102 protein-coding genes, 3 tRNA genes, 1 other RNA gene and 1 riboswitch (2 of these 107 cut by a window edge) are annotated in these 114,530 nt (G+C 70.5%); of the genes, 75 read left to right on the top strand and 31 right to left on the bottom strand.

The annotated features are described in order from the left end of the window. The 3 genes from V1460_RS31740 to V1460_RS31730 form a co-directional block, all read right to left on the bottom strand. Positions 1–396, bottom strand: partial view of a sugar ABC transporter permease gene (locus V1460_RS31740; RefSeq protein WP_338677042.1) — the 5' portion only. 891 nt of this gene lie to the left of the window's left edge; the window shows 396 of its 1,287 coding nt (coding positions 1–396); it begins with the start codon at positions 394–396; the stop codon falls past the left edge of the window. Positions 397–478: 82 nt separating this feature from the next. Then, a complete protein-coding gene (locus tag V1460_RS31735) occupies positions 479–1,903 on the bottom strand; it encodes an ABC transporter substrate-binding protein (RefSeq protein WP_338677041.1) in 1,425 nt (474 codons plus the stop codon). Between the two features lie 189 nt (positions 1,904–2,092). Then, entirely contained in the window at positions 2,093–5,356 is a 3,264-nt protein-coding gene (locus V1460_RS31730; RefSeq protein WP_338678287.1) for an FHA domain-containing protein, read from the bottom strand. Positions 5,357–5,844: 488 nt separating this feature from the next. Here V1460_RS31730 and V1460_RS31725 point away from each other — a divergent pair, with 488 nt between their 5' ends. The 4 genes from V1460_RS31725 to V1460_RS31710 all read left to right on the top strand — a co-directional run bounded on the left by V1460_RS31725 (position 5,845) and on the right by V1460_RS31710 (position 11,457). Beyond that, complete coding sequence (locus tag V1460_RS31725; RefSeq protein WP_338677040.1) at positions 5,845–7,512, top strand: protein kinase domain-containing protein; 1,668 nt, start codon at positions 5,845–5,847, stop codon at positions 7,510–7,512. Positions 7,513–7,667: 155 nt separating this feature from the next. After that, a complete protein-coding gene (locus V1460_RS31720; RefSeq protein WP_338677039.1) occupies positions 7,668–8,909 on the top strand; it encodes a serine/threonine-protein kinase in 1,242 nt (413 codons plus the stop codon). Positions 8,910–8,990: 81 nt separating this feature from the next. Then, the gene (gene prfB, locus V1460_RS31715; RefSeq protein WP_338677038.1) at positions 8,991–10,097 is read left to right on the top strand and encodes a peptide chain release factor 2; all 1,107 of its coding nucleotides are present in this window, start codon (positions 8,991–8,993) and stop codon (positions 10,095–10,097) included. 457 nt (positions 10,098–10,554) lie between these two features. Beyond that, positions 10,555–11,457: a hypothetical protein gene (locus V1460_RS31710; RefSeq protein ID WP_338677037.1), complete on the top strand. Its 903-nt coding sequence runs from the start codon at positions 10,555–10,557 to the stop codon at positions 11,455–11,457. Between the two features lie 171 nt (positions 11,458–11,628). Here V1460_RS31710 and V1460_RS31705 read toward each other — a convergent pair whose 3' ends face one another. Then, positions 11,629–11,826 (bottom strand): hypothetical protein, encoded by a 198-nt coding sequence (locus tag V1460_RS31705; protein WP_338677036.1) that lies wholly within the window; start codon positions 11,824–11,826, stop codon positions 11,629–11,631. A gap of 298 nt (positions 11,827–12,124) precedes the next feature. On the opposite strand from V1460_RS31705, the gene ftsE reads away from it, so the two are divergent. The 5 genes from ftsE to ssrA all read left to right on the top strand — a co-directional run bounded on the left by ftsE (position 12,125) and on the right by ssrA (position 15,984). Beyond that, positions 12,125–12,814 (top strand): cell division ATP-binding protein FtsE, encoded by a 690-nt coding sequence (gene ftsE / locus V1460_RS31700; RefSeq protein WP_338677035.1) that lies wholly within the window; start codon positions 12,125–12,127, stop codon positions 12,812–12,814. A gap of 18 nt (positions 12,815–12,832) precedes the next feature. After that, entirely contained in the window at positions 12,833–13,750 is a 918-nt protein-coding gene (gene ftsX / locus V1460_RS31695) for a permease-like cell division protein FtsX (protein WP_338677034.1), read from the top strand. Between the two features lie 67 nt (positions 13,751–13,817). Beyond that, complete coding sequence (locus tag V1460_RS31690; protein WP_338677033.1) at positions 13,818–15,005, top strand: S41 family peptidase; 1,188 nt, start codon at positions 13,818–13,820, stop codon at positions 15,003–15,005. A gap of 18 nt (positions 15,006–15,023) precedes the next feature. Next, positions 15,024–15,503 (top strand): SsrA-binding protein SmpB, encoded by a 480-nt coding sequence (smpB, locus tag V1460_RS31685; RefSeq protein WP_338677032.1) that lies wholly within the window; start codon positions 15,024–15,026, stop codon positions 15,501–15,503. A gap of 111 nt (positions 15,504–15,614) precedes the next feature. After that, positions 15,615–15,984: a transfer-messenger RNA gene (gene ssrA, locus V1460_RS31680) on the top strand. Between the two features lie 124 nt (positions 15,985–16,108). Here the strand turns inward: ssrA and V1460_RS31675 are convergent. Continuing rightward, positions 16,109–17,416: an MFS transporter gene (locus V1460_RS31675; RefSeq protein WP_338677031.1), complete on the bottom strand. Its 1,308-nt coding sequence runs from the start codon at positions 17,414–17,416 to the stop codon at positions 16,109–16,111. A gap of 128 nt (positions 17,417–17,544) precedes the next feature. On the opposite strand from V1460_RS31675, the gene V1460_RS31670 reads away from it, so the two are divergent. The 12 genes from V1460_RS31670 (at position 17,545) to V1460_RS31615 (ending at position 33,351) form a co-directional block, all read left to right on the top strand. Continuing rightward, positions 17,545–18,516: a LysR family transcriptional regulator gene (locus V1460_RS31670; RefSeq protein WP_338677030.1), complete on the top strand. Its 972-nt coding sequence runs from the start codon at positions 17,545–17,547 to the stop codon at positions 18,514–18,516. 214 nt (positions 18,517–18,730) lie between these two features. Beyond that, on the top strand, positions 18,731–19,501 hold the full coding sequence (locus tag V1460_RS31665; protein ID WP_338677029.1) for a hypothetical protein: 771 nt from the start codon (positions 18,731–18,733) through the stop codon (positions 19,499–19,501). Beyond that, the gene (locus V1460_RS31660; protein ID WP_338677028.1) at positions 19,502–21,691 is read left to right on the top strand and encodes a glycosyltransferase; all 2,190 of its coding nucleotides are present in this window, start codon (positions 19,502–19,504) and stop codon (positions 21,689–21,691) included. It abuts the gene before it with no gap. 233 nt (positions 21,692–21,924) lie between these two features. Next, positions 21,925–23,103, top strand: coding sequence for an acyltransferase (locus tag V1460_RS31655; protein ID WP_338678285.1), 1,179 nt, complete (start codon positions 21,925–21,927; stop codon positions 23,101–23,103). 150 nt (positions 23,104–23,253) lie between these two features. Next, positions 23,254–24,615 (top strand): nitrate/nitrite transporter, encoded by a 1,362-nt coding sequence (locus tag V1460_RS31650; protein ID WP_338677027.1) that lies wholly within the window; start codon positions 23,254–23,256, stop codon positions 24,613–24,615. A 75-nt stretch (positions 24,616–24,690) separates the two neighbouring features. Then, entirely contained in the window at positions 24,691–25,845 is a 1,155-nt protein-coding gene (locus tag V1460_RS31645; protein ID WP_338677026.1) for a uroporphyrinogen-III synthase, read from the top strand. 137 nt (positions 25,846–25,982) lie between these two features. Further along, positions 25,983–26,552 (top strand): CGNR zinc finger domain-containing protein, encoded by a 570-nt coding sequence (locus V1460_RS31640; RefSeq protein ID WP_338677025.1) that lies wholly within the window; start codon positions 25,983–25,985, stop codon positions 26,550–26,552. A gap of 248 nt (positions 26,553–26,800) precedes the next feature. Further along, positions 26,801–27,388 (top strand): sigma-70 family RNA polymerase sigma factor, encoded by a 588-nt coding sequence (locus tag V1460_RS31635; protein ID WP_338677024.1) that lies wholly within the window; start codon positions 26,801–26,803, stop codon positions 27,386–27,388. After that, positions 27,385–28,326 (top strand): zf-HC2 domain-containing protein, encoded by a 942-nt coding sequence (locus V1460_RS31630; protein WP_338677023.1) that lies wholly within the window; start codon positions 27,385–27,387, stop codon positions 28,324–28,326. Before V1460_RS31635 ends, V1460_RS31630 begins: the two co-directional genes overlap by 4 nt. A gap of 76 nt (positions 28,327–28,402) precedes the next feature. Beyond that, entirely contained in the window at positions 28,403–30,745 is a 2,343-nt protein-coding gene (locus V1460_RS31625) for a UvrD-helicase domain-containing protein (RefSeq protein WP_338677022.1), read from the top strand. Positions 30,746–31,222: 477 nt separating this feature from the next. Further along, positions 31,223–32,683, top strand: coding sequence for an NAD-dependent malic enzyme (locus tag V1460_RS31620; RefSeq protein ID WP_338677021.1), 1,461 nt, complete (start codon positions 31,223–31,225; stop codon positions 32,681–32,683). Between the two features lie 386 nt (positions 32,684–33,069). After that, positions 33,070–33,351 carry an HU family DNA-binding protein gene (locus V1460_RS31615; RefSeq protein ID WP_004571953.1) on the top strand — a complete coding sequence of 94 codons (282 nt, stop codon included), beginning with the start codon at positions 33,070–33,072 and terminating at the stop codon, positions 33,349–33,351. A gap of 230 nt (positions 33,352–33,581) precedes the next feature. Here V1460_RS31615 and murA read toward each other — a convergent pair whose 3' ends face one another. Next, positions 33,582–34,922: a UDP-N-acetylglucosamine 1-carboxyvinyltransferase gene (gene murA, locus V1460_RS31610; protein WP_338677020.1), complete on the bottom strand. Its 1,341-nt coding sequence runs from the start codon at positions 34,920–34,922 to the stop codon at positions 33,582–33,584. Between the two features lie 314 nt (positions 34,923–35,236). Here murA and V1460_RS31605 point away from each other — a divergent pair, with 314 nt between their 5' ends. From V1460_RS31605 to V1460_RS31555, 11 genes are all read left to right on the top strand, one after another. After that, positions 35,237–35,797 (top strand): YqgE/AlgH family protein, encoded by a 561-nt coding sequence (locus tag V1460_RS31605; RefSeq protein ID WP_338677019.1) that lies wholly within the window; start codon positions 35,237–35,239, stop codon positions 35,795–35,797. 30 nt (positions 35,798–35,827) lie between these two features. Next, positions 35,828–36,115 (top strand): DUF3039 domain-containing protein, encoded by a 288-nt coding sequence (locus tag V1460_RS31600; protein ID WP_338677018.1) that lies wholly within the window; start codon positions 35,828–35,830, stop codon positions 36,113–36,115. Between the two features lie 593 nt (positions 36,116–36,708). Next, positions 36,709–37,587 (top strand): FAD binding domain-containing protein, encoded by an 879-nt coding sequence (locus tag V1460_RS31595; RefSeq protein WP_338677017.1) that lies wholly within the window; start codon positions 36,709–36,711, stop codon positions 37,585–37,587. Beyond that, on the top strand, positions 37,584–39,200 hold the full coding sequence (locus tag V1460_RS31590) for a 2Fe-2S iron-sulfur cluster-binding protein (protein WP_338677016.1): 1,617 nt from the start codon (positions 37,584–37,586) through the stop codon (positions 39,198–39,200). The genes V1460_RS31595 and V1460_RS31590 overlap by 4 nt, the downstream gene beginning before the upstream one ends. Further along, the gene (locus V1460_RS31585) at positions 39,197–41,530 is read left to right on the top strand and encodes a molybdopterin cofactor-binding domain-containing protein (protein ID WP_338677015.1); all 2,334 of its coding nucleotides are present in this window, start codon (positions 39,197–39,199) and stop codon (positions 41,528–41,530) included. Before V1460_RS31590 ends, V1460_RS31585 begins: the two co-directional genes overlap by 4 nt. 319 nt (positions 41,531–41,849) lie before the next feature. Beyond that, positions 41,850–43,328, top strand: coding sequence for an MFS transporter (locus tag V1460_RS31580; RefSeq protein WP_338677014.1), 1,479 nt, complete (start codon positions 41,850–41,852; stop codon positions 43,326–43,328). Between the two features lie 32 nt (positions 43,329–43,360). Further along, on the top strand, positions 43,361–43,558 hold the full coding sequence (locus V1460_RS31575; protein WP_338677013.1) for an Arc family DNA-binding protein: 198 nt from the start codon (positions 43,361–43,363) through the stop codon (positions 43,556–43,558). After that, on the top strand, positions 43,558–43,926 hold the full coding sequence (locus V1460_RS31570) for a Fic family protein (RefSeq protein ID WP_338677012.1): 369 nt from the start codon (positions 43,558–43,560) through the stop codon (positions 43,924–43,926). The genes V1460_RS31575 and V1460_RS31570 overlap by 1 nt, the downstream gene beginning before the upstream one ends. A 133-nt stretch (positions 43,927–44,059) precedes the next feature. After that, positions 44,060–45,850, top strand: a complete 1,791-nt coding sequence (locus V1460_RS31565) for a DEAD/DEAH box helicase (protein WP_338677011.1) — start codon at positions 44,060–44,062, stop codon at positions 45,848–45,850. Positions 45,851–46,344: 494 nt separating this feature from the next. Further along, positions 46,345–46,986 (top strand): helix-turn-helix domain-containing protein, encoded by a 642-nt coding sequence (locus V1460_RS31560; protein ID WP_338677010.1) that lies wholly within the window; start codon positions 46,345–46,347, stop codon positions 46,984–46,986. A 55-nt stretch (positions 46,987–47,041) separates the two neighbouring features. Further along, positions 47,042–47,836, top strand: a complete 795-nt coding sequence (locus V1460_RS31555; protein WP_338677009.1) for a S16 family serine protease — start codon at positions 47,042–47,044, stop codon at positions 47,834–47,836. Positions 47,837–47,896: 60 nt separating this feature from the next. On the opposite strand, the gene V1460_RS31550 is transcribed toward V1460_RS31555, so the two are convergent. Beyond that, positions 47,897–48,373, bottom strand: a complete 477-nt coding sequence (locus V1460_RS31550) for an Lrp/AsnC family transcriptional regulator (RefSeq protein ID WP_338677008.1) — start codon at positions 48,371–48,373, stop codon at positions 47,897–47,899. Between the two features lie 123 nt (positions 48,374–48,496). Between V1460_RS31550 and hppD the strand changes: the two genes are divergently transcribed. Continuing rightward, positions 48,497–49,642, top strand: a complete 1,146-nt coding sequence (gene hppD, locus V1460_RS31545; protein ID WP_338677007.1) for a 4-hydroxyphenylpyruvate dioxygenase — start codon at positions 48,497–48,499, stop codon at positions 49,640–49,642. 62 nt (positions 49,643–49,704) lie between these two features. On the opposite strand, the gene V1460_RS31540 is transcribed toward hppD, so the two are convergent. Next, the gene (locus tag V1460_RS31540) at positions 49,705–51,564 is read right to left on the bottom strand and encodes a tetratricopeptide repeat protein (protein ID WP_338677006.1); all 1,860 of its coding nucleotides are present in this window, start codon (positions 51,562–51,564) and stop codon (positions 49,705–49,707) included. A gap of 107 nt (positions 51,565–51,671) precedes the next feature. On the opposite strand from V1460_RS31540, the gene V1460_RS31535 reads away from it, so the two are divergent. After that, positions 51,672–53,051, top strand: a complete 1,380-nt coding sequence (locus V1460_RS31535) for an FAD-linked oxidase C-terminal domain-containing protein (protein ID WP_338677005.1) — start codon at positions 51,672–51,674, stop codon at positions 53,049–53,051. 150 nt (positions 53,052–53,201) lie between these two features. Here V1460_RS31535 and V1460_RS31530 read toward each other — a convergent pair whose 3' ends face one another. Further along, positions 53,202–53,648 carry an SsgA family sporulation/cell division regulator gene (locus V1460_RS31530; protein ID WP_338677004.1) on the bottom strand — a complete coding sequence of 149 codons (447 nt, stop codon included), beginning with the start codon at positions 53,646–53,648 and terminating at the stop codon, positions 53,202–53,204. Positions 53,649–53,901: 253 nt separating this feature from the next. Between V1460_RS31530 and V1460_RS31525 the strand changes: the two genes are divergently transcribed. Both V1460_RS31525 and V1460_RS31520 read left to right on the top strand, forming a co-directional pair. Next, on the top strand, positions 53,902–55,491 hold the full coding sequence (locus V1460_RS31525) for an RDD family protein (protein ID WP_338677003.1): 1,590 nt from the start codon (positions 53,902–53,904) through the stop codon (positions 55,489–55,491). A gap of 162 nt (positions 55,492–55,653) precedes the next feature. Further along, positions 55,654–56,388: an RDD family protein gene (locus tag V1460_RS31520; protein ID WP_338677002.1), complete on the top strand. Its 735-nt coding sequence runs from the start codon at positions 55,654–55,656 to the stop codon at positions 56,386–56,388. Here the strand turns inward: V1460_RS31520 and V1460_RS31515 are convergent. Then, complete coding sequence (locus tag V1460_RS31515) at positions 56,374–56,676, bottom strand: hypothetical protein (RefSeq protein WP_338677001.1); 303 nt, start codon at positions 56,674–56,676, stop codon at positions 56,374–56,376. The two genes, V1460_RS31520 and V1460_RS31515, sit on opposite strands and share 15 nt — an antisense overlap. A gap of 429 nt (positions 56,677–57,105) precedes the next feature. On the opposite strand from V1460_RS31515, the gene V1460_RS31510 reads away from it, so the two are divergent. After that, positions 57,106–59,532 (top strand): immune inhibitor A domain-containing protein, encoded by a 2,427-nt coding sequence (locus V1460_RS31510; protein ID WP_338677000.1) that lies wholly within the window; start codon positions 57,106–57,108, stop codon positions 59,530–59,532. A 122-nt stretch (positions 59,533–59,654) separates the two neighbouring features. Beyond that, a complete protein-coding gene (locus V1460_RS31505; protein ID WP_338676999.1) occupies positions 59,655–59,975 on the top strand; it encodes a hypothetical protein in 321 nt (106 codons plus the stop codon). Positions 59,976–60,172: 197 nt separating this feature from the next. On the opposite strand, the gene V1460_RS31500 is transcribed toward V1460_RS31505, so the two are convergent. Both V1460_RS31500 and V1460_RS31495 read right to left on the bottom strand, forming a co-directional pair. Next, positions 60,173–60,757, bottom strand: a complete 585-nt coding sequence (locus V1460_RS31500) for a nicotinamidase (protein ID WP_338676998.1) — start codon at positions 60,755–60,757, stop codon at positions 60,173–60,175. 156 nt (positions 60,758–60,913) lie between these two features. Further along, entirely contained in the window at positions 60,914–62,245 is a 1,332-nt protein-coding gene (locus tag V1460_RS31495) for a nicotinate phosphoribosyltransferase (protein ID WP_338676997.1), read from the bottom strand. 167 nt (positions 62,246–62,412) lie between these two features. Here V1460_RS31495 and clpS point away from each other — a divergent pair, with 167 nt between their 5' ends. The 3 genes from clpS to V1460_RS31480 all read left to right on the top strand — a co-directional run bounded on the left by clpS (position 62,413) and on the right by V1460_RS31480 (position 65,273). Further along, the gene (gene clpS / locus V1460_RS31490; protein ID WP_338676996.1) at positions 62,413–62,724 is read left to right on the top strand and encodes an ATP-dependent Clp protease adapter ClpS; all 312 of its coding nucleotides are present in this window, start codon (positions 62,413–62,415) and stop codon (positions 62,722–62,724) included. Next, the gene (locus V1460_RS31485) at positions 62,724–63,317 is read left to right on the top strand and encodes a DUF2017 domain-containing protein (protein ID WP_338676995.1); all 594 of its coding nucleotides are present in this window, start codon (positions 62,724–62,726) and stop codon (positions 63,315–63,317) included. Before clpS ends, V1460_RS31485 begins: the two co-directional genes overlap by 1 nt. 492 nt (positions 63,318–63,809) lie before the next feature. Next, entirely contained in the window at positions 63,810–65,273 is a 1,464-nt protein-coding gene (locus V1460_RS31480; RefSeq protein WP_338676994.1) for an amino acid permease, read from the top strand. Between the two features lie 168 nt (positions 65,274–65,441). On the opposite strand, the gene V1460_RS31475 is transcribed toward V1460_RS31480, so the two are convergent. After that, positions 65,442–66,146 carry a DUF2993 domain-containing protein gene (locus tag V1460_RS31475; protein WP_338676993.1) on the bottom strand — a complete coding sequence of 235 codons (705 nt, stop codon included), beginning with the start codon at positions 66,144–66,146 and terminating at the stop codon, positions 65,442–65,444. Continuing rightward, positions 66,143–68,500 carry an MMPL family transporter gene (locus V1460_RS31470; protein ID WP_338676992.1) on the bottom strand — a complete coding sequence of 786 codons (2,358 nt, stop codon included), beginning with the start codon at positions 68,498–68,500 and terminating at the stop codon, positions 66,143–66,145. Before V1460_RS31470 ends, V1460_RS31475 begins: the two co-directional genes overlap by 4 nt. Before the next feature lie 178 nt (positions 68,501–68,678). Here V1460_RS31470 and V1460_RS31465 point away from each other — a divergent pair, with 178 nt between their 5' ends. From V1460_RS31465 to V1460_RS31445, 5 genes are all read left to right on the top strand, one after another. After that, the gene (locus V1460_RS31465) at positions 68,679–69,425 is read left to right on the top strand and encodes a TetR/AcrR family transcriptional regulator (RefSeq protein ID WP_338676991.1); all 747 of its coding nucleotides are present in this window, start codon (positions 68,679–68,681) and stop codon (positions 69,423–69,425) included. 58 nt (positions 69,426–69,483) lie between these two features. Continuing rightward, the gene (locus tag V1460_RS31460; RefSeq protein ID WP_338676990.1) at positions 69,484–69,906 is read left to right on the top strand and encodes a M67 family metallopeptidase; all 423 of its coding nucleotides are present in this window, start codon (positions 69,484–69,486) and stop codon (positions 69,904–69,906) included. A 180-nt stretch (positions 69,907–70,086) separates the two neighbouring features. After that, complete coding sequence (locus V1460_RS31455) at positions 70,087–70,212, top strand: putative leader peptide (RefSeq protein ID WP_338676989.1); 126 nt, start codon at positions 70,087–70,089, stop codon at positions 70,210–70,212. Between the two features lie 142 nt (positions 70,213–70,354). Further along, positions 70,355–70,633, top strand: coding sequence for a MoaD/ThiS family protein (locus tag V1460_RS31450; RefSeq protein ID WP_338676988.1), 279 nt, complete (start codon positions 70,355–70,357; stop codon positions 70,631–70,633). 15 nt (positions 70,634–70,648) lie between these two features. After that, positions 70,649–71,599, top strand: coding sequence for a cysteine synthase (locus V1460_RS31445; RefSeq protein ID WP_338676987.1), 951 nt, complete (start codon positions 70,649–70,651; stop codon positions 71,597–71,599). A 40-nt stretch (positions 71,600–71,639) separates the two neighbouring features. On the opposite strand, the gene V1460_RS31440 is transcribed toward V1460_RS31445, so the two are convergent. After that, positions 71,640–72,179, bottom strand: a complete 540-nt coding sequence (locus V1460_RS31440) for a type II toxin-antitoxin system PemK/MazF family toxin (protein WP_338676986.1) — start codon at positions 72,177–72,179, stop codon at positions 71,640–71,642. 255 nt (positions 72,180–72,434) lie between these two features. Here V1460_RS31440 and V1460_RS31435 point away from each other — a divergent pair, with 255 nt between their 5' ends. The 7 genes from V1460_RS31435 (at position 72,435) to rdgB (ending at position 77,496) form a co-directional block, all read left to right on the top strand. Next, entirely contained in the window at positions 72,435–73,187 is a 753-nt protein-coding gene (locus V1460_RS31435) for an MBL fold metallo-hydrolase (RefSeq protein WP_338676985.1), read from the top strand. A 142-nt stretch (positions 73,188–73,329) separates the two neighbouring features. Continuing rightward, positions 73,330–74,904: an APC family permease gene (locus V1460_RS31430; protein ID WP_338676984.1), complete on the top strand. Its 1,575-nt coding sequence runs from the start codon at positions 73,330–73,332 to the stop codon at positions 74,902–74,904. A 1-nt stretch (position 74,905) separates the two neighbouring features. Continuing rightward, the gene (locus V1460_RS31425) at positions 74,906–75,322 is read left to right on the top strand and encodes a universal stress protein (protein ID WP_338676983.1); all 417 of its coding nucleotides are present in this window, start codon (positions 74,906–74,908) and stop codon (positions 75,320–75,322) included. Positions 75,323–75,346: 24 nt separating this feature from the next. Next, complete coding sequence (locus V1460_RS31420) at positions 75,347–75,580, top strand: PTS glucose/sucrose transporter subunit IIB (protein ID WP_338676982.1); 234 nt, start codon at positions 75,347–75,349, stop codon at positions 75,578–75,580. Between the two features lie 17 nt (positions 75,581–75,597). Continuing rightward, entirely contained in the window at positions 75,598–76,335 is a 738-nt protein-coding gene (gene rph / locus V1460_RS31415; protein WP_338676981.1) for a ribonuclease PH, read from the top strand. A 94-nt stretch (positions 76,336–76,429) separates the two neighbouring features. Further along, on the top strand, positions 76,430–76,807 hold the full coding sequence (locus tag V1460_RS31410) for a hypothetical protein (RefSeq protein ID WP_338676980.1): 378 nt from the start codon (positions 76,430–76,432) through the stop codon (positions 76,805–76,807). 86 nt (positions 76,808–76,893) lie between these two features. Continuing rightward, a complete protein-coding gene (gene rdgB, locus V1460_RS31405) occupies positions 76,894–77,496 on the top strand; it encodes an RdgB/HAM1 family non-canonical purine NTP pyrophosphatase (RefSeq protein ID WP_338676979.1) in 603 nt (200 codons plus the stop codon). A 48-nt stretch (positions 77,497–77,544) separates the two neighbouring features. Here rdgB and V1460_RS31400 read toward each other — a convergent pair. Continuing rightward, positions 77,545–77,619: transfer RNA gene (locus V1460_RS31400), tRNA-Leu, on the bottom strand. A gap of 397 nt (positions 77,620–78,016) precedes the next feature. After that, the gene (gene bcp, locus V1460_RS31395) at positions 78,017–78,484 is read right to left on the bottom strand and encodes a thioredoxin-dependent thiol peroxidase (protein ID WP_338676978.1); all 468 of its coding nucleotides are present in this window, start codon (positions 78,482–78,484) and stop codon (positions 78,017–78,019) included. 141 nt (positions 78,485–78,625) lie between these two features. On the opposite strand from bcp, the gene V1460_RS31390 reads away from it, so the two are divergent. The 3 genes from V1460_RS31390 to V1460_RS31380 all read left to right on the top strand — a co-directional run bounded on the left by V1460_RS31390 (position 78,626) and on the right by V1460_RS31380 (position 79,837). Further along, entirely contained in the window at positions 78,626–78,946 is a 321-nt protein-coding gene (locus V1460_RS31390) for a DUF3618 domain-containing protein (RefSeq protein ID WP_338676977.1), read from the top strand. Positions 78,947–79,001: 55 nt separating this feature from the next. Further along, complete coding sequence (locus V1460_RS31385) at positions 79,002–79,340, top strand: co-chaperone GroES (protein WP_338676976.1); 339 nt, start codon at positions 79,002–79,004, stop codon at positions 79,338–79,340. A gap of 81 nt (positions 79,341–79,421) precedes the next feature. Next, positions 79,422–79,485, top strand: a riboswitch (guanidine-III (ykkC-III) riboswitch). A 31-nt stretch (positions 79,486–79,516) separates the two neighbouring features. Next, complete coding sequence (locus tag V1460_RS31380) at positions 79,517–79,837, top strand: SMR family transporter (RefSeq protein ID WP_338676975.1); 321 nt, start codon at positions 79,517–79,519, stop codon at positions 79,835–79,837. Between the two features lie 40 nt (positions 79,838–79,877). Here the strand turns inward: V1460_RS31380 and V1460_RS31375 are convergent, their stop codons facing one another. Next, positions 79,878–82,268, bottom strand: a complete 2,391-nt coding sequence (locus V1460_RS31375) for a transglycosylase domain-containing protein (protein WP_407077560.1) — start codon at positions 82,266–82,268, stop codon at positions 79,878–79,880. Positions 82,269–82,435: 167 nt separating this feature from the next. Between V1460_RS31375 and V1460_RS31370 the strand changes: the two genes are divergently transcribed. Then, positions 82,436–82,696: a hypothetical protein gene (locus V1460_RS31370; protein WP_338678409.1), complete on the top strand. Its 261-nt coding sequence runs from the start codon at positions 82,436–82,438 to the stop codon at positions 82,694–82,696. Between the two features lie 149 nt (positions 82,697–82,845). Next, on the top strand, positions 82,846–84,258 hold the full coding sequence (locus V1460_RS31365; protein WP_338676974.1) for a DUF445 domain-containing protein: 1,413 nt from the start codon (positions 82,846–82,848) through the stop codon (positions 84,256–84,258). 89 nt (positions 84,259–84,347) lie between these two features. Here V1460_RS31365 and V1460_RS31360 read toward each other — a convergent pair whose 3' ends face one another. Together V1460_RS31360 and V1460_RS31355 are read right to left on the bottom strand one after the other, a co-directional pair. Then, the gene (locus V1460_RS31360; protein ID WP_338676973.1) at positions 84,348–84,653 is read right to left on the bottom strand and encodes a hypothetical protein; all 306 of its coding nucleotides are present in this window, start codon (positions 84,651–84,653) and stop codon (positions 84,348–84,350) included. A gap of 46 nt (positions 84,654–84,699) precedes the next feature. Continuing rightward, positions 84,700–85,581 (bottom strand): CHRD domain-containing protein, encoded by an 882-nt coding sequence (locus tag V1460_RS31355; RefSeq protein ID WP_338676972.1) that lies wholly within the window; start codon positions 85,579–85,581, stop codon positions 84,700–84,702. A 114-nt stretch (positions 85,582–85,695) separates the two neighbouring features. On the opposite strand from V1460_RS31355, the gene V1460_RS31350 reads away from it, so the two are divergent. Together V1460_RS31350 and V1460_RS31345 are read left to right on the top strand one after the other, a co-directional pair. Beyond that, positions 85,696–86,139, top strand: coding sequence for an SRPBCC family protein (locus V1460_RS31350; RefSeq protein ID WP_338676971.1), 444 nt, complete (start codon positions 85,696–85,698; stop codon positions 86,137–86,139). A gap of 26 nt (positions 86,140–86,165) precedes the next feature. Beyond that, positions 86,166–86,429 (top strand): DUF1876 domain-containing protein, encoded by a 264-nt coding sequence (locus V1460_RS31345; RefSeq protein ID WP_338676970.1) that lies wholly within the window; start codon positions 86,166–86,168, stop codon positions 86,427–86,429. A gap of 210 nt (positions 86,430–86,639) precedes the next feature. On the opposite strand, the gene V1460_RS31340 is transcribed toward V1460_RS31345, so the two are convergent. Beyond that, positions 86,640–86,930, bottom strand: coding sequence for an acylphosphatase (locus V1460_RS31340; protein WP_338676969.1), 291 nt, complete (start codon positions 86,928–86,930; stop codon positions 86,640–86,642). Positions 86,931–86,992: 62 nt separating this feature from the next. Continuing rightward, the gene (locus V1460_RS31335) at positions 86,993–88,006 is read right to left on the bottom strand and encodes a hypothetical protein (RefSeq protein ID WP_338676968.1); all 1,014 of its coding nucleotides are present in this window, start codon (positions 88,004–88,006) and stop codon (positions 86,993–86,995) included. An 89-nt stretch (positions 88,007–88,095) separates the two neighbouring features. Here V1460_RS31335 and V1460_RS31330 point away from each other — a divergent pair, with 89 nt between their 5' ends. From V1460_RS31330 to V1460_RS31310, 5 genes are all read left to right on the top strand, one after another. After that, complete coding sequence (locus tag V1460_RS31330; protein WP_407077559.1) at positions 88,096–88,899, top strand: class E sortase; 804 nt, start codon at positions 88,096–88,098, stop codon at positions 88,897–88,899. Between the two features lie 82 nt (positions 88,900–88,981). Beyond that, positions 88,982–90,475 (top strand): LamG domain-containing protein, encoded by a 1,494-nt coding sequence (locus tag V1460_RS31325; RefSeq protein WP_338676967.1) that lies wholly within the window; start codon positions 88,982–88,984, stop codon positions 90,473–90,475. 242 nt (positions 90,476–90,717) lie between these two features. Next, the gene (locus V1460_RS31320; RefSeq protein ID WP_338678282.1) at positions 90,718–91,008 is read left to right on the top strand and encodes a DUF6412 domain-containing protein; all 291 of its coding nucleotides are present in this window, start codon (positions 90,718–90,720) and stop codon (positions 91,006–91,008) included. A gap of 163 nt (positions 91,009–91,171) precedes the next feature. Further along, positions 91,172–91,897, top strand: coding sequence for a membrane protein insertase YidC (locus V1460_RS31315; RefSeq protein ID WP_338676966.1), 726 nt, complete (start codon positions 91,172–91,174; stop codon positions 91,895–91,897). 124 nt (positions 91,898–92,021) lie between these two features. Further along, the gene (locus V1460_RS31310; RefSeq protein WP_338676965.1) at positions 92,022–92,882 is read left to right on the top strand and encodes a fumarylacetoacetate hydrolase family protein; all 861 of its coding nucleotides are present in this window, start codon (positions 92,022–92,024) and stop codon (positions 92,880–92,882) included. Positions 92,883–93,038: 156 nt separating this feature from the next. Here the strand turns inward: V1460_RS31310 and V1460_RS31305 are convergent, their stop codons facing one another. Then, positions 93,039–93,380, bottom strand: coding sequence for a heme-binding protein (locus V1460_RS31305; RefSeq protein WP_338676964.1), 342 nt, complete (start codon positions 93,378–93,380; stop codon positions 93,039–93,041). Beyond that, entirely contained in the window at positions 93,377–94,468 is a 1,092-nt protein-coding gene (locus V1460_RS31300) for a Gfo/Idh/MocA family oxidoreductase (protein WP_338676963.1), read from the bottom strand. The genes V1460_RS31305 and V1460_RS31300 overlap by 4 nt, the downstream gene beginning before the upstream one ends. Before the next feature lie 55 nt (positions 94,469–94,523). On the opposite strand from V1460_RS31300, the gene V1460_RS31295 reads away from it, so the two are divergent. From V1460_RS31295 to V1460_RS31285, 3 genes are all read left to right on the top strand, one after another. Beyond that, entirely contained in the window at positions 94,524–95,834 is a 1,311-nt protein-coding gene (locus V1460_RS31295; RefSeq protein WP_407077558.1) for an ROK family transcriptional regulator, read from the top strand. A 207-nt stretch (positions 95,835–96,041) separates the two neighbouring features. Then, positions 96,042–96,887 carry a hypothetical protein gene (locus V1460_RS31290; RefSeq protein WP_338676962.1) on the top strand — a complete coding sequence of 282 codons (846 nt, stop codon included), beginning with the start codon at positions 96,042–96,044 and terminating at the stop codon, positions 96,885–96,887. A gap of 195 nt (positions 96,888–97,082) precedes the next feature. Beyond that, on the top strand, positions 97,083–98,633 hold the full coding sequence (locus tag V1460_RS31285; RefSeq protein ID WP_338676961.1) for an alkaline phosphatase family protein: 1,551 nt from the start codon (positions 97,083–97,085) through the stop codon (positions 98,631–98,633). A gap of 81 nt (positions 98,634–98,714) precedes the next feature. Here V1460_RS31285 and V1460_RS31280 read toward each other — a convergent pair whose 3' ends face one another. After that, entirely contained in the window at positions 98,715–99,494 is a 780-nt protein-coding gene (locus tag V1460_RS31280) for an HAD-IIA family hydrolase (protein ID WP_338676960.1), read from the bottom strand. Between the two features lie 167 nt (positions 99,495–99,661). Between V1460_RS31280 and V1460_RS31275 the strand changes: the two genes are divergently transcribed. From V1460_RS31275 to V1460_RS31265, 3 genes are all read left to right on the top strand, one after another. Further along, positions 99,662–100,369, top strand: coding sequence for a hypothetical protein (locus V1460_RS31275; protein ID WP_338676959.1), 708 nt, complete (start codon positions 99,662–99,664; stop codon positions 100,367–100,369). A gap of 5 nt (positions 100,370–100,374) precedes the next feature. After that, entirely contained in the window at positions 100,375–101,055 is a 681-nt protein-coding gene (locus V1460_RS31270) for a class F sortase (protein ID WP_338676958.1), read from the top strand. A gap of 350 nt (positions 101,056–101,405) precedes the next feature. Next, on the top strand, positions 101,406–102,383 hold the full coding sequence (locus V1460_RS31265) for a glycoside hydrolase family 6 protein (RefSeq protein WP_338676957.1): 978 nt from the start codon (positions 101,406–101,408) through the stop codon (positions 102,381–102,383). A gap of 53 nt (positions 102,384–102,436) precedes the next feature. On the opposite strand, the gene V1460_RS31260 is transcribed toward V1460_RS31265, so the two are convergent. The 3 genes from V1460_RS31260 to V1460_RS31250 form a co-directional block, all read right to left on the bottom strand. Next, positions 102,437–104,389, bottom strand: coding sequence for a kelch motif-containing protein (locus tag V1460_RS31260; RefSeq protein ID WP_338676956.1), 1,953 nt, complete (start codon positions 104,387–104,389; stop codon positions 102,437–102,439). After that, on the bottom strand, positions 104,386–106,332 hold the full coding sequence (locus tag V1460_RS31255; RefSeq protein ID WP_338676955.1) for a cellulose synthase catalytic subunit: 1,947 nt from the start codon (positions 106,330–106,332) through the stop codon (positions 104,386–104,388). Before V1460_RS31255 ends, V1460_RS31260 begins: the two co-directional genes overlap by 4 nt. A 435-nt stretch (positions 106,333–106,767) precedes the next feature. Next, positions 106,768–106,841: transfer RNA gene (locus V1460_RS31250), tRNA-Lys, on the bottom strand. A 193-nt stretch (positions 106,842–107,034) separates the two neighbouring features. On the opposite strand from V1460_RS31250, the gene V1460_RS31245 reads away from it, so the two are divergent. From V1460_RS31245 to V1460_RS31230, 4 genes are all read left to right on the top strand, one after another. After that, complete coding sequence (locus V1460_RS31245) at positions 107,035–108,816, top strand: peptidoglycan-binding protein (RefSeq protein WP_338676954.1); 1,782 nt, start codon at positions 107,035–107,037, stop codon at positions 108,814–108,816. 51 nt (positions 108,817–108,867) lie between these two features. Next, positions 108,868–110,562: an SPFH domain-containing protein gene (locus V1460_RS31240; protein WP_338678280.1), complete on the top strand. Its 1,695-nt coding sequence runs from the start codon at positions 108,868–108,870 to the stop codon at positions 110,560–110,562. A 158-nt stretch (positions 110,563–110,720) separates the two neighbouring features. Beyond that, entirely contained in the window at positions 110,721–111,314 is a 594-nt protein-coding gene (locus V1460_RS31235) for a lytic polysaccharide monooxygenase (protein ID WP_338676953.1), read from the top strand. 26 nt (positions 111,315–111,340) lie between these two features. Further along, entirely contained in the window at positions 111,341–113,014 is a 1,674-nt protein-coding gene (locus V1460_RS31230) for an AMP-binding protein (protein WP_338676952.1), read from the top strand. Positions 113,015–113,086: 72 nt separating this feature from the next. Here the strand turns inward: V1460_RS31230 and V1460_RS31225 are convergent. The 3 genes from V1460_RS31225 to ehuA form a co-directional block, all read right to left on the bottom strand. Further along, a tRNA-Lys gene (locus V1460_RS31225) sits at positions 113,087–113,160 on the bottom strand. A gap of 115 nt (positions 113,161–113,275) precedes the next feature. Beyond that, positions 113,276–114,034 carry an IclR family transcriptional regulator C-terminal domain-containing protein gene (locus V1460_RS31220; protein ID WP_338676951.1) on the bottom strand — a complete coding sequence of 253 codons (759 nt, stop codon included), beginning with the start codon at positions 114,032–114,034 and terminating at the stop codon, positions 113,276–113,278. A gap of 167 nt (positions 114,035–114,201) precedes the next feature. Beyond that, positions 114,202–114,530, bottom strand: partial view of an ectoine/hydroxyectoine ABC transporter ATP-binding protein EhuA gene (gene ehuA / locus V1460_RS31215; RefSeq protein ID WP_338678279.1) — the 3' portion only. It continues 400 nt past the right edge of the window; the window shows 329 of its 729 coding nt (coding positions 401–729); its start codon lies beyond the right edge, outside the window; its stop codon occupies positions 114,202–114,204.

The raw sequence follows: 114,530 nt of genomic DNA, 5'->3' as shown, positions 1-114,530 counted from the left end.
GACCGCGTTCGCCGCGCCGCGCTCCGGATCCTGCTCGTACACCAGCCGGAAGATGATGCCGGCGGCCAGCATGGAGATCGCCATGGGCATGAAGACGACCAGCTTGAACGCGGTACCCCAGCGCACCCGTTCGGTGAGCACCGCGAACACCAGGCCGAGGGCGGTGGCCACGGTCGGAGCGACCACGACCCAGATCGTGTTGTTCTTGACGGCGGTGAGGATGGTGTCGTCCGTGAAGATCTCGACGTAGTTGCCGAGCCAGGCGAAGCCGCTGCCGGACTCGTCGAAGAACGACCGGTAGAGCGAGTACCCGATCGGGTACACCACGAGCGCACCCAGCAGCACCAGCGCGGGGAGCAGGAAACCGGCGGCGACCAGTCCGCGGGTGCCGGTCACGCTCCCGCGCGCTTTCGCTCGCCTTCCGCGGAGTGAGCGCTCCCCGGAGGGCCGTTCGCTGTGCGGCACGGTCACGGCGGCGTCAGTCCTTGTACGCCTTGGCCGCGTCGGCCTCGAGCCGCGCCTGCGTACCCGCGATGTCCTTCGGGTTCTTCAGGAAGTCCTGGAGCGCCTTCCACTCGCCCTTGCCGGGAGTGCCGCCGAACGATTGGGGCATCTGGTCCGACATGTCGAAGCGGAAGCCGTCGCCCGCCGCGATCAGAGCCGCGGCGATCTCCCGCTGCACATCGTTCGGATACGCGGACAGGTCCAGGTTCTTGTTGGGGGACACGAAACCGCCGGACTCGGCCCAGATCCTCGCGGCGTCCGGCGAGGCCAGGAAGGTCAGCAGCGCCTGCGCGCCCTTGGAGTCCTTGAGGGCCACCGCCGCGTCGCCACCGGTCACCACGGGCGGCTCGGCGCCGGCCTCGGGGAACGGGAACACCTTGGCGTCCGTACCGATCTTCGCGTCGGTCTGCGCGATGTTGACGGTGACGAAGTCGCCTTCGAAGACCATCGCGGCCTTGGGCTGGTCGCCCCCGGCGAAGGTCTGGGTCACGGACTTGGGGAACTCCGTCTGGAGCGCGCCGTCCGCTCCGCCCGCGATCAGCGAGGGCTTGCCGAACAGTTCGGCGAGCGTCGTCAGCGCCTGGGTCACCGAGGGGTCGGTCCACTTGATCCGGTGCTCGGCGAGTTGGTCGTACTTCTCCGGGCCCGCCTGGGAGAGGTAGACGTTCTCGAACCAGTCGGTGAGCGTCCAGCCGTCGGCCCCGCCGATCGACACGGGGGCGACACCGGACGCGGAGATCGTCTCGGCGGTCTTCATCAGGTCGTTCCAGGTCGTGGGCACGGTGGCGCCGGCGTTCTCGAAGACCGCGTTGTTGTACCAGAAGAGCGACTTGTTGGCGGCCTTGAAGTACACGCCGTACGGGGTGCCGCCGACCGAGCCGAGGTCCTGCCAGCCCTTGGCGTAGTTCTTGGCGAGCTGGGCCTTGGCCTCGGCGCCGAGGGGCTTGGCCCAATTCCGGTCGACCGCCTGCTTGATCGCGCCCACCTGCGGAAGCATCGCGACATCGGGCGGGCTGCCCCCGGCGATCTTCGTACCGAGGAAGTTGACGATCGGGTCCTGGGCGGGGACGAACGTGACCTTGGCGCCCGTGCGCTTCTCGAACTCCTTGAGGACCTTGGTGAAGTTCTCCTGCTCGGGGCCCGTCCAGACCGCCGCGACCTCGACCTTCTGGCCGTCCAGCCTGGGCAGCCGGACCGTGGCAGCCGAGTCGCCGCCGCCGGTCTTCTCCGGCGCACCGCTGCCGCCCTCCCCATCGCCGCCGCAGCCGGTGAGCGCGAGTACGCCCACGGCGACGAGGGCGGCGGCTGCCCTGGCCGGCCCGGGGGACCGTCGGGCCGCTTCGGCGGGGCCGGTGCCCCGGTGCGTACGACCCTGTGCGACTTTCCGCCTTGAGCGCATCACTGCCCCGTCTCTGCCGTACGCCTTCCGGAGGGCGCGCCAGGCCGTGACGCAGGCGGCACCGCTTCCGTCCCGTGCTGTCAGGTCTACGCCCGGTGTCCAGGGGAGGCAAGAGCGCCATCGCCGTCAAACCGCCGATCGTGATGCCCTCGTGACGTAGAGTCAGATATTCCGCGCTGCCCGGCCGGCTCAGGCGTGGGACGAGGTCAGCCGGGGCCGCCGGGTCGCGTCGACCGAGCGGGCCGCCCGGTCCAGGGCGCTGGCCAGCAGGGCCAGGTCGGTGGGGCCGTTGCCCAGCTCACGGACCGGACGACGGGTGGGCGGGTCGCCCATCCGCTCCCACTCAAGCTCCACCACCGTGGGCCGCTGGGTCGCCGTACGGGGGATGCGGCCCGTCACCCGGCCCGCCTGGAACGGCGCGACGGTACCGTCCGGTCGGGTCAGCCGACCACGGCCCGGGGCCGGGGCATCCGGGCCGAGCGGCACAGCGGGGGCGTCGAGCTCCACCCGCAGCCGGGCGTCGCGCGCCAGCAGAGTGTCCGCTGTGCGGTCCGGACGCGCGGATGTGGCGACCAGATGGACGCCGAGTCGCTCTCCGTCCCTGGCCACGGCCTCCAGCGCCCGTACGACGGAACCCGCGGCGGGCCGACCGGGGCTGCCGAGCGCGGGGGCGACCAGCGCGTCGTAGTCGTCGACGAGCACGACCAGCCGGGACAGCGAGGAAGGTGCGGAAGCCGTGGAGGGTGCGGGCGCCGTGGAGGGTGCGGGAGGGCCGGAAGGGGAAGCGGCCGCCTCGGTCCGTCCGCCCGCCGTCGTGCCGCCGCCACGGGTGTCGTTGCCACCGCCGCGGGAGCCTCCGCCGGCCTGGCGCTGGCCCACCAGCCGCCCCGAGACCGCCTGCCGCGTCTGCCACTCCGGGAAGCTCTCGCCGTCCAGCAGCTCAGCGCGGCGCTTGAGCTCCCCGCCGAGTGCCTGGGCGAAAGCCCGCATCCGGACCGGATCCGACGCGACCAGGTGCTCGCTGACATGGGGCAGGTCCGTACAGACGGCAAGCCCCTCGCCCCGCTCGCCTCCCGCGCCGTCCACGAGCAGCAGACCGAGCTCGTCCGGCCGGCCCGCTGCCGCCAGCGAAGCGGCGACGGCGCGCAGCAGTTCCGTACGGCCGCTTCCGGCCGGCCCCTCGATCAGCAGATGGGGGCCGTCGGCGACGAGGTCGATCGCGAGGGGTCCGTGCGAGCCCGCACCCAGCACCGCGGTGCCGGCCGCGGCCGACGCCCAGCGGGCCATCAGCGAGGCGGGCGTGGCTCTGGCCAGGCCCAGCTCGTCCAGCAGCCGCGCCGATCGCGGCAGCGGCGATGCCACGGGGCGGGCACTTCGGCCGTCCACGCCCCCGCCGTGCCGTCCGTCCACGGTGCGCAACGGTGCCAGTGCCCGGGCGAAGCGCTGGGCCCAGGCTGCGGAGACCGCGTCCACGGCAGCGACCGTGCCGTGCCCCGCGGGCTGCCCGCCCGCCGTACGCTGCAGCCGCAGCGCGGTCGCCACATCGCCGCTCAGCAATGCGACCGCTCCGCACTCGCGGAAGGCGAGGGACGCCGCGCACGCCTCTTCGTAGGTGGCCGCGACCGGAGACAGCGGAGACGCGGCCGGGGTCTCGGCCAGGCAGATCACATGGATGCCCGCCGCCGTTCCGGCTCCCGCCAGCCGTGCCGTGGTCTCACGGAGCGCGGCCGAACCGGGGTCGCCGTCCAGGAGCAGCACGGTGCGCGGCCCCATGTGCTGTGCGGCTGCCCCGTCCACAGCACGGCGGTCGGCGCTCGGCCAGCCGGGTCCGAGCGGTCCCTCGTCCAGTCGCCGGGTCAGCTCGGCGGTCCGGGCGGTGGCCTGGTCCCGGTCGAATGCGACCAGCAACCGGCAGTCCTGCCCGTGCGCGGGCCGCAGATGCGGGAGCCAGCCGAGCCAGCCCCAGTCCCGCTTGCGCTCCTCCAGCGCCCTGGCGCGGTCCGCGCTGACCAGCACGAGCTCCAGACCGGTCGGCGCGTGCAGCGCCGCCAACTGGGCCACGACGGATCTGGCGAGCCCGTTGAGCCGTGATCGGGGCCCCGCGAGACCGAGTGCCCCGGCCTCCCGCAGCCCCACGGTGACCGGCACGGACGGTGTGTCCGAGCGGTCCACCGTGCCGAGCCGGACGACGAACTCCTCCGGGTGTCCGGGCTCGCGCTCCCACAGCCGCGGCCCGGGGCCCAGCGCGGTGAGCAGTACGGCGGCGGGATCAGGCCAGGTCTCCACCAGCGGGGCGGCGGCTGCCACCGGCTCCCCGGACGTGGCCGCGCCATCGGCGGCGGCCACACCCCGTCCGACGGCGAGCCGCCGGGCCCAGGCTCCTATGCCACGCCGCCTGGCCCCGCTGTCGCCCCGGCCCCGGCTTTCGTCGGCGGCAACGGCGCTTCCGGCGGATGACGCGCCTCCGGGCTCCTCCGGGAGCGTCCAGATGCCGCTGCCGTGGGCGGTGTCGCCGTGCGGCCCGCCCGCCCCGGCTCCGGCCCGAGCACCCGGTCCGGCCGTCGTCCCCGCCACCGGCTCCACCCGCTCCACCGGTTCCCTCGGCTCGCACCGCTCGTCGTGCCGTGCCTGTCCGGGGATCGCCACCTCGTCCCGGACCCAGGAGGGCACGGGCCGCCGGCCCGGAACCGTGTGCTCCCGCTCCTGTCTCTGCCCGTCGTGCTCCTGGCCGCGTACGCGCAGGTGCCCCTCGCCGTCCGGAGTGGTCGTCAGCACTTCCGGGGCGGTCGTCGGGGCCAGTCGCAGGGTGGACTCGCCCAGGCGCAGCAGGGCTCCGGAGGAGATCCTGACCGCGGCGGCGCCCACGGGGGAGCCGTCCAGCGTGGTGCCATTGGTGGAACCGAGGTCGGCGACGGTGACCCGGCCGTCGTCACCGACGGTCACCGCGCAGTGCAGCCGTGAGACATCGGGATCGTCGAGGGGGACATCCGCCTCGGCCCCTCGCCCGATCACTATCCGGCCGCTGTGCAGCAGATGGACACCGCCCGCGTCAGGCCCGGCGATCACATGCAGCAGGGCCGCCGCGTCGACCTCGCCGTTCGTCGTGCTCTCGACGGGGGTCTGGAGCGCCAGCACGGCCCCGTCCATCAGCGGTGGCTCGCCCAGCGCGCATCGCTGCGCATCCAGCCGCTCCCCGCCCGCGTAGAGCACGACCTGGCCGACGTCCTGCCCGGCCACGGCCGCCGCGAGCGAGGAGGCCACTGCCGCCAGCGCCGTACCGGCGGGAGCGGTGACGAGTACGTCACAGGCCCGTCTCGCCTCGTCCGGCCCGGCCGCGGTGCCCGGCCGGGTCGCGGACGGCAGGGGAGTGGCGGGCGGGAGGGCCGAGTCGGCCGAGCCGGACGGTGTGGACTGGCCGCTGCGCGGCGCGAGGACGGTCAGCCGGATCTGCATCGCCGTCAGCGGTCCCTTCTGCGCGGGGTGCCCGGCAGGGGAAGCGGCCTTGTGATTCCCCCCACCCGGCAGGTCGGCACGGCCGCGGGGCGCTCCCCACCCCACACGTCGTGCTGGAGGCATCCTCGCACCTGCCACCGACAACTCGCCCGCCACCCGGCCTCAAGTGATCTTGATTGGTCGGCTCTGGGTACAAAAGTTCCTGGTTGGGATCGCCTCTGCCGTCATTGGCACAGCCGTTCGGTGGTCGATGCGGGGGTGAGTGGAGCCGTCACCTCGCGGTGACCTGGCAACCATCGGCCTGCGCGCTGCGTCTTACCCGGCCCACGCATCACATCCGGTGAGCCGCCGTTGACCCGATCGGCGGCACTACAGTGGGTCGGACACGCGGTCGGGCGCCAGTGTGACCAGTACCACCCGCATCACCCGTACTGCACACGACCCGTACGACCAGAACCACGTACCACGATCAGCAGGGAGCGCATGACGTGCGGCCGGTAGGCAGCAAGTACCTGCTCGAGGAACCGCTCGGCCGCGGTGCCACGGGCACCGTCTGGCGAGCCCGCCAGCGTGAGACCGCGGGAGCCGAGGCCGCCGTCGCAGGCCAGCCGGGCGAGACCGTGGCGATCAAGGTCCTCAAGGAAGAGCTGGCGAACGACGCGGACGTGGTGATGCGCTTCCTGCGCGAGCGGTCCGTGCTGCTCAGGCTCACCCACCCGAACATCGTCCGGACCCGCGACCTGGTGGTCGAGGGCGATCTGCTCGCCCTGGTGATGGACCTGGTCGATGGCCCCGACCTGCACCGCTACCTCCGGGACAACGGCCCGTTCACGCCCGTGGGGGCCTGCCTGCTCACCGCGCAGATCGCGGACGCGCTCGCCGCCAGCCACGACGACGGCGTGGTGCACCGCGACCTCAAGCCCGCGAACGTCCTGCTCGCCGAGCGGGCGGGCGAGATGCACCCGATGCTCACCGACTTCGGTATCGCGCGCCTCGCGGACTCCCCGGGCCTGACCCGTACACACGAGTTCGTCGGCACGCCCGCCTATGTGGCCCCCGAATCCGCCGAGGGTCGTCCGCAGACCTCGGCCGTCGACATCTACGGCGCCGGAATCCTGCTGTACGAGCTGGTCACCGGCCGTCCGCCGTTCGCCGGCGGCACGGCGCTCGAGGTGCTGCACCGCCATCTGAGCGAGGAACCGCGCCGCCCGTCCACCGTCCCGGGGCCGCTCTGGACGGTCATAGAGCGCTGCCTGCGCAAGGAGCCGGGCGAGCGCCCCAGCGCGGAGAATCTCGCCCGCGGGCTTCGCACCGTCGCCGCCGGAATCGGCGTGCACTCCACGCCCGCCCAGATCGAGGCCGCGGAGGGGGTCGGTGCGCTGCTCGCACCCGACCCCGACCCCGCCGCCGTCCCGCAGACGCCGGGTGCGGCCGACCCCACCCAGGTGCTGCCGACCAACGCCGCGCAGTACGACCCGGGAGCCGCCACCAGCGTGCTCCCGCACACCGGCGCGCCGGGTGGCGCCGCCGATCCGACCGCGGTCATGCCGCCCGTGCCCCAGGGCTCCGGGCCTGAGGACCCGCACCCCTGGCAGTCCCAGCTGCAGGCGGCTCGGAACCGCAACGAGCAGACCCAGGTCCAGTATCTGGACCCGAGCGAGGACCCGCTGCGTCGCCGTCCGCAGCGCCAGGCGCCACCGCCCCAGCCACCGCAGCGGCCCGCACAGCGCCCCCAGGGGCGGCCGCAACCCCAGCCGCAGCGCGGTCAGCAGTACGCGCCCCCTCCGCAGCAGTACGCCCCTGCCGCGCCCCAGCACTACGCCCCGCAGCGGCAGCAGTACGCCCCGCCGCAGCCCCCGCCGCCTCAGCAGCCCGCCCAGCGCCCGCAGCGTGAGCCGCGCCCGCCTCGCCAGCGCAGCGCCAATCCGATGCGGATTCCCGGTCTCGGCTGCCTCAAGGGCTGTCTGTTCACACTGGTGCTGCTGTTCGTCGCGGGCTGGCTGATCTGGGAACTCACGCCCCTCCAGGAGTGGATCGGCACGGGCGAGAGCTACTGGAACGCCATCGGCGACGGGATCGGCCAGGTGACCGACTTCATCAGCGAGTTGGTCGGCTCGGGCTCCGGACGCGGAGGCACGGGTACCAGCGGTCAGTGACTCCCTCATCGGCGACTGTGTCCCCATGTCGACTTTCTGTGGTGCTTGGACGGGGGAAATAGCCCCACAGAAGTGACGGGCGGCGCCATTCGGGGCACTGAACTCCCCGATACCCGCGTAGTTTGTGGGCAACGCCAGCCGCTGAGGGAGCAGTTTTGGCACGGAATATCGGCAGCCGGTACACCGCCCACCAGATCCTCGGGCGGGGCAGCGCCGGCACGGTGTGGCTCGGCGAGGGGCCTGAAGGCCCCGTCGCCATCAAGCTACTGCGCGAGGACCTGGCCTCCGACGAGGAGCTCGTCGGGCGGTTCGTCCGGGAGCGCACGGCCCTGCTCGGGCTCGACCATCCGCGGGTCGTCGCCGTCCACGACCTCGTGGTGGACGGCAATGACCTCGCCCTGGTGATGGATCTCGTCCGAGGCACGGATCTGCGTACCCGCCTCGATCGGGAGCGTCGGCTGGCGCCCGCCGCCGCGGTAGCCATCGCCGCCGACGTCGCCGACGGCCTCGCCGCCGCCCACGCGGTCGGTGTGGTCCACCGTGACGTCAAGCCGGAGAACATCCTGCTCGACATGGAGGGGCCGCTCGGTCCAGGCGGATCCCACCCCGCGCTGCTGACCGACTTCGGCGTCGCCAAGCTGATCGACACCCCGCGCCGCACCCGTGCCACTCGGATCATCGGGACGCCCGACTATCTGGCCCCGGAGATCGTGGAGGGCCTGCCGCCCCGTGCCGCCGTCGACATCTACGCCCTCGCGACGGTGCTCTACGAGTTGCTCGCGGGCTTCACCCCGTTCGGTGGCGGCCACCCCGGCGCCGTACTGCGACGCCATGTCACCGAGACCGTGGTGCCCCTGCCGGGTATCCCCGACGAGCTGTGGCAGCTGATCGTCCAGTGCCTGGCCAAGGCGCCCGCGTCCCGGCTGCGCGCGTCCGAGCTCGCGGCGCGGCTGCGTGAGCTCCAGCCGACGCTGAGGGGCATGCCCCCGCTCGATGTGGACGAGCCGGACGCCGAGTCCTCCTGCGACGCCGGTGCCGAGGCGGACTCGGCCTATCCCGCCGCTCCCAGCGCACCCCGCAGGGCAGCTGTCCCGCTGGTTCCCCGCGCGACCACCGACTCCAACCGGGACACCCACACCTCCATGCGCGTCCCGGGCCCGGACGAGCTCGCGGGCGGTGCCCGCGGCACGGCCCGTGCTCCGCGCTCCCCGGGCCAGCGCCGTCCCGGCTCCGCCCGCCACAAGGCGGATGCGGTCCGCAGGCGCCGGATCACCCTCGGTGTCGCGGGAATCGTGCTGGTGGCGGCCATCGGGGCCGGGAGCTGGCTCGCCGCGGGCGGTGACGACGAGGGCGCACCACCCCAGGACTCGAAGCAGTCAGCCCCGTCGCAGCCTTAGCGTCCTCTTCCTCGCGCCTTTGTCCCCTCTTGTCCCGGACGGGCGGGACGGTACGGTCCGGCCAGCCGTTACGCTGGTGCCGTGGCAGTCGTCGATGTATCCGAAGAGCTGAAGTCCCTCTCCTCGACCATGGGGTCGATCGAGGCCGTCCTGGACCTCGACAGGATGAGGGCAGACATCGCCGCGCTCGAGGAGCAGGCGGCGGCACCGTCCCTGTGGGACGACCCCGAGGCGGCGCAGAAGATCACCAGCAGGCTCTCGCACCTCCAGGCCGAGGTCCGCAAGGCCGAGGCACTGCGCGGGCGTATCGACGATCTCGAAGTGCTCTTCGAGCTCGCCGAGGCCGAGGACGACCCGGACACCCGCGCGGAGGCCGAGTCCGAGCTGGAGGCCGTCCGCAAGGCCCTGGACGAGATGGAGGTCCGCACCCTCCTCTCCGGCGAGTACGACGAGCGCGAGGCGCTCGTCAACATCCGCGCCGAGGCGGGCGGCGTCGACGCCGCCGATTTCGCCGAGCAGCTCCAGCGCATGTACCTGCGCTGGGCGGAGCGCCACGGTTACGGCACGGAGGTCTACGAGACCTCGTACGCGGAAGAGGCCGGTATCAAGTCGACCACCTTCGTGGTGAAGGCGCCGTATGCCTATGGCACGCTCTCCGTCGAGCAGGGCACCCACCGTCTGGTCCGTATCTCGCCGTTCGACAACCAGGGCCGCCGTCAGACCTCCTTCGCGGGCGTCGAGGTGCTTCCGGTCGTCGAGCAGTCCGACCACGTCGAGATCGACGAGTCCGAGCTGCGTGTGGACGTCTACCGCGCTTCCGGCCCGGGCGGCCAGGGTGTCAACACCACCGACTCCGCAGTGCGTATCACCCACATCCCGACCGGCATCGTGGTCTCCTGCCAGAACGAGCGTTCCCAGATCCAGAACAAGGCGAGCGCGATGAACGTCCTTCAGGCGAAGCTCCTTGAGCGCCGCCGCCAGGAGGAGCAGGCCAAGATGGACGCGCTCAAGGGCGACGGCGGCAACTCCTGGGGCAACCAGATGCGTTCGTACGTCCTGCACCCGTACCAGATGGTCAAGGACCTGCGTACGGAGCACGAGGTCGGCAACCCCCAGTCGGTGCTGGACGGCGAGATCGACGGCTTCCTCGAGGCAGGCATCCGCTGGCGCAAGCAGCAGGAGAAGTAGACGGAGCGTCGCGGTCTTCCGCGTCCGCGTGCCGTACGAGCGGCGCCGGATCCTTCACGGATCCGGCGCCGCTCGGTGCGTTCGGTGGCCGGATCCGGGCCGAGCCTCGGTCCTCGTGGATGCGGCGACACCGTCCGGTGTCGAGCGACAAAGGCGGTGGTCGTTCGCTGGCGCAAGCGGCGTGAAGCCAACCGCTCGTTTTGTCGACAAGGTAACTGGCGCCTCCTCGGCGCCAGTTACCTTCTCATGTCACAGTCGCAGCCAATGCCTCAGTCAACTCACCTTATTCCGGGCATCGCACGCGCAACGTCCTTGACGCGTCCGCGAAAACTGGGAAGGCTGACGCGCGGCATGCGTGTTTCCAGGGCGTGTGTGCGGGGAAGGCGGATGTGCTCTCAGCCCCGCCACCCCCTCGAAGCGGCATCAATGACATAGAGCTACTGGGGGTAGCACACATATGACCAAGAAGACGCGGGTCCGTGTGGCACGGATAGCCGCCGGCGCGGTGATCGCCGCCGGTGCGTCCCTGACCGCCGCTGGTGCCGCTCAGGCCGTGGGTATCGGTGTGGACGTCGTGGGGATCAAGGCCGAGGCCGGGGTCTCCAGGGAGGGCGCCGAGGTCGGCCTCGGCGTCGGTGGTGAGAACGAGGGCAACGGCAATGGAGATGGCGGCGAGGAGTCGTGCATCCCCGGTGACGCCTCCTGCCCGACCGACCCGACCGGTGGCACCACGGACGGTGGCACCACGGACGGTGGCACCACGGACGGTGGCACGACCACGGATGGTGGCACCACGGATGGTGGCACGACCACGGACGGTGGCACCACGGACGGTGGCACCACGGACGGTGGCACCACGGACGGTGGCACGACCACGGATGGTGGCACCACGGATGGTGGCACCACGGACGGTGGCACGACCACGGATGGTGGCACCACGGATGGTGGCACCACGGACGGTGGCACGACCACGGATGGTGGCACCACGGATGGTGGCACCACGGACGGTGGCACGACCACGGACGGTGGCACGACCACGGACGGTGGCTCTGCTACCACGTCCGGTGGTTCCGCCACGACGTCCGGCGGTTCCGCCGCCACCGGCGGTAGCGGCAACGGTACTGGCGGTGGCTCAGGCGACTGCACCGTGAGCGTCGAGGGCGCCGAGTGCGTGGACAACACCGACACCAACAACGCCGGCTCCACTCCGGTCGAGCAGGGTGAGGCCAAGGAGGAACTCGCGGAGACCGGTGCCACGGAGATCACGTTCCTGCTGGTCGGCGCCGCGACCATGATCGCGGGCGGCATCGGCTTCCGGATACTGCCGCGTCTCGCCGGCGGCGGGCGTACGGCCGCCTGAGTGGCCGCAGCCGCCCGTGAGTGCGTGTAACCGCTCGTAATGGAGCGCACGGGGGCCCGGACGTCAAATGGCGTCCGGGCCCCCTGGTGCGTCTGTGGTGCTCTGAGGCGCCTGGGAGGCGTCCAATCCCCCCGGGCCGCTCGCCGGCGCTGAGGGAAGACTGGGGGCGGCCTACACGGTCTGGTGCGCCGCCAGCAGCGCGACAGCGGCCACCAGGATCGCCAGCAGCGCGAGCAGGGCGGTCGGGCTCAGGCCCGCCAGCGGGCCGGCTGACTGCTGCAGGCGCTCGCGGCTGCTGCGGCAGACGGGGCACCGGCCCTCACTGACGGGTGCCGCGCAGTTGGCGCACACCAGTCGGTCGTAGGTCATGCGCTCTCCTCCTCCCGCATGGCGGAGCCGTCGGCCGAGTCGTACTCCCGGGGTGACCCGGTGATGCTTCTCAGTGTTCTTCTCCGCTCAACGTGCACGGGGACGCGTCCGTTCCCCCTCCCACTGTGCCAGCTCAGACGCGATTCGGCGCGTCCCCCTCGGATGCCCCCGTCACGGAGCGCGCCGGACCTCGCCGTCAAAGCCGTACAAACGCCGCAACGCCGGTCGGTGACTGCGCGGGTCATCCTCCTTCGCGTATGGTCACGGACACCTACTCCCGGCTGACCGTGGTGCACTCGTGATCCGATTCGACAACGTCTCCAAGAGCTATCCCAAGCAGAACCGCCCAGCCCTGCGCGATGTCTCCTTGGAGATCGAGAAGGGCGAGTTCGTCTTCCTCGTGGGCTCGTCCGGTTCCGGAAAGTCGACCTTCCTGCGGCTGATCCTGCGCGAGGAGCGCGCCAGCCACGGTCAGGTCCACGTCCTGGGCAAGGACCTCGCACGCCTGTCGAACTGGAAGGTGCCGCACATGCGCCGCCAGCTCGGCACGGTCTTCCAGGACTTCCGTCTGCTGCCCAACAAGACAGTGGCGGAGAACGTGGCCTTCGCCCAGGAGGTCATCGGCAAGTCCCGCGGTGAGATCCGCAAGTCCGTGCCCCAGGTGCTCGACCTCGTCGGGCTGGGTGGCAAGGAGGACCGGATGCCCGGTGAGCTCTCCGGTGGTGAGCAGCAGCGCGTCGCCATCGCCCGTGCGTTCGTCAACCGTCCCATGCTGCTGATCGCGGACGAGCCCACCGGAAACCTGGACCCGCAGACCTCCGTCGGCATCATGAAGCTGTTGGACCGGATCAACAGGACCGGCACCACGGTGGTGATGGCGACCCACGACCAGAACATCGTGGACCAGATGCGCAAGCGCGTCATCGAGCTCGAACAGGGCCGGCTCGTACGTGACCAGGCGCGCGGCGTCTACGGCTACCAGCACTGAAAGGCTGAACGACTCGCCATGCGTGCCCAGTTCGTACTGTCGGAGATCGGCGTCGGTCTCCGCCGCAATCTGACGATGACCTTCGCGGTGATCGTCTCCGTGGCCCTGTCGCTCGCGCTCTTCGGCGGTGCGCTGCTCATGCGCGAGCAGGTCAGCACCATGAAGGACTTCTGGTACGACAAGGTCAACGTCTCCATCTTCCTCTGCAACAAGAACGACGCGGAAACCGACGAGAAGTGCTCCAAGGGAGCGGTGACCGCCGAGCAGAAGGAGCAGATCCAGAGCGATCTCGAGAAGATGGACGTCGTCGACACCGTGCACCGGGAGTCGGCCGACGAGGCGTACAAGCACTACCGGGAGCAGTACAGCGACACCCCCATCGCCGCGACGATCACTCCGGACCAGATGCAGGAGTCGTTCCGGGTCAAGCTGAAGGACCCGGAGAAGTACCAGGTGGTGGCCACCGCCTTCGCGGGGCGGGACGGTGTGCAGTCCGTACAGGACCAGCGCAACATCCTGCAGAACCTGTTCGACCTGATGAACGGCATGAACATCGCTGCACTGTTCGTCATGGGCCTGATGCTGATCATCGCGCTGATGCTGATCGTCAACACTGTGCGGGTGTCGGCGTTCAGCCGTCGGCGTGAGACCGGGATCATGCGGCTCGTCGGAGCCTCCAGTTTCTACATCCAGATGCCGTTCATCATGGAGGCCGCCTTCGCGGGGCTGCTCGGCGGCGTGGTGGCCTGTGTGCTGCTGCTGACGGGCCGGTACTTCCTGATCGACCACGGCCTCGCGCTCTCCGAGAAGATGCAGCTGGTCAACTTCATCGGCTGGGATGCAGTGATCGCGAAGTTGCCCTTTGTGCTCGCTATCGGTCTCCTGATGCCCGCTCTTGCCGCTTTCATCGCTTTGCGCAAGTACCTCAAGGTGTGACAAGCGCCCCGGGCGCCGTACGGTCAACAGCCGTACGGCGCCCTCCGCTTGTCTTAGAGTGGGCGCCATGTTGGGCCCTGAATCACCCCTGATGCCCCGGGAGTTCCCTCGTGGATTTCGCCGAGGGGCGGCCCTGACCTTGGTGTTCGCGGGCGTGCTGGTCACCGCTTCGGCGACCGGTCTGCTGCCGCGGAGCCCGGCCGAGCCGGACCCGGTGCCCGCGGCGCGTGCCGCCGCGGTCCCCATGGCCGACCGCGCCGAGGTGGCCCGTGCCGCCGCCGAGGCCATGGCGGACGGCAAGTCCGCGGCGGAAGCCGCCGAGGAGGTCGTCAGCCGCAGCGGGGACCGCTGGGGCGCGGTGTACGACAAGGGGGAGTACGAGGAGTTCGCACAGGCACTGGACGGCGCCTACACCGGTGTCGGGCTCTGGGCCAGGCGTGGGTCGGACGGACGGGTGGAGGTCGTCCGGGTGCAGCGCGGCGGTCCCGCCGAGCGCGCCGGTATCCGGACCGGGGACCAGGTGCGCTCCGTCGACGGGGTCTCGATAGACGGCCGCCCGGTCAGCGAGGTCGTCGCCCTGCTGCGCGGCGACGGCAAGGGCGCCGAGGCGGGCTCGGCCGTGGCGCTTGGTCTCCAGCGGGGTGAGCGCGCCTGGACACGGACCCTGCGCAGGGCCCGGCTGGCCACCGAGGCGGTCACGGTCCGGACGTTGGACGACAACGCGGTGATGATCAGGGTGGCAGCCTTCACCAAGGGCTCGGGCGAGCGGGTACGGGAAGCCGTACGGAACGCCCCGGCGGACGCGGGCGTGCTGCTCGACCTGCGAGGCAACGGCGGCGGCCTGGTCTCCGAGGCCGTCACGGCCGCCTCCGCCTTCCTGGACGGCGGACTGGTCGCCACCTACGACGTGCACGGGGAGCAGAAGGCTCTGTACGCCCGCTCCGGCGGCGATACGGACAGACCCGTCGTGGTCCTGGTCGACGGCGGCACCATGAGCGCCGCCGAGCTGGTCGCCGGGGCTCTCCAGGACCGCGGTCGCGCCGTCACCGTGGGCTCCCGCTCCTTCGGCAAGGGCTCCGTGCAGATGCCGGAGGAGCTGCCGGGCGGGTCGGTCGCCGAGCTCACCGTCGGCCACTACCGGACCCCGGCCGGACGTGAGGTCGAGGGCAAGGGGATCACTCCGGACCTCGTCGCCGACACGGAGGCGCAGGAGCGTGCCCGTACGGTATTGAGTGGCCTCGGGACCGGGTCGTAGTGCGAAAATGACCTCACTATGGCTAAGGAAAAAGGGCGCAAGCTGATCGCGCAGAACAAGAAGGCGCGGCACGACTACCACATCCTCGACACCTACGAGTGCGGTCTCGTGCTGATGGGTACCGAGGTGAAGTCGCTGCGCCAGGGGCGGGCCTCGCTGGTGGACGGGTTCGTCCACATCGACGACCATGAGGCATGGCTGCACAACGTGCACGTACCGGAGTACAGCCAGGGCACCTGGACCAACCACAGCGCTCGGCGCAAGCGGAAGCTGCTGCTGCACCGTGCCGAGATCGACAAGCTGGAGTCCAAGTCCCAGGAGACTGGGCACACCATCGTGCCGCTCGCGCTGTACTTCAAGGACGGGCGGGCCAAGGTCGAGATCGCGCTCGCCAAGGGGAAGAAGGAGTACGACAAGCGGCAGACCCTGCGTGAGAAGCAGGACCGCCGCGAGGCGGACCGGGCGGTGTCCGCGGCTCGGCGGCGCCAGCGCGCCTGATCCCTTCAGGGCGCGCGCACCCCCGCGGGGGAATACGCTGGCACCGTGGTGCGTTGGTCACGTACGATGGCACCTGCCCTCACCAAGAGGGCGTTTTTGAAAAATCAACATGGGGATGATCGGTTTCGACAGCGGATGTCGAAGCAGGGGAAGCGTGTCGAGGAAGCGGCAATGATCTCGTAAACCACGCGCCGAAACCAATAATCGCCAACACCAAGCGCGATTCCTTCGCCCTCGCTGCCTAAGTAGCGACTTGCGAAGTGTCAGCCCGGGGCTGTTCCCGACCCGGATCCTGGCATCAGCTAGGGAACTCAACCTCTAGGCCCGGTCACGGGGTGTAGAGGGAAACCACACAGTGACTGAGCCCGTTGGAGACTTGTCCGCGTGATCTCCGGGGCCGAGAAAAGCGCAGCGGACTGCACACGGAGAAGCCCTGATTCCGCACCGTTGGACGCGGGTTCGATTCCCGCCATCTCCACGACGGCGACAGGCGACGTGGGCCCGCGAAGAGAGCGGGCACGGGTCGCCTTCGCCCGGGGACCCGGGGGTACCCCCGGACCCGGCCCCATGTGGGCAAAGGCCCGGCCGTCACAGCCGGGCCTTTGTCATTGCCTGTCCCTTCGTGGATTGTGGGCCGAGAGGGCCAGCAGCAGAGCGAGTCCCGCAGCCGTCGCAGGTACGGCATAGGCGTATGCCGCACCTGCCTCCTCGACCAGCCAGCCGCCCGTCGCCGACCCCGCCGCGACACCGCCGAGCAGCGCCGTCACGGCAAGGGTCATGCCCTCGTTCAGCCGGTCCCGCGGGGTCAGGCGCTGTACCGTGCCCATCCCCGTCACCATGGTCGGCGCCGTCGCCATCCCCGCGATCAGCAGGGCGGCTGCCACCGCCGCCAGTGAACCTGTCGCCACCGCGGCCAGCAGCGGCAGCGTCATCAGGGCCGTCATCGCGGCCAGGCAGCCCCGCAGCCCCGCACCGCGCCGAACCCTGCCGTACGCCAGCCCCGCCGCGCACGAGCCCGCGGCCTGCAGCGCCAGTACCGGACCCGCGGCCGGGCCGTCCGCGAACGCGATCGTCACCACCTCCATGGAGCCGAAGACCGCGCCGGTCGCGAGGAACACGGCCAGCAGCGGAGCCATCCCCGGTATCCGCAGGGGTGTTCCGGTTGATGTCCGGGGTACCGCAGGGGGCTCGGTGGAGCGCTGCGCCGAGAACAGCAGCACGCCGGTGAGCAGCAGCAGCGCCCCGGCCACGGTGCCGGCCTCGGGGAAGAGAGCCGCGCACAGGAAGGCCGCCAGCACGGGACCCAGCATGAAGCACAGCTCGTCGGCGGCCTGCTCGAACGAGTTGGCGGTGTGCAGGGCCCCCGGGTCGTCCCTCAGCAGATGGGTCCAGCGGGCACGGGACATCCCGCCGGTGTTGGGCACGGTCGCGGTGGCCGCGTACGAGGCGAACAGCGTCCAGACCGGTGTGTCGTGGCGTACGCACAGCACCAGGGCGATCTCGCCGAGCACGGCGAGTGCGGTGGCCGGGACGGCGACCCGAGCCTGCCCGAACCGGTCGACCAGCCGGGCCGTCCACGGTGCGACCAGCGCGGTGGCGGCGAGGCCGGTCGCGGTGACGGCCCCGGCGAGCGCGTAGGAGCCCCGCGCCCCCGCGATCATGACCACGGCGCTCACGCCGAACATCCCCATGGGGAGCCGGGCGATGAGGTTGCCGATGGTGAAGGCGCGGGCGCCGGGGATGCGGAAGAGACGCGTGTAGGGACCGGGCGGGCGAGCGCTGGGCGGACGGGTGGGCCGTGCGGTGCGTGCCCTGCCGGACGCAGGTGCCCCGCGCCACGGCCGCGCGGGGCCGTTCGTACCCGGCTCCCGGTAGGGCGGCGCCAGGACCAGCGTGCCACCGGATGTGGTCATACGCGGAGTTGTCGTCGACTGAGGGGGAGTGGTCGTCTGAGGCATGGATCAAGGCTCGTCGGGCTTGGCTGCCGTGGTCCAACACCTGTTCGGAGCCGATTGACGCACCCCTGTTGTAAATTCCCCGCATGCCCCAGGCCCAGGACATCGATCCCCGGCTGCTGCGCGCCTTCGTCGCCGTCGCCACCGAACTGCACTTCACCCGCGCTGCCACCCTGCTGTTCACCGCCCAGCAGGCGCTGAGCCGGGACATCAGACGCCTGGAGCGCGTGCTGCGCGCCGAGTTGTTCGTACGCACCACCCGGCAGGTGACTCTCACCGCCGACGGGGAGCGGCTGCTGCCGTACGCGCGCCGAGTGCTGGCGGCGCACGACGAGCTGGCGGCGGTGTTCGCGGACGCCGGTCGACCGCTGCTGGTCGATCTCAACAGCGAGGGCATGACGACGAGCCGGGTGCTGGAGCGCGCCCGTGCGCTCGCGCCCGGGAGCGAGTTGATGGCCCGCTTCGAGAGCGGGCTGACCGGGGCGGCGGCGGAGATCGTCGCCGGGCGCCTCGATGTGTCCTTCGGGAGGTTCGCCGGACTCGATTCATCCATCCGTTCGCACCTCGAGCACCAGCTCGTGCGGTTCGAGCCGATGGCCGTGCTGCTGCCCGCCGATCACCCGCTGGCAGGGTGCGAGCGCCTGGCGTTGGACGCCCTCGCGGGCGAGCGGATCTACGCCGGAGCGGGCAATCCGAAGACGCTGGAGTGGACCGACCTGGCGCGACAGCTGTTCCAGGGGCGCGGCATCGAAGTCGCCCCGCCGGCGCCGGTCGCCCTGGGGAAGGAGGAGTTCCGCCGCATCATGGCCAAAACTCGCTGCCCTGTACTCGCAGTAACCGAATTCCCGCCCATGCCCGGAGCCGTCCTGCGCCCCCTTGTCGCCCCTGTGCCGCTGTCGCCGCTTTCCCTGGTCTGGAGGCGCGGGCTGAGGCATCCGGGCCTCGACGCCCTGCGGCTCGCGGCCACCCGGCTCGCCGCCGAGGAGGGTTGGCTGAAAATGATCCCCGGAGCTTGGCTCCCGGACGCAGACCGGTCACTAATTACAGACAACAACTGATACGCCATCACAAGCGGAAGCACTGTGCGCTACATTCGTGGTCCCGGGTGCCACATGGGATAGCGGCTGCTTGGACGCGGTCGGGGCCGTGTCGGGTGACCATGATCCGGCCATACCTGCGCCTCGGTTCCGTTCAGTGGGGGATGTGCGTTCTTCAGTGGAAACTTGGCGAGAAGATGCCCGCCGCGGGCCTGCACATGAGTTCAACGAGCCGGTGGGCAGTGAGGTAACGGTCCAGCTGGCGGCCGTCGAGCTCCAGGATCTCGACGGGCTCAACGAGCTCACCGTCCAGCTCGACGGCCTTGGTCAGCAGATTACGGAGCGTAGTCGCCTCGCCGGGTCCACGACCCTGCCGGGCGCTTCCACCGGGCCTGAGCCGTCCGAAGGACCGGTGTTCGTGGACCAGAGCGGACGGCGCAGCCGCAAGCTCCGACGCATCGGCTGGGTGCTCGCCGTCGCCTGCGCCTGCTACGCCGTCACCCTCGTCGCCGCCCTCATCGGCGGCAACTCCAGAGCGCCCTGGCTGCTGATACCCGGCCCCGAGGGCGAGCAGAACACCGGGACCGTCCAGGAGCAGCCCGTTCCCACCGGCTCTTCCACGGGACGGGCCGTCCCCGGAGGCAGTCCCGGAGCCCCCGTTCTCGACGACTCCGCAGGCACCGCCCCCGAGCAGCAGCCGGGCGGCGCGACCAGCGGCACCGCGGGCAACGCGGGGGCGGGTGCGTCGGACGCCGCCGACACCGGCGCCGATCCCACCGAATCCGCCGCGGCCGCACCCCGTACCGCCGGCGGCGCCGGGAACACCGACAAGCCCGTCACGCCCCCCACCCCGTCCACTCCCGCAGTCGACGGTCCGGGCGACGAGGAGCCCGGGCCCGAGCAGCCGCCCGTCCCCCCGGCCGACACCGAGACGGGACCCACGGAGGAACCACCGGCCGACCCCGCGGGTGATGGCGGCGAGCAGGGCCTGGAAGGCGCACAGTAGATGACCACCTCCGTCAGGCGTGCGCGTCGTCAGCGACAGCGCACGGCCGTCAGGCGCAGGCTGCCCATGCGCTATCTGCTGCCCTCGCTGTTCCTCGTCGCGCTGCTCGCGATGCTGATGCTGCGCGGCTATGTGCACAGCGAGATCCTCGCCGACCATCGCGTACGTCCCCCGACGTCCAGCGACAACGTGCCCGGGAACATCCTCAAGGGCGGACCGGTCGTCGACGCCCGTGCGGGAGGCGCGCCCAAGGCGCTGAGCGTCCCGGACAAGAAGCTGGTGCTGACCTTCGACGACGGGCCCGACCCCGTCTGGACGCCCCAGGTACTCGACAAGCTGAAGGAGTACGACGCACACGCCGTCTTCTTCGTCACCGGCACCATGACCTCCCGCCACCCCGAACTGGTCGAGCGGATGGTCGCCGAGGGCCATGAGATCGGGCTGCACACCTTCAACCACCCCGACCTCTCCTTCCAGTCCGAGAGCCGCATCGACTGGGAGCTCACCCAGAACCAACTGGCCCTCGCCGGCGCGGCGGGGATCCGAAGCTCCCTGTTCCGGCCGCCGTACTCCTCGTTCTCGGCCGCCCAGGACGACAACTCGTGGCCGATCACCGAGTACGTCGGCAGCCAGGGCTACATCACCGCGTTCAACGACACCGACAGCGAGGACTGGAAGCGCCCCGGTGTCGACGCGATCATCGAGCGAGCCACGCCCAAGGGCACCAAGGGCGCCGTCGTGCTGATGCACGACTCCGGTGGCGACCGCTCCCAGACCGTCGCGGCGCTGGACCGCTTCCTGCCCCAGATGCAGAAGCGCGGCTACGACTTCACCAACCTCACCGAGGCACTCGGCGCGCCCAGCGCGCACACCGAGGTCACCGGCCCCGAACTGTGGAAGGGCAAGGCCTGGGTGGGGGCGGTCGCGGTCTCCGAGCGCACCACCAGCGCCCTGACCATCGGCCTCGCCGTGATCGGCGTCCTGGTCTTCGTGCGTTTCGGGATGATGCTGCTGCTCTCCTTCGGCCACGCCCGCAAGGTGCGCCGCCGCCGTTTCCGTTGGGGCCCGGCGGTCACCGAACCGGTGACCGTGCTCGTCCCCGCCTACAACGAGAAGGAGTGCATCGAGAACACGGTGCGGTCGCTGATGGCCAGCGACCACCCCATCGAGGTCCTCGTCATCGACGACGGATCGTCCGACGGCACCGCCGACCTCGTCGACGACATGTGGCTGCCCAATGTCCGGGTGGTCCGGCAGGCCAACGCCGGAAAGCCGGAGGCCCTCAACAACGGCATCCGCAACGCTCGCCACGACATCATCGTGATGATGGACGGCGACACGGTCTTCGAGCCGTCGACGGTCCGCGAACTGGTCCAGCCGTTCGGCGACCCCGAGGTCGGTGCCGTCGCCGGCAACGCCAAGGTCGGCAACCGGGAGTCCCTCATCGGCGCCTGGCAGCACATCGAGTACGTGATGGGCTTCAACCTGGACCGCCGGATGTACGACATGCTGCGCTGCATGCCCACCATCCCGGGCGCGGTCGGGGCCTTCCGGCGCGAGGCCCTGCGGCGGGTCGGCGGGATGAGCGACGACACCCTCGCCGAGGACACCGACATCACGATGGCGCTGCACCGCGACGGCTGGAAGGTCGTCTACGCCGAGCGGGCGCGCGCCTGGACCGAGGCGCCTGAGAGCGTGCAGCAGCTTTGGTCCCAGCGCTACCGCTGGTCGTACGGCACGATGCAGGCCATCTGGAAGCACCGCGGGGCCGTGATCGAGAAGGGCCCGTCCGGCCGCTTCGGCCGGGTCGGCCTTCCGCTGGTCTCGCTGTTCATGGTGCTGTTCCCGCTGCTCGCGCCGCTCATCGACGTGTTCCTGCTGTACGGACTGGTCTTCGGCCCCACCCAGAAGACAGTCGTCGCCTGGCTCGGCGTGCTCGCCGTCCAGGCCGCGTGCGCCGCGTACGCGTTCCGGCTCGACAAGGAACGCATGGTGCATCTGATCGCGCTGCCCCTCCAGCAGATCCTCTACCGGCAGCTGATGTACGTGGTGCTGCTCCAGTCCTGGATCACCGCGCTCACCGGCGGCCGGCTTCGCTGGCAGAAGCTCCGCCGCACGGGTGCGGTGGAGGCGCCAGGCTCGATTCCGAGCCCGCGTCAGAGCAGCGAAGACCGGAGGCCCGTCGCGTGACCACCCAGCCCATCGACCTGGGCGGCCTGTCCGATGACGGACACCGGACGGGACACCACGGCGGGTCCCCGTACGGTCCGGAGGCCGGGGCACAATCCGCGGCACGGACCAGGGACGCGTTCCGGGCCGGGCTCCAGGCCAGTCCCCGGCACCAGGTCGCGGATTCGGCGGCACCGGGCTCCACCGAGGCACCGGGCTCAGTCCCGGACACAGGCCCGACCCGCGATCCGGGCTTGTCCCAGGACCCGGGCCCGACCACCGCGACCGCGCCCAAGAGGCCCGGCCGTGACCGCTACCTGGACCTGCTGCGCACCATCGCGCTGGTCCGCGTCGTCGTCTACCACATCTTCGGCTGGGCCTGGCTGACCGTCATCTTCCCCTCCATGGGCGTGATGTTCGCGTTGGCGGGGTCCTTGATGGCGCGCTCGCTGGCGCGGCCGGCCTGGGAGGTCATCCGGGGCAGGGTGCGGCGGCTGCTGCCGCCGATGTGGGCGTTCTCCGCGATCGTGCTGCCGCTGATCTTCTACTTCGGCTGGAAGCCGCTGAAGGAGGAGGGCATCTGGTGGTTCGTGAAGCTCGCCTGGTACATCGTCCCGGTCGGCGCGCCTCCGTTCCCCTGGCACAGCGGTGACGACTCCGGACTGCTGGAGCAGACCTGGGCCGTCCAGGCGGCCGGGCCCCTCTGGTACATCCGGGCCTACCTGTGGTTCGTCATCGCGTCGCCGCTGCTGCTGTGGGCCTTCCGTAGGGCCCCCTGGGCCACGCTGCTCGGGCCGCTCGGGCTGACCGTCATCGTGGGCTCGGGGCTGTTCACCATCCCGGGCGAGACGGGCAACGCGATCACCGATTTCGCCGTCTACGGCTCCTGCTGGGTGCTCGGATTCGCCCACCAGGACGGCATGTTCGAGAAGGTCCCGCGCTATGTGGCGGTGTCCGCCTCCTCGCTGGTCATGGCATTCGGGCTGTGGTGGGCCTCGGGTCACCTGGGTGAGGACGGCTGGGACCTCAACGACATCCCGCTCGCCCAGGCGACCTGGTCGTTCGGCTTCTGCGTGATCCTGCTGATCTACTCGCCGTCCTGGCAGGAGCTGCCCGGGAGGCTGGCCCGCTTCGACCGCCTGGTCACCCTCGCCAACAACCGTGCCGTGACGATCTACCTCTGGCACAACATGCTGATCATGGCCACGATCCCGATCATCGACCTCCTGTGGGAGATCCCGTATGTGGACGAGCACCTGAGCGGCTTCGTGGAGTCGGTGTACGTGTACCTGATGCTGATCGCCGTCTGGCCGCTGATCGGCCTGATGACCGTCAGTGTGGGCTGGCTGGAGGACGTGGCGGCCAAGCGCAGGCCCCGGCTGTGGCCGAGCGGCGCTGTGAACAGGAACAAGGGCCGCCGCGCCCGAGCCTGAGCTCGCGGACGCGGGTGTGAGCGGCACGCTCACACCCGGCCCCCGCCCCCGGTGAGAGCAAGGTTCCACACCGGTCACCTCGTGCCACGGGCCTGAAACCCACCCTCCCTACCTTCGGAAGCACAAACCCGAGTGCGAGGGAGGCGCGCCATGGCCCGTGGCAGCAGCGGCGGCAGGTGGATCCAGCAGTGGGACCCGGAGGACGAGGTCTTCTGGGCGGAGCGGGGCGAGCGCATCGCCCGGCGCAATCTGGTCTTCTCCGTGCTCTCCGAGCACATCGGGTTCTCCATCTGGACCCTCTGGTCGGTGATGGTCCTGTTCATGGGGCCCGAGTACGGGGTCGACCCGGCAGGGAAGTTCTTCCTGATAGCGACCGCGACCATGGTCGGCGCGGTGATCCGGGTGCCGTACACCTTCGCCGTCGCCCGGTTCGGCGGGCGCAACTGGACGGTGATCAGCGCGCTGCTGCTGCTGTTGCCGACCGGTGCCGCCTACGCGGTGATGGAGCCCGGGACCTCGTATGGGACGTTCCTGGCCGTCGCGGCCCTCACCGGGGTCGGCGGCGGGAACTTCGCCTCCTCCATGACCAACATCAACGCCTTCTTCCCGCTGAGGAAGAAGGGCTGGGCGCTCGGACTGAACGCGGGCGGCGGGAACATCGGTGTACCCGTGGTGCAACTCGTCGGACTGCTGGTGATCGGGACCGCCGGGGCCGCCCATCCGCGGCTGGTGCTCGGGGTCTATCTGCCGCTGATCGTGCTGGCCGCGCTCTGCGCCGCGCTCTGCATGGACAATCTCGCTCCCGTGAAGAACGACACCGGGGCGGCGAAGGAAGCCGTCCGGGATCCGCACACCTGGATCATGTCCTTGCTCTACATCGGCACCTTCGGATCTTTCATCGGCTACAGCTTCGCCTTCGGCCTGGTGCTCCAGACCCAGTTCGGCCGTACGCCCCTCCAGGCCGCGTCTCTGACCTTCGTCGGGCCCCTGCTGGGCTCGCTCATCAGGCCGGTGGGCGGTTCGCTCGCGGACCGCTTCGGCGGGGCGAGGATCACGCTGTGGACGTTCGCCGCGATGGCTGCCGCCACCGGGATCGTCGTCTACGCATCCGTGTCCGAGTCGCTGCCGGTCTTCCTGGTGGGCTTCATCGCCCTGTTCGTGCTCAGCGGGCTCGGCAACGGCTCCACCTACAAGATGATCCCCGGCATCTTCAAGGCCAAGGCGCTGGCCAAGGGCATGGCGGGCGAGGTCGCCGAAGCCTACGGGCGCAGGCTGTCCGGCGCGGCGATGGGGCTGATCGGAGCGGTCGGCGCCCTCGGGGGGCTGGCGATCAACCTCGCCTTCCGGCAGTCGTTCCTGACCGCCGGCACCGGAACCGGCGCGTTCGTCGCCTTCCTGCTCTGCTACGCCGTGTGCTTCACCGTCACCTGGGCGGTATACCTTCGGCGGCCCGTCGCCGCTCCGGTGACGAGCGCCAAGGCCAACGCCCAGCTCAGTTACGTCGAGGTGTGAGTCGCGGTGCCCCGTAACGGCGCGGAAATACCGCCGATCCGAGCCTGTCACGCTCTCTTGCCAGGCTCGGTCGGCATGTACGACGAACAGCGCGATGCCCCCGCGGTGGGTCCCCTGGCCGGATTCACCGTGGGGGTCACCGCGGCCCGGCGCGCCGAGGAACTCGGCGTGCTGCTCCAGCGCCGCGGCGCCGTGGTGCAGCACGCACCCGCCCTGCGGATCGTGCCGCTCGCCGACGACGGTGAACTGCTCGCCGCGACCAAGGAACTCATCGCCCACGCACCGGACGTGGTCGTCGCCACCACCGCGATCGGCTTCCGGGGCTGGGTGGCGGCGGCCGACGGCTGGGGCTGCGGTGAGGAACTGCTCGGCTGTCTGCGCGGCGTGGAACTCCTGGCGCGCGGACCCAAGGTGAAGGGCGCGATCCGAGCGGCCGGTCTGACCGAGGAGTGGTCGCCGTCGTCCGAGTCGATGGCCGAGGTACTGGACCGGCTGCTTACCGAGGGCGTCGAGGGACGGCGGATCGCCCTCCAACTGCACGGTGAGCCACTTCCGGGCTTCGTGGAGGCGCTGCGGGCCGGGGGAGCGGAGGTCGTCGTCGTCCCCGTCTACCGCTGGATGCCGCCGGAGGACCTCGCCCCGCTCGACCGGCTGCTGGACACCACCGTGGCCCGCCAGGTCGACGCCCTGGCCTTCACCAGCGCACCGGCCGCCGCCTCGCTGCTCTCCCGCGCCGATGAGCGCGGTCTGCTCCCGGAACTGCTCGACGCCTTCCGCCACGATGTGCTCCCGGCCTGCGTGGGCCCGGTGACCGCGCTGCCGCTCCAGGCCAGCGGCCTGGACACGGTCCAGCCCGAACGCTTCCGCCTCGGTCCACTGGTTCAGCTCCTCTGCCTCGAACTCCCCGCCCGCGCCCGCACCCTGCCGGTCGCGGGCCGACGCATCGAGATCCGCGGCCACGCGGTGCTGGTGGACGCCGAGCTGCGTCCCGTACCGCCGGCCGGCATGGCCCTCATCAACGCCTTGGCGCGCCGCCCCGGTTGGGTGGTCTCCCGCGCCGACCTGCTGCGCGCACTGCCCGGCGCGGGGCGGGACGAGCACGCCGTGGAGACGGCGATGGCCCGGCTGCGCACGGCACTTGGCGCGCCCCAGCTCATCCAGACCGTGGTGAAGCGGGGGTACCGGCTGGCGCTGGACCCGGCGTCGGACGAGAAGTACGCGGACGTTTGACGTGCTCCCTGGCGGGTCCGGGAGCCTTCCCGTTGGACCACCGAAGGCCAAGTGCCTCAGGACTCCGGTGGCCCGCCCTCCAGACCTGACCGATACATGGGCTTCCCGCGCCGTCGTGCCGGGGGCACTCTGGTCCCATGGCCACGGAGGCAGGCGGGTGGGACGCGCGGTTCGAGGCCGGGCGGGTCTGCCTGGATCTGGTGGCAGTGGCGCCTGGTGGGGCGGGAGCGCTCGGGCGGTGGCTTGGGGAAGCCGGGCTGCTGCCCGCGGGGACGCCGCTGGAGGCGGTGACCGTGCGCTGGGTTCCGGCGTTCGTCGAACTGCGCGACTGTGTGGCGCGCCTGGTGCACGCTCATATCGACGGGCGGTCCGACGACACCGCACTCGCCAGGCTCAACGCCTTCGCCGCCGCGGCGGCTCCGCCTGCCGTCAGGGCCGTACGAGACGCCGACGGGGCTCTCGTAAGGGCGCCGCTCAGCCGGCCCGAATGCGCCGGGCTGCTCGCCGCCGTGGCCCGCGACGCTGTGGAATTGCTCACTGATCCGGTGGCTCGTGCGGCGCTGCGGCGTTGCGAAGGCGACGGGTGCCGACGGGTCTATGTGGACACATCGCGCGGGCGCCGGAGGCGCTGGTGTTCGAGTGAGGTGTGCGGCAATCGGGAGCGGGTGGCGCGGCATCGGCGCAGGGCGGCCACCGCACGGGCCTGACCGGAGCGGCTCAACTCGGGCGTGCCCGGCGCGAGTCAGGGACGGGTGTGGGGCCGGTCGTGTGAGCGGAGTCACGGCTGTCTGCGGACAGGTGCTGTGACCTGGGGAGATGCGCGGCCGGATGGCCCCGCTGAAAAGTCCTGGAAGAAAATCGCGTCTGCGTTGAGACGAACGCCGCCCGCCCGCGTAGTGAGAGGCGACAGGGAAGCAGCCCAGACATCAATCAGGGTCTCGACCGGGAGGTTCAGGTGCGCAAGGATGCCGCCGTGGCCGATGACCGTTCCAGGCAGGCCCGGCATCGAGCTGCGACAACGCGCGCCAGTTCCTCCGTCCCCGACGAGGAGCTGATGCGCGCGCTGTATCAGGAGCATGCCGGACCCCTCCTCGCCTATGTACTCCGTCTCGTCGCAGGCGACCGCCAGCGCGCCGAGGATGTGGTGCAGGAGACGCTCATTCGTGCCTGGAAAAACGCCGGACAGCTCAATAGGGCGACCGGCTCTGTCCGACCCTGGCTGGTGACGGTCGCACGCCGCATCGTCATCGACGGTCACCGCAGCCGGCAGGCCCGGCCGCAGGAGGTCGACCCGTCGCCGCTGGAGGTCATGCCTGCGGAGGACGAGATCGACAAGGCGTTGTGGCTGATGACGCTCTCGGATGCGCTTGATGATTTGACCCCGGCGCACAGGGAAGTACTCGTCGAGACGTACTTCAAGGGGCGTACGGTCAACGAAGCGGCCGAGACGCTTGGCATACCGAGCGGGACCGTCCGGTCCCGTGTCTTCTATGCGTTGCGTTCCATGAAGCTCGCTCTGGAGGAGAGGGGGGTCACGGCATGAACACACAGGATCCATACGGACAGTTCGGGCAGTTTGGGCAGTCAGGTCAGTCCGGTCAGTCCGGTCAGTTCGGGCAGCCCCCGCAGTCCGAACCATCCGAGCAGGGCTCGATCCACGAGACCGTAGGGGCGTACGCACTCGGAATCCTGGACGACGCGGAAGCCACCGCTTTCGAGGCGCATCTGGCGGGCTGTGACATCTGCGCCGCCCACCTCGAGGAGTTCTCCGGGATGGCGCCGATGCTGGCGATGCTGGCGGAGGCCCCGAGCGCGGTGCCCCGTCAGCGCCAGCCGGGCGGCTCGCAGGCGTCGGCGGGCGACTTGCCGTTCACCAGCACGCTGATGGAACCGCCGCGCCGTTCCGCGGCCCCGGTGGTGCCGACCGCGCCCAGCCCCCAGATGCTGGACAAGCTCGTCGGCGAGGTCGCCGTCAAGCGGGCGAGGAAGCGGCAGCGGAGCATGTTCATGATCGCCGCCTCGGCGGTCCTGATCCTGGGTGGACCGGTCATCGCGGTCGTCGTGACCGACGACGACGCGGAGGCGGGCGTCGCCGCGCCTCCCAGCACCGGCGGCAGCGCCGCCGAGGACGCCTTCTTCGACCAGGTGTCGGAGAAGGTCCAGAACACCGACGCGGCCACCAAGGTCAGCGCCACCATCGGCCTGGAGCAGAAGCCCTACGGCACCCGCACGGTCATGGAGCTCAAGAACGTCAAGGGCCCCGAGAAGTGCCAGCTGATCGTGGTGTCCAAGGCAGGCCGGGAAGAGGTCGTCGGCTCCTGGAACGTGCCCGAGTGGGGTTACGGCCTCCCGGACGCCACCGACGAGAAGGGGCAGAAGCCCCTGTACGTCAACGGCGTCACGGCCATGGAGCGCAACGAGATCGATCACTTCGAGATCCGTACGTTCGATGGAAAACGCCTGGTGGAGGTCGACGGCTGACCTCCATCACCTGACACGAGAGGCCCCCTTCGCGTACGGTTGACGGCTGCCCAGTGCACGTCAGAAGGGGGCTTCGGTGTCCGCGCAGGAAGCTGCTGGTACCAGATCCGCTGGAACCAGAGTCGACACGATCCGCGATCGTGAGATCGGTGTCGAGCAGGAACATCTGGACCAGGTGTACCGCCGCCTCGAGGAGAAGATCCACGAGGCGGAGTTCCTGATGCACGATGCCGCCAAACGCGGCCAGGTCGGCACACCCGGAGCCCTCGCCGAGCGCGACGCCCAGGTGTTCCGCGCCGGTATCCACCTCAACCGGCTCAACAGTGAGTTCGAGGACTTCCTCTTCGGCCGGATCGACCTGCTGCTCGGCAAGACCGGCCAGCGCGGTCCCGACGGCGCCTACACCTCGGTGGAACCGGCCGAAGACGCGGTACGCGAGGACAACACCGCCGAGATCGCCGAGACCCTCCATATCGGGCGCCTCGGGGTGCTTGACGCCGACTACGCGCCACTGGTCATCGACTGGCGCGCACCGGCCGCCGCGCCGTTCTACCGGTCGACCCCGGTCGACCCCGGCCGTGTGGTGCGCCGCAGGGTCATCCGGTCCAAGGGGCGCAAGGTGCTCGGTGTCGAGGACGACCTGATGCGCCCCGAGGTCACCGCGCTGCTCGGCGGCGTCGAACTGCCCGTCATCGGTGACGGTGCGTTGATGGCGGCGCTCGGACAGGCCCGCAGCCACACCATGCGGGACATCGTCTCCTCCATCCAAGCGGAACAGGACCTGGTGATCAGGGCGCCCGCCGCCTCCGTGACCTATGTCGAGGGCGGGCCCGGCACCGGCAAGACCGCCGTCGCACTGCACCGTGCCGCCTATCTGCTCTACCAGGACCGTCGGCGGTACGCGGGCGGCATCCTGATCGTCTCGCCGACCCCGCTGCTCGTCGCGTACACCGAGGGCGTACTGCCGTCCCTGGGCGAGGAGGGTCAGGTCGCCATCCGCGCGGTCGGCTCCCTGGTCGACGGGGTGGAGGCCACGGCATACGACGATCCGGCCGTCGCCCGGGTCAAGGGCTCAGCGCGGATGCTCAAGGTGCTGCGCAAGGCCGCCCGAGGCGCGCTGGAGCTGGGGGAGGCACCCGAACGGCTGCGGGTGGTCGCCTTCGGGCGCCGCCTCGAACTGGAGGCCGACGAGCTCCAGCGCATCCGCCACAACGTGCTCGGCGGCACCGCTCCGGTGAACCTGCTGCGCCCGCGGGCCCGCCGGCTGCTGTTGGACGCGCTGTACGCCCGGTCGGGCGCCGCGACCCGACACAGCGACCCGGAGCTCGCCGCCGAGCTGCGGTCCTCCTTCGACGAGGACGTGGCGACGGAGGACGGCTTCATCGGCTTCCTGAACGCCTGGTGGCCCGAGCTCACCCCGTCCGCCGTACTGGACGCCATGGCGGACGAGAAGCAGCTCGGGCGCTGGGCGCGCCGGATCCTCAACCCGGGCGAGGTGCGCAGACTCGCCCGCAGCCTCGGCCGCGACGGCCGCTCCGTGCACGATGTGGCGATGCTGGACGAACTGCAGACGCTGCTGGGCACCCCGGCCCGTCCGAAGAGGAGACGCGGACTCGACCCGCTGGACCAGCTCACCGGTCTGGAGGAGCTGATGCCGCAGCGCGAGGAGACCCAGCGTGAGCGGGCCGAGCGGCTGGCGGCAGAGCGGACCGAGTACGCCCACGTCATCGTGGACGAGGCCCAGGACCTCACACCCATGCAGTGGCGCATGGTCGGTCGGCGCGGACGCCATGCCACCTGGACGATCGTGGGCGATCCGGCGCAGTCCTCCTGGCCGGACCCCGACGAGGCCGCCGCCGCCCGTGACGAGGCGCTGGGCAGCCGACCCCGCCGCCGTTTCGAGCTGACGGTGAACTACCGCAACCCCTCCGAGATCGCCGAGCTCGCCGCCCGGGTGCTGGCGCTCGCCATGCCGGGGGCGCGGTCTCCGCGCGCGGTGCGCTCCACGGGCGTGGTGCCGCGCTTCACGGTCGCCGGGGACGATCTGGAGCGCACGGTGCGCGAGGAGGTGCGCCGGATGCTGGAGCGGGTCGACGGCACCATCGGGGTGGTGGTCGCGATGGACCGCCGGGCCGATGCCGCCCGCTGGCTGGACGGACTGGGCGACCGGGTGGTGGCACTCGGTTCGCTGGAGGCCAAGGGTCTTGAGTACGACGCGACCATCGTGGTGTCGCCGGCGGAGATCGTGGCGGGCAGTTCGCAGAACGGACGCTCCGGGAACGGCGCCGGCGCCGAGAGCGCCGCAGGCCTGCGGGTGCTGTACGTGGCGCTGACCCGGGCGACCCAGCAGCTCACGGTGGTGTCGGCGAAGGCCGACCAGCCGGCCGTGAACGGGGTTCCTGCGCTGCTCAGGGGTTGAGACCGGGGCCCTGGAACCGCTGTCGAAGGGCTCCTGGGGACCACGCCGACCGGCGTCGTACGACCGTTCGGAGCCCGCTGCGGATCCGTTCGGAGTCAACTCCGGGTCAACCGCGGTCGGGCGGAATCACCGTCCAGGACTCTTTGTTAGCCTGTCTGTGGCACCGGCTCGATCCAAGCCCCCGGGCCCAACCTTCGTCCCTTAGAGGGACCACTTGCCGCGAGGCGAGCATGGCGGGTCGGTGCCACTGACAGGCGTATGAAGAGGCCCGCGTCACCCCAGGTGGCGCGGGCCTCCTCGTTTTCCGTTTCCTATGATGTTCTCGTAATGTGGAAAACTCTTTCCGAGAACAAAAGCAACAGTATTACCAGCTACTCGCAGGTAGGTGCGACGATCGGAAGGCCTGTCCGGCCGTCGCCGGACAGGTCATTGAGCGATGAAGCTCGATGAAGCTAGGGAAAGCAGAGGAACCCGGCCATGGCAACGGCGCCCAGCGTCTCGTACTCGATGACGGTCCGGCTGGAGGTGCCCGCGAGCGGAACCGCGGTCTCCCAGCTCACGACGGCGGTCGAGTCATCGGGTGGATCGGTCACCGGCCTCGACGTCACCGCATCCGGTCACGAGAAGCTGCGCATCGACGTCACGATCGCGGCCACGTCCACCACGCATGCCGACGAGATCGTCGAGAAGCTGCGGGGCATCGAGGGTGTCGTCCTCGGCAAGGTCTCCGACCGTACGTTCCTGATGCACCTCGGCGGCAAGATCGAGATGCAGTCCAAGCACCCCATCCGCAACCGTGACGACCTGTCCATGGTCTACACGCCGGGTGTGGCCCGCGTCTGCATGGCGATCGCCGAGAACCCCGAGGACGCCCGCCGCCTCACCATCAAGCGCAACTCCGTCGCGGTCGTGACCGACGGCTCCGCCGTGCTCGGCCTCGGCAACATCGGCCCCAAGGCCGCACTGCCGGTGATGGAAGGCAAGGCGGCCCTCTTCAAGCGCTTCGCCGGCATCGACGCCTGGCCGATCTGCCTGGACACCCAGGACACCGACGCCATCGTGGAGATCGTCAAGGCGATCGCGCCCGGCTTCGCCGGGATCAACCTCGAGGACATCTCGGCGCCCCGCTGCTTCGAGATCGAGGCGCGGCTGCGCGAGGCCCTCGACATCCCCGTCTTCCACGACGACCAGCACGGTACAGCCATCGTGGTGCTCGCCGCGCTGACCAACGCGCTGCGCGTGGTGGGCAAGGCGATCGGTGACGTACGGGTCGTCATGTCCGGCGCGGGCGCGGCCGGTACGGCCATCCTCAAGCTGCTCATCGCGGCCGGCGTCAAGCACGCCGTCGTCGCCGACATCCACGGTGTGGTGCACGCGGGCCGCGAGGACCTCGTGGAAGCGGCACCGGGTACGGCGCTGCGCTGGATCGCCGACAACACCAACCCGGAAGGCGTCACCGGCACCCTGAAGCAGGCCGTCGTGGGTGCCGACGTGTTCATCGGCGTCTCCGCACCCAACGTCCTGGGCGCCGAGGACGTCGCGGCCATGGCCGACGATTCCATCGTGTTCGCGCTCGCGAACCCGGACCCGGAGGTTGAACCGGCAACCGCGCGCCGGACCGCGGCGGTTGTGGCCACCGGGCGCTCCGACTTCCCCAACCAGATCAACAACGTACTGGTGTTCCCCGGGGTCTTCCGGGGGCTACTCGACGCGCAGTCCCGAACGGTGAATACGGACATGATGCTCGCGGCTGCGAAGGCCCTCGCGGATGTCGTCACCGAGGACGAGCTGAACCCGAACTACATCATCCCGTCCGTTTTCAACGACAAGGTCGCCGGAGCGGTCGCGGGAGCCGTGCGCGGGGCCGCGAAGGCGGCTGCGGCCGCGGTCGCGGGTTCCGCCGGCGGTGCGGTTGTGACCGAACCCACGCCGGTCTGACCTGCGCTCCGGCGCGTCGCGGGTCGCGGGCCCCGAACGCCCCTCTAGGGTGGCGGACCATGAGCCCGCGGCCTCCTGTGTGGATGGCCGCGGCCCATGGCTCCGGGGAGTCGCAAGGGAGTCGACGGAACGTCACCACGACGAGGCAGTGGCGCTCTTCGTGTGACTCCGGAGGGTGCCGGATTGGCTTTCCCGCCGGTGGTGGGGGCAGGATGCTCCTCTGAGGGCCTGCGCCCTAGGGGGAACCCATGGACGCGGAGGGTCTGCCGAACAGACCCGGGTCCGGGGATGTCCGAGCACCCTGGCAGCATCGGCTTCGCTGTGTCCGATATGCGGCTCCGCCGCTTGGCACGCCTCATAGGCAAGAAGAACACGGGAGTAAGAACATGAACCGCAGTGAGCTGGTGGCCGCGCTGGCCGACCGCGCCGAGGTGACCCGCAAGGACGCCGACGCCGTGCTGGCCGCTCTCGCCGAGACTGTCGGCGAGGTCGTCGCCAAGGGCGACGAGAAGGTCACCATCCCCGGCTTCCTCACCTTCGAGCGCACCCACCGTGCCGCTCGCACCGCGCGTAACCCGCAGACCGGCGACCCCATCCAGATCCCGGCCGGTTACAGCGTGAAGGTCTCCGCGGGCTCGAAGCTCAAGGAAGCCGCCAAGGGCAAGTAAGGCGACCCGCGAGCACCGCGGCACTCCGCGGAGGCCTCGCGACGCCTCACGGCGCGCGCGTGACGCGTCCGCGCGCAACGTGCGAGGGCGACCACCCGGGACCGGGTGGTCGCCCTCTACGCGTTTCCCGGGGCTTCTCGGCGGCAGGCGCCCCCATGGGTGTGGCCCCGGCTGTCACTGCCACAGCCGGGGCCACGCCCACCGTCAGTCCGTCAGCCCGCCGGGGCGGTTCACAGTACGGCGCCCGCCGGGAGCTCGACCTTGGCGCCCAGTTCCACCAGTTTCTCCATGAAGTTCTCGTAGCCGCGGTTGATCAGGCCGATCCCGTGCACCCGGGAGGTGCCCTGCGCCGCCAGCGCCGCGATCAGATACGAGAACCCGCCCCGCAGGTCCGGGATGACCAGATCCGCGCCTTGGAGCTTCGTCGGGCCGGAGACGACCGCCGAGTGCAGGAAGTTCCGCTGGCCGAAGCGACAGTCGGAGCCGCCCAGGCACTCCCGGTACAGCTGGATGTGCGCGCCCATCTGGTTCAGTGCGGAGGTGAAGCCGAGCCGCGACTCGTAGACCGTCTCGTGCACGATCGACAGACCCGCGGCCTGCGTCAGGGCCACCACCAGCGGCTGCTGCCAGTCCGTCTGGAAGCCGGGATGCACGTCCGTCTCCAGGGCGATGGCGTTGAGCGAGCCACCCGGGTGCCAGAAGCGGATGCCCTCGTCGTCGATCTCGAAGGCGCCGCCGACCCTCCGGTAGGTGTTCAGGAAGGTCATCATCGAGCGCTGCTGCGCTCCGCGGACGTAGATGTTTCCCTCGGTCGCCAGCGCCGCCGAGGCCCAGGAGGCGGCCTCCAGGCGGTCCGGGAGCGCCCGGTGGGTGTAGCCGCCGAGCCGCTCGACACCGGTGATCCGAATCGTACGGTCGGTGTCCATCGAGATGATCGCGCCCATCTTCTGCAGCACGCAGATGAGGTCCTCGATCTCCGGCTCCACAGCCGCATTGGACAGCTCGGTGACCCCCTCGGCGAGCACAGCCGTCAGCAGCACCTGCTCGGTCGAGCCGACCGAAGGGTACGGCAGCCGGATCTTGCAGCCGCGCAGCCGCTGCGGGGCTTCCAGATACTGTCCGTCATCACGCTTCTCGATCTTCGCGCCGAACTGCCGCAGCACGTCGAAGTGGAAGTCGATCGGCCGGCCGCCGATGTCGCAGCCGCCGAGACCGGGGATGAACGCGTGGCCCAGGCGATGCAGCAGCGGTCCGCAGAAGAGGATCGGGATCCGGGAGGAGCCCGCGTGCGCGTCGATGTCGGCGACGTTGGCGCTCTCGACATACGTCGGGTCGAGCACCAGTTCGCCCGGCTCGTCACCCGGGCGCACCGTCACACCGTGCAGCTGGAGCAGCCCGCGCACCACCCGCACATCGCGGATGTCGGGCACATTGCGCAGCCGGCTCGGCTCGCTGCCGAGCAGCGCGGCGACCATGGCCTTCGGCACCAGGTTCTTGGCGCCGCGGACGCGGATCTCGCCCACCAGCGGGGTTCCGCCGTGGACAAGCAGTACATCGTCTGTGCCGGTCATGAATCTCGCGTTCCGGAGGTCCCCTCTCAGCGGTGGCGAGGGGGGAGGTCGGGCAGGGGCCAGGGAAAAGGTTAAGGCCCCCCTACCCGTGTTCCATAAGGCCAAGGGCACCTCGGATGCGTAATGAATTCGACACAGTACGTTCTGTTCGTCCATATACGCGGAGGGTCACGGTCCGCATGATGTCGCGCCCGTCGGCCGGTGCCGGGTGGCCCGACGGGCGCGTACGGCCCGCCGCGGCGGGCCGTACGCGCCGGGTCCGTGCTCCGCAGGCCGCTCCCCGCGGAAGGTGAAGATGCGAGATCATGTCTCGCATGACCGAGGTGTCCTCCCTCACAGGGCGGCTGCTCGTCGCCACTCCGGCCCTCGCGGATCCGAACTTCGACCGCGCGGTTGTCCTCCTGCTCGACCACGACGACGAGGGTTCGCTCGGCGTGGTCCTGAACAGGCCCACGCCCGTGGTGGTCGGCGACATCCTGGAACCCTGGGCGAGCCTGGCGGGCGAGCCCGGAGTGGTCTTCCAGGGCGGCCCCGTCTCGCTGGACTCCGCACTCGGCGTTGCCGTCATCCCCGGCGACGACGGCCCGCTCGGCTGGCGTCGTGTGTACGGGGCGATCGGCCTTGTCGACCTGGAGGCCCCGCCCGAGCTGCTCGCGTCCGCCCTGGGCTCGCTGCGGATCTTCGCGGGATACGCGGGCTGGGGCCCCGGGCAGTTGGAGGACGAGCTGACCGAGGGTGCCTGGTATGTGGTCGAGTCAGAGCCCGGCGACGTGTCGTCGCCGCGTCCGGAGAGCCTGTGGCGGGCGGTGCTGCGCCGGCAGCGCGGTGAGCTGGCGATGGTCGCCACGTATCCGGACGACCCTTCGCTCAACTGAAGCCGCCGCCCTTAAGTACCCTTGACACTCATGAGCACTCTTGAGCCCGAGCGCGGGGCAGGTACGGGCACCCTCGTGGAGCCGACGCCGCAGGTGTCGCACGGTGACGGTGACCACGAGCGCTTCGCCCACTACGTCCAGAAGGACAAGATCATGGCGAGCGCCCTCGACGGCACTCCCGTGGTGGCACTGTGCGGGAAGGTGTGGGTGCCGGGGCGCGACCCCAAGAAGTACCCGGTCTGCCCGATGTGCAAGGAGATCTACGAGTCGATGGGCTCGGGCGGGGACAAGGACAAGGGCGGCGGCAAGGACAAGTAGGCCGCGGCGGCCGGTCCGGTCGGTCCTGGTCCTTGCGGTCCGTCCTGTTGTTCCGGTCCTTCCGGTCCTTCCGGTCCTTCCGGTCCTTCCGGTCCTTCCGGTCCTTCCGTGTCGACGGCCTCCGGAGGCGCGCTGCGGGCGCGCTGTCGGAGGCCGTCCGCGTATGCGTGTCCCGCAGCGCCGCGGCCGGACACGGCCGTTCCTGCCGCTCTGCCGCGGGGGCCAGGCAACCCCGCCGCAGAGCGGACTCTTCGGACGCCAGATCGAGTCCGCGCCCCCAAACGTGTGAGCCCGGCAACAGAGGGGTGCCATGCGGGGCGCTGCCTGACACTGTGGACGGCAACAGGGAAAAGTCGTACAAGGACCGCGGAAGAGCGAGAACCCGCATGTGACGGCACCGTCACGGCATACCGGATGATCCCCCGTCCAAGGGGTGCCCGGTGCGGATGCGCCGCTCGTCCGAGTCGCAGACCCTCGCGCCTGACTGTTCGGAAGATGTGCCAGAGTTGCCACCTCCGGGCCGTGAGCACGTACGGTACGGCAACACAGTCGGACAGCTCGGACAGCCGGGACACCGGGAAGGGGCAGCTGGGTTGACCACGCACGCATCGCAGGCGACGCAGCCCGTGACGCTGCCGGCTTCGCTCGACGAGGCCGTGGCGGCGCTCAGCGCCATGCCCGCTGCCGTGCCGGTCGCGGGTGGTACGGACCTGATGGCCGCCGTCAACAAGGGCCGGCTGAGGCCTGCGGGGCTGGTCGGTCTCGGTCGGATCAACGAGATCCGCGGCTGGCAGTACCAGGACGGACATGCGCTGCTCGGCGCCGGACTCACCCACGCCCGCATGGGCAGGCCCGACTTCGCCGCGCTGATCCCCGCGCTCGCCGCGTCCGCCCGAGCCGCTGGACCGCCGCAGATCCGCAACGCCGGAACACTCGGCGGCAACATCGCCACCGCGGCACCCACCGGCGACACCCTGCCCGTCCTCGCCGCCCTGGAGGCGGAGCTGATCGTCGCCGGCCCGGGTGGTGCCCGCCGCGAACTGCCGGTCTCCCATCTGCTTGCCGGCCGGGACATGCTGGGGCCGGCCGAGCTGATCGGCTTCGTGCGTGTGCCGCTGCTGCATGCTCCCCAGGTGTTCCTCAAGGTCACCGGGCGCACCGGTCCCGGCCGGGCATCCGCGTCCGTGGCCGTCGTGCTCGATCCGGCCAGGCGCGGGGTGCGGTGCGCGGTCGGCGCCATCGCGCCCATGCCGCTGCGTCCGCTGGAGGCGGAGCGGTGGATCGCTTCGCTGATCGACTGGGACGGTGAGCGCGGACTGGCGCCCGAGGCGCTGACCGCCTTCGGCGAGTACGTGGCGGCGGCCTGCATCCCGGACCCGGACGGGGGCGAGCAGATGCCGCCCGCGATCCTGCACCTGCGGCGGACGGTCGCCGCGCTGGCCCGACGAGCACTGGGGAGGGCGCTGTCGTGAGCACGGAGGACAACGGCTCGCAGCGGTCGGAAGAGCGGCAGCAGGCGCACGAAGCGCATGAGCGGCAGCGCCGGGGCCGCTGGCAGCCCATCCCGCAGGGCGAGTACGACTCCGATATGACGGCCTTCGTCCAGCTGCCCCCGGACGGTGCCCTGGACGCGCCGCTCGCGGCACCAGGCCACGGCTTCGTGCCGCCGCCCATGATCACGCCGCTGACGCCGGCAGAGGGCGCTGCTCCGTCCTGGCCCGAGCCCGAGGCGGGCGACCCGCAGGCGACCGCGCAGTGGACGTTCCCCGATGCGGTGCACCCGCAGTCCGGCGGCGAGAGCGTCCCGTCCGGCGAGTCGGCCCACGATGCGGTGCACCCGCAGCCCGGCGGCGAGAGCGTCCCGTCCGGCGAGTCGGCCCACGAGCAGGCCACGCACGGCGGGGCGACCGAGCTCACCGGGCAGTGGACCATTCCGCTGGCCCAGGGGGACTTGCCGGACGAGTCGGGGGAGTACTCGGCGTCGGCGCTGTCGTCCCACTGGGGCGATCGCACGCCGCCCGCCACCCTGCCGGGCGGCGCGCCCGCGCCCTGGGCGACGGCCGAGTCGAACACCTATGGGCCGGTTCCCGGGCCGGCGCCGGTCTCCGGGGAGTCCGCGCCCTATCCGGTGACGCTGCCCGGTGGCGCTGCCGCGCCCTGGGCTGCGGCGGAACCGGACACCGGCGCGGAGACGGGCGCCTACCCGGAGGCGGGGACGGAGGCGGCGCAGCCCGAGGACAGCGCCGAGCCCTTCGAGCAGCCTGAAGTCGAGCGGCCTGAAGGCGAACGGCCTGAAGGCGAACGGCCTGAAGGCGAACGGTCTGAAGGCGAACAGCCCGAAGCGGACACCGGTGACACCACCGACGCGGTCCCCACCGAAGCCCAGGCCGAAGCGCGGACCCAAACCCAGGCCGAACCCCAGGCCGAAGCCCGGGTCGAGGACACGCCGTCCGCGTCCGCCGCCTCGCTCTCCCCGCACGGAGACGAGCACCCGACCGCCTCGTACGTCCTGCGTGTCAACGGAGCCGACCGCCCCGTCACGGACGCCTGGGTGGGCGAGTCCCTGCTCTACGTCCTGCGTGAGCGCCTCGGCCTCGCGGGCGCCAAGGACGGCTGCTCGCAGGGCGAGTGCGGCGCGTGCAACGTCCAGGTCGACGGTCGGCTGGTTGCTTCCTGCCTGGTCCCGGCAGCCACGGCGGCAGGGTCCGAGGTCCGCACGGTCGAAGGTCTCGCCGCCGACGGCGAACCGTCCGATGTGCAGCGCGCGCTCGCCGCCTGCGGCGCGGTCCAGTGCGGTTTCTGCATCCCCGGCATGGCCATGACCGTCCACGATCTGCTGGAGGGCAACCACTCCCCCACCGAGCTGGAGACCCGTCAGGCACTGTGCGGCAACCTCTGCCGCTGCTCCGGCTACCGCGGAGTGCTCGACGCCGTACGCCAGGTCGTCGCCGAGCGCGAGGCCATCGCCGAGACTGCCGAGCCCTTCGATCCGGGTGGCGACGTGGTCGCCCGCATCCCGCACCAGGCACCCCCGGGGGCAGGCAGTGTGCAGCCGCTCCACCCGCATGACGGAGGCATGGCGTGAGCAACGACGCGGCCACCACCGCGGCCACATCGACCACCGCGACGCCCTCTGCGGCCGACGGCCCCGGGCAGGAGGCGCCGGCCCACGGACTGGGCGCCTCGCTCCCGCAGGCCGACGCCCGCGCCAAGACCGAGGGCACCTTCCCCTACGCCTCCGACCTGTGGGCGGAAGGCCTGCTGTGGGCAGCGCTCCTGCGCTCCCCGCACCCGCACGCCCGTATCACCGCCATCGACACCTCAGCGGCCGCGGCCATGCCCGGCGTACGGGCCGTCGTCACACACACCGACGTCCCCGGTGACGCGGCCTACGGGCGCAGTGTCGCCGACCGTCCGGTGTTCGCGTCCGATCTGGTCCGCCATCACGGCGAGGCGATCGCCGCCGTCGCAGCCGACCACCCGGACACGGCCAGGCTCGCCGCAGCCGCGATCATGGTCGAGTACGAGGTCCTCGAACCGGTCACCGATCCCGAGCAGGCGTTCTCCGCCGAGCCGCTGCATCCGGACGGCAATCTGATCCGGCACATCCCGCTCAGCTACGGCGACCCCGCGGTGTCCGGCGAGACCGTCGTCGAGGGCTTGTACCGGATCGGCCGCCAGGACCCGGCCCCCATCGGGGCGGAAGCGGGCCTCGCCGTGCCGCGCCCCGACGGCGGTGTGGAGATCTACACCGCTTCCACCGATCCGCACACCGACCGCGATCTGGCCGCAGCCTGCTTCGGGCTGCCGCCCGAGCAGGTCAAGTTGGTCGTCACCGGCGTACCCGGCGCGACCGGCGACCGCGAGGACCCCGGCTTCCAGATCCCGCTCGGGCTGCTGGCGCTCAGGACCGGCTGTCCGGTGAAGCTCACGGCCACTCGCGAGGAGTCCTTCCTCGGCCACGCCCACCGCCATCCCACCCTGCTGCGCTACCGCCACCACGCCGACGGCGAGGGCCGCCTGGTGAAGGTGGAGGCGCAGATCCTGCTGGACGCCGGTGCCTACGCCGACGCCTCGTCGGAGTCCCTGGCAGCCGCCGTGGCCTTCGCCTGCGGACCGTACGTCGTGCCGCACGCCTTCATCGAGGGCTGGGCGGTACGCACCAACAACCCGCCGTCCGGCCATGTGCGGGGCGAGGGCGCGATGCAGGTGTGTGCCGCGTACGAGGCCCAGATGGACAAGCTCGCGGCGAAGCTGGGCCTCGACCCGCTCGACCTGCGGATGCGCAACGTGCTCGCGACCGGCGACCTGCTGCCCACCGGCCAGACGGTCACCTGCCCCGCCCCGGTCGCGGAACTGCTCCAGGCCGTACGTGACTTCCCCCTGCCGGCGCTGCCCCTGGACGCCCCGGAGGACGTCTGGCTGCTCCCGGGCGGCCTCGAGGGTGCGGGCGAACCGGGCGCGGTACGCCGCGGCGTCGGCTATGCGCTCGGCATGGTCCATATGCTCGGGGCCGAGGGCACCGACGAGGTCTCGACGGCGACGGTCAAGGTCCAGGACGGCGTGGCCACGGTCATCTGTGCGGCCGTGGAGACCGGTCAGGGCTTCGCCACACTCGCCCGGCAGATCGTCCAGGAGACGCTGGGCATCGACGAGGTGCACATCGCGCCCGTCGACACCGATCAGCCCCCGGCGGGACCGGCCACCCACGGCCGCCACACCTGGGTCTCGGGCGGTGCGGTGGAGCGGGCCGCGCGGATGGTCCGCACCCAACTGCTCCAGCCGCTGGCCCACAAGTTCGGGATGTCCACCGAGCTGCTCCAGATCACGGACGGCAAGATCACCTCGTATGACGGTGTGCTGTCCACGACCGTCACCGAGGCGATGAACGGCAAGGAGCTCTGGGCGACCGCCCAGTGCCGCCCCCACCCCACCGAGCCGCTGGACGGCCAGGGTCAGGGCGACGCCTTCGTCGGGCTCGCCTTCTGCGCGATCCGTGCGGTGGTGGACGTCGACATCGAGCTCGGTTCCGTGCGCGTGGTCGAGATGGCGGTCGCCCAGGACGTCGGCCGGGTGCTCAATCCGACCCAGCTGGCGGCCCGTATCGAGGCGGGCGTCACCCAGGGCGTCGGCGCGGCCCTCACCGAGAACCTGCGTACGGCCCGCGGTCTGGTCCGCCACCCCGACCTCACCGGCTACGCCCTGCCGACGGCTCTCGACACCCCTGACATCCGTATCGTCTCCCTCGTCGAGGAACGCGACGTGGTCGCCCCCTTCGGGGCCAAGGCCGCCAGCGCGGTGCCGGTCGTCACCTCTCCGGCGGCCATCGCCTCCGCGGTACGCGCCGCCACGGGCCGGCCGGTCAACCGCCTTCCGATCCGCCCCCAGGCGGCGGTGGCTGCGGCAGGGTCGTAGAAGCAGGGCCGTAGAGAGGGGCGGCTCCCTTCGGGGGCGCCGCCCTTCCATGGCGAGCGGTCAAGCGGTCAGGCAGTGGAGACCGTGATCGGATTCGCGCCGATGTGACTCGCTTTGCGGACGAGCGCCTGACGTGCATGTCCAAGCGCCGGGCCGGGGTGGCACACGACTGCAACGCGCCGTTCACGGTGGTTCACACGAGGCATTGTCGTCGGCGCCGAGTGCCTGTCCATAGGTCCCCGGGCGTAGGGCCGATGGACGAGTCAGGTCCGGTCTCGCGACAGGGGCGAATATCGAAGACGCCTCTTACCCTGTGCTCATGACAGCACTCAAGCCACGTGCGGCCGGTACCGCCGCCGAGCTCCTCGACGCGGAGCTCGGCGGCGGTGTTCTCGGCAGCCGCTACCGCGCGCTCAGCGTCGGGATCGTCTCGGTCGTGCTGCTGATCGCCTTCGAGGCGACCGCGGTCGGGACCGCCATGCCGGTCGCCGCGCGGGAGCTGCGCGGGGTCGAGCTGTATGCGTTCGGGTTCTCGGCGGTCTTCACGACGAGCCTGTTCGGCATGGTCGTCGCCGGGCAGTGGGCGGACCGGCGGGGGCCGCTGGGACCGCTCACGGCGGGGATCTCGGCGTTCGCGGCCGGGCTGCTGCTGTGCGGCACGGCGGGCACGATGTGGCTGTTCATCGGAGGCCGGGCCGTCCAGGGACTCGGCGGCGGGTTGGTGATCGTCGCGCTGTACGTCGTCGTCGGGCGGGCGTACCCGCAGCGCCTCCAGCCGGGCGTCCTGGCCGCCTTCGCCGCGAGCTGGGTGATCCCGTCCGTGATCGGACCCCTCGTCGCCGGCACGGTCACCGAACAACTCGGCTGGCGCTGGGTGTTCCTCGGTATACCGACCCTGGTCCTGGTGCCGCTGGTGCTCGCGCTGCCCGCGATCCGGCGGACGGCCTCGGGCCCGGTCGAGGCCGCGGGCGACGACCGGGCGGCGGTGCGCGCCGCCCGCTTCGACGGGCGCCGGATCAGGCTGGCGCTGGCCATCTCGCTCGGCACCGGGCTGATGCAGTACGCCGCGCAGGACCTGCGCCGGCTGTCGCTGCTCCCGGCCGCGGTGGGTGCGGCACTGCTGGTGCCCGCCGTGCGCGGGCTGCTGCCGCGCGGTACCTACCGCGCCGCGCGTGGGCTGCCCTCCGTGGTGTTGCTGCGTGGGATCGCGGCCGGCGCCTTCATCTCCGCGGAGTCCTTCGTCCCGCTGATGCTGGTCACCCAGCGGGGCCTCTCCCCGACCCTGGCCGGGCTCTCGCTCGCGGTGGGCGGTGCGACCTGGGCACTGGGCTCGTTCGTGCAGTCACGCCCGCGTGTCGAGCCGTACCGCGAGCGCCTCGCGGTGGCCGGGATGGTGCTGGTCACGGCGGCCATAGCCGCCGCGCCGACGGTGCTGATCCCGTCCGTGCCGGTGGTGGTCGTGGCCGTGGCCTGGGCATGGGGCTGCTTCGGCATGGGGCTGGTGATCAGCTCCACGAGCGTGCTGCTGCTCAAGCTGTCGCCGCCGGAGGAGTCCGGGACGAACTCGGCGGCGCTCCAGATATCCGACGGCCTGTCCAATGTGCTGCTGCTCGCCACCGGTGGCGCCGCCTTCGCTGCCCTGGGCGGCGGCGCGGTGGGTGCCCACACGGTGACGGCCTCGGTCGCGGCGCAGGGTTCGCACGCTCCGGCCTTCGCGGCGGTGTACGTGCCGATGGCGGTGGTGGCGCTGGTGGGGGTCTGGGTCGCGACGCGGTTGGGGGCGCCGAAAAGTGGCTGACACCGTGTGGTACCGCGCGGTACCGTAGGTGCATGGCTGGTCTCAACCTGAGGTTCACCGAGGAAGAGCTGAACGCCCTGCGCGAGCGCGCCGAGGCGGAAGGCCGGAGCATGCAGTCGTTCGCCCACGACGCGGTCATCCGCGCCATAAACGAACACTCGCGGCTCTTCAACGAAGCCGCAGAGCATGTGCTGAAGGTCAGTGGGGAGCTGAACCGGAGGCTTGCCTGATGCAGTACCTCACTCTTCCCGAGTTGCTCAACCTTGCCGAGCGGCTCGGTGCCGCCGAGGTGCGTGACTACGGGCTCCTCGACTCCGCGCTTGCCCGGCCCCAATCGAGCGTGTTCGGTCAGGACGCGTATCCGGACGTGTGGCAGAAGGCGGCCGCACTGATGGAGTCACTTGCCCGCAACCATGCCCTGGTCGACGGCAACAAGCGTCTGTCCTGGTATGCCACCTGGGTCTTCCTGCACATGAACGGCCATCCGCTGGATGCGGAGTTCGATGTGGACGAGGCCGAGCAGTTCGTCCTGGACGTGTGTCAGGGCATGCTCGACGTTCCCAAGATCGCGGCGCAGCTGCCGCGGTTCGCGCGCTGACGCGCGGTCTGTGACGCTCACCGCACCTGCGGGGGACGCGCCCCGGTTCGGCCGGGTCGGGCGCAGGGCCACCGATAGGGTGGCCCGGTTGTCGTACGACCGCACGTAGACCCGAGCGCCCGAACCGGAGACCGTGACTACCACCGCCTCGCACTCCCACCACCTCTCACCCGCCTTCCCCGGCCGCGCCCCCTGGGGCACCGCCAGCAAGCTGCGTGCCTGGCAGCAGGGCGCCATGGACAAGTACATCCAGGAGCAGCCCCGAGACTTCCTGGCGGTCGCGACCCCAGGCGCCGGTAAGACGACCTTCGCGCTCACCCTCGCGTCCTGGCTGCTGCACCACCATGTCGTGCAGCAGATCACCGTCGTGGCGCCGACCGAGCACCTCAAGAAGCAGTGGGCGGCGGCGGCGGCGCGGATCGGGATCAAGCTGGATCCCGACTACAGCGCGGGCCCGTTGAGCAAGGAGTACGACGGCATCGCGATCACCTACGCGGGTGTCGGCGTGCGCCCGATGCTGCACCGCAACCGCAGCGAGCAGCGCAAGACCCTCGTCATCCTCGACGAGATCCACCACGCCGGGGACTCCAAGTCCTGGGGCGAGGCCTGCCTCGAGGCGTTCGAGCCGGCGACCCGCCGCCTCGCGCTCACGGGTACGCCCTTCCGTTCCGACACCAACCCGATCCCTTTCGTCACCTACGAGGAGGGCAACGACGGGATCCGGCGGTCCGCCGCCGACTACACCTACGGATACGGGAACGCGCTCGCCGACAACGTCGTGCGGCCCGTCATCTTCCTCTCCTACAGCGGCAACATGCGCTGGCGTACCAAGGCGGGCGACGAGATCGCCGCCAGGCTCGGCGAGCCGATGACCAAGGACGCCGTCTCGCAGGCATGGCGCACCGCGCTCGATCCGCGCGGCGAGTGGATGCCGAACGTGCTGCGTGCCGCGGACCAGCGGCTGGGCGAGGTCAGGAAGTCGATCCCGGACGCGGGCGGCCTGGTCATCGCGTCCGACCAGGATTCTGCGCGGGCGTACGCCAAGCTGATCCGGGACATCACCGGTACCAAGGCGACCGTCGTGCTGTCCGACGACACGGGCGCGTCGAAGCGGATCGACGAGTTCAGCGAGAACGACGATCGCTGGATGGTCGCCGTCCGGATGGTGTCCGAAGGCGTCGACGTGCCCCGTCTCGCGGTCGGGGTCTACGCCACCACGATCTCCACACCGCTGTTCTTCGCACAGGCCGTGGGCCGTTTCGTACGATCCAGGCGGCGCGGCGAGACCGCCTCCGTGTTCCTGCCGACCATCCCCATGCTCCTCGGCTTCGCCAACGAGATGGAGGTCGAGCGCGACCATGTGCTCGACCGGCCGAAGAAGGACGGCGATGAGGACCCGTACGCCGAGTCCGAGAAGGAGATGGACGAGGCCAACAAGGAGCAGGACGAGGACACCGGCGAGCAGGACATGCTGCCCTTCGAGGCGTTGGAGTCCGACGCGGTCTTCGACCGGGTGATGTACAACGGCGCCGAGTTCGGTATGCAGGCGCACCCCGGAAGCGAGGAGGAGCAGGACTATCTCGGTATCCCGGGGCTGCTCGAACCGGACCAGGTGCAGATGCTGCTCCAGAAGCGGCAGGCCCGCCAGATCGCGCACAGCCGCAAGAAGCCGGACGCAGAGGCCGACCTGCTCGAACTGCCGGCCGAGCGGCGGCCCGTGGTCTCGCACAAGGAGCTGCTGGAGCTGCGCAAACAGCTCAATACCATGGTCGCCGCTTATGTGCACCAGAGCGGAAAGCCGCACGGTGTGATCCACACCGAGCTGCGGCGGGTGTGTGGTGGGCCGCCGAGCGCGGAGGCGACGGCGGGTCAGATTCGCGAGCGCATCAAGAAGGTGCAGGAGTGGGCCACCCGCATGCGGTGACCCCACTCGCGCTCGGCGAGGCGGTCGTACGGCAGCTCCTGTAGGCGGTGAGGTTCGTGCGGCCGCTCCGGCAGACGGCGCCGCCGCCGGGCCGCCCTCCTCTCGGGCGAGGCGCGCGCAAGCGGTTCGGGCAACCCCGAAACACTCGCGCGCCCCGTCCGGCACCCACGCGACCCGCTCGGTGCGCCTGGCGTACGAGACGTCCCGGAGCAGCCCCCATGTGCGCCGCACCGGTCGGCGGACAGCGGATGCCGACCGCCGCATGTCCCCGGCTCCGCCCGGATTCTGGACGAGGTCTTCCGCTCAGCGGAGCCTGTCGCTACATTCCCCGCATTGACAACGCCCCGTGGCAGCGCCGCCGCGGAGCGCAGCCGGTGTGCCACCATCCCCGGCGGCCTCTCCGTGCGTGCGGTTTGCTCCATAGGGACCGGTCCCGCCGAACGGTCCGCGAGAGCGCTGCCGCTACTCACTCCGAAGACGAAGGAGGGGGCGTCGTGACCGCGGAGACCTCCCAGACGCTCGACCGGGGACTGCGCGTCCTCAAGCTGCTCGCCGACACCGACCACGGCCTGACCGTCACCGAGCTGTCCAACCGGCTCGGGGTCAACAGGACGGTCGTCTACCGGTTGCTCGCCACGCTGGAACAGCATGCCCTCGTCCGCCGCGACCTGGGCGGTCGGGCCCGGGTGGGACTCGGCGTGCTGCGCCTGGGCCGCCAGGTGCACCCGCTGGTACGGGAGGCGGCGATGCCCGCGCTGCGCTCGCTCGCCGAGGACATAGGTGCCACCGCGCATCTGACCCTGGTCGATGGGGCGGAGGCGCTCGCCGTCGCGGTCGTCGAACCGACCTGGACGGACTACCACGTGGCGTACCGGGCGGGGTTCCGGCACCCTCTGGACCGCGGCGCGGCCGGCAAGGCGATACTCTCCGCCCGCCAGGGGGGACTCACCGAGCCGGTGTGCACCCTCACCCACGGGGAACTCGAGGCGGGCGCGAGCGGCGCCGCCGCGCCGCTGATCGGGGTGACCGGCATCGAGGGCAGCGTCGGTGTCGTCATGCTCGCCGAGGCCGTACCGGAGCGGGTGGGCCCCCGGGTGGTCGAGGCGGCCCGCGAGGTGGCCGAAGCGCTCCGCTGACCGCGGAGCCCGGGGCCGGGCTCGTCGCCCCGTCCGGTGCCGCTAGATTGACACCGTGTTCCTCTCTCGCCTCCCGCGCCCCTGGGCTCTCGCCGTCTGCGCCGTTCCCGTCGCCGCGCTGCTCGCGGTCGCCGGGCTCGCACCGTTGCCGTTCGCCCTGGCGCAGCCGGGCCAGACCACCAATGTGCTGGGATCGGACCACGGCAAGCAGGTGATCACCATCTCCGGCGTGCCCACCCGGCAGCCGGAGGGGGCGCTGCGCATGACGACGATCATGGCGACCGGGCCGTCCGCCGAAGTGGACTTCGGCGATGTGGTGGATGCGTGGTTCCGCAGTGACCGCGCGGTGCTGCCGCGTGACGCCGTCTACCCGCCCGGGCAGTCCGACCGGGAGATCGAGAAGTACAACACCGCCGAGATGGTGAAGTCCCAGAACAGCGCGGTGCAGGCGGCGCTCGGCTACCTCGAAGAGAATCCCGCGAAGGTGAAGGTCACCCTGAACCTCGCGGATGTGGGCGGCCCGAGTGCCGGACTGCTCTTCGCGCTCGGCATCATCGACAAGATCGAAGGCAATGGCTCGGGCGGGGACCTGACCGGCGGACGCGACATCGCGGGCACCGGCACGATCACCCCCGAAGGCGAGGTCGGCGCCGTCGGCGGGGTGGCCCTCAAGACCCAGGCCGCGGCCCGGGACGGGGCGAAGGTCTTCCTCGTACCCAAGGCGGAGTGCATGGACGCCCACGCCGAGGCGCCCGAGAACATGCGGCTGATCCCCGTGACGACGCTCAAGGACACCGTGGAGGCGCTGCGACTGCTGGACCGGGGATCGGACAAGGTCCCGACCTGCTGAGGTCCGGGGTGAGCGCTGCGCACCGGGTTCGCGGGCGGCACCCGCCTGCCAGGCCGCAGCTCAGTGGCGGGCATCCGCCGCCGCCTGCTCCACCAGCGGGATGACCCGCAGCGGCACCGGGTTCTCCATCACGATCGCCGTCGACGCCCGCACGATCCCCTCGAAGCCGACCACCCGGTCGATCACCCTCTGGAGGTCCGCGTTGGAGCGGGCGACCAGTCGGCAGAGCATGTCGCCGTGGCCGGTCGTCGTGTGCAGCTCCAGCACCTCGGGGACGGTCGCCAGATGGGCTCGCACATCCGTGCCCTCGCCCTGCTTGATCTCCAGCGTCGCGAACGCCGTCACCGGATACCCGAGGGCCGCCGGGTCCACATCGGGCCCGAAGCCCCGGATGACCCCACTGGACCGGAGGCGGTCGAGACGTGCCTGGACCGTGCCCCGGGCCACCCCCAGACGACGGGAGGCCTCCAGCACGCCGATGCGGGGTTCACGTGCCAGCAGCACGATCAGTCTGCCGTCCAGCTGATCAATCGTCATCGAAGACCCTCCGGATGGTCATCATGTACAGATCGTCCGAACATTTCGGACGGCTGCTGGGCAGATTGCCCAGCACACAAACAGACTATTGCGCAGCTTGTGGATCGGCGGGAGTCTGCGGCCATGACTGAGATCCAGGAACAGACCCCTCACACCGCACGGCAGGCCGACCCCTTCCCGGTGAAGGGAATGGACGCGGTCGTCTTCGCCGTGGGCAACGCCAAGCAGGCCGCGCACTACTACTCCACCGCCTTCGGCATGAAGCTCGTCGCGTACTCCGGACCGGAGAACGGCAGCCGCGAGACCGCCTCGTACGTCCTCACGAACGGCGCGGCGCGCTTCGTTCTGACCTCGGTCATCAAGCCGTCCACCGACCGGGGCCGCTTCCTCGCGGACCACGTCGCCGAGCACGGCGACGGTGTCGTCGACCTTGCCATCGAGGTGCCGGACGCCCGGGCCGCGTACGAGTACGCCGTTGCGCACGGCGCCCGCGGCATCGAGGAGCCGTACGAGGTCAAGGACGAGAACGGGACCGTGGTGCTCGCCGCCATCGCCACCTACGGCAAGACCCGCCACACCCTCGTGGACCGCTCCGGTTACGACGGCCCCTACCTGCCCGGTTTCGTCGCCGTCGAGCCGATGGTGGCGCCCCCGGCCAAGCGCACTTTCCAGGCCATCGACCACTGCGTGGGCAACGTCGAGCTCGGCCGGATGAACGAGTGGGTGGAGTTCTACAACAACGTCATGGGCTTCACCAACATGAAGGAGTTCGTCGGCGACGACATCGCGACCGAGTACTCGGCGCTGATGTCGAAGGTCGTCGCGGACGGCACCCTCAAGGTGAAGTTCCCGATCAACGAGCCCGCCATCGCCAAGAAGAAGTCGCAGATCGACGAGTACCTGGAGTTCTACGGTGGCGCGGGTGTGCAGCACATCGCACTCGCCACGAACGACATCGTGGAGACGGTGCGCACGATGCGCGCGGCCGGCGTGCAGTTCCTGGACACGCCCGACTCGTACTACGACACCCTCGGCGAATGGGTCGGTGACACCCGGGTCCCGATCGAGACCCTCCGCGAGCTGAAGATCCTCGCCGACCGCGACGAGGACGGGTATCTGCTCCAGATCTTCACCAAGCCGGTCCAGGACCGGCCGACCGTGTTCTTCGAGCTCATCGAGCGGCATGGGTCGATGGGCTTCGGCAAGGGCAACTTCAAGGCCCTGTTCGAGGCCATCGAGCGCGAGCAGGCCAAGCGGGGCAACCTGTAGGGCCCGAGCCGGTGGACGCGGCAGGGAGGGGCGGGGAGTGATCCCCGCCCCTCCCTGCCCGCCTACCGCGGCGCGTCGGTACCCGCGGGGGCGGGCCGGGGGACCGGCTGGGCGGGCGGGAGTTGCGGCAGGGGTGAACCGGCTGCCTCAGCCGCCCCGGCCGCCGGGGGGCGGGGTGCGGCAACCGGTCGCGAGGGCGGCAGCGGCTGCGACGGCGCCTGCGCTGGTGGCGGGGGCGCGGCGGGGCCGGATGCCGCGGCGGCCGGCACCGAGGTCTGCGGGCTCGGGCTTGAGGTCACCGCAGGCGTCGCCTGTCGGCCACGGGCCGGACTCGTGGACTCGCCGGTCACGGGAGGGTGAGTCCCCGGGGCCGCCGGGCTCCGCTGCGATGTCCCACGGCCCCGGTCCTGCTCGCCACCTCGGTCGGCCGGCGCGTTCCCTTCCCGCTGCTCCTGCCGCTCGCTCTGCGCGTACCGCTCCTCGTCCCTCCCGTCCGCTTCCTCGCCACCCTCGCCTTCCCCGCCCTCGTACCTCCCGGTGATGTCATCCGGCGGGTTGTCCATCGGCGCCTCGCCCAGCTCCGCCAGTGCCGTCTCCGCCCGCCCTGCCAGCAGCGGCGAGAAGTACGGGTTGATGCGCAGTGCCTCGGCGAGGTGGCGCCTGGCCGGACCGCTCTCGCCCAGCGAGCGCTCGATCTCGCCCTGGTGGTACGAGAAGAGCGCGCTGCGGATGCCGATCGCCCGCGCCCGTTTCGCGTACTCCAGGCCTTCCTGCCCGCGCCCCGCCCGGTGCAGCGCCCACCCGAGCGCGTCCGCGACGAACGCGTTGCGCGCCCCGCGGTCCCACTCGGCCTTCAGCCGGCGTGCCGCGGACGCCGCGTCCCCGTGGTCAGCCTCGTAGCGTCCGAGTACGAGTTCCTCATTCACCCCGTACTCCCGCGCCAGAGCGGCCCGGGTGCGCAGCAGCGCGTACGCGGTGCGCGCGTCCCCGCCGAGCCCCAGGGCGTCGTACAACTCGCCCGCCTCGAGCGCGTACTCCGGCAGGGGCGCGGCCCGCAGCGCACGCTCGTAGTCCTGGAGCGCCTCGTCGGAGCGGCCGAGACCGGCCAGGGCGCGGGCCCGGCCCGCCAGCGCGGCGTGGTTCTCAGGATCGGCCCGCAGCGCCGAGTTGTAGTAGCCGACGGCGTCCCCCAGCTCTCCCTGCTCCCAGGAGAGTTCACCGAGCCGGTGCAGGGCGGTGGACCGTTCCGCCTTGCCGCCCACGCGGGTCATCGCCTCGTACGCCTTCGCCGCCGCGTCCTCACGGCCGCCGTGGTCGCGGTAGGACTGCGCGGACCTGGTCAGCGTCGGCGCGGTGCCCGGCCGCAGCTTCTCCAGCTGGGCCACGGCCTTCGCGACGGCCGCGTAGTCGCCCAGACCGCTGTACGCGTCGATCAGCTGCGGGTAGACGGCCCAGCGCTTCGGCATCCGGGCCCGCACGCCCTCGGCCCAGCGCTGTGCCGAGGGGTAGTCCCGGCGGGCGTTGGCCAGCGCGGCCATGCCCAGCTCCGCGTCCGCGTTCCCGTTCCTGGCGGGCAGCACCTCAAGCGAACGCTCCAGGGCCTGCTGCGCCTTGGGATAGTCCTCCCATCTGCCGAGCATCTCCGCCCGCTCCACATAGGCGGAGCCGAGCACCGCCCAGGCCACCTCGTCGCCCGGGCGCGAGCGCACCCAGCGCTCCCGGTCCGAGATCAGTGCCGACAGATCGCCCAGCGACGCCGGCGCCCCCTCGTCCGCGGCGAGCATGGCCCGCGCGGCGGGGCCCGACGCGGGCGGCGGCGCGCCCGTCCCAGGACCGAAGACCAGGACTCCGGCAACCAGTCCCGCGGCGACCAGCGTACCGATCGCGGCATTCCTGATATTTGGTGCAAATCTTGTCGTCATGCGATCACTTTGAAGGAGGGGCCATCGGATACGAAGAGCACACCCGGTGCAGCGAACCGGATCGCGGACGGGTTCACACCGATGGCCCCCGGTGCAAGGCTGGGATCATGGACGATCTCCTCTCCCGGCTCGTGTCCGGGCTGCGAACGGGGCTCCAGGCCGACGCCCTGATCACCGACCCGGACGTCACCGCCTCCTATGCCAACGACATGGCGAGCTTCTGCGAGGCGGGCACCCCCGCCGTCGTCGTTCTGCCGCGCACCGCCGAACAGGTGCAGCACGTCATGCGCATCGCGACCGCGCTGCGCGTTCCGGTCGTCCCCCAGGGAGCGCGCACAGGACTCTCCGGCGGAGCCAACGCCTCCGACGGCTGCATCGTGCTGTCACTCGTCAGGATGGACCGCATCCTGGAGATCAACCCCGTCGACCGGATCGCGGTGGTCGAACCGGGTGTCGTCAACGCCGCGCTCAGCCGCGCCGCCGCCGAGCACGGGCTCACCTACCCGCCCGACCCGTCCAGCTGGGAGACGTGCACCATCGGCGGCAATATCGGTACCGCCTCCGGCGGGCTGTGCTGCGTCAAGTACGGGGCCACCGCCGAGTACGTGCTCGGACTCGACGTCGTACTCGCCGACGGACGGCTGCTCAGCACCGGCCGGCGCACCGCCAAGGGCGTCGCCGGATACGACCTCCCCCGGCTGTTCGTCGGCTCGGAAGGCAGCCTCGGCATCGTCGTCAAGGCGGTACTCGCACTCCGGCCGCAGCCACCGCGGCAGCTCGCGCTCGCCGCCGAGTTCGCCTCGGCCGGAGCCGCCTGCGAAGCGGTCTGCGCCATCATGGAGCGGGGGCACACCCCCTCGCTCCTCGAACTCATGGACCGTACGACCATCCATGCCGTGAACCGGCTGGCGCAGATGGGTCTCCCCGACAGCACGGAGGCACTGCTCCTCGTGGCCTTCGACACCCCCGACCCGGCGGCGGACCTGGCCGCGGTCGGCGAGCTGTGCGCCGCGGCCGGCGCCACCCAGGTCGTGCCCGCCGAGGACGCCGCCGAGTCCGAACTGCTGCTCCAGGCACGCAGGCTCGCGCTCCCCGCGCTGGAGGCCGTCAAGTCCGCGACGATGATCGATGACGTCTGCGTACCCCGGACCCGGTTGGCCGAGATGCTCGACGGCACAGCCGTCATCGCCGAGAAGTACGGGCTCACCATCGGCGTCTGCGCCCACGCGGGCGACGGCAACACCCACCCGGTCGTCTGCTTCGACCACGCCGATGCCGACGAGTCCCGGCGGGCCCGGGACTCCTTCGACGAGATCATGGCCCTCGGTCTCGAACTGGGCGGCACCATCACCGGCGAGCACGGCGTGGGGGTGCTGAAGAAGGAGTGGCTGGCCCGCGAACTGGGGCCGGTCGGCATCGAGTTGCAGCGCGGTATCAAGCAGGTCTTCGACCCGTTGGGCATCCTCAACCCGGGCAAGGTCTTCTGAGGCCACGACGATCCGCTGAGGTGCCGACCGGCGTCGTGCCGTCGACGACCGGGCCGTGCCGCCGTCGCCCAGCGACCGGTTCGGCGACCGGGTCCCGCCACACCTGCCGTGGACCGGACCCGGGCCGGTCCACGGCAACGGCCGCCTCGCCTACGCCTCGCCGTCCTGCGCGTCCTCCCGCAGGGGTGCCGCCGCCAGCAGCTCGGCGAGCGCGTCGTCGATACCGAAGCTCTCGGCCTCCGTGCCCGGCGGCACCGCCCGCAGGGTCCGCTCCAGCCAGGCGGCGACCTGCGCGGCAGGTGCCTCCAGCAGAGCGTCCCCGTCCGGAGAGGTCAGCGCTATCAGGATGACGCTGCGCTCGTCCACTTTGGTGGGCCAGATTCGCACATCACCGTGCCCGCTCGGCCTGAAGACCCCCTCGACCAGCAGCTCCCGGGCGAAGGCCCAGTCCACCGGGCGGTCGGAGCCGATATGGAAGGTGATGTGCACGGCGTACGGATCTGCCGTGCGGTAGGTCAGTCTTGCCGGCACGGGCACGCTCTGCTCCGGCGACAGCACCAGCTTGAGCTCCAGCTCGCGTTCCACCACGGTGTGCATGAGAGTGCACTTCCTTTCCTGGTACGAGGCCCCGGAGCGGGCCACGCAGGGAGAGAGCGCCTTCCCCGCCGACTATTACGTGACTTCGGCCAACAACTTCTCAGTGACTTCGGACACGGCCACCACACTGGCGCAGAGCGTTACCGGAAAGTGGGCCTTATCGGTGGACAGGCCCAGGGCGGGGCGGCGGTCTGATAGATGTGGACCCTGAATCAATGCCTCCAGGCCCTCCAGGAGATACGGGACCACGGTGATGAGCGCCCCAACCCCGGCGACCGGCGACGGCAGCCCCGCAGCCGGCTTCTATCCAGATCCGTCCATCCCCGGCTATGTCCGGTACTGGAGCGGTGTGGCGTGGGTGCCCGGCACGAGCCGCCCGGCGCCCGGCAACGGCGCGCCGCTGCCCACGCCACCGTCCGGTGAGCCGACCGCGCCGTCGGCGGCCGGTACGGCGTCGCCGCAGGCTCCGGGCCCGGCTTCGTTGGAAGAGACCGGGCCTGTCTTCCTGGACGAGGACCCGGCCGGAGGTGAGCCCGTGTCCGTCTGGCAGGCCGACGCCTCCCAGCAGTCGGGCTTCGGCGGCGACCGGGACCGCAGGGTCTCGTGGGGGACCGCGGCCCAGGACCCGCGCCGGGACGCGGCCGGTGCGGTCGGTACCCCCGCCGCCTCGCCGGAGGGACCCTCCGCGCCATCGCCCGCGGAGGCGTGGAGTCCCGCCGCCGCCCGGGAGGCACGGGCGGCGGCAGCGGCCGGTGCGGCTGTGCCGCCCCGTGCTCGGTTCGACCGTCCGGTCGAACCTGCGGCCGAGGGCGCCGCGCCCGACTCCGCGGTGGATCCGTCCGGGGGCGCTCTACCGGGCATGCGGAGTGTGGGTGGTGATGCCGGGGGCGGTGAAGGTTCCGTGCCCTTCCCCGACGGGACCACCAAGCTGCGGGCACAGCAGCCGAAGGGGGACACCGCGCCTGCAGAGGGCACGATGACGATCCGTACGATGACGCCGCAGCAGCCGGGGCAGCCCACCCGGCAGGGAGCCGAGCCCAGGCCCCAGCAGCCGGTCTCCGCGGCGCAGACGGCCCAGTCCGCGGCACAGGGCCCGGCGGCCGCACCGGAGCGCCCCCAAGCCCGGCAACCGGCTCCGGACCGTTCGCAGACTCAGGCTCCGGCCCAGGTCCCGCCTCAGCAGCAGGTACCACCGGTCAGTGCCGGAGAAGGCGGCGGTGCCGCGTCCTGGGCGCAGCAGGTGCACCAACTGGCCCAGGTCCAGGACCCGCAGGAGGCCGAACGGCAGCCGGTCACGCCCTGGAAGCCGCCGGTCAGCGACCCGTTCCTGCAAGCCGCGCAGGCCCAGGCTTCGGCCAGGCCGGCCGCGCTGGGCAAGCGGGTCGTCGCCCGACTGATCGACACCGCTGTGCTGGGTGCGGTCGTAGGGGCGGTGGCCTACCCCCTCGTCTCCAGAGCCCTGACACACATCGACGAGAAGATCGAGGAGGCGAGGCTCTCGGGTGAGACCGTCACCGTCTATCTCGTCGATGCGACGACGAGCCTGATGTTCGGTCTCGCACTGGTCGCGCTGCTGCTGCTCGGCACGCTGTACGAGGCGCTGCCTACGGCCAAGTGGGGCCGCACGCTCGGGAAGAAGCTGATGGGCCTGGATGTGCGGCACATCGAGACCCACGAGTCGCCCGACTTCATGGCCGCGCTGGTGCGTTGGCTGGTGCACGGAGTGCTGGGCGTGCTGCTGATCGGCGTCGTCAATGTGCTCTGGTGTGTGTTCGACCGGCCGTGGCGGCAGTGCTGGCACGACAAGATGGCGCACACCTTCGTCGCCGGTTCGCCTGACTGATCGCGGGTCGCTTCCCCCGGCTCCTGTGGGCCCGGAGCGGCCCCCAGGCTCGGCCGCTGTGGGCCTGGGGAGGCCCATGCGTCAATCCGTCATGCGGCGGCCATCCCCCGAACGGCCTAGGAGGCGTTGCGCCGCCTCACCGGGCGGGGTGCACTGGCCCCCATGAGCAACGATCAGCCGCCGCCCGGACAGCAGCCCGACGACGACCCCTTCCGCAAGAAGGACCAGGGCCCCCCGCCCGGTGGGCCTCCTCCCGGAGGTACCCCGCCTCCCGGTGGCACCCCGCCTCCCGGAGGGGGCGGCCCTTACGGCACGCCGCCCCCCGGCTCCCCTTACGGAGGAGCGGGTGGTATGCCCCCGCCGCCACCCCCGTATGGCACGGGTGCCTACGGGGGCGACCCCTACGGCCGTCCCGACCCGCTCCACGGGATGCCGCCGCTCGCCGACTCGGCCCGGCGCATCGTGGCCCGGTTGATCGACTGGCTGATCGTGGTGATCCCGCTGGCGTTCATCGCCATTCCGTTCGGGACCTACGACACGAGCCGGGTGGAGGACTTCGGCGACTGGGTCACCCAGTACAACAGCGGCGGATCGTGGATCTACCAGATCATCACCATCCTGGCGTTCGTGCTCTATGACGCCCTGATGGTCAATCAGAGCGGTCAGACGCTGGGCAAGAAGCTGATGAAGATGCGCGTCGCGATGCTGAACGACGGCAGCACGCCGGACTTCGGCTCCGCACTGGTGCGCTCGGCCGTGCTCTGGCTGCCGGCGTTGCTGTGCTGCCCCTGCGTCTGGCTGCTGATCCTGCTGATCATGATCCTGGTCGACAAGCCCTACAAGCAGGGTCTCCACGACAAGGCGGCCAAGACGGTGGTGGTGTCAACGACGCAGTGAGTGCACGGGGGCGGCAGGCTCGGCGGCGGTCCCGGCGCTCCTGGAACCACCGGCACTCCCGGGAACGGCGGCGCCACGATGCGGACGCATCGTGTGCGCCGCCTTCGTGTCGGCGGGCACCGGCAGCGGTACGGTCATGGCGACCAGCAGGCCGAGCGCGAGCGCGGCTATGCCGATGACGGCGATGCCGATCCCCGCGGTGGTGCGGGAGAGCAGCAGCATGGCGATGGTCGCGATGACGACGGTGGCCGAACCGTAGGCGAGCTGTGCGGCAGTAGGACGCGGCATGGCGGGTTCCGCCCCTCGGAGCATCGATTCATGGGATTGTCGCTGTGCGGGCTCGTCTGGCGGCCCTTACGAGGGTGGATGCCCGAGCCGAACCGCTGGTAAGCGTGACCTAACCCACGGTGCCGGTGCACTGGGGGCGCATGGAGTCACCCGTTCCGAGTGCTGGACGGTTCGGTGCGCCTTCTGCTGACCGGGGCTTCCTCGGCATCGCGAGGAGCAATAGGGTTTTCCCTTGTCTTCGGAGCCTCGACCCGTCCGCATACCGGAAGAGCGCTCCTACATAGTGCAGTTGGCTTGCACAAGTCAAGGTCTGTCTTTTCCCCGGTGACTCCGATCGAATGTCGTCACTTGTGACGCGCAACCGCCCGCGGACCCTCCCCACACTCTCAGGTTCCGCGATGACGCGGGCGCGGGGGAGGACACCATCAAGTGACCAGCAATCGACGGGCGATCAGAGCATCCGCGATATTCGTGGCTCTCGCCGCGACCGGCGCGACGGCCTCGGCGTTCACCGTGGCCCAGGCCGACGGCACCAACTCGCCGGCAGGCATCGAGCGCCACGACCCGGCTCCGGGCGCGGCCCCGGAGGCCGGCGAGAAGAACCATGTGGACCACGACCTCGACGGTCCGTTCAGCAAGCAGCAGGAGCAGGAGCGCAAGGCGGCTCTGGAGCGCGTGCTGTCCGGCGACGCGACCGTGCAGAGGCGCGGTCAGTCGCAGGTCGTCAAGCTCGGCAAGAAGAAGTACGTCGAGCTCGGGCGTGAGAAGACCGACAAGATCTTCACGATCCTGGTGGAGTTCGGCGACAAGGTCGACGACACCACGATGTTCGACCCGGACGGCGACGGCCCGGAGCCCGCGGTCAAGAAGTACGGCGGCACCGCCGGTCCGCTGCACAACAAGATCGCCCAGCCGGACCGCAAGGTCGACAACTCCACGGCCTGGCAGAAGGACTACAACCGGGCCCACTTCCAGGACCTGTACTTCGGCAAGGGCAAGGACAAGAAGGGCAACACCAAGCACTCGCTGAAGACCTACTACGAGCGTGCTTCCTCCGGCCGTTACTCGGTCGAGGGCACCGTCTCGGACTGGGTCAAGGTCGAGTACAACGAGGCCCGCTACGGCTCGAACTACTGCGGCCAGTCGAACTGCTCCAACGTCTGGGACGCGGTCAAGGACGGCGTCAACGCCTGGACCGCCGACCAGAAGGCCAAGGGCAAGTCCGACGCCGAGATCAAGAAGCAGCTGTCCGAGTACGACAAGTGGGACCGCTACGACTTCGACGGTGACGGCGAGTTCAACGAGCCCGACGGCTACATCGACCACTTCCAGATCGTCCACGCGGGCGAGGACGAGTCGGCCGGTGGCGGCGCCGAGGGCGAGAACGCCCTGTGGGCCCACCGCTGGTACGCCTACGGCACCAACGCGGGCAAGACCGGTCCGGACAACAACCGCGCCGGCGGTACCCAGATCGGCACGTCCGGCATCTGGGTCGGCGACTACACCATGCAGCCCGAGAACGGCGGCCTCGGTGTCTTCGCCCACGAGTACGGCCACGACCTCGGTCTGCCGGACCTGTACGACACCAACGGCGGCGACAACTCCACCGGCTTCTGGTCCCTGATGTCCTCCGGTTCCTGGCTGGGCACCGGCAAGGACAGCATCGGCGACATGCCGGGCGAGATGGATGCCTGGAGCAAGCTCCAGCTCGGCTGGCTGAACTACACCAAGGCCACGGCGGGCAAGAACTCCACCCACAAGCTGGGTGTGGCGGCGTACAACACCAAGAACCCGCAGGCTCTGGTCGTCGAGCTGCCCAAGAAGAAGAAGACCACCTCCGTCGTGGCGCCCGCCGAGGGCTCCAAGCAGTGGTGGAGCGACATGGGTGACGACCTCAAGAACACCCTCACACGCTCCGTGGACCTCACGGGCAAGTCCAAGGCTTCGCTGGAGCTCTCGGGCTGGTGGGACATCGAGGCCGACTACGACTACCTCTACACGGAGGTGTCGACGGACGGTGGCGCCACCTGGACCTCGATCGACGGTACGGCCGACGGCAAGGCGATCACCCGTGACGCCAGCGACGCCCCGGCGCTGACCGGTGTCTCGGGCGCGTACAAGAAGCTCGCCTACTCGCTGGACGCCTACGCCGGCAAGAAGGTCGACGTCCGCTTCCGCTACCAGACGGACGGCGGCGCGGGCGGCAAGGGCTTCGCGGCCGACGCGATCACCGTCAACGCCGACGGTGCCGCGCTGTTCTCGGACGGTGCCGAGGGCGACGACGCCGGCTGGACCGCGAAGGGCTTCTCCCGCATCGGCGAGTCCTTCACCAACGAGTACGAGCAGTACTACCTTGCCGAGAACCGCCAGTACGTCTCGTACGACGGCACTCTCAAGGTCGGCCCGTACAACTTCGGCTTCAAGGCGCCGAAGGACGGCTGGGTCGAGCACTACCCGTACCAGAACGGTCTGCTGATCTGGAAGTGGGACCTGTCCCAGAAGGACAACAACACCAGCCAGCACCCGGGCGAGGGTCTGATCCTTCCGGTCGACGCCAACGCCACCCCGCTGAAGTGGGCCGACGGCACGCTGATGCGCAACCGCATCCAGTCGTTCGACTCGACCTTCAGCACCTACCGCTCGGACACCGTCACGCTGCACAAGGCTGATGTCGAGCGCCGCATCGGCTCGCACGCGGGCAACCCGGTGTTCGACGACGGCAAGGGTGTCTACTGGTACAAGGAGAACCCGGCCGCTGGTGTGCAGGTTACTGACACCAACACCCGGATCTCGATCGTCAAGGAGCCGAAGTCCGGCGAGACGATCACCGTGAAGGTTGGCCCTTCCAAGAAGTAGTCAGTAAAACCGCAGGTCAAACCATGATCGGCCGTCGCCCCCTAGCGGGCGGCGGCCGATCGTGTTTAGGTGCCTCTGACCACCTTCTTATTGACAGCGAGCCCACGGGGGAGTGACAGGGGATGCCCAGCGGAGGATTCTGCAAGATGCCGGGCGGCAGTGTCGTGGTAGCCATCGGCCTGCCGGACCCGGCCGACAGCGGCCGTACGGTACGGGTGCTGGTGCACGCGGCGAACCGGGCTCGCGCCCTGACCCGGCTGCGGAACCTGGGACTGCGTGCGGTGTATCTGCGAGGGAACTCGGAGCCGCCGACCCCGGACGAGATCACCGCGGTGCTGCACCATCCGGACGGGCTGCTCTGGCGCACCCACGAGGGCATCGCCGGGCAGCAGGAGCTCTGGCATCCGATACGGGCGCTGCTGCGGCCGGCGGGCAGCGCGTAGGCACTCCGCGGGAAGCGCGCCGCCGGGTGCGGTGCCTGGGGCCCCCGGACGGAGTCCGGGGGACGGGTCCGCCCCGTCGCGGGAAGCGCGCCGTGGCGGACCAGAGGACCGGAAGGCCGCCCCCCGGGGAAGCCGGGCCCGTGGCCCGTGCCCGGTGCGTGGTGATCGGAAGCACTGGTGGCCGTGCGGCCCGGCGGTCAGACCACCGGCTTCCCCACCAGCTCCACACCGGCCTCGCGCATCTCCCGCAGCGCTCGTGCCACGGTCTCCTCCGCGACGCCCGCGGTGAGATCCAGCAGGACCTGCGTACGGAAGCCCGCTCGTACGGCGTCCAGGGCCGTCGCCCGTACGCAGTGGTCGGTCGCGATGCCGACCACGTCTATCTCGCTGACATCCCGGGCCCGCAGCCACTCGGCCAGCGTCACCCCGTTCTCGTCGGTCCCCTCGAAACCGCTGTACGCAGCCTCGTAGGCACCCTTGTCGAAGACCGCCTCGATGGAGCCGCTGGCGACCGCGGGGGCGAAGTTCGGGTGGAAGCTCGCCCCCTCCGTGCCGGCCACGCAGTGCGCCGGCCAGGAATCGACGTAGTCCGGCTGCTCGGCGAAGTGCGCGCCAGGCGCGATGTGGTGGTCGCGGGTGGCGACCACATGGCGGTAGCCGGCCGTGGACTCGCCGATCAGATCGGTGATGGCGGCGGCGACATCCGCGCCGCCCGACACCGCGAGGCTGCCCCCCTCGCAGAAGTCGTTCTGTACGTCCACGACGACCAATGCGCGGTGCATGGCGGTTTCCTTCGCTGTGGGGGCCGGCTGCGGGGCGGTTCGACGGGCGGTGGTGTGGTCCGATGGGCGGGACGGTGCGGGGCGTGCGACGGTTTCGAGGGTAGAGACTTCGGACGCGGTACGGGAGACGGCGTTCGTCCGATCATCCGCAGTACGTCATCCGATGTACTCGGTGGGGATCACCGGCTCGCCGCGGGACAGCTGCACCGCCGACAGCGGCAGTGCCTCACGGGCCGCCCGGTGCCGCTCGCGCGCCGCATCCAGCGGCTCCTCGCCGACCACCTCACCGCTCTTGACCAGTTCGACCAGCAGCTGCCCGCCCTCGAACTCCGGCGGCAGCGGTCCGGTGCCCAGCACCTCCGCCTCGGCCACACCTTGGGCGTCGCGCCGGCGGGCGGCCCACTTGCGGCCGCCGACCGACTGCTTCCCCGCGGTGGACTTCTTGGCCACCGGCAGCAGCGGTGCCCCGGGGTCGGCCGAGGTGGCGCGGGCCACCAGCTTGTAGACCATGGAGCAGGTCGGCTGCCCGCTGCCGGTGACCAATTGGGTGCCCACTCCATAGGCGTCCACCGGCGCGGCGGCCAGCGAGGCGATCGCGTACTCGTCCAGGTCCGAGGTCACCACGATCCTGGTGTCCCGGGCGCCCAGCTCGTCCAGCTGCTGCCGCACCCGGTGGGCGACCAGCAGCAGGTTTCCGGAGTCGATCCGCACCGCACCGGGCCCGGTGCCGGTGATCTCCACGGCGGTGCGGACGGCCTCGGCGACGTCGTACGTGTCCACCAGCAGCGTCGTGCCGCCGCCGAGTGAGTCCACCTGGGCGCGGAAGGCGTCCCGCTCGGTGTCGTGCAGCAGGGTGAAGGCGTGGGCGCTGGTGCCGACGGTCGGGATTCCGTAGCGGAAGCCCGCAGCGAGGTCGGACGTGGAGTCGAAGCCCCCGATGTACGCGGCACGCGAGGCGGCGACGGCGGCCAGCTCGTGGGTGCGCCGGGCGCCCATCTCCATGAGCCGCCGGCCACCGGCGGCGCTGGACATCCGGGAGGCCGCGGCGGCGATGGCCGAGTCGTGGTTGAGGATCGAGAGGATCACCGTCTCCAGCAGCACGCACTCGGCGAAGGAGCCCTCGACCCGCAGGATCGGCGAGCCCGGGAAGTAGATCTCGCCCTCCGGATAGCCCAGGATGTCGCCGCTGAAGCGGTAGCCGGAGAGCCAGTCCAGGGTCGGCTCGTCCACGATGCCCCGATCGCGGAGGAAGCCGAGTACATCGGGGTCGAAGCGGAAGTTGCGCACGGCGTCCAGGACCCGCCCGGTGCCGGCGACCACGCCGTAGCGGCGGCCCGCGGGCAGTCGGCGGGTGAAGACCTCGAAGACCGAGCGGCGCTCGGCCGTGCCGGCTTTGAGAGCCGCCTGGAGCATCGTGAACTCGTACTGGTCGGTGAAGAGCGCGGTCGACGGTACGTCGACCTGCGGCCTCAGATCCGCGGTGTCCATGGCCTGATGCTAGCGCACATTTCGTCAAACTGACGAGATCTCGCGGAGGGGTACGGAGGACAGGTGTCAGGACGGCGGTCCGTTCCGGTCGGTCCTGACATGGTTCCGGCACGGTCGGCGGCGAATCGCGGGGGTCGTTTGTGCGACGGGCACCCTCGGGTGGCAGCATGGGTGGAGTGACTGTGCCCACCGAGATCGAGCGTCCCCAATCGGCCGAGGAGACCTTCGCCGTACCCGAACCCGACGTTCCGTGGGTGACGGTCGTGCATAACGACCCGGTCAACCTGATGAGCTATGTCACCTACGTGTTCCAGGCCTACTTCGGCTACTCCAAGGACAAGGCGCACAAGCTGATGCTGGATGTCCACCACAAGGGCCGCGCCATCGTCTCCAGCGGCAGCCGCGAGGAGATGGAGCGCGATGTGCAGGCCATGCACGGCTACGGGCTGTGGGCCACGCTCTCCCAGGACCGCGCCTGATGGCCGGCCGCTTCGAGGCGCTGCCGGGTGGCGGCGCGGCCGTCGCGCTCGACGAGGTCGAGATCTCCATCCTGCGCTCGCTCGCCGTGCAGCTGCTCGAACTCATCGGACCGGGCGAGGAGCCGGCCAAGGGTGAGGACCCGCTGGCCGCGCTGTTCGCCGAGGGCCCGAGCGAGCCGCCCGCCGATCCCGCGCTGGCCCGGCTGTTCCCGGATGCCTACGGAGAGCCGGGGGACGATGAACCGGACCGTGAACTGCGCGAGTACTGCGCCGAGTTCAGGCGCTACACGGAGAACGACCTGCGCACCCGCAAGCGGAATGACGCCCTGGCCGTGGTGCGCAGCCTCGACGCTCTCACCGCCACCGGCGAGGGTGGCGCGATCCTCAAGCTGACCGCCGCCGACTGTCTGCACTGGCTGGGTGCGCTCAACGACCTGCGGCTGACCATCGGCACCCGGCTCGAGGTCTCCGACGAGGACGAGAGCGGCGAGCTGTACCGGCTGCCGGACTCCGATCCGCGCAAGCCGATGGTGATGGCGTACCTCTGGCTCGGGGCGCTGCAGGAGACGCTCATCGAAACGCTCGCGCCGTGACGCTCGCGCCGTGACGCTCGCGCCGTGACGCTCGCGCCGTGACGCTCGCGCCGTGACGCCGACGCCGCACCCGTCATGTCGAGTCGCCCGCGGGCGGGGGCCTCGCGCCGCCGCGACGGCAGGCTCGCGGCTTGTGTCCTGTTTCGAGTGATCAGGTCGTGACCTGCGCGACTCCGCAGCGTTATCGTCCGTTCGCTCAGCGGACGCTCAAATCCGGATAACGATCGCGTTATTCGATCACCCGGGTTTATGGTTTCGCGTCTCTTGTGTCCGGTTCTTCTTGTGGCCTGCGCCACAATCACCCGCAGTGATGACCCCGCCGTGCGTGATAGATCTTCACGACCGCCCGTGCGCGCCACCCATGTGCCCGGGGGCGCTTCGACCGGCAGACCGCCGGCGGCACTCCAGTCATATCCAGGGGGATCAGGGCCTGATCCGCAGTCACGTCGTCATGCGGCGCAGCGGCTTCAGAATGGAGAAAGGCGCACCACCATGACCTCGTTGCAGGTCGACGAGCACGCCGGCACGGCCGGGGGGGCTCCGCAGGAAGGCTACGAGCGCGGGCTCGGCAGCAGGCAGGTCCAGATGATCGCCATCGGCGGCGCCATCGGCGTGGGCCTCTTCATGGGAGCCGGAGCCAACATCGAGAAGGCCGGCCCCAGCATCATCCTGATGTACGCCCTCGCCGGCGGGATCATCTTCTTCATCATGCGAGCGCTCGGCGAGCTGCTCCTCTACCGGCCTGTCTCCGGATCCTTCGCGGAGTACGCCCGTGAGTTCCTCGGCCCGTTCTTCGGGTATGTCACCGGCTGGACCTACTGGCTGATGTGGGTCGTCACCGGTATGGCCGAGCTGACCGCAGCCGCCATCTACGTGCACTACTGGTTCCCGAGCATTCCCCAATGGGTCAGCGCCCTGGCCTTCCTCGTGGTGCTCTTCGGCGTCAACCTGATCTCGGTGAAGATCTTCGGTGAGGTCGAGTTCTGGTTCTCGATGGTCAAGGTCACCGCGATCATCGGCATGATAGTGATCGGTCTCGGCGTGCTCACCCTGGGCTTCTCCGACGCCGGTGACACCGCAGCCGTCTCCAACCTCTGGTCCCACGACGGCATCTTCCCGAACGGCATCGGCTCCAGCCTGATGACCCTTCAGGGGGTCATGTTCGCCTATCTCGCCGTCGAACTGGTCGGCGTCACCGCGGGCGAGTCGGAGAACCCGGAGAAGACCCTGCCCAAGGCGATCAACACGCTGCCCTGGCGCATCATCGTCTTCTATGTCGGCGCGCTGCTCGTGATCCTCTCCGTCGTCAAGTGGACCGAGTTCCACGCCGGTGAGAGCCCGTTCGTGCACGCTTTCGACAAGATCGGGATTCCGCTCGCCGCCGGTATCGTCAACTTCGTGGTGCTGACCGCGGCGCTGTCGTCCTGCAACTCCGGTATGTACTCCACCGGCCGTATGCTGCGCGGCCTGGCGTCCAACGGCGAGGCCCCGCAGTCCTTCGGGAAGCTCAACTCCCGCAAGACCCCTGCCGTCGGCATCACCATCTCCGTGGCCCTCATGGGTCTCGGTGTGGTCCTGAACTACCTGGTCCCGGAGAAGGCGTTCGGCTACGTCGTCTCGGTGGCCACCGCGGCCGGTATCTGGACCTGGCTGATGATCCTCATCAGCCACATCCGCTACCGGCGCGCGGTCAAGCAGGGCAGGCTGCCCGCCTCCTCGTTCCCGGCCCCCGGCGGCTCGGTCGGAAGCTGGATCGCGCTGCTCTTCCTACTCGGTGTCACCGTCATGATCGCGCTCGACAAGGACGGCCTGATCTCCCTGATCGTGGGTGCCGTCTGGGGCGTGGGTCTGGCGGTCGGCTGGGCGGTGCTCAGGAGCCGCAACCCGCAGCTCGGCGAGCGTGGCCGCCCCGCATCGGCGGACGCCGTCCACGAACCGGTGGACGCCGCGAAGTAGAGCTTGCTCACAGGGCCCTCCTCATGGCGCGCCCACCCCATGGATCGCTCCCCGCAGCGGCCATCGGGTCATGCCGGATACACCCCACCGGCATGACCCGGTGCGTATTCCGCCCAGCGCCCCGGCACCTGCACCCCGGTGCCGGGGCGCAGATGCCGGGGCGCCCGGTCAGGCCAGCGGTACGTTCTTCGCGCCGGCGTACAGCACCACTCCGTCGTCGGTGACCGCGACCCGGGTCGGCACCAGGCCCACGGGCAGCTCCGGAACGGTGCGTTCGCGGTCCTTGAACGCCTCGGTGATCCGCGGCGACGACGGGTCGATCCGGCTGCCGGCGAACGACGCGGCGACCGGCACCATGCTGATGGTCCGCCCTGACAGCCGTAGCTCGGCGTGGATCGTCAGCGGCATTCCGAAGATCTGCCGGTCGATACGCAGCCGCCCGTCCTCCGCGGAAAGCGACGTACCGTCGCCCAGCCCCTCGCTCAGCGAGTCCAGCGGCACGGTGAACCGGGCGTCCGCGCTCGCGGCCGTATAGCCGCCCTTCCCGCTCTCGCTGACCTCACGCAGCTCCAGCGACGCCTGCACGGGCTGCCCGTCTCCGGTGACGGCATCGGCCCGCACCGCCACCTTCGGGAAGGTGCCCTCGGCGCTGCTCAGCAGGAACGGGAAGGCATCGATGCTCACCTCGGGGCTGCCGACCACGGACTTCTGCTGCCCCGCGATCCGGTCGGCGAGCCGCTCCTCGGCGGCCGACGCGGCCATCCGGTCGGCGACGGGCAGCGCGACGAGCGCCACGCTCAGCGTCGCCCCGGTCCACAGCAGCTTCCGACGCTTGAACGGGCGGGGAAGGCGCAGGTCACTCGGCCGCTTCACGAAGCACCCCCGGCGCTCGTGCCCTGGCCCGTGCCGGTGCCCGCCAGGTCCGCGCCGTCGCGCGCCTTGTCGGGCGGCCGGAGGCCCGGATCCGGTTCGCGGGCGTCGCCGGGTGCGTCCTCATGGCCGTCGTCCTCGATGGCCATGTGCGGCAGCAGCCGGTCCAGCCACCCGGGCAGCCACCAGTTGGCGCGGCCGAGCAGCACCATCGTGGACGGGACGAGCACCCCGCGTACCACGGTGGCGTCCAGCGCGACGGCCGTGGCCAGGCCGATTCCGAACATCTTCACCACGGCGTCGTCCGAGAGCAGGTAGCTCAGGAAGACACTGACCATGATCAGCGCGGCCGATGTGATGATCCGCCCCGTTCCGGCGAGACCGGCGATCACGGCCCGGCGGGTGTCCTTCTCCCGGAGGTATGCCGCGCGCACCGCGCTGAGCAGGAACACCTCGTAGTCCATGGACAGGCCGAACAGCACGGCGAACATCAGCAGCGGCACGTATCCGGGGATCGCCACCGCTCCTTCGAGGCCCATCAGCTCCGCGCCCCAGCCCCACTGGAACAGCGCGGTGAGCACGCCGTAGGACGCGGCGACCGAGACCACGTTCATCAGCGCGGCCTTCACCGCGATCACCGGGGAGCGGAAGGCGAAGAGCAGCAGCAGCGCGGCGACGGCGAGGACGAACCCCACCACCAGCGGCATCCGCTGGGCCAGGCGCTCGTTCATGTCGTCCTGCGCGGCCGTGAGGCCGCCCACATGGGTCGTTTGCCCGGTGCCTTCGGTGGCCGTGGGCAGCGTCTCGTCCCGCAGCCTGTGCACCAGGTCGGCGGTGGCCGGGTCGCTGGGGGCGGTGGTGGGGGTGACCTGCCAGCGTGCGTGCGTGGCACCCGGGTCCAGTTGCGCGGGGCCGACGGATGCGACTCCTTCGGTGGCCCGCAAGGCAGCGGTCAGGTCCGTGACCCGGCTGTCGTCCGGCCCGGAGGCTCGGGTGGGCAGAGTGGTCACCACCTGGAGGGGCCCGGTGGCGCCGGGACCGAAGGCGTCGCTGAGCCGGTCGTACGCGACGCGACTGGACGTCCCGGCCTTCTTGTCGCCCGCGTCGAGCTGACCGAACGTCAACTGCGCTGCGGGTATGGCCAGCACCCCGGTCAGCGCGAGCCCCGCGAGCAGGCAGCGCCACGGCCGGGCCGCCACGTACTCGGCGATACGGCCCCAGCCGCGTGGGCGCTCCACTTCCCCGACCGGCCCGGTGCCGGGCGGCTCCGTGCCCTCCTGTCCCGCCGTTCCGTCCGCGTCCGCGTTGGTCTTCGCGGCGTGCCGCCGCGCCTTCGGTGCCTTCGCCGCCTTCGGTGTGAGCTGCCGCCCGAGCAGTGAGAGGACCGCGGGCAGCAGGGTGAGCGTCACCGCCATGGCCACCAGCACGGCGATCCCCGGGGCGAGTGCCAGCGCCTGCAGCAGCGGCAGACCGCCCAGCGCCAACCCGGCCAGGGCGGCGATCACCGCGCACCCGGCGAAGGCCACGGCCTTGCCGGATCCGGCCGTGGTACGCGCCGCGGCGTCCTCCACACCGACGCCGGCGGCCCGCAGTTCGCGGAACCGGGTGAGGCAGAAGAGGGTGTAGTCGATGCCGACGCCGAGGCCGATCATCGCCGCGATGGTCGTGCCGGTGGACGGCATGTCCATCACATGGCCCAGCAGGCCGATCGCACACAGCGAGATGGCCAGGCCGATCGCCCCGTTGAGCAGCGGCACCCCGGCCGCGACCAGACTGCCGAAGCCGACGGCCAGGATGATGAACGCCGCCGAGAGGCCGATGATCTCGCTGTGTCCGGCGTTGCCCTTGTCCACAGCAGCGGCGAGATCGCCGCCCGCGGTCACCTCGATGCCCGCCTTCGTGGCGGCAGCGGCGGCGTCCGTGATGCTCCGGGTGGTCTCGGCGGTGATGTCCCGGCCGCTGACGTCGAGTTCCACGAAGAGCTGCCCGGTGTGCTTGTCGGCGCTGAGGGCACTGCGCCCCTTCGGGTCGAAAGGCGTGGTGACGGCGACGACATGATCCACGTCCCTGATGGCACGGGCCGACTCCTCGATGGCCTCGCGCTGTGCGGTGGCACTGAGCGCGGGGGAGCCGGGCGCCGTGTACAGCACGACGGGCTGGAGCCCGGACGCCGCGTCGGCGAACACATCGGCCGCGTCGCGGGCGGCCTGGCTGTCGCTGCCCGGGATGGTCACGGCCTCGGATGTGACCCGCCCGTACGCCCCCAGGGCGCCGGCCAAGGCGAGGATCAACAGCAGCCAGGCGGCCACGGTCCGCTTGGGTCTGCGGGCGCACCAGCGCCCTACGGACAGGAGCATCAGGAAAGTCGTCCCTCTCGTGCGGCGTTGGACCTCGTGCGGAGGTTCCCGGGCGGGCCGTTCGAGACGGCCGTCCGGGAACCTCGGGCAAAGTCCTTGCACTCAGCGTGCAAGTTGCGTGCAGCCGTACGATTGCATCGCAAGTGCAATAATGTCAACGCAGGGATGGGAGGACCGAGTGGAGCAGGCGCTTCGGCAGACACCGGAAGGCGGCCGTCAGGGCGGACGTCCGGACGCGGATCGTGCCGGGAGCCCGGCATCCGGCGAGCGGGCCCAGGACGGCCGTACCGAGCGCGGACGGCAGACCCGCGAGAAGATCGCCGACGCGATGCTCGCCCTGCTCGACGAGGGGCACACGACGTTCCCCGCGGATCGGGTGGCCGAGCGTGCCGGGGTGTCCCGGCGCCTGGTGTTCCACCATTTCGCCGACATGGCCCAGCTCCAGGACACCGCCATCGGCCGCCGGATGGACCAGCTGGCCGCCCGGATCAGGCCGCTGCCGACGGAGGGGCCGCGCGGCGAGCGGGTGGCGGCGCTGGTCGAGCAGCGGGCACGCGTCCTCGAGTGGATCACTCCGGCACGGCTGACGATGATGCGCATGGAGCAGGTGTCCGAGCGGGTGCACGAGGTCACGCGGCAGATGACGGAGTTCGCCCGCAGGCGGCTGACCGAGGTGTTCGCCCAGGAGCTCGACACCCTGTCTGATGACCGCCGGGCGGATGTGGTCGACGGACTGGACGCGGTGACCTCGTGGGGCGCCTGGCACCACTGGCGCAGCGTCGGCCTGGAACCGGACGCAGCCCGCCGGGTGATGGAGACGACGGTGCGCGCCCTGCTCGCCGAGACGGACCGCTCGGATCCCGGTGTCGTCCGTCCGGCCGGCGCCGCCCGGCAAGAGCCGGAGACCGACGGCAGCGGAGAATGATCTCACTCACTGGTCCCCGGATCTCAGATCCGGGGAACCTGCCCCTATTCTCGTCACCATGCTGACCATCACCCAGGCCCTGTACGACCAGATCGTGGCCCATGCCCGCGCGGACCACCCGGACGAGGCCTGCGGTGTGGTCGCGGGGCCGGTCGGCGAGGGGCGGCCCGAGCGCTTCATCCCGATGCTCAACGCGGCGCGCTCGCCCACCTTCTACGAGTTCGACTCGACGGACCTGCTCAAGCTGTACCGGGAGATGGACGACCGAGACGAGGAGCCGGCGATCATCTACCACTCCCACACGGCGACCGAGGCGTATCCGTCGCGCACCGACATCTCGTACGCCAACGAGCCCGGCGCCCACTACGTCCTGGTCTCCACGGCGGACGCCGACGGGGCCGGGCCGTTCCAGTTCCGGTCCTTCCGGATCATCGACGGGGCGATCACCGAAGAGGACGTCAAGGTCGTAGAGGCCTACTGAGGTCCTGTCGAGGCTCCCCGAGTTCCCTGCCGAGACCTGCCGGAGCCGATCGAGCAGGCTCGAAGCCGCGGACGCCACCGCCCACCCGCGGCAGCCGTGTTGTCCGCATGGCGAACGAAGTTCGTCCACTATGCGGAATCACATGACGGAGGCCCGATCGGGAATCGTTACGATGAGCGCATGGTTTCGAACGACGTGAGCGAGATGACGCCGGGCACCCCGCTGCTCGTGGCGCGGCTGCACGTCGACCTGTGCCGTCTAGCCAGCGCGATCTGTACCTGCCGTACGCATTTCCGCACGGCCTGACCAGAGGTTTTCGCGCTCGGCCCGAGCGGCCGAGCGTACGGTCCCGGCCTCGGCGGCCCCGCGCGGGGGCCGAACCGCGCGCCCCGCACCGCATGCACGCCCCCTGCACCATCCCATGCCCCTCCCGACAGGAGCCCGTTCCATGGCCATCGAGGTCCGCATTCCGACCATCCTCCGCACCTACACCGACGGCGCCAAGGCCGTCGAGGGCAGCGGGGCGACCCTCGCCGAGCTCTTCGCCGACCTCGACACCCGGCACAGCGGAATCCAGGAGCGCGTGGTGGACGGCGGTCAGCTGCGCCGCTTCGTGAACGTGTACCTCAACGACGAGGACGTGCGCTTCCTCGACGGAATCGACACCAAGCTGGCCGACGGCGACAGCGTGACCATCCTGCCGGCCGTCGCCGGCGGTATGGTCTGACGGGGCCGGTACCCGATGCGCTACGACTCCCCGCTCGCCGCTGTCGGCAACACGCCGCTGGTACGGCTGCCGCGGCTGTCCCCGTCGGATGACGTCCGCATCTGGGCCAAGCTGGAGGACCGCAACCCGACCGGCTCGGTCAAGGACCGCCCCGCGCTCCATATGATCGAGCAGGCGGAGAAGGACGGCCGGCTCACTCCCGGTTGCACCATCCTGGAGCCCACCAGCGGCAACACCGGGATCTCCCTCGCCATGGCCGCCAGGCTCAAGGGCTACCGCATCGTCTGTGTCATGCCGGAGAACACCAGCGAGGAGCGCCGCCAACTGCTCGCCATGTGGGGTGCCGAGATCATCTCCAGTCCGGCCGCGGGCGGTTCCAACACGGCGGTCCGCGTCGCCAAGGAACTGGCCGGGCAGCACCCGGACTGGGTGATGCTCTACCAGTACGGAAACCCGGCCAACGCGGGCGCGCACTACGCGACCACGGGCCCGGAGATCCTCGCCGACCTGCCGTCGATCACGCACTTCGTGGCGGGCCTCGGCACCACAGGGACCCTCATGGGCGTGGGCCGCTATCTGCGCGAGCACAAGCCGGACGTCAGGATCGTGGCCGCCGAACCGCGCTACGACGACCTTGTCTACGGCCTGCGCAACCTGGACGAGGGCTTCGTACCCGAGCTCTACGACGCTTCCGTGCTGACCAGCCGCTTCTCGGTCGGCTCGGCCGACGCAGTCACCCGCACCCGGGAACTGCTCCAGCAGGAGGGCATCTTCGCGGGCGTCTCCACCGGTGCCGCACTGCACGCCGCGATCGGCGTCGGGCGCAAGGCCGTGAAAGCGGGGGAGTCCGCGGACATCGTCTTCGTCGTCGCCGACGGAGGCTGGAAGTACCTCTCGACCGGTGTCTACACGGCACCGAGCACCGAGGCCGCGATCGAGGCGCTGCAAGGACAGCTCTGGGCCTGAGCCCTCGGGCTCGAAGCCCCGCCGAGTGGTGGTGCCGATGTCAGGCCGACATCCGGCGGACCTGGTCCCACAGGAGCGGGTCCATCACCCCCACCCTCCGCCGGAAGTCGCGGACACATACGTCCCGCACCTCGTCGGTCTCCAGGAAGCTCGGGCGCCCCTGGGCATCGCCCACCGCACCGGGCGGCAGCGGGATCACCCCCGGGCGGGCATCGTGGTACTTGCTGGTGATCTTGGCGACGCGGGCCGCGCCGCCGTGCACCCGGAGCACCAGGCAGGGGCGGTCCTTCGAGCCCGGGCCGTCCTCGTACGGCACGTCCGCCCACCAGATCTCGCCGGGCTGGGGCATCCGCCGGGTGCCGTCCCCGGCCCTGGTCTCCGTCCCGGTCCGGCGACCGGTCGGCGCCGAACGCCTCCCGGGCCTCCCCGTTTTCCCCGGCCTTCCGGGCCTGCCCGGTCCAGTCGTCCCACCGGTCCCGCCGGGCGGCCTGCGCCGCGCACCCGGCCGAGCCCGGGTCAGCCCCGCCGCCAGCGCGATCACCACCACCGCGCCGAGCGCGAGCCACCAGGACGTATCCATAGGGGAGACGGTACCGGCGCGCGCCCAGCGATGCCCGCCCCCCGCGCACGCCCCACGCTCATCGCCCTATCCGGTGACAGCACAGGTGAGTTCCCCCACAACGGGTAGCCGCGAAGGAGCGCAGGGCCCTTTCGCGCCTTACGCTCGTCGCACCGTACGACATCCCCGCGCCGCCCCCGCTGACCGCAGGCCCCCCACGGGCTGCCCGTAAGCCACCTGCCAACCTCGCCCGTCCGCCTCGGAGGTCCAAGCTCCATGAAGCTCACCGTCGTCGGCTGCTCGGGGTCGTTCCCGTCCGCGGAATCGGCCTGTTCGAGCTACCTGGTCGAGGCCGACGGCTTCCGGTTGCTCCTCGACATGGGCAACGGAGCTCTCGGAGAGCTGCAGCGCTACATCGGGCTCTACGATCTCGACGCGATCTTCCTCAGCCATCTGCACGCGGATCACTGCATCGACATGTGCGGGTACTTCGTCGCCCGCTACTACCGCCACGACGGAGGCCGCTGCGACGCCATCCCGGTGTACGCACCGGAGGGCGCCGAGCAGAGGCTCACCACCGCCTACGGGGACACCCCGTCGGACAAGTCCATGAGTGAGGTGTTCGACTTCCGCGTCCTCACGTCGGGTGCCTTCCGGATCGGCCCCTTCGCGGTGCGCACGGAGAAGGTCGCTCACCCGGTGGAGACCTTCGGCATCCGTCTCGAGCACGACGGCAGGTCGCTGACCTATTCGGGTGACACCGGAGTGTGCGAACCCCTCGTGGACCTCGCGGCCGGGACGGACCTCTTCCTCTGCGAGGCCGCCTTCACCCACGGCAAGGAGGACATCCCCGACCTCCATCTCAACGGGCTTGAGGCCGGTGCCCACGCCGCCCGTGCCGGAGTGGGCAGGCTCGTACTGACCCACATCCCGCCGTGGACGGACGCCGAGCGAAACCTGGCGGACGCCCGCGCCGTATACGAAGGCCCGTCCGAGCTGGCCGTCCCGGGCACGGTCTACGAACTCTGAGCCGCGAGCCGCATCGCGTGGCGAGTCCCACGGCCTGAGCGCGCGCCCTCGCGGAACGTCCGTATAAAATCACTCGCAGTTCATAAAACGGATAAAAGAGACAGACATCGCACTGGCACATCGTCCTGCTCTGCGAGGAAACATGGCCGATGACGTCGCGGACACCCGCCCACCGCCACCCAGCTCGCACACCAACAAAGACGCGCCGGGAGAGCTGAAGCACAACGCGATCGGATTCCTCGACGCGCTCGTCATCGGCATCAACTCCACCTCCCCCGCGTACTCCCTGGCCGCCGTCATCGGCGCGGTCGTCGCCATCGTCGGCCTCTACGCGCCCGGGGTCGTGCTGGCCTCCTTCGTACCGATGCTGCTCATCGCATCAGCCTTCTTCTACCTCAACCGTGCCGACCAGGACTGCGGCACCACCTTCTCCTGGGTGACCCGGGCCATGGGCCCCTGGACCGGCTGGTTCGGCGGCTGGGCGATCATGATGACCGGTGTACTGGTCGTCGGATCTCTCGCCGACGTCGCCGTCGGCTTCGGGCTCCTCACCCTCGGACTCGACAGCTGGGCACAGAACGAGGTCATCCGCCAAGCGCTCACCGTCGTGGTCATCCTCGTGATGACAGCCATCTGCGTGATCGGTACCGAGGCATCCGCCCACGTACAGAACGTGCTGATCCTCGCGCAGGTCGTCTCCCTGCTCCTCTTCGCCGCAGTCGCCATCTACCGCGTCTACTCCGGTTCCAGCCCGCTCGCCCCGGTCGACCCCGACATCGGATGGCTCAACCCGTTCGGTGCCGGCGGCGGATCGCTCACCGCCGGACTGCTGCTCGGCGTGTTCATGTACTGGGGCTGGGAGTCGGCGGTCAACCTCACCGAAGAGGTCAAGGACTCCGCCAGCGCACCCGGCCGCGCCGGGATCTGGTCGACGGTCATCCTGCTGGTGACCTACCTGTCCGTCACCATCGCCGTCGTCGCGTTCGCCGGCCCCGCCTACCTCACCGAGAACGCCTCCGAAGAGGAGTTCATCTTCGCCCTGCTGGCCGGAAAGGTGCTCGGCGGCTGGGACTGGATCGTGCTCCTCGCGGTCTGCACCTCCGCGCTCGCCTCCACCCAGACGACGATCATTCCGTCCTCCCGCACGGGCCTCTCCATGGCCAGGCGAGGCGCACTCCCCTCCGTCTTCGCACGCATCCACCCCCGGTTCCGCACCCCGCACGTGAGCACCTGGGCCGTCGCCGCCGTCGCCATCGTCTGGTACCTCGTCCTCAGCCGCATCAGCGAGAACGCCCTCTTCGACTCACTCACCGCGCTCTCCCTGCTGATCGCCTTCTACTACGCGCTCACCGGCATCGCCTGCGCCGTCTACTACCGGCGCCACCTCACCGAAAGCGCCCGCAACCTCCTCCTCATCGGAGTAGGCCCGGTCATCGGCGCCGTGCTGCTCATCTGGCTGCTCGTGGAATCCGTCATCGACATGGCGAACCCCGCGAACTCCTACAGCGGCGTCTCCTGGTTCGGCCTCGGTCCGCCACTCGTCATCGGAATCGGCATCGCGGCCGTGGGGGTGATCATCATGATCGCCCGCTGGGTCCGCGCACCGCGCTTCTGGCGCGAACGCTGCAGCGTCGCCGACCCCGCCGCGGTGCACAGTGCCAAACACCACGAACGCCAAGACCGGCACGGCGATGGCACACCAGGTGAGGAGCCCTGACATGCCGATCGTCCTGGGATACGACGAATCACCCGGAGCCGTACGCGCCCTGAGCGTCGCCATCGAGGTATCAGCGGCATTCGGCGAACCCCTCGTCCTGGTCTACGGCGCCGCGGCACCCGGAGCGATGGGCGAGGAGTACCAAGCCCACACCGAAGCCCTGCGCCAGACCGGCCGGATCGCCCTCGCCCACGCCGTCGACGCGGCCGAGACCGCAGGCGTCACGACCATCGTCGAAATGCTCGACGAGAGCCCCGCCCAAGCCCTCCTGGACGCCGCCGAACGCCACCAGGCACGCGTCATCGTCGTCGGCAGCTACGGCGAAGGCCCCCTGCGCGGCGCCCTGCTCGGCGCCGTCCCCCACAAACTCCTGCACCTCTCCAAAACCCCGGTGCTGTGCGTACCGGCCGCCGACTGAGTACGTACCCGCGAGGAGAAGCACATGGCCACCAAGGCCGAGAAGATCGTCGCCGGGCTCGGCGGCCTCGACAACATCGAGGAAGTCGAAGGCTGCATCACCCGCCTGCGCACCGAGGTCGGCAACCCGGACCTGGTGGACGAAGCCATGCTGAAAGCGGCCGGAGCCCACGGCGTCGTCAAAATGGGCACCGCGATCCAAGTCGTCATCGGCACCGAAGCCGACCCCATCGCCGCCGAAATCGAAGACATGATGTAAGCACTAGGCTCAACCCCATGTCTCGTATCGACGGCCGCACCCCCGACCAGCTCCGCCCCGTCACCATCGAACGCGGATGGAGCAAGCACGCCGAAGGCTCCGTGCTCATCGCCTTCGGCGACACCCGGGTCTTCTGCACCGCCTCGGTGACCGAAGGCGTGCCGCGCTGGCGCAAAGGCAGCGGCGAAGGTTGGGTCACCGCCGAGTACTCCATGCTGCCGCGCTCCACCAACACCCGCGGCGACCGCGAATCCGTACGCGGCAAGATCGGTGGCCGGACCCATGAGATCTCCCGCCTCATCGGCCGCTCCCTGCGCGCCGTCATCGACTACAAAGCCCTCGGCGAGAACACCGTCGTCCTCGACTGCGACGTACTCCAGGCCGACGGCGGCACCCGCACCGCCGCCATCACCGGCGCCTATGTCGCCCTCGCCGACGCCGTCAGCTGGGCCCAGGGCAAGAAACTCGTACGCTCCGGCAAGCAGCCCCTCACCGGCACCGTCGCCGCAGTCTCCGTCGGAATCGTCGACGGTACCCCCCTGCTCGACCTCTGCTACGAGGAAGACGTACGCGCCGAAACCGACATGAACGTCGTCTGCACCGGGGACGGCCGCTTCGTTGAAGTCCAAGGCACCGCCGAAGCCGAGCCCTTCGATCGCAAGGAACTCAACGCCCTGCTGGACCTGGCCACCGGCGGCTGCGCCGATCTCGCCGCGCTCCAGACCGAGGCACTGGCCCGCACCATCCAAAGGTAAAGCGCAACCAAAAACGCCTCCAGCGGCGTCATCAACCACACGGGCGTACGGGCCGAACCGCACGCCCGTCCACATCTGGGGAGGACCACGTTCCATGCGCAGCCGCCGAATCGCACTCGCCGTCGTCACCGCCGTCGCACTCACCGGAGCCGTCGGATGCAGTGCGGTCGACAAAGCGTTCGACTGTGTGAAGACCGCCGACGCGATAGCCACCAGCGTCGACAACCTCTCCCAGGCGGTGTCCAACGCGAGCAACGACCCCACCCAGCTGACCGAAGCCCTCGACGACATCGACAAGGAACTGGGCAACCTCAAGGACACGACCGACAACGCCGACCTCGCCAAGGCGGTCGACGGCCTCACCACGGGCGTGGACAAGGTCCGCACCGCCGTCGAAGGCGGCGACACCACCCCTGACATCCAGCCCATCACCGACGCCGCCGCCGAGATCGGCAAGGTCTGCTCTCCCTGAGCGGCCCGGGACGCCGGGACCCGCCGGGCCGCTGGGCCCCGGTGAACCCCCGTGATACCGGCAGCGGCCTTCGGGATACTGGGCCCATGACCCGCCTGATCCTCGCGACCCGCAACGCCGGCAAGATCACCGAACTCCACGCGATCCTCGCCGACGCAGGTCTCAGCCACGACCTCGTCGGCGCGGACGCCTACCCCGACATCCCCGACGTCAAGGAAACCGGCGTCACCTTCGCCGAGAACGCCCTCCTCAAGGCACACACCCTCGCCCGCGCCACCGGCCTCCCGGCCATCGCCGACGACTCCGGCCTCTGCGTCGCCGTCCTCGGCGGCGCCCCCGGCATCTTCTCGGCCCGCTGGTCCGGCACCCACGGCGACGACACCGCCAACCTCAACCTGCTGCTCGCCCAGCTCACCGACATCGCCGACCCCCATCGCGACGCCCACTTCGCCTGCGCCGCGGCACTCGCACTGCCCGACGGCACCGCACGCGTGGTCGAAGGCCGCATGCAGGGGACCCTGCGTCACGCCCCGGTCGGCACCAACGGGTTCGGCTACGACCCGATCCTGCAGCCGGAGGGCTACGAGGTCACCTGCGCGCAGCTGTCCCCGGAGGAGAAGAACGCGATCAGCCACCGAGGGAAGGCCTTCAGGGAGCTGGTGCCGGTGGTCAGGGAGTTGCTGGGTTGAGGTGCGCCGACGGCTCGGCTCGCTGTTCGCGAGCCGAGCCGTCGGCACTGGTGCGCCCGGTCGGATTCGAACCGACAATCACGGCCACCTAAAAGCCGCCGCTCGCCGTTGGCGTACGGACGCAGGCAACGCCCTCACTCTACTGGGCGGAGTCAACCCTACGCGCAAGCGGCTGGCTTAGGGATCGTCGGTGTGGCCCCCGCGGCACCAGGTGCTTGTGATCGCGTGGCAGTCGGGGCACGGCAGTCGCAGTGTTCGCGTCCTCGTACGGAGGAACTAGGGCGTGTTGCGAAAGCAGCTCCGTCCGCCCGCAGGGCGGGGCCTGCGGCGTCTGGTGCGTGCGATCGCAAGGCGGAGGATCATCCTCGTACTGGACGTACGTGGATGACTCCGACAACGCAGCGAGCGTGCGTGCCAGGCGTCGCGGGTCAGGAGGGACTTTCGCAACACGCCCTAGACCGGTTATCGGATGATCATGCCCGGATATGGTGCGTGAGCATCCGCTGCCGGCCGAGTGGCCTCAGATGCCGAGGTCCTTGATGATCTTGGCGACGTGCCCGGTGGCCTTGACGTTGTACAGCGCGTGCTCCACCTTGCCGTCCTCGTCCACGACGATCGTCGAGCGGATCACCCCGGTCACCGTCTTGCCGTAGAGCTTCTTCTCGCCGAAGGCGCCGTACACCTCCATGACGGACTTCGAGGGGTCGCCCACCAGGGTGACCTTCAGGTGCTCCTTCTCGCGGAACTTGGCGAGCTTCTCCGGCTTGTCCGGGGAGACGCCGATCACGTCGTAGCCGGCGCCCGCGAGGAGGTCCAGGTTGTCGGTGAAGTCACAGGCCTGCTTGGTGCAGCCGGGGGTCAGGGCTGCGGGGTAGAAGTAGACGATGACCTTGCGGCCTTTGCGGGCGGCGAGCGAGACCTCGTTTCCGTCCGCGTCGGGCAGGGTGAAGTCCGGGGCGGTGTCGCCGGGCTGGAGTCGCTCGCTCATTCTCGGTTCTCCTCAGGGGGACGGACGTACGGCACCGAGCGTAATAGGGGTGCCATGGGGTGTGGCGTGCGTCGAGCTGACAGACTGTCGATGACGTAGCAGTTGACGAAGACATACGGATACGACCACGGAGGCGGCGCAGTGTCGGATTCCAGGACCCCGGCGCAGATCGAGGCGGATATCGTCCGCCGCCGCGACCTGCTGGCTGAGACGCTCGATGAGATCGGCGTGCGCGTGCACCCGAAGACGATCATCGGGGATGCGAAGGCCAGGGTCGCCGCGACCGTCGACCAGACGGCAGGGCGGGCGTTCGTCGCCGCGAACCGGCTGCTCACGGATGTGAAGGCGCGTTTTGTGCACCATGACGGCGCGCCGCGGCTCGATCGTGTGGTGCCGGCGGCTCTCGCCGCCGCGACTGTCGTGGGGTTGCTGGCGCTGTCCGCCAGGAAGCGGAAGGTGTGACCGGCCGCGACCCCGGCGGGATGCGGGATGGGGCGGGACAGGTAGGTTCGTGCTCGTGAGCGAGAACACGCACGACAAACTGCCGATCAAGATGCTGCATGACCGGGTGCTGGTCCGGTCCGATGCCCCGGAGGGGGAGCGGCGTTCCGGGGGCGGCATCCTGATTCCGGCGACGGCCGCGGTCGGTCGTCGGCTTTCCTGGGCCGAGGTGGTCGCGGTCGGGCAGAACGTCCGTACGGTGGAGCCGGGGGACCGGGTGCTGTACGACCCGGAGGACCGGGCCGAGGTGGAGGTGCGCGGGGTCGCGTACATCCTGATGCGCGAGCGCGATCTGCACGCGGTCGCCGCCGACCGGTTCGAAGGCGGCGTCGATTCGACCGGGCTGTATCTGTAGCGACGGTCGGTATGTGAGCGAGGCTTCGGCCGGGAGGGCCTGACGACCGCGGTCGTCAGGCCCTCCCGGGCGTTGCGGCGGGTGTTGCTAAGGTTGCCGGTACCCGACGAGACGCGCCGTACCGGGCAGGCAAAGACGACGCACCCCGTATCCGCTTCGTCTCGGAGGCGCCTGTCATGGCCTGGGTCCTGCTGCTGCTCGCCGGTCTGCTTGAGGTCGGCTGGTCGGTCGGCATGAAGTACACGGACGGTTTCACGCGGCTGTGGCCGAGTGTTCTCACCGCCGCCGGGATCGTCGTGAGCATGCTTCTGCTGTCCGTTGCCGCCAGGTCGCTGCCGGTCGGTACGGCGTATGGCGTGTGGGTCGGTATCGGCGCTGCGGGTGCGGCGGTGTTCGGCATGGTGGTGCTGGGTGAGCCGGCGACCGCCGCGCGGATCTTCTTCGTGGTGCTGCTGCTGGTGGCGGTGGTGGGCTTGAAAGCGACATCGGGGCATTAGGCGCGCGGTGTGGTGGCCGCCCGCGGGGCTTGTCGTCGCCTCAACGCCGTGGGGGGAATCCCGGGAGGACGGTCCAGCCGCCGCCGCTGGGTGCGGCGCCGCTCGGGGGTGGTGTGTGCGGTCGGCGGCCTGGTTCGGGGGCGGGGCTGCGGGTGGGTCGTGGTGGGGCGGGCGGGGCCATGCGGGCGATGTCCTCGTCCTGGGCGTCCTCGTCGCCGCGGCCGCTGTCGCTGTCGCGTCCGGTGTCGCGGTCTCCGCCGTATCGGTGGAAGCGCTTACGTCCGTAGGGCTCGTCGTCCAGCGGCCAGGGTGCCTCGCGGTCCAGCTCCTCGTCCGCTGCGTCGTCGAGCAGCAGGTCGAAGTCGGTGACCCGCCGGCCCTTCAGAGCGTCCGCTGTGTACTGCGCCCAGATACGGGCCGGGGGGCCGCCGCCGCTGATCCTGGCGAATCCCAGGGCGCCGTAGAGCGGCTTGTGCGCGCCGGTTCCGGGGTCCTGGCCCATCATGGCGACGACGGTGGTCAGCTCGGGTGTGTAGCCCGCGAACCAGGCTGCCTTGTCCTCCTCCGCTGTGCCGGTCTTCCCGGCCGCGGGGCGGCCCGCCTGCTGTGCGGCGGCGCCGGTGCCTTCCTCCACCACGTTGCGCAGCATCAGTGTCGTGGTGTCGGCGGCTTCGCGGCTGATGGCTCGTTTGCTCTCCGCTTTGGGGAGCTTGATCTCTTCACCGCTCCGGCTGATGCTCTCGACCAGTGAGTGATCGATGTGTCTGCCGTGGTTGGCGAGGGTCGCGTAGGCCTCGGCGAGTTCGAGGACGCTGGGGGTGGCCACGCCGAGGGCGATGGACGGGTACGCGGTGAGGTCCGGGGTGCCGGCCGGAATGCCGAGGGCGATGGCGGTCCGCTTCACCCGGGCGGGACCGACGTCCTGCGCCAGCTGGGCGTACACGGAGTTGACCGACGAGTCCGTGGCGGCGCTGACGGTCATGGGCCCGTAGGAGCGGTTGTCCTCGTTCTCGGGGGCGTAGCCGATGGGGCCGTCGGGGCCCAGTACCTCGCGCTGGTCGGTGCCGTCGTAGAGGGTCCCGGGGGTGATGTGGCGGCCGTCCTCGGTGCGGGAGCCGTGTTCGACTGCGGCGGTGAAGACGAAGGGCTTGAAGGTGGAGCCGACCTGGTAGTCACGTCGTGTCGCGTTGTTGACGAACTGTTTGGTGTAGTCGATGCCTCCGTACATGGCGACCACCTTTCCGGTGGCGGGGTCGATCGAGGCGCCGCCGACGCGCACGTGGCGGTCGGTGGCCCGGCCGGGTTTGCGGTGAGCCGTCACATGCTGGTCGACGGCCCGGACGAGGGCGTCCTGCTTTGGCTTCTGGAGTGTGGTGACGATGCGGTAGCCGCCGTGTGCGAGCGTGGTCTCGTCGATGACGCCGTGGCTGACGAGGTAGTCCTCGACGGCTTGGACGATGTAGCCGCGCTGTCCCGACAGCCCGGTGGCGGGGCGTGCCGGGCCCGGTTCGGGGAAGGTCATGGCGGCGCGTTCGGCGGGGTCGAGCCAGTGTTCCTTGACCATGCCGTCGAGTACGTAGTTCCAGCGGGCGTGGGCCGCGGGCTTGTTCTCGGGGTGGGTGGTCACGTCGAAGGCGCTCGGTGCGTTGAGCAGCGACGCGAGGTAGGCGCCTTCCGCGCTGTCCAGTTCGGAGACGTCCTTGCCGTAGTAGGCCGTGGCCGCGGCCTGGATGCCGTAGGCGTTGCGCCCGAAGTAGCTGGTGTTGAGGTAGCCCTTCAGGATGTGGCTCTTGCTCTCCTCGCGGTCGAGTTTGATCGCGATGAAGAACTCCTTCACTTTCCGGGTGATGGTCTGTTCCTGGCCGAGGTAGTAGTTCTTGACGTACTGCTGGGTGATGGTGGAGCCGGATTGCCTGCCCTTGCCGGTGAGGGTGTTCCAGCCGCCGCGGATCATCGCCAGGGGGTCGACGGCCCGTTCGGTGTGGAAGTCCCGGTCTTCGGCGGCGAGCACGGCGTGCTGGACGGTTCGGGGCACTTGTGCCAGTTCGACGTTCTCCCGGTTGATCTCGCCGTCCCGGACGATCTGGGTGGTGCCGTCGGCGTACAGGTAGACGTTCGACTGGGCGACGGCGTGGGCGTTGGCCGGCGGGATGTGGACGAGCAGGTATCCGGCGATGAAGCCGCCGACGAGGATCAGTCCGGTGATCAGGAGGGCGCCGAACAGCATCCGCCAGGTGGGGATGAGGCGGCGCAGTCCGGTGCGGGGGGCGAAGGGTCCGCGGTTCTTCCGACCGGCTTCCTTCGTTTCGGCCGCACCCCAGGCGCCTGTGCCCGCACTCCCCGTGCCGTCGCGTTCCGTGCCCCGGGTGCCCGTGTGCTCGGGGTCGTCCCAGGGGTCCTGGACTCGCTGCCGTGCCTGCTCGTCGCTCATGTCGGTGGGGACTCCTCGGCCCGTTGGTCGCCGGCGCTGCTTTAGGGCTGTATCGGATATTCGGCTGTATGGGGTGATTCGACTGATTTGGCAGTTCTTGCCCATACTGCCCGGCTCGCGCTTCCCGCGCCGACAAGCCCCGTGCCGGAGGCCGGAAATACGGTCGCGTGGCAGACCCCATTGGGGCTACGGCCGGCTTCGGCTTCATGGGCGGCTTCGCCGAGAACCACCGCTCCGGCGCCGCCGAGATCGCTCCCGACTCGCCGCGGGTGACGATCACCGGATTCGCACGGTTGGGCGGGGTCGGCGTCGAGCGCAAGCTTCGCAGGGCCGACAAGCTCCGGCTGAAGGAAGCCCGCCGCCGCGCCCGACTGGAGAAGCGCGAGGAGCGCCGTGCGGAACGCCGGGCGCGCGGCGGCCCGGAGTAGTCCCCGTCCGCTGGTCCGTGTCCGCCCCCTGCGGGAGACCATGGGTGATCTTTCAGGGGTGCCTGGGGGCTGCGCCGGGAACTCGACATGCGTCCCGGGAGTCGGTCAGGTAAGGAAGGGACGGAGAGGTACGCGGACGGGTGGAGCGGATGAAACGTACTGAACGTACTGAAGGCGCCCAGCCGGACAAGCCGCCAGGCGGCACCTCGGGCACGTCGGCGGGCACGGCACCGGGCGCGCTGTCCGGCGCCCCGGGGGGCACCCGTGCCGCCGTGGGGGCCAGGGTCGCGCCGCTCGCATCGTTCGCCTACACCGCCGCCGACGAGGAGAAGCGCCGCGGTGTGCGCCTGATGAAGCTGACCGCGACCGGCCTGCTGCTCTTCGTCGCGCTGGTCTTCGTGCTGGCGACCTGGGCGAAGAACGCCGGGATCGAGGGTTGGCCCGGCTATGTGGCAGCGGCGGCCGAGGCCGGCATGGTGGGCGCGCTGGCCGACTGGTTCGCGGTCACCGCGCTGTTCCGGCACCCGCTCGGCATCCCCATCCCGCACACCGCGATCATCCCCACCAAGAAGGACCAACTCGGTGCCTCGCTCGGCTCATTCGTCGGCGAGAACTTCCTGTCGGCCGATGTCGTGCGGGCCCGCCTGCGGTCGCTCCAACTCGGTGGCCGGGTCGGCGCCTGGCTCGCCGAACCCGCCCACGCCGACCGCGTCACATCGGAGCTGTCCACCGCGCTGCGCGGGGCACTCGCCGTGCTGCGCGACTCCGACGTCCAGGCGGTCGCCGGAGAGGCGATCACCCGCCGCGCGGAGGCCGCCGAGATCGCCCCCGGCATCGGCAAGACGCTGGACAGGATCGTCGCCGATGGCGCACACCACCGCGGCGTGGACCTGATCTGCTCCCGCGCCCACGACTGGCTGGTGCTGCACGCGGACTCGGTGATGGACGCGGTCCAGGGTGGCGCGCCCGGCTGGACCCCGCGATTCGTGGACCGGAAGGTGGGTGAGCGGGTCTACAAGGAGCTGCTGCGCTTCGTCACCGAGATGCGCGACTCTCCCGGCCATCCGGCGCGCGGTGCGATCGACCGCTTCCTCGCCGACTTTGCCGCCGACCTCCAGGCCGACACCGACACCCGTGCACGTGTGGAGCGTATGAAGTCGGACTTCCTGGGACGACCGGAGGTGCAGGACGTCATCGCCTCCGCCTGGGCCTCCGTGCGCACCATGATCATCTCTGCTGCGGACGACGAACGCAGCGAGCTGCGCCTGCGCGCCCGCGCCTCGTTGATGGCCTTCGGCGCCCGGCTGGCCACGGACGGGCGGTTGCAGCGGAAGCTGGAGGGGTGGGTCGAGGAGGCGGCGGCGTATGTCGTCACCACGTACCGCGCCGAGATCACCTCCCTGATCAGCGACACGGTCGCGAGCTGGGACGCCGAGCACACCTCACGAAAGATCGAGGCCCATATCGGCCGCGACCTCCAGTTCATCCGGATCAACGGCACGGTGGTGGGCGCGCTGGCCGGTCTGGCGATCTATACGGTCGCTCATGCGCTGGGCGCGTGACCTGGCCTCACCGGTCGGGTCACGCGCCCAGCTCCAAGGGGGAGTTGCCTATCGATACGCAGCGGAACGCCCCGGCGTTCAAAGGGAGTTCAGAGAGAATTCGAGCGCGTGACCGCCCAGGACGCGAGGGCCACACCGCCGGCCACCGTGAACACGGCCGGCCACGCGCCCAGCTTCTTCGCCAGCGGATGCGACCCGGCGAAAGCGGCCACGTAGGCAGCGCCGAGACCGGCCGCCGCCTTGCCGCCGGCCTCCCGCTGCCACTGAAGTGCGGCGGCGGTCCCCGCAGCGGCCAGCGCGACCCCGCCGAGTGGCCGCTTCCCGGTCCAGCGGGCGATTCCGTAACCGCCGATGAGTCCGCTCGCCGCGACCGCCGCTGACGGGATCCTGGCCATGGTGTGCCGCCCTTCTCCGGGTTCGTCCGAGTGTGCGGACCCGAGCTTAGGCGAGCTGCCCGCGCACGGCGCCATCGGGGAACTCGGCCGTGTGCAGATTGGCGTAGTAGCCACGCGGGTTGTCCCGGACCCGATTCACCGTGGCGCGGTCCAGGCCCTCCAGCCGTCCGGACACGGCGAAGATCCCGTCCGGCACCGGCCGGTCGAAGAAGTCGAAGACGACATCGCCGTTCCGGCCCGGGACGCCCTTGTGGAGATGCCCCTTGGATGGGCTCTGGATGTCGAGCCAGGCGTACCCGTAGTCGATCGCCGTCCCGTCGGGGCGCAGCTCGGCCAGAGCCTGCCCGTCCGGGTCCCCCACCTTGGACGGGTCGCTCTTCGGGACCTCCTGGCCGCCGCTGGCGAGTGCCCGAAGCGTTCCGGCACCGGTCGCCTTGCGGGCTGTGAGCGGACCGATGCTCCGTCGCAACGGGGCGAGCCGGCCCGCCACGGACCCGCCCGGCAGCCGCGCACCATGCAGGTCGACGGTCCAGCCGGAGGGATTGGCCAGGATCCGCCGGGCCAGCCCCGCATCGTCGAGCGCGACCTGTCCTGCGGCTGCCCGCACCGTGTCGGGCATCGCGCTGCCGAACAGACGCACCTTGGCGGGGGGCTTCTTGCCGGCGGACGCGCCCGTGCGACGGTCGCCCTCCCCGTCGCCCTCGTGGAGATGGCCGTACTCCGGTACGAAGCCGCTCCAGCGGAGCGCGAAGACGACCCGGTCGGCCGTGACGGTGACGACGGCGACAGCCGTGCTGTCGCGGGTACCGGTGAGGGTGGCGGCGAAGCTCGTCGGGACGACGGCGACCGGACCGGCGGGTGCCGCGGGGGCGGCACCCGCGAGGCCCGCCACCATCACCGCGGAGACCACTGCTGGAAGACGCTTCATGCGCCTCACAACGGAGATCAGCGCACGCGGGACACGTACCGGCCGCCGCACTGTCCGCCGTTGCGGTGAAGCGCCCCGGAACGCACCCTGGAAGCAGAGACAGGGGAGATCGCCATGCCCACTCTCGAAGAACAGATCGACATCACGGCACCCGGTGACGTGGTCTGGGACCATCTGCACCAGGTCGAGGACTATCCCCGCTTCGTCGGAGGAGTCCGCGAGGCCCGGCGCGAGGGCGCGTCGGGCATCCACATGGATCTGGAGGGCACCCGGGGCGGCGTCCGCGGAGTCGACGCCGCCACCGAGGACCTCCGGCCCCGGGAAACGATGACCTGGAGGACGGTGGACGCCCCGCACCTCAGCGGCTCCGTCTCGCTCCTCCCGCTCGACGCGACACACACCAGGGTCCAGCTGCGGATGGAGTACGACCCGGGCGAGGCGCACGACAGTTTCGGCGGCCCCAAGGGGTTTGCACAGTCGGCGGCCTTCGAACGGACCGTCCGGCAGGACCTCCGCCAGTTCAAGGACCTGGTGGAATTCGCGCATCCCGTTCAGTAATGCCCGTACGGCGAAAGTGATCCGTCATGACGCAGCACTGGAACATCGACCTCTCGTTCGAGGAAGACGGGACCCGGACCGCCTGCAAGGCTTCCCTCAGTGGCCCCGACGCCCCCGGCGTCCAGGGGCTCGGCATAGCGAGGCGCAGCCCGAGCGACACTCCGGACCCGAAGATCGGAGAGGAACTGGCAGCCGCCCGCGCCTGCTCGAAGCTGGCCCACGAACTGGTGGACCGCGCGGCGGCTGACGTGGAAGGGCATACCCACCGACCGGCCGATATCGCGATGTGACCGACCGAACCGCCCGACCGAACCGACCGAAGTGAAGGACCTGAACGAACGATCAGGTCGAATCGGCTGACCGGGAAGGACCGGGCGCGAATCCGCTCCGGCCCTTCCCGCCGTGCGTTCGTCCCGCCGTGCGTTCGTCCCGTCGTGCGTTCGTCCCGTCGGTCCCGGGCCCGCGGTGCGGACCCGGCCGCTGCCGCGGGGCCGGGAGCCTCACCCCTCCGGCCTCGGCGCAGTCACCCGCACCTCGAAGCCCTCGATGCCCTGGGGCGCCTCATCCGCGACGTCCACCCGTCGTACCTCCGCCGCCGGAGGACCCTCCCGCGTCCAGCGCACCACTGTCTCCACGGCGTCCGGATCCCCCTCGAACACCGCTTCCACGTTCCCGTTGGCCAGATTCCGCACCCACCCGGACACCCCGTACTCCCGGGCCACCCGTCGGCAGGTGTCCCGGTAGAACACACCCTGGACCAGCCCTGACACGATCACGCGCTTCCGCACCATGACCGGATGGTACGAGCCCCCGCCCCGGTGCGGGCGGTACACACCCGGGGGCGTCGGGGGTCTCAGACCCCTTGGATCCGGTTGGCGCCGTGGCACTGTCCGTAAGCCGACCCCGTCCCGCACCAGCAGTCCGCGCCCCTGGCCGGCGGCCACGGCACTGCGCGCCCGCGGGCGGCCAGGGTGGTGGCGTACTGCGGGAGCAGATTGGGGTCTTCGGGTGAGGTCGCCTCGGAGGCGGCGAAGGCTTCGTAGGACGGGACGGTGCCGGTGACGATGCCCAGGTTGCCGGTGCCGGCGGTGGAGAGGTCCCGCAGGGCGGATTCGATGGAGCTGAGGTGGGTGTCGTGGGCCGGGTACTCCACCGTCAGTGCCGGGTAGGCGGTGAGGAGTTCGCTGAGTTCCGCGGTCGGCCAGTGGAGTACGGCGACCGGGAAGGGGCGGGAGAGCGCCGCGCGGTAGGTGCCCAGTTCGGTGCGCAGGCGGGCGATCTCGGCGCGGAGTTCGGTGGGATCGGACGAGCCGAGGGCCCACAGACGGTTCGGGTCGTGCAGTTCGTCCAGCGGTACGGCCGCCGTGTGGAGGCGGTCGGCCAGGGTGTCCCAGTCGTCGTGGGGGAGGGCGAGCAGGCGGCGGACGCGGTGGCGGCCGGTGAGGAGCGACCGGGTGGAGTAGGGGATCTCGTCGTCCGGGGCGATGAGCCGGGAGACGGCCGTGGTGAAGGCCTCGTGGGCGGCGTCGAGCTCGTCGTGGGCCTCCAGGGTCTCGGCGATGATCTCCCAAGGGCCCGCCTCGTCGGGGGCGGCCACGCGGATGCCCTCGATGAGTGCCCGGGCCTCGGCCTCATGGCCGTATTCCCAGAGATTCGCTGCTTGCAGCGCCTTGATCAGGTAGGGGTTGTCGGGGGCGTCCGCCAGCAGGCCGTCGTACAGGCCGGTCGCGCGGGCGCGGTCGCCCGACAGTTCGAGATGGGCCGCGGCTTGGAGCAGCAGCGGTTCACGGTCCTCGGGGTACTGCTCCGCGGTTCGCAGCAGACGCTCGGCTTCGGTGGTGTGGTCGGCAGGCGTGTCGGGGCGCATGTACGACACCGTACTGCCGAGGAGCCCTGCCGCCGTAGGCCCCTTCACAGCCCTGGTGGGTTGGTGGTGCTGCCCCTATCGTGCGGCCCGTGCGGATACCCGTGGGCGCTCGGCGTGGGCGGACTCACCGCGGCGGCCGGGTTGTGCTGGCCCGGGGGCTGTGGGGGGCCGCCGAGACCGCCGTGACCGTGGGCGTCGTCGTTCTGCTCCTTGTCGTGCACCAGCTCTGGTGGACCAACCGGCAGGCCGCCGAGGGCGCGCGGCGCCAGGTGCGGGTCCTGGAACGGGAGTGGGGCGGGAGCGGCCCGGGGGAAGCGGGGCGGGAACCCGTGAGCGGAGCGAGCGGTCGGAGCGATGCGGACGGCCGGGACGGCGCGGAGTCGGCCGGCTCTCCTGGGGTGGGCGGCGGGACGGCTTCGACCCACCGCCGGATGCCCCGCTGGGAGCAGGCGTACGCCATCCTGCGCATTCCCCGGCTGGGGCTGGTCGCACCGGTGGCCGAAGGCACGGCGAAGCGCGGTGTGCTCGACAAGGGATATGTCGGGCACTACGCCGGGACCGCACAGCCGGGGCAGCCCGGGAACTTCGCCGTCGCCGGGCACCGCAACACACACGGTGAGCCGTTCCGGCGCCTCGACCGACTGCGGGCGGGTGACACCGTCGAGGTCGAGACGCGTGACGCCGTCTTCACCTACCGGGTCGACCAGCGATTGCCGCAGACGTCCGCGGGGGACGGTGGAGTGATCGCCGCCGTCCCGAGAAGTGGTGTGAAGCCCGTGTACGGGTACGGCGAGCCCGGCCACTATCTGACCATGACCACGTGCACGCCCGAGTACACGTCGAAGTACCGGCTCGTGGTGTGGGGGCGGCTCGCCTCGATGCGGCCTCGTTGACGCATCTGTCTAAGATCAGGTGGTTTTCGATTTTCGATTTGATTTGGACTGAAGTCGTGCGTATGCGTGCGGGGGCGGAATCATGGTGAGCAGGCGCGGTCTGCTGGGCGGGGCGTTCGTCGCCGGCGCGGGAGCGCTGTCCGGGGTGGCGGCGGGGGCGCGGACGGCTGTGGCGGCGGAGGCGCCGACCGTATCCGGTCCGCTCGGCCCCGTTGCCGTTCCGCATCTGATCGAGGCGGACCGGATGGTGCGGTACCAGCGCCTGCTGGCCGCCGGGTATCTGCCCGACGGACTGGTCGGTCACTGGCCGCTCGGCGGCGACGGTGCGGATCGGTCCGGGAACGAGAGGGACGTCGTACCGGGCGCGGGTGCGCGGTGGAGCGCGCTGCGGGTCGCGGGTGAACTGAGTTTCGACGGCACGTCCGACGCGTACGCGGCCACCGGGGCGGTGCTCGACACCACGTCCCCCTTCACGGTTTCGGCGTGGGTCAGGCTCGCCGATGGCGCGGCGGCGGGTGACGGCCCCACGGGCGGGACGAACGGCAGGAACTGGTACACCGCCGTCAGCCAGGACGGGGCCAAGTGCAGCCGCTTCCTGCTCCAGTACGCTCTGGACGTCAATACCTGGGCGTTCAGGGTCCGTGACGAAGACCAGACGGTCAGGTCGGTGGCGGTGGCGTTGAAGCCCCCGACGGCGGGTGTGTGGACACACCTCGCCGGGGTGTGGGACGGCGCGAGGATCCACTTGTACGTCGACGGTGTGCTGCAGAGCAGTGCCGACGCGGCGATCTCCTGGGCCGCGACCCGGGGATTCAACATCGGGCGGGCCAAGCTGGACGGCGCTCCGGTGAACCGCTTCAAGGGGTCCATCGCCGATGTACGGGCCTATGCGCGGGCGCTGTCGGGCGACGAGGTCGCCCTGGTGAGCGGGCGCATCGGCCGCGAGAACAACGTCTACCTGGTCGGTGGGGCGCCCGAGGCGGTCTGGGGGCAGCCTTCGCAGCCGGCCGGCTGGGTGGCCAGGGCCCGCTGCTCCTCGTTCATGACCCGCGTCCTCGCGTACGCCTACCCATGGGCCACCGACCCCTACTTCTCCGCCCACTTCGACGACAGAGGCCCGGAGGCCGAGGACTACCACAAAGCCTTCAACGGCGGGGCCGGCCCGCGTTTCAAAAGGATCCGCAGGGTGGTCGACCTCCAGCCCGGTGATCTCATCGCCATCGACTACAAGGGCACGGTGGACGGGAGCACCGGCCACATCGTGATGGTCCGCGAGGTCAAGGGCGTCTACAGGGGGTCGGGGAACGTGTCCGACGAAACCCAGTACGTGGTGGAGGTCATCGACAGCGCCGCCAGCCCGCACGGTGTCTACGGGGCCACCGACTACGCGCAGTTCCCGGACACGAGGATGGTGGGTACGACGGGCAACCTCGAAGGGGTCGGAATCGGGCACATGGTGTTCTACGCCCGCAGTGCCACCGGTGCGTTCTCGCGGTACCGGTTCAGCGTCAACTCGGGCCCGGACAAGACCTACACCGTCGATCAGCGGTCCATCGTGGCGGCGCGCGTCGTGTGAGCCGGCCGGTGTGGAGCCGGTTCGTTCGAGGTGGACCGGGGGCGGGGGCGGCGGCGGGTGCGCAGAGCCGCGGGTCGAGGGGCCGATGCCCGCGTGCCGCGGGCGATCTGAGTTGTCCACAGGGGGAACCTGCGATCGATTTTGCTCGTGTATAACGAGTGAAGGCCCGTACACCGTGAGCCGTTTGAAGCGATGGCAGAGCCCGAGAGGAGGAGGCGACCGTGACCGGACGTCCCTGGCGCATGGCACAGCCGCTCGTGCTGCTCCTGTTCATCCTTGTCGAGGTGTTCCTTTCCGAGGGCATCGGTCTCTCCGTCGCCGTCGCGCTCGCCGCGACGGCCGCCGCGGGCGCTGCCCTCGTGGTCTGTGCGCTGGTCCTCTCGCAATCGGTGCCGCCGGTCCCGCGGACGCGAATACGCACAGCGCTACGGGACCGTGAGCAGCGCACCGCCTTCCTGCCGCAGCGCGACCCCGACGCCTCGGGCCGCATCAGACCCCGGGCTCCGGGCCGTTCGTGCACGACGGCCGCGTAAGGGGTAGCCGACCGCTTCGTTCGCTCTCGGATCCCGCGTTCCGGGTCCGGGTCCCGGGTGCTCCTCGCATGCCGTCATGCCGAGATGTCTGTCTCTTTCCGGCACGACGGGACCCCGGAGGGCCTCCTTGTCCACCTTCCATGCCTTTGCTCCGTTCGCATCTTTGACATCCGCTTTCGCCTCGTTGGTCGGGCGGTTCGCCGACCTTGTCGAGTCCGTGTTCCAGGAGACGGCGACCGCCGTGGCGATCGTCCTGCTCACGGCGCTGGTGCGGCTCGTCGTCCTGCCGCTCTCGCGGGCTGCCGCGCGGGGGCAGAAGGCCCGGGCCCGGCTCGCGCCGCGGATCGCCGTTCTGCGCGAGAAGCACGGCCGGAATCCGGAGCGGCTCCAGCGGGCGATTCTGGAGCTGCACGCCGAGGAGAAGGTGTCACCGCTTTCGGGGCTGCTCCCGAGCCTGCTGCAGGTGCCGGCGTTCTTCCTGCTCTATCAGGTGTTCGCCGGGGGCGGTGTGGGCGGGGAGCTGTTCGGTGCCCCGCTGGGCGGGCGGTGGTCGGAGGCGCTCCGGGACGGCGGGGTGTTCGGAGCCTCGGGGCTGGTGTACGCAGGGCTGTTCGTGATCGTCGGGATCGTGGCCACGTTCGGCTTTGTGCGCGCCCGCCGGCAGTCGGCCGCGGTGGTGACCACCGCTTCTGTTCAGCCGGACGTGCCGGGGATGGAGGCCGTCGCGAAAGTGATGCCTCTGCTCTCGTTCGCCACCCTCGTGACGGTGGCCGTGGTGCCCTTGGCGGCTGCTCTGTATGTCGTCACGAGCACGGTCTGGGGCGCGGTGGAGCGGGTCGTCCTGTACCGGGACTCGTCCGTGGTCGCGACGCCGGCTACCGGCGGGTAAGGGTCCAGTACGTGAAAGGGGGCTTGCGGGGGAGTTCGGGCGCCTTGGAGGATCAGCTGAACCTCCGGTGGCCGCACCCATCGGCCGGGCCTGTCGGGAAGACCTCGACCACAGGGAGATGGCCATGAGACTGCTGCGTGTCGGACCGGTGGGGGCGGAGCGTCCCGCGTTGCTCGACCGGGACGGAGTGACGCTGAGGGATCTGTCCGCGCTGATCGCCGACATCGACGGGCCGCTGCTCGCCGACGATGCCGCGCTGGACCGGATCAGGGCGGCGCACGAAGCCGGTGCGCTGCCCGTGCTCGACGCGGCAGGGCTGCGCACGGGTCCACCGCTGGCGCGTGTCGGCAAGATCGTGTGCATCGGGCTGAACTACCACGATCACGCGGCCGAGACCGGTGCCACGACTCCCACGGAGCCGGTCGTCTTCCTCAAGGCGGCCGACACCGTCGTGGGGCCCGATGACATCGTGCTGGTGCCGCGGGGCGGGGCCAAGACGGATTGGGAGGTGGAGCTGGCGGTCGTCATCGGAAGGACCGCCCGCTACCTGGAGTCGGACGGTGAGGCACTCGCGTGCGTCGCGGGATACGCGGTGGCGCACGACGTATCGGAGCGTGCCTTCCAGCTCGAACACGGCGGCACCTGGGACAAGGGCAAGAACTGCGAGACGTTCAACCCGCTCGGGCCCTGGCTGGTGACACGGGACGAAGTGCCCGATCCCCAGGCGCTGACGCTCCGACTCTGGGTCAACGGCGAGCTGAGGCAGCACGGTTCCACCGCCGACCAGATCTTCCCGGTGGCCGCGGTGGTCCGCTATGTCAGTCACTTCATGACCCTGTACCCCGGGGACGTGATCAACACCGGTACGCCCGCGGGCGTGGCGCTGGGGCAGCCGGAGCCCAAGCCGTATCTGAAGGCGGGTGACGTGGTCGAGCTGGAGATCGACGGGCTCGGCCGCCAGCGGCAGGAGCTGAAGGACGGCTGACCCGGTGAGGCCCCGAATGGACGGCTGGCCACCGCGACGCCCCGTATGGACGGTTCACCGCCGCGCGGCCTGCCTGGACGGTTGATCCCGGCGAGGTCCTGTGTGTGGGGGAGGGGGCCGCGGAGGCGGTGCGGGGGATTCACCGCCTCCGCGGCGTCAGGGGGTGGCCAGGCGGGTCAGCGCCTCGACCACCGTCGCGTGGTCCTCGGCCTGGGGAAGGCCGGAGACCGTGCCGATGACGCCCGCGCCGTCGACGTGGAGGGGGAACGAGCCCCCATGGGCCGCGTACCGGTCCGGGTCGAGGCACGATGAGGCATCGAATGTGGTGCCCTCGGCCCGGAACCTGCTGCCCACCAGGAGGGAGCTCTCGTCGTAGCGCTCCACGACGCACCGCTTGCGGTCGATCCAGGCGTCGTCATGGGTGAAGCCGCGGAGCGTCAGCCGCCGCTCCTGGGCCTCCGGTTCCGCTGTGCCCGAGGCACCTGGGACGCCGCTCATGGGCCCAGCTCCACGGTGACGCCCTCATGGGCGGAGCGGCGGGCCGCCTCCAGGACGTCGAGGGTCGCGGCGGCCTCATCGGCGGTGACGGGGGGCGGGCCGCCGTCGCGCAGAGCGTCGGCGATCGCGGTGTAGTAGGCGGGGTAGTCGCCCTGAAGGGTCCCGACCGGGCGTCCGCCCCCGGTGAGCGGGGACTCACCGGAACCGATCCTGCCCCACAGCCGCTCCGGCTCCACCCCCCAGCAGGAGTCGCCGGGCCGCGGGCGTTCACCCTCCCGCAGCGCGGCCTCCTGCGGGTCGAGGCCGTACTTGACGTATCCGGCCGACGAGCCGAGGACCCGGAAGCGCGGACCGAGCTGGGCCGCGGTGGCACTCACGTACAGATGTGAGCGCACGCCGTTCGCATGGGTGACGGCGATGAATGTGTCGTCGTCCGCCTGGGCTCCGGGGCGGCGTATGTCGGACTCCGCGTACACACGGACGGCCGGGCCGAAGAGGACCAGCGCCTGGTCGACCACATGGCTGCCGAGGTCGTACAGCAGCCCGCCGAACTCCTCGGGAGAGCCCGACTCGCGCCAGCCGCCCTTGAGCTGGGGCCGCCAGCGTTCGAAACGGGACTCGAAGCGCAGCACGTCGCCGAGTTCGCCGTCCTCGATCAGCCCGCGCACGGTGCGGAAGTCGTTGTCCCAGCGACGGTTCTGGAACACGGAAAGCAACAGACCGCGCTCCCGGGCGAGTGCCCCGAGGTCGCGCGCCTCGGCGGCCGTACCGGCGATCGGCTTGTCCGCCACCACCGGGAGCCCGGCCTCAAGGGCGGCGGTCGCCAGCGGGACATGGGTCTTGTTGGGGGACGCGATCACGATCAGATCGAGTTCGTCCGCGCGGGACCACAGTTCCTCGGGAGCGGCGGCGAAACGAACCTCCGGATACGCGGTCCGTGCCTGCTCGCGGCGTGCCTCGTTCGCCGTCACGACGGTGTCGAGGACGAGGTCCGCGGTCGACGCGATCAGCGGGGCATGGAAGACCGACCCGGCAAGGCCGTAGCCGATGAGGCCGACGCGCAGCGGGGAGGAGGTACGGCGAATCACCCCTCCACTTAAGCAACGCTGTTGCCAAACTGCAAGCGGTGCGCACAATGGAAGGGTGAGGGTGAACTGGGCCAGGGCGATCGGGGCGACCGGCGAGGCCGCCGGTGCGTCCGCCGGTGCGTCCGCGGGCGAGGCGCAGAGCGCGCCCGGGGGTGCGGGGGCGCCGGGCGGCTGGGGTGTCGGCCCCGGTGTGAACCTGCCGCTGCTGCGCAACCACAACGCCGCACTGGTGCTCGATCTGCTGCGCACGGCGGGTGAGGACGGCATCAGTCGGCTGGAGCTCGCTGAGCGCACCGGCCTCACCCCGCAGGCCGTCAGCAAGATCATGGCTCGGTTGCGCGACGAGCAGCTGGTCACGGAGGCGGGCCGACGCGCGTCGACCGGGGGCAAGCCGCGCACGGTGCTCCGACTGATCCCCTCGGCGGCGTACGCGGTCGGGGTGCAGATGGACCGGGACGAGCTGACCGTGGTCCTGCTCGACCTGGCGGGCGCACAGGTGGCCAGCCGGGCCGTCACGGCCGATCTCGGAGCCGGTCCTGACGCCGTGACCGGACGGATCGCCGACCAGGTACGGGCCCTGCTGACCGATGCCCTGCCCGGTATGCCGTCGGGCGTGGCTGCGGCTGCGGATGCGAGCGCCGGGGACATGGGTGCCGCGGAGGGTGCCACGGGTGAGGAGCCGGCGCGGGGCGGCGGCCCCTTCGCGCGGGTGCTCGGAGTGGGTCTCGCCATGCCGGGGCCACTCGACCACCGCACCGGAGTGCCCCTGCGCGTCACCGGCTATCCGGAGTGGGACGGCTACCGGCTGCGGGACGAACTGGCCCGGAGGCTGAGCCTCCCGGTCGTCCTGGACAAGGACACCAACGCCGCAGCCCTGGGGCTGCTGTTGCGCGGAGAGGTCGGCGACTTCGCCTATCTGCATCTGGGGACCGGTATCGGAGCCGGACTTGTGCTGGACGGGTCGCTGTACCGGGGAGCACGGACCGGAGCAGGCGAGTTCGGCCACCAGGTCGTGCACCTCGACGGACCTCTGTGCGCCTGCGGCAAGAACGGCTGTATCGAGGTGATGTGCATGACCGCCGCCGAACGCGGTGACGTCGCCGAGGCCGCGCGTCTGCTGGGTATCGGTGTCGCCAACCTGGCGGAATTGCTCGACATCGAGCAGGTGCTGCTCGGCGGACGGCTGGTCGCGGCTGCCGAGGGCGAGTTCGTACGGGGGGTGCGGTCCTCGCTCTCCTCGCGCAACCGGGTGATGGTGGCTCCGGCGGGTGGCGGAGCCTACCGGGTCGCCGAAGGCGCGGCCCAGATGGTGCTCGCTCCGGTGTTCGGGCGCGCCGAGGTGGCCTTCGTGTCGTACCCGGGCTGACTGCGGGGCCCGGTGGACCGGTGTCCGCCGCGTCGGCGGGGCCCGGAAGATCCCTGGGCCGGCTATCGCTCGGTCGGCTCCTGAACATGGGCCGACCGGGCGTAATGGTGTGACTGTCCGACCGGATGGGTGTGGTGTTCCCTCGACAACGGACCCGCACATGGCAGCGTCGTGCCCGCACGCCGCATCCGGAGCGAAGGGTCCCCCATGCGAATGCGCCGCGCCCTCGTCACCGGACTGGCCGCCGCCATGGTCACTCCCGCCGTCGTGTTCACGGCCCTCACCGGCCAGGCCGCGGCGACGCCTTCCCCCTCGCCCGAGCCGTTCTGCGGTGACGTACGCGCCCAGGTTCTGCCCATCGGCACCAGCATCCAGGGCGGTCCGGCCTCCTACCGGGCCGGCTCCGGGTACGGGCAGTTCACCGTCGTACTGGCGAACACCACGGCCCGGTCCTGTGTGCACATCCATCCCGTCCTCGTCCTCACCGGGCGGGACCACGCACTCGCACCCGCTCAGATCCGGATGGAGTTCCTGGACGAGGTGCACAGGACATGGCGCCCCGTCACCTTTGTCGCGACCGACCAAGGAGAGGCCGTCGGAGCCTTCGGAGGCGCGAAGGGCGCCGAGGAGACCCCGGCGGCAGCGGAGTTCGAGGGCTTCGCCATTCCCGCCCGCAGCAGCGTCACCGTATCCGTGCGTCTCGCCTTCCCTGCCCCCGACACCCTCGCCGACGCGGTCGTGGCGAACGCCGCGGTGGTCCAGCGCCGGGGCGCCGACGGCGACTGGGTGGGGGAGTCGGCGGACTACTCGTTCAGCCTGCTGGCGTCGGGCGAGCCGCTGCCCCTGACACCGTCGTCGACCTCGTCAGGCACCCCGCCCGACGCCCCGTCAAGCCTTCTGACCGGCAGCGGCGATGAGATTCCCGACCCCAACGAGCTCGCCCAGACCGGCAGCCACGCCGACATCGGCGTCGTCGCCGCCGTCGCCGCCCTGCTCACCGCCGCGGGAATGCTGCTCACCGGCGCACATCAGCTGCGCACCAGGCGCCACTGACGGCCGCCGATCACCACCGGCCGTGTCGCCGAATGGAATCCGGGAGTTCACCACCCGTCCCTGGTGACCCCGGGGATATCGCGGAAAGATGACGGGTATGGACCAACGCCCCCGCTTCGACTGGGGCGTTGGGCTGAGCGTGACGTACCACGTCCACAGTCCGCAGGTCACCACACTCCGACGGAGGAACCCCCGATGCCGACCTTCGGCATTCCCCGCCGTACCGTGCTCGCCGCAGGCGCCGCGACCGCGTCGGTCGCCGCCACGACCGCCACGTCCTTCGCCACCGCGCGCGCCGCACATGCGGCGGCGCCCACCCTCCCGAACGGCACCAGCAAGGACAAGGTGCTCGTGATCGGCATGGACGGGCTGCGTCATGACCGGATCGACGCCGCCAACGCCCCGCACCTCAGGTCGATGATGGCGAACGGGACGTACGGCACGTCCTTGCTCTACTCCTACCCGATGGCGGCGACCTCCTCCGGTCCCGGCTGGTCCACCATCTCCACCGGTGTCTGGCCCGACAAGCACGGCGTACGGGACAACACCTTCATCGGCAGGAACTACGGCAAGTACCCCGGCTTCCTCGCCCGCCTCGCGCAGGTGCGCCCGGACCTGTCGACGTACGCCGCCGTCGACTGGAGGCCGCTGGACACCCAGGGCACGGTCACCCCGGGCGCCGATGCCAAGCTGGTCCTGGACGGTGACGCGGGCGGCTATGCGGGGCATGACGCCACCATCGCCGCCGAGACCGAATCGGTTCTGCGGAACCAGAACCCCGATGTCCTGTTCGTCTACTTCGGCGAGACCGACGAGATCGCCCACAGCCTGGGCACCGGCCGGAGGTATCTGGAGGCCATAGCCACCCAGGACGCGTACCTGGGTCGCCTACTCGCCGCCATCAAGGCCCGTCCTTCTTACGCCACCGAGCGCTGGACCGTGATCGTCGCCACCGACCACGGCCATAGGGACGCGGGCGGCCACGGCGGCAGCTCCATCGAGGAGCGGCGTACCTTCGTCCTCGCCCAGGGCCCTGGGATCGCCGCCGGCGCCCGCCCCATCGACACCCGGCTGGTCGATGTCGCCGCGACCGTCTTCAGGCAGCTGGGAATCATCCCTGACCCTGCCTGGGGGTTGGACGGCAAGCCCGTCCAGGAGCGTTCCGCCGACCCGTTCGACACGCTCCGGTCCTCCCTCACCCCGCGGGTGGACGAGGCCGGGATCCCCGCGTCGGTGCTCGGTTTCACCCGCACCCCTCCCAGCGGCTGGTCCGTCATCAACAACGCGATGGGCACCGGCGGGGTGACCGAGTGGCGTGGCTGGACCTTCGCCACCGACGAGTTCTGGTCCCGCACCCACCGCGACCAGTGGCGCGAACTCAATGTCCGGGCCCGAGGCGTCTTCGCCGTCGCCGACTCCGACGAGTGGGACGACAAGTCCAACTCGGGCGGCTACGACTCGACGCTGGTCAGCCCGGCGTACGACGTGCGGGGCGCGGGCACCGTGCGGCTCGACTTCACGACCCTCTACCGTCAGGAGGGCAGCCAGACGGCCCAGATCCTGGTCTCCTTCAACGGCGGTACGCCGACCGTCGTCAAGAGCTACACCTCCGACGTCGTCTCCCAGCCGCAGTCGGTCTTCGTGGCTGTCCCGGCCGACGCCTCCAGCGTGAGCTTCCGCTTCCGGTACACCGGGCGCAACAACTGGTACTGGGTGATCGACGACGTCAGGGTCGCGCCTGCCTGACCCGCCGGGGCTGCCCGAGCAGTCCCGGCGGGCAGCCGTCCGCGCCGGTACCCGCGATCAGGCCGGCCGCAGCGCCTGCGGTCAGACCAGCTCGACCAGGTCGGCGATCGAGTCCTTCACATGGGTCGGGCGGTAGGGGAACCTGTCCAGGTCCTCCGGCGCGGTGAGCCCGGTGAGCACGAGGTACGTCTCCATCCCCGCCTCCAGCCCGGCGAGGATGTCGGTGTCCATCCGGTCGCCGATCATGGCGCTGGTCTCGGAGTGGGCGCCGATGGCATTGAGGCCCGTACGCATCATCAGCGGGTTCGGCTTGCCCACGAAGTAGGGCTCCTTGCCCGTCGCCTTCGTGATGAGGGCGGCGACCGCGCCCGTGGCGGGGAGCGCGCCCTCCGTGGAAGGCCCGGTCTCGTCCGGGTTCGTCGCGATGAACCGCGCCCCGTTGTTGATCAGCCGTACCGCCCGCGTCATGGCCTCGAACGAATAGGTGCGGGTCTCGCCCAGGATCACGAACTCGGGCTCGGTGTCCGTCAGGATGTATCCCACCTCGTGCAGAGCGGTGGTCAGGCCCGCCTCGCCGATGACATACGCGGACCCCCCGGGGTGCTGCCGCTCCAGGAACTTCGCGGTCGCGAGGGCTGAGGTCCAGATGTTCTCGGCGGGTACGTCCAGGCCGATCCTGCGCAGTCGCGCGTGCAGGTCACGCGCGGTCTGCATCGAGTTGTTCGTGAGTACCAGAAAGGGACGGCCGGACGCGCGCAGCTTCTTGACGAAGGTGTCCGCTCCGGGGATGGGGATGCCTTCACGCATCAGCACCCCGTCCATGTCGGTGAGCCATGTTTCGATGGGCTTACGCTCTGCCATTCTGCCGGTCTCCTGTACACGAGCGTTGGCTGAGGGCCGCCGGTACGACACTGTGCCGACGGCCCCAGCGTAACCAGCCCGGGGGAGTGCCGCTTAGCCCATCCGGGTTCCCCGGAGATGCGGAAACGGGCGAACCGCGTGAATCTACTGATACCAGGAGGTTCACAATGGGTTCTCAGTTCACTACTCTGCGTGTCATAGGTGCGGTCGGCGGCCTGTTGATGCTGGCATCCACCGCCGGGCCGGTGTACGCGGCGCAGGATGGCGGTCGGACCGCCACCGACTGCGAGAGCCGGGCAGGCTCCGCCGCATCCGGTGCGTATGTCCTGGACGCCGAGATGTCCGGGTTCGGGGGTTCGAGGGGGCCGCTCATCGGCCTTGACTGCGGTGGTCGGCAGTACGGCTCACTGGGCTCGGTCCAGGCGGCGCGGCAGGAGGGCGAAGGAGACGAGAACCCCAAGCCCCAGCAGAGCTGGAGCCAGAACAAGACCTGGGAGCAGGACGAGAAGAAGACCGGGGGCGGCGACGAGAAGAAGAACGACGGGCAGGACCGGAAGAAGCAGTACGAGAAGCCGAGCGGCAAGCAGGACGAGAAGAAGGGCGAGGGGCGGGACAAGAAGACCGACGGCGGGGGAGGCAGAGACGGCCGGGGCGATGACTCCGGCGACGAGCCCGATTCGGACAAGACTCCCTACGCCCCGGTGCGGGCTGGTGGCGGCGGCACCGCGACGTCCTTCGCCGCCGACGGCTCCGGTCGGCAGGGTCCCGGCACCACCCACACCGTGGTCGGTCTGGCCCTGGCCGCAGTGGCTGCGGCGACCATCGCGTTTCGCGGGTTCCGGCGCCGGCGCGCGAACGCGGCGGACAAGGACTGACGGCCGTGGGATCGTCCTCCGGTGATGCCGCTGCCCCCGTGCGCGGCGGCGGGCGGCTGCTGACGGGTGTGGCCTGGGCGGTCCTGCTGCTCAGCCTCTGGTTGTGGGGGCGCGGCGCGGTCGACGGGGTCGCGGGCAGCGCCCCCAGGACCGGCGACGTGGCCGCGGTGGGCAGGCCGCCGGGTGTGCCGTTGCCGCCCGCGCACGATCCCCTGGAGCCCGTGGGGCCCAGCAGGGTGGAGATCCCCTCGATCGGGGTGAAGGCCCCGGTGGTGATGCGAGGTCTGGACTCCTCGGGCGGGATCGAGCCCCCGCCGTACACCGAGGCGGGGACCGTGGGCTGGTTCGGGTCCGGCACTCAGCCGGGTGCGGCGGGTGCGGCGCTGTTCGTGGGCCATGTCGACACCGCCACCGAGCGGGCGGTGTTCTACGACCTCAGCGCGGCGCGCGCCGGACAGAAGATCCGCGTCACCCGGGCCGACGGGTCGGTGGCCGAGTTCACCATCGACGACGTCCAGGTGGTCGGCAGGGACCGGTTCGACGCCGGTGAGGTGTACGGGTCCAGGCAGCCGGGCAGGGCCGAACTGAGGCTGATCACCTGTGGCGGAACGTTCGACCGGGCCACGCAGTCCTACACGGCGAACGTGGTGGTCTCGGCCTATCTGACGGACGCCCGCGGGATCTGACAGGATGCGTTCCGGTTGGCCCTTCCGGCTGGCACGCCGGACGCGACCTGGCCACCACGCACCATGCGCGATGCACCAAGGGGGAGTGGATGTACGGCACTAGGGCGTGTTGCGAAAGTAGCTCCGTCCGCCCGCAGGGCGGGGCCTGCGGAGTCTGGTGCGTGCGATCGCAAGGCGGAGGATCATCCTCGTACTGGACGTACTTGGATGACTCCGACAACGCAGCGAGCGTGCGTGCCAGGCGTCGCGGGTCAGGAGGGACTTTCGCAACACGCCCCAGCGCCGGGCGGTCCCGCCGGGGAACGGAGCCCGGAGCGGGGACGCGAGCGGCGGCGGGCACAATACGCACGATGGGCACCGCGGGGGCCGTGGGGCTCGCGCTGCTGCTGTCGGGATGCTCGTCCGACGATGGCGGTGACGACCGGCCCCCCATCGCCCAGCAGCCCAAGGCGACGGATCCGTACTGGGTCAACCCGGACGGCAAGGCCGCCCGGCAGCTCGCCGAGTACCGCGAGGACGGCGACGGCAAGAACGCCGCACTGATCCAGAAGATCGCCGGGCAGCCGGCCGGCGAGTGGATCGGTCCTGACAACCCGGATGCCGAGGCCAAGAGGCTCACGGAGGCCGCGCGGAAGGCCGACCGCGAGGTTCTGCTGGTGCTCTACAACATCCCGCACCGCGACTGCGACCAGTTCTCCAAGGGGGGCGCCGCCGACGGGAACGCCTACCGCGAATGGGTCGACAAGGTCGCCAAGGGCATCGGCGACCGGCCCGCCACAGTGGTGCTGGAGCCGGACGCGGTGCTGCACCTGGTGGACGGCTGCACTCCCGACGAGTACCACGAGGAGCGCTACGACCTGCTGAAGGGCGCCATCACCCGGCTCAAGAAGCAGCCGGCCACCAAGGTGTACCTGGACGCGGGCAACGCGGGCTGGTCGCAACCGGATTCCCTGTTCGAGCCGCTCCAGTGGGCTGGGATCGCCCAGGCCGACGGCTTCGCGGTGAACGTCTCCAACTTCCAGACCACCGAGGCCAGCAAGGACTTCGGCAAGCGGCTGTCGGCCAAGGTCGGCGGCAAGCCCTTTGTGATCGACACCAGCCGAAACGGCAACGGTGCCTTCACGCAGGGCGACCCCAAGGAGAACTGGTGCAACCCGCCGGGCCGTGCGCTCGGCGAGCCGCCCACCACGAAGACCGGCGATCCGTTGGTCGCCGCGTATCTCTGGGTCAAGCGGCCGGGCGAGTCGGACGGCGACTGCAAGGGCGGCCCCAAGGCCGGCGACTGGTACCCGGCCTACGCCCTCGAACTGGCCCGCAACACCAAGTAGGAGACATGAGGGTGCCCCCGCAGCGGGGGCACCCTCATGTCCTGGGGGAAGCCCTACGGGACCTCGACCCACACACCTTCGGACGGCGTGCCCTTGTCGTCGGTCACGAAGAGCATGTACCAGCCGGACGGTACGAGGGATCGGTTCTTCGGCACGGTGACCTTGAACCCGTCCGCCGTCTTCTCCATCTCCAGCGCGATGGAGCGCTGGTCGACATCGGTGACGTGCGTGACCGCGCTCGGCCGCATCAGCTTGGCCGTCCTGAGCTTCGCCGCCTGCGCACTCTTGAAGGTGCCCGATGCCCCGCGCTTGATGCGCTCGGGGCCACCGCCGATCGCCGGGCGGGAGTCCCGGTAGAGGTACGGCGGGGTGTAGATCTCGATGCGCTGCTCGAAGACTCCGGGCTTGGTGTTGGCGGCGTCGGCGAAGAGCGAGTCGGAGCCGAAGATCATCACCCGGCCGTCGGGCAGCAGCACCGAACCCGAGTGGTAGTTGCGGCCCACCTGAGGGTCGGCCACCCGCGTGTAGGCGCCGCTCTTCGGGTCGTAGGTCCGAGCCTCAAGGATGTTGGAGCCGCCGCGCCCGCGGTAGTCCTCCGAACCGCCGGTGACGAGCACGGTGTCGTCCGGCAGCAGTGAGGCGCTCGGGTAGCGGGTGCCCTTGTCCAGGGTCGCGCCGTCCTTGAAGCCGGGCTCGTCCTCCTTGAGGTCGACCAGCCGGGACTTCTTGCTGGACTTCTCGGACTCGCCGACCCCGCCACCGCCGATGACCATGAACCTCTGGTCCTGTGCGGGCGGCAGCATGACCGTGGCCGAGGTCTCCAGCTTGTCCGGGTCGCTCATGCCCGGGACCTTCTCGAACGAGTTGTCCTCCAGGTCCCAGACACCCGGGTCGCGGCCGACGTCGGCCGGTCCGTAACCGGCGTTGGAGCCGGAGTAGAAGAGCTTCCCGTTGTCCATCAGGAAGATCGCCGGGTAGGTCGGGAAGCGCCGCTCGAAGCCGGTGTACTGCCACTTCTTGGTCTTCGGGTCGTAGATCTCGTCCTTGCCGGGGACGATCTGCCCGATCTCGTCGAGACCCGAGAGGGACAGGACCTTGCCGTCCTCGAGCGTGGTCAGCGTCGGGTACCAGCGGGCCTCGTTCATCGGGTCGACCTTGATGTACTTCTCGGCGACCGGGTCGAACTCGTAGGCCTCCTTGATGCCCTGGAAGTCCTTCTTGTCGAGGGCGAGCTTCTGCGCGATGCCGTAGACGTTGCGGGTGTCGGAGCCGGTGAGGCCGTGCACCCGGTAGTTGTCCTCGGTGCCGGTCTCGTGCTTCTTGCCGGACTTCTCGGCCTCGACGTAGATCCGGCCGAGCCCCGCTTCGGTGCGCAGGAACTCACCGGTCTCCGGGTCGAAGACCTTCTTGGCCCGCTGGACCAGCACCGGGTCCTTGGACACGAAGGTCTTGCCGTTGGCCTTGCCGGTGAACTTGGTACCGGCAGGCAGCGTCATCGGCTTGTCCGGGTCTTCGTTGTGGACGATCATCAGGCCGCCGGCCTTGGTGACGTCGCCCTGGAGCTTCTCGTACCGCTTGGTGCCCCCGGCCACCAGCAGCTTTCCGTCGGGCAGTTGGGTGTGCCCGGCGCAGAACATGTCCTTCGGGGTCTCGATCTTCTTGAAGTCGCCGGTCTCCGGGTCCCACAGCACCGACTCGAACTTCTTGGCGTCGAAGTTCTTCTGGTTGTTGCCGGAGCCCGCGATCAGCAGCACCTTGCCGGTGTGGAGCAGGGCGGCGTGAATCGAGTTGATCCGGTAGCCGGCCGGGACGTCCAGGTAGTCCCAGCGGCCGTTGGCGGCCTTGTACTCAGGCTTGTTGATCTTGTACTCGTGGTACTGCTCCGAGCCGTACCGGTAGAGCGCCGGACCGTTGAACCCGGCGACCACGGCCACGACCGCCACGCCTACGAGTATTCGCCGGGCCCGGTTCCTGCGGTGGTTCGGCCGGACGGGCAGGGTGCTCATTTCTCACGTCCCCCAAGGGCGATCTGCATGGTCTGGTCGGGGGCCCGGTCGGGGCGCTCCTGTGGGTCGCGCGGCCCCGGCGAATCCCACGTCCCGCCGTCGGACTCCGGCGCGCCGCCGCTCCGGTTCCTGCGCTTCCTGCGGTTCTTCTTCTCCTCGCGTATCTGGTGCTGCCAGGCGAAGATCGGCGCCGCCGTGATCAGCAGAGCCAGCGAGGCCCAGGTGATCATCGCGGGGTGGTCATGGCCGAGGAAGAACGACGAGGCCAGCGAGCCGCCGAAGACCAGGATGAAGAACAGATGGATCCGGAAGGTCCCGAAGAGGGTGTCGGGGCTGGACGAGTCGCCCTTGGGCGTCACCACGAACTTGCTCTTGCGGCGCAGCACCGCGTCCATCAGGGAGCGTGCGTAGATCGGCGCGGACAGCGCGGACATCACCATTCCGGCGAGACCGCCGGAGCCCTCGGGTTCGTGCGGGGAGACGTTGTGGCGGCGGTTCCAGACGTAGAGGCCGATCTGGAGTGCCGAGGCATTGCCGTACAGCATCATCCAGATCACCGGGTCGATCTGCACACCCGAGGCGCCCATCCCCAGGAACAGCGCGCAGCTGAGCGCCGCCAGGATCCAGTTGAGGGCCGACATCGGATAGAAGATGATCATCATCGTGTAGTTGAAGAGCTTTCCGGGCGGCAGTGACCCGAAGCCCTTCCAGTACTGCTTGAGGATCGTCTCGTAGGTACCCCGGGACCAGCGCAACTGCTGGGTGAAGAAGTCGGTCCAGGCGGACGGGCCCTCGCCGACGGCGAGTACGTCCGGGGTGTACACCGAGCGCCACTTGTTGCCGCTCTCGGGGTTGCGGGCGCGGTGCATCTCGAAGCCCGTCGCCATGTCCTCGGTGATCGAGTCGTACAGTCCGCCGATCTGCTTGATCGCTTTGATGCGTACGGCGTTGGAGGTGCCGACGAACATGGGCGCGCCGTAGCGGTTGCCCGCGCGCTGGATCAGGGCGTGGAACAGGAACTGCTGGGACTCGGCCGCCTTGGTGACGAAGGTGTCGTAGTTGCCGTAGACCTGGGGGCCGATGACGAAGCCCACGTCCGGGTCGCGGAAGTATCCGAGCATCCGCTCCAGGTAGTTCGGCAGCGGGACGTGGTCGGTGTCGACGGAGGCGAAGAAGTCGTAGTTCTCACCGTGGGCTTCCAGCCAGGCGTTGTAGTTGCCGTGCTTGGTCTTGGCCCGATGGGCGCCGGTGGGCTGGTTCCACTTGGCGATGCCCTTGCGGGAGAAGTGGTGCACGCCGAGGCGTTCGCAGACCTTCTTGACCTCGGGGTCGTTGCCCTCGTCCAGCAGCCAGACGTGCATCAGCCCTCGGTGGCGGATCCTGACGGCCGCCTCCAGGGTCTTCGTCACCATCTCCAGGGGCTCCTTGCCCGGCACGAATGAGGTGAGGAAGGCGACCTTGGTGCCGGACTCCGGCACGACGGGGATCGGGTCGCGGGCGACGAGTGTCGCGTGTGCGTTCGACAGCACGTTCATGGTGCGGAAGAGCTCGATCAGGCCGATCGAGACCAGCATCACGATGTCGAGCCACAGCAGAAGGTCGTTCTTGAGGTTGGGATCCCGCTCGGTCCAGTGTTGGGGCTGCATCAGCCAGGCGAACAGTCCGAGTGAGACGAGCGGTGCCGCCCCGAGGAGCAGCGCGGCGCGTAACCGGTGCGGCTCCTGGGATATCAGGGAGCGGAACTGCACCCGGTAGGGCCGAGAGGGGTCCGGCTGGGTGAGGGGGCCGGCGAGTCGGCTGTAGTGCTCGTAGTCGTACCGCGGCAGCGCCTTCTTGGGGCGCAGCCGGGCTCCGGCCGTTCGGAGCTGCGGGGGGACCCGAAGCTGCGTGGTCCGGGAAGGGTCGTTGTCCTGCTGCCGGGCGCCGTTCGGCGTCGACGTCATGAGTCATCCCCCCGCACGCCTTCTGGCTGCGTGATCGTTCGTGTGTGCGACGCCCGGATCGCGGCTCCCCTGGACCGGCTGTTCCGGACGCGTCAATGGTCAGGCCAGTGCCTCTTACGCCTCGCAGACATGAGAATGCGGCCTTCCGGTTGCATGATGCCTCGCGCGGGAACCGCTTCGCGAACGGGTTCCCCTTACCCACGGTTGCGGCAAAACCCGGGCATAGCCCCGTAGGTCGCCACCAACTACTCGACCCAATGGTCCTATTGGAGTCACTGGTTCCACTCAGGTTGTACGACCGGAGCCTTGATCGCAAGGCGGTCCCCGTGGGCGGTCTGTAAGCGCTATACGTAGTGGGATGTGCGCCTGGGTGTGCACGTGTACGTAGATGCGCCGAAGCCCCCTCATCGGTGATGAGGGGGCTTCGGTATCGCGTGCGCCGCCAGGGACTCGAACCCCGGACCCGCTGATTAAGAGTCAGCTGCTCTAACCAACTGAGCTAGCGGCGCCTGCTGGCCTGGAGAACTCTACCTGACCTCCGGGGTGCTCCTGACCATTTCCCGGGGTCGAGGGTTCTCGGATGTTCTCGGATGTTCTCGGCCTGTCGGATGGTCGTTTTTTCCCTTCGGTCCGTCAGAATGCGACGCATTAGGTACTTAACAGTGCGTATCAGACCAGTTACGGCAGTGCGAGGACATCGTTATGACCGTTCCGGCCTCCGAGGAGTACGAGCCCCGGGCCGACCACGGCAGCTGCGCCGGATGCGCGGAGCCATGCCCTGACGCGCCGGCCCGCGCGCGCACCCCCCGAGCGCGCGGGAGGGGCGAGCGTACGGCGCACGGAGCCCGGTGCGCGCTGCTCCTGGCCGCGGCGGCGGGAATCGTGCTGTACGCGGGCGGGGGAGCCGGTGCGGCGGCCACGACCGCATGGGCGACGGTGAAGCGGCCGGCTCAGACCGGCGACACCGGCCCGGCGGAGGGCGCGACCACTCCGCAAGGCGGCCAGGGGCCGCTGCACGGAAAGCCGGCGCCCGGCTCCGCGGTGGCTCTGGCGCCCGGGCTGCGCCTGACCACCCGCGCGGAGATCATCAACCGCGCCAAGCTCTGGGTGGCCGCGAAGGTCCCGTACTCGATGACCGACTTCTGGTCGGACGGCTACCGCCAGGACTGCTCGGGCTATGTCTCGATGGCCTGGAACCTGCCGGGCAACGAGTGGACCGGGAGCCTCGCGCAGTTCGGGGTCCGGCTGGACCGCGAGGACCTGCAGCCCGGCGACATCCTGCTGTTCCACAACACGGCCGATCCGGCCAAGGGCTCACACGTCACGATCTTCGGCGGCTGGACCGACTACACCCACACCCACTACGTCGCCTACGAGCAGGCCAAGCCGCACACCCGGAAGCAGTCCACCCCCATGGCCTACTGGAGCGACTCCGACGCCTATGTGGCGTACCGCTACACGGGTGTGATCGGCGCGAGTGTCTCCTCCCACGCGCCCAGACCGTCCGCGGCCGACGCCATCGCCGCCTACCCGGGAGCCGCGCTCTTCCGGCCCGGTGCGGTGGGCGAGCACATCGCAGAGTTCGGCAGGTTGCTGAGGGGACGCGGCGCCGGGGCGCTCCTCGGCGAGGACCCGGGGACGCGCTGGAACGAGGCGTACCGGCAGGCGACGCTGGCCTTCCAGCGCGCTCAGGGGTGGAGCGGCCCGCTGGCGGACGGGCTGCCGGGCGCGGGGACTTGGGGCCTCCTGGTGAGCGGCCGGGGCAAGGACATCGCGCACGGCGGTACGGACGCGGTCACGGGTGCGGTCACCCGCGCCGGTACGGTCACCCGCGCGGAGCCTCGGGGTGTCGGGGGTGCGGGCACGCCTGCGGGCGGCGGTGGCCGGAGCGCGGTACCAGGCGGTGTCCCGGTGGACGGTTCCCCTCGGGTGGCCCCGCAGGACGCCGAGGCGGACCGGGCCGGACCCCAGGGCCAGGGCAGTCCGACGCCCGCGCGAGCCGGTAGTCCACCGGCCGCCGTCGGAAGCAGGCCCGGGGGCGCTGCAGGGAGCGCTGTCCCGCCGGCCGGTGAGGGCCGCGTCCCGCCAGGCGGTCGTGCGACCCCGGCCGTCCCACAGGACCCTGCCAGCCGTGCGGCCCCCGCCGTCCCGCCCCTTGCAGGTCGTGCCGTACCGCAGGGGCACCCCGCCGGACAGCCCGCGAGGGTGCCCGGCCATCCGGAACCCGCGAGCTTGCGGCCCGGCCAGACGAGCCCTCACATCGACGCACTCCGCGGCCGACTGGCGCAGCGGGGCTTCGGCAAGCACGGCACATCGCACGGCACCTCCCGACCCACATCACAAGGCACATCGGCGGGGCTCGGTCAGCAGTGGACCGAGGCGGACCGCCGCGACGTCCAGGCGTTCCAGCGCGCGCAGGGCTGGCGCGACGGCGCGGCGGACGGCATCCCCGGCCCCGAGACCTGGCGGCGGCTCTTCTCCTGAGCTGTCGCCCCCAGACCACGCCCATCCCGAGGAGCGGCTCCGGTGACCACCATGACTCCGTACCCCGAAGACCCCGCGGCCCCGCTGCCGCCACGACTACCCCGCCTGTCCGCACTGTCCGTCCCCGCCCGGGCCGACGTCCCGGGTGCCCCGGCCGGCGAACCGCCGACGACGCGGCAGTGGGAAGCGCCCGGCGCCGCCAGGGCCAAGGAAGGACTGCCGCCGCAGCTGCCTGACGCGGTGTCGGGCGATGGCCTCGCCGGTGCCGTGGATGTGCGCCATCCGGGAAGCGGGCACCTGCCGCAGGCCGCGTCCGGAGCCGCCGGTACGGCGGAGGAGCCGGCCGCGTACACCGCCGATGGCATCCTGACCAGCCCGCCGGACACCCTGCCTGGCAGGCGCGCCGGGACCCGCGATTCCGGTGGGACACAGGATGAGGCCGAGGCCGGAAGCCATGCCGAGCCCGGTTCCGCCGCGGCAGTCGACGCCGAAGCCCACGCTGGATCCCATGCCGAGCGCGGCTCCGTCAACGGCACTGTCAACGGCACTGTCAACGGCATCGACGCCGGACGCGGGGATCCGATCGAGGGCCGGATCGGGGCCGAGTCCGGGGGGCGGCTGCCGCTGCATCCTCTCTTCCGGGACGACGACACCGGGCGGGCCGGACCCCACCGCACCGATGACGACGACGGCGGCCCCGACACCCTCGCCATGCCCGTCATGTTCCCCACCGGCCGCAAGGCCGAGACCGGCGGCCGGCCGTCCCGGCAGCAGCAGCCGCCTCTGTCGCGCCCTCGCCCCACCGCGCCCGTCGACCCCAGGCTCCGCGAGCGCCCCGGGCCCGTGCTGCCCGGCTGGATCAGCCTGTTCATCGGCTGCGGCGTCCTCGCTGTGGCGGCGAACGTGCTCTACCGTGCCGGCGCCTGCCCCGACCGGGTCGCCCGGCTCTTCGGTCTGAGCGCGCACCCGTACCAGGGCATCGACATCGGCGAGTGGATGGTGCTCGGCGTCTGCCTGTTCGTCGCCGCGTTCACGCTCGGCGGCCTCGGTCGCGGTCGTGCGGGCCACGCCTGGGTCCTCACCCTGTTCGGGGAGTACCGCGGCAGCGTGCGCCGCTGCGGGTTGATGTGGGTGAGTCCGCTGCTGCTGCGCAGGCGGGTCGATGTGCGGCTGCGGCACTGGCGCAGTGAGCCGATGCATGTCGTGGACGCGGACGGTACACCTCTCCAGGCAACCGTCCTCGTCGTCTGGCGCGTCGAGGACACGGCGCGCGCCACGCTGACCCTGGCGGACCACGAGGGCTATCTGCGCGAGCAGGTCGAGTCGGCGACGGCGCGGGTGCTCTCCCAGCTCCCCGCCGACATCGCACCGGCCATCGGCGCACGCGGCGCGGCAGCGGACGACGGCGCGCCCGCGCTGCGCAACGCCGAGGCCGTCGGCGACGTGCTGACGAAGACGCTGGCGGTGGAGTGCGCCCCGGTCGGCATCGAGGTCTTCTCGGCGCAGCCGACCCGGGTCGAGTACGCCCCCGAAGTCGCAGCCGCCATGCGCCGCCGCCAGGTCGCGGCGATCGAGGCGGAGCACCGGGACGCGTTGATGACCTCGGTGGTGGACGCGGTCGACGAGACCGTACGGCGGCTGACGGTGCGCGGGCTTGTGGAGCTGGACGACTACGAGCGAAAGGCCCTGGTGCGGGACCTGACCGTGGCCTTCTGCACCGGACGCCCCGGCGGCTCGGACGGGTAGCGGGCGAGGAAGCCGCAGCCGGACCGCGGATGCCCTTCTGATTGGTCTGGACATGTCCAAACGGCGTCAATAGTCTGAGGCTTGGTCTGGACCTGAATGCACGGCATGGTGCGCAGCACTGCTCACGGAACACCCCCACGTTCTCCAGGAGCGACAGCATGCGGAAGCGAATAGGCGTGACCCTCGTCGGGCTCGCGGTGGCGGTGGCGGGCGGCGCGGTGCTCGCCACCGGCAGCGCCGCCGGTCACGGCTACACCGACACCCCGATCAGCCGCCAGCGGCTCTGTGCCGACGGCACGGTGGCGGACTGTGGCGAGATCCGGTGGGAGCCACAGAGCGTCGAAGGCCCCAAGGGCTTCCCCTCGGGAGGCCCGGCCGACGGAACGATCTGCGCGGGCGGCAACAGCCGCTTCGCGCAACTCGACGACCCGCGCGGCGGCAGCTGGCCGACGACCCCGGTCCGCACCGGGCAGGAACACACCTTCCGGTGGCGGTTCACCGCCCCGCACGCCACCACCGACTTCCGGTACTACATCACCAGGGACGGCTGGAACCCCGGCCGACCGCTGACCAGGGACGCCCTCGAATCGGTGCCCTTCCTGACCGTCCCCTACCGGGGGCAGCGCCCACCCACCGTGTTCAGTCATACGGGCAGGCTGCCGTCGAAGTCGGGCCGCCACCTGATCCTCGCGGTGTGGACGATCAGTGACACCCCGAACGCGTTCTACGCCTGTTCGGACGTTCAGTTCTGACGGTATGTCGGCTACCGTACGGCGCCATGGTGAGCCCCCGTGGCACCGGAAGCGGTGCGACCGTCGCGGATCTCATAGTGCGCCAGTGGGGCGACCACCGGGTGGGACTGAGACACGAGGACCTCGTGCTCAGCCACCATCAGGTCGCCTCCGGCGCCGCCGCCCGCGCCGCGCTGCTGGCGGAACTGCTGCCCCGACGCGCCGAGCCGCACCTCGGGATCCTGCTCGACAACACCCCGGAGTTCCCGCTCTGGATCAGCGCCGCGGCCCTCGCCGGGGCCGCCGTCGCGGGCATCAACCCGACCCGCAGGGGCGCCGAGCTGGCCCGCGACATCCTGCACACCGACTGCAGGGTGCTGGTCACCGAACGCGCCCATCTGCCCCTGCTGGACGGTCTCGACCTCCCGGGCGTACGGATGCTGGTGACGGACACCGACGCCTACGCCGCGCTGCTCGCCGCGTACGAGGGCGCGCAACCGGGCGATGTGGCGATCCGCGCGGTGCGGCCCGACAGCAGGCTGCTGCTGTACTTCACCTCGGGGTCGACCGGCGCGCCCAAGGCGGCGCTCTGCAGCCAGGGGCGGCTCGCCGCGGCGGGCGCCTCGCTGGTACGGCAGTTCGGGGTGCGGCCCGATGACGTCCACTACATCTGCATGCCGCTGTTCCACGGCAACGCGGTGATCGCCAACTGGGCACCGGCACTCGCGGCCGGAGCCTCGGTCGCGCTGCGACGGCGGTTCTCCGCATCCGGCTTCCTGCCGGACGTACGGGCCTACGGTGCCACATACTTCACCTACGTCGGACGGGCCATCCACTATCTGCTGGCCGTGCCCGAACGGGACGACGACCGGAACCACCGGCTGCGCACCGGCTTCGGTACGGAGGTGGGGGCGGTGGACGCGGCACGCTTCGAGCGGCGCTTCGGGGTCAGGCTGGTCGAGGGATACGGCTCGTCCGAGGGCGGCGCCGCCATCCAGCGCACTCCCGGCACCCCGCCCGGGGCCATCGGGCGCGCCGCGCCGGGCAACGATCTCGCGGTGGTGGATCCGGAGACGGGCGAGGAGTGCAGGCCGGCCCGGCTGTCCCCGGGCGGTCGGCTGTGCAACGGCGACGAGGCGATCGGCGAGCTGGTCAACCGCGGCCCCAACCCCTTCGAGGGCTACTGGCGAAACCCCGAGGCCGACGCGGCGCGGGTCCGGCAGGGCTGGTACTGGACGGGTGACCTGTTCTTCCGTGATCCCGACGGCTTCCTCTACTTCGCGGGCCGCACCGACGACCGCCTCCGGGTGGACGGGGAGAATCTCGCCCCGGCGATGGTCGAGAACATCCTGTGCCGCTGGGAGGCGGCATCGGGCGCCGCGGTCTACGCGGTCCCCGACCCCGTGTCCGGGGACCAGGTCATGGCCGCCATCGCCCTGCGCCCGGGTGCCGTCTTCGACCCGGCGGCCTTCGGTGCCTTTCTCGCCGCCCAACCCGATCTGGGTACGAAGATGGCGCCCCGCTTCATCCGGCTCCCGTCCCGGCTGCCGACCACGGCGACCAACAAGATCCACCGCGTGGCACTGCGCCGGGAGTCGTTCCGCTGTCCTGACCCGGTGTGGTGGCGCCCGTCCGATGAGCGGCACTACCGCCCGCTGACCGAGACGGACGTCCGGTCGCTGCTGCGTACGTTCGCGGAGCACCGCCGTCCCTGGTGCTGACGCGTGCGCCGCGAGCGGCCCCGGAGAGCACTGTGGCCCCTCGTACGCATACGAGGGGCCACAGTGACAAGGTGCGCCGCCAGGGACTCGAACCCCGGACCCGCTGATTAAGAGTCAGCTGCTCTAACCAACTGAGCTAGCGGCGCGGGTTTGCCGTTCCCGCCGCGCTCGGCGGCTGACGACGGAAGTAATACTACCTGGTCCGATGGGGTGCCCCCGACCAGCCGCACATGTGTCCGGCCTGGAGCACCCGCCGGGTCCTCAGAGGGTCAGTGACAGCACCACCGGCGCCGCCCTGCGGTTCAGTGTGTCCGCCGCGGCGCGCAGGCGGTGCGCGTGCTCGATCGGAAGTGAGAGCGCGAGGCACCCCACCGAGGAACCGGCCGTCAGGGGCACCGCGGCGCAGACCGTGCCCACCGCGTACTCCTGGAGGTCCAGCACCGGAACCGTGGGCGGCTGTGCGTCCAGTTTGGAGAAGAGGACCTTCTCGTTGGTGATCGTGCGGGAGGTGAGCCGGGCGATCCTATGGCGCGAGAGGTGGTCCCGGCGGCCGTTCTGGTCGAGCTGGGTGAGCAGGCACTTGCCGACCGCGCTGGCGTGTGCGGCGGAGCGGAAGTCGACGTACTCGTTGACCTTGGGCGTGCGGGGTCCGTCGGCGTACTGCGTGATCTTGACCTCGCCGTCGATGTACCGGCTGATGTACACAGCGGCGCCGACCGAGTCGCGCAGCTCGGTGAGAGTCTCCTGGAGCTTGCGCTCCAGTGCTTCCTGGCGGGTGGTGCCCGAGCCGAGCAGCACCAGCGAGTCGCCTATGACGTATGCGCTGTCGCCGACCTGTTCCACATAGCCTTCGCGGCGCAGCATCAGCAGTAGAGGCGCCAAGTGCCCGGTGGGCAGCCCCGTCTCCCGGGCGATCTGTGCGTCGGTGACTCCTCCGCCGTGCCTGGAGATAGCCTCCAGCACCCGTAGCGCGTATTGGATTGAGTGGAACGGCGCGGTCGGCTCCGGCTTCAGCGCCACGGTTTCCCCCTACCAGGTTGTGACCGCATGCTTCCGTACCACGATAGCCGCCAAGAACCAGCCTTGGGGGGACTGTTGGCGAGAATTGTGGTGCGCCCCGGGGGCATTTCCCGGGGCGCACCACCCTGGCATATGCCAGGGTCAATCCTAAGCAGGATAGTTGGTGGTCAGAGCACCGCACGGAGAAACTCACGCGTGCGGTCGTGCTCCGGCTCGGAGAAGAATTTTTCCGGGCTGCCCGATTCGATGACCTTCCCCGAGTCGAACATCAGCACCTCATCGGAGATGTCCCGGGCGAAGCTCATCTCGTGGGTCACACAGAGCATGGTGATGTCGGTGCTGCGGGCGACGTCCCTGAGCACGTCCAGCACCCCGGCCACCAGCTCGGGATCCAGCGCCGATGTGACCTCGTCCAGCAGCAGCACCCGCGGGCGCATCGCCAGCGCGCGGGCGATCGCCACCCGCTGCTGCTGCCCACCGGACAGCTGCGTCGGTC

The organism is Streptomyces sp. SCSIO 30461, assembly GCF_037023745.1.
Lineage (GTDB): Bacteria > Actinomycetota > Actinomycetes > Streptomycetales > Streptomycetaceae > Streptomyces.
This window is presented reverse-complemented; position numbering and strand designations above follow the sequence as displayed.

Excerpts from the sequence above, each read along its gene's own strand:
- V1460_RS31735 (WP_338677041.1), bottom strand. The coding sequence starts at position 1,903 with ATGCGCTCAAGGCGGAAAGTCGCACAGGGTCGTACGCACCGGGGCACC.
- V1460_RS31730 (WP_338678287.1), bottom strand. The coding sequence starts at position 5,356 with ATGCAGATCCGGCTGACCGTCCTCGCGCCGCGCAGCGGCCAGTCCACA.
- V1460_RS31710 (WP_338677037.1), top strand. The coding sequence starts at position 10,555 with ATGACCAAGAAGACGCGGGTCCGTGTGGCACGGATAGCCGCCGGCGCG.
- V1460_RS31705 (WP_338677036.1), bottom strand. The coding sequence starts at position 11,826 with ATGACCTACGACCGACTGGTGTGCGCCAACTGCGCGGCACCCGTCAGT.
- ftsX (WP_338677034.1), top strand. The coding sequence starts at position 12,833 with ATGCGTGCCCAGTTCGTACTGTCGGAGATCGGCGTCGGTCTCCGCCGC.
- V1460_RS31690 (WP_338677033.1), top strand. The coding sequence starts at position 13,818 with ATGTTGGGCCCTGAATCACCCCTGATGCCCCGGGAGTTCCCTCGTGGA.
- smpB (WP_338677032.1), top strand. The coding sequence starts at position 15,024 with ATGGCTAAGGAAAAAGGGCGCAAGCTGATCGCGCAGAACAAGAAGGCG.
- V1460_RS31675 (WP_338677031.1), bottom strand. The coding sequence starts at position 17,416 with ATGACCACATCCGGTGGCACGCTGGTCCTGGCGCCGCCCTACCGGGAG.
- V1460_RS31670 (WP_338677030.1), top strand. The coding sequence starts at position 17,545 with ATGCCCCAGGCCCAGGACATCGATCCCCGGCTGCTGCGCGCCTTCGTC.
- V1460_RS31660 (WP_338677028.1), top strand. The coding sequence starts at position 19,502 with ATGACCACCTCCGTCAGGCGTGCGCGTCGTCAGCGACAGCGCACGGCC.
- V1460_RS31650 (WP_338677027.1), top strand. The coding sequence starts at position 23,254 with ATGGCCCGTGGCAGCAGCGGCGGCAGGTGGATCCAGCAGTGGGACCCG.
- V1460_RS31645 (WP_338677026.1), top strand. The coding sequence starts at position 24,691 with ATGTACGACGAACAGCGCGATGCCCCCGCGGTGGGTCCCCTGGCCGGA.
- V1460_RS31640 (WP_338677025.1), top strand. The coding sequence starts at position 25,983 with ATGGCCACGGAGGCAGGCGGGTGGGACGCGCGGTTCGAGGCCGGGCGG.
- V1460_RS31630 (WP_338677023.1), top strand. The coding sequence starts at position 27,385 with ATGAACACACAGGATCCATACGGACAGTTCGGGCAGTTTGGGCAGTCA.
- V1460_RS31620 (WP_338677021.1), top strand. The coding sequence starts at position 31,223 with ATGGCAACGGCGCCCAGCGTCTCGTACTCGATGACGGTCCGGCTGGAG.
- V1460_RS31615 (WP_004571953.1), top strand. The coding sequence starts at position 33,070 with ATGAACCGCAGTGAGCTGGTGGCCGCGCTGGCCGACCGCGCCGAGGTG.
- murA (WP_338677020.1), bottom strand. The coding sequence starts at position 34,922 with ATGACCGGCACAGACGATGTACTGCTTGTCCACGGCGGAACCCCGCTG.
- V1460_RS31605 (WP_338677019.1), top strand. The coding sequence starts at position 35,237 with ATGACCGAGGTGTCCTCCCTCACAGGGCGGCTGCTCGTCGCCACTCCG.
- V1460_RS31600 (WP_338677018.1), top strand. The coding sequence starts at position 35,828 with ATGAGCACTCTTGAGCCCGAGCGCGGGGCAGGTACGGGCACCCTCGTG.
- V1460_RS31580 (WP_338677014.1), top strand. The coding sequence starts at position 41,850 with ATGACAGCACTCAAGCCACGTGCGGCCGGTACCGCCGCCGAGCTCCTC.
- V1460_RS31575 (WP_338677013.1), top strand. The coding sequence starts at position 43,361 with ATGGCTGGTCTCAACCTGAGGTTCACCGAGGAAGAGCTGAACGCCCTG.
- V1460_RS31570 (WP_338677012.1), top strand. The coding sequence starts at position 43,558 with ATGCAGTACCTCACTCTTCCCGAGTTGCTCAACCTTGCCGAGCGGCTC.
- V1460_RS31550 (WP_338677008.1), bottom strand. The coding sequence starts at position 48,373 with ATGACGATTGATCAGCTGGACGGCAGACTGATCGTGCTGCTGGCACGT.
- hppD (WP_338677007.1), top strand. The coding sequence starts at position 48,497 with ATGACTGAGATCCAGGAACAGACCCCTCACACCGCACGGCAGGCCGAC.
- V1460_RS31540 (WP_338677006.1), bottom strand. The coding sequence starts at position 51,564 with ATGACGACAAGATTTGCACCAAATATCAGGAATGCCGCGATCGGTACG.
- V1460_RS31535 (WP_338677005.1), top strand. The coding sequence starts at position 51,672 with ATGGACGATCTCCTCTCCCGGCTCGTGTCCGGGCTGCGAACGGGGCTC.
- V1460_RS31530 (WP_338677004.1), bottom strand. The coding sequence starts at position 53,648 with ATGCACACCGTGGTGGAACGCGAGCTGGAGCTCAAGCTGGTGCTGTCG.
- V1460_RS31525 (WP_338677003.1), top strand. The coding sequence starts at position 53,902 with ATGAGCGCCCCAACCCCGGCGACCGGCGACGGCAGCCCCGCAGCCGGC.
- V1460_RS31520 (WP_338677002.1), top strand. The coding sequence starts at position 55,654 with ATGAGCAACGATCAGCCGCCGCCCGGACAGCAGCCCGACGACGACCCC.
- V1460_RS31515 (WP_338677001.1), bottom strand. The coding sequence starts at position 56,676 with ATGCCGCGTCCTACTGCCGCACAGCTCGCCTACGGTTCGGCCACCGTC.
- V1460_RS31505 (WP_338676999.1), top strand. The coding sequence starts at position 59,655 with ATGCCCAGCGGAGGATTCTGCAAGATGCCGGGCGGCAGTGTCGTGGTA.
- V1460_RS31500 (WP_338676998.1), bottom strand. The coding sequence starts at position 60,757 with ATGCACCGCGCATTGGTCGTCGTGGACGTACAGAACGACTTCTGCGAG.
- V1460_RS31495 (WP_338676997.1), bottom strand. The coding sequence starts at position 62,245 with ATGGACACCGCGGATCTGAGGCCGCAGGTCGACGTACCGTCGACCGCG.
- clpS (WP_338676996.1), top strand. The coding sequence starts at position 62,413 with ATGGGTGGAGTGACTGTGCCCACCGAGATCGAGCGTCCCCAATCGGCC.
- V1460_RS31485 (WP_338676995.1), top strand. The coding sequence starts at position 62,724 with ATGGCCGGCCGCTTCGAGGCGCTGCCGGGTGGCGGCGCGGCCGTCGCG.
- V1460_RS31480 (WP_338676994.1), top strand. The coding sequence starts at position 63,810 with ATGACCTCGTTGCAGGTCGACGAGCACGCCGGCACGGCCGGGGGGGCT.
- V1460_RS31470 (WP_338676992.1), bottom strand. The coding sequence starts at position 68,500 with ATGCTCCTGTCCGTAGGGCGCTGGTGCGCCCGCAGACCCAAGCGGACC.
- V1460_RS31460 (WP_338676990.1), top strand. The coding sequence starts at position 69,484 with ATGCTGACCATCACCCAGGCCCTGTACGACCAGATCGTGGCCCATGCC.
- V1460_RS31455 (WP_338676989.1), top strand. The coding sequence starts at position 70,087 with ATGGTTTCGAACGACGTGAGCGAGATGACGCCGGGCACCCCGCTGCTC.
- V1460_RS31450 (WP_338676988.1), top strand. The coding sequence starts at position 70,355 with ATGGCCATCGAGGTCCGCATTCCGACCATCCTCCGCACCTACACCGAC.
- V1460_RS31445 (WP_338676987.1), top strand. The coding sequence starts at position 70,649 with ATGCGCTACGACTCCCCGCTCGCCGCTGTCGGCAACACGCCGCTGGTA.
- V1460_RS31440 (WP_338676986.1), bottom strand. The coding sequence starts at position 72,179 with ATGGATACGTCCTGGTGGCTCGCGCTCGGCGCGGTGGTGGTGATCGCG.
- V1460_RS31435 (WP_338676985.1), top strand. The coding sequence starts at position 72,435 with ATGAAGCTCACCGTCGTCGGCTGCTCGGGGTCGTTCCCGTCCGCGGAA.
- V1460_RS31430 (WP_338676984.1), top strand. The coding sequence starts at position 73,330 with ATGGCCGATGACGTCGCGGACACCCGCCCACCGCCACCCAGCTCGCAC.
- V1460_RS31425 (WP_338676983.1), top strand. The coding sequence starts at position 74,906 with ATGCCGATCGTCCTGGGATACGACGAATCACCCGGAGCCGTACGCGCC.
- V1460_RS31420 (WP_338676982.1), top strand. The coding sequence starts at position 75,347 with ATGGCCACCAAGGCCGAGAAGATCGTCGCCGGGCTCGGCGGCCTCGAC.
- rph (WP_338676981.1), top strand. The coding sequence starts at position 75,598 with ATGTCTCGTATCGACGGCCGCACCCCCGACCAGCTCCGCCCCGTCACC.
- V1460_RS31410 (WP_338676980.1), top strand. The coding sequence starts at position 76,430 with ATGCGCAGCCGCCGAATCGCACTCGCCGTCGTCACCGCCGTCGCACTC.
- rdgB (WP_338676979.1), top strand. The coding sequence starts at position 76,894 with ATGACCCGCCTGATCCTCGCGACCCGCAACGCCGGCAAGATCACCGAA.
- bcp (WP_338676978.1), bottom strand. The coding sequence starts at position 78,484 with ATGAGCGAGCGACTCCAGCCCGGCGACACCGCCCCGGACTTCACCCTG.
- V1460_RS31380 (WP_338676975.1), top strand. The coding sequence starts at position 79,517 with ATGGCCTGGGTCCTGCTGCTGCTCGCCGGTCTGCTTGAGGTCGGCTGG.
- V1460_RS31375 (WP_407077560.1), bottom strand. The coding sequence starts at position 82,268 with ATGAGCGACGAGCAGGCACGGCAGCGAGTCCAGGACCCCTGGGACGAC.
- V1460_RS31365 (WP_338676974.1), top strand. The coding sequence starts at position 82,846 with ATGAAACGTACTGAACGTACTGAAGGCGCCCAGCCGGACAAGCCGCCA.
- V1460_RS31360 (WP_338676973.1), bottom strand. The coding sequence starts at position 84,653 with ATGGCCAGGATCCCGTCAGCGGCGGTCGCGGCGAGCGGACTCATCGGC.
- V1460_RS31355 (WP_338676972.1), bottom strand. The coding sequence starts at position 85,581 with ATGAAGCGTCTTCCAGCAGTGGTCTCCGCGGTGATGGTGGCGGGCCTC.
- V1460_RS31350 (WP_338676971.1), top strand. The coding sequence starts at position 85,696 with ATGCCCACTCTCGAAGAACAGATCGACATCACGGCACCCGGTGACGTG.
- V1460_RS31345 (WP_338676970.1), top strand. The coding sequence starts at position 86,166 with ATGACGCAGCACTGGAACATCGACCTCTCGTTCGAGGAAGACGGGACC.
- V1460_RS31340 (WP_338676969.1), bottom strand. The coding sequence starts at position 86,930 with ATGGTGCGGAAGCGCGTGATCGTGTCAGGGCTGGTCCAGGGTGTGTTC.
- V1460_RS31335 (WP_338676968.1), bottom strand. The coding sequence starts at position 88,006 with ATGCGCCCCGACACGCCTGCCGACCACACCACCGAAGCCGAGCGTCTG.
- V1460_RS31325 (WP_338676967.1), top strand. The coding sequence starts at position 88,982 with ATGGTGAGCAGGCGCGGTCTGCTGGGCGGGGCGTTCGTCGCCGGCGCG.
- V1460_RS31320 (WP_338678282.1), top strand. The coding sequence starts at position 90,718 with ATGGCACAGCCGCTCGTGCTGCTCCTGTTCATCCTTGTCGAGGTGTTC.
- V1460_RS31310 (WP_338676965.1), top strand. The coding sequence starts at position 92,022 with ATGAGACTGCTGCGTGTCGGACCGGTGGGGGCGGAGCGTCCCGCGTTG.
- V1460_RS31305 (WP_338676964.1), bottom strand. The coding sequence starts at position 93,380 with ATGAGCGGCGTCCCAGGTGCCTCGGGCACAGCGGAACCGGAGGCCCAG.
- V1460_RS31290 (WP_338676962.1), top strand. The coding sequence starts at position 96,042 with ATGCGAATGCGCCGCGCCCTCGTCACCGGACTGGCCGCCGCCATGGTC.
- V1460_RS31285 (WP_338676961.1), top strand. The coding sequence starts at position 97,083 with ATGCCGACCTTCGGCATTCCCCGCCGTACCGTGCTCGCCGCAGGCGCC.
- V1460_RS31280 (WP_338676960.1), bottom strand. The coding sequence starts at position 99,494 with ATGGCAGAGCGTAAGCCCATCGAAACATGGCTCACCGACATGGACGGG.
- V1460_RS31275 (WP_338676959.1), top strand. The coding sequence starts at position 99,662 with ATGGGTTCTCAGTTCACTACTCTGCGTGTCATAGGTGCGGTCGGCGGC.
- V1460_RS31265 (WP_338676957.1), top strand. The coding sequence starts at position 101,406 with ATGGGCACCGCGGGGGCCGTGGGGCTCGCGCTGCTGCTGTCGGGATGC.
- V1460_RS31260 (WP_338676956.1), bottom strand. The coding sequence starts at position 104,389 with ATGAGCACCCTGCCCGTCCGGCCGAACCACCGCAGGAACCGGGCCCGG.
- V1460_RS31255 (WP_338676955.1), bottom strand. The coding sequence starts at position 106,332 with ATGACGTCGACGCCGAACGGCGCCCGGCAGCAGGACAACGACCCTTCC.
- V1460_RS31245 (WP_338676954.1), top strand. The coding sequence starts at position 107,035 with ATGACCGTTCCGGCCTCCGAGGAGTACGAGCCCCGGGCCGACCACGGC.
- V1460_RS31240 (WP_338678280.1), top strand. The coding sequence starts at position 108,868 with ATGACTCCGTACCCCGAAGACCCCGCGGCCCCGCTGCCGCCACGACTA.
- V1460_RS31235 (WP_338676953.1), top strand. The coding sequence starts at position 110,721 with ATGCGGAAGCGAATAGGCGTGACCCTCGTCGGGCTCGCGGTGGCGGTG.
- V1460_RS31230 (WP_338676952.1), top strand. The coding sequence starts at position 111,341 with ATGGTGAGCCCCCGTGGCACCGGAAGCGGTGCGACCGTCGCGGATCTC.